Raw genomic sequence first — 99,759 nt, 5'->3', positions numbered from 1 at the left:
CACCATCTGCTAAGGCTAAATACTCCTCAGAAACCGATAGTGAACCAGTACCGTGAGGGAAAGGTGAAAAGTACTCCGAATAGGAGGGTGAAAAGACCTGAAACCGTGCGCTTACAAGCGGTTGGAGGGACGTTAATGTCCTGACATCGTGCCTTTTGCATAATGATCCTACGAGTTACACCTAACTAGCAAGGTTAAGGCATTCAGTGCTGCAGCCGAAGCGAAAGCGAGTATGAATAATGCGTGTAGTTAGTTGGGGTAGACGCGAAACCTAGTGATCTACCCATGGTCAGGTTGAAGCTTTGGTAACACAAAGTGAAGGACCGAACCCGTTGACGTTGAAAAGTCTTGGGATGAACTGTGGGTAGGGGTGAAAGGCTAATCAAACTAGGAAATAGCTCGTACTCTTCGAAATGTTTTTAGGAACAGCCTTGAGTATAGTTTGTGTGAGGTAGAGCTACCGATAAGACTAGGGGGAGTCACATCCTACCAAATCTTGACGAACTCCGAATGCATACAAATGTTTCTCAGGAGTGAGGGCTGTGGTGCTAAGGTCGCAGTCCGAGAGGGAAAGAACCCAGACCATCAGCTAAGGTCCCCAAATATAGATTAAGTTGACCTAAGGTGGTCCGATTACGGAGACAGCCAGGATGTTGGCTTGGAAGCAGCCATTCATTTAAAGAGTGCGTAACAGCTCACTGGTCGAGTGATTGGGCGTCGATAATACACGGGCATAAATCTATTACCGAAGCTATGGACTATGATTTTTTGAAGTCATAGTGGTAGAAGAGCATTCTAAATGCGTAGAAGCTGGATTGTGAATGAAAGTGGAGCGTTTAGAAAAGCAAATGTAGGAATGAGTAACGATAAAGGGGGTGAGAAACCCCCTCGCCGATAGACTAAGGTTTCCTGAACAACGCTAATCGTTTCAGGTTTAGTCGGGACCTAAGGATAAGCTGAAGAGCGATTCCGATGGGAAACAGATTAATATTTCTGTACCTCGTTTAAATTGTTAGGGGAGACGGAGTAAATAGTGTAGTGCGTTCTGACAGAAATGGACGTTAAAGCCGAAACGCAAAGGTTTTTAGTAGGTAAATCCGCTAGAGATTGGATTAGGCAATAGTACGACAAACCTTCGGGGGCGTTGATAATCTACATAATAGCTTCCAAGAAAATCCTCGTTAACGTTAATTTAAATAGCCCGTACCGCAAACCGACACAGGTAGTCAAGGAGAGAATCCTGAGGCGCTCGGAAGATTCATGGTTAAGGAACTAGGCAAATTTACCCTGTAACTTCGGGAGAAGGGGTGCCGTCTTATAGCGATATAAGCGGCTGCAATAAAAAGGTCCAAGCGACTGTTTAACAAAAACACAGGGCATTGCGAAATCGTAAGATGAAGTATAATGCCTGACACCTGCCCGGTGCTTGAAGGTTAAGAGGGGAGCTTAGGAGTAATCCGAAGGTTTGAATCGAAGCCCAAGTAAACGGCGGCCGTAACTATAACGGTCCTAAGGTAGCGAAATTCCTTGTCGGGTAAGTTCCGACCTGCACGAATGGTGTAACGACTTGGACACTGTCTCAACCATGATTCCGGTGAAATTGAAGTATCGGTGAAGATGCCGATTACCCGCAACGGGACGAAAAGACCCCGTGAACCTTTACTATAGCTTCGCATAGTTGTTGAATACAGAATGTGTAGGATAGGTGGGAGACTTTGAAGCGGTGTCGCTAGGCATCGTGGAGTCATTGTTGAAATACCACCCTTTCTGTATTTGTCATCTAACCTCGTGAGAGGGACGGTGCGTGGTGGGTAGTTTGACTGGGGTGGTCGCCTCCGAAAGTGTAACGGAGGCTTCCCAAGGTTTCCTCAATACGGTTGGTAATCGTATGTAGCGTGTAATGGCATAAGGAAGCTTGACTGCAAGACAAACAGGTCGAGCAGGTACGAAAGTAGGGCATAGTGATCCGGCGGTTCTGTGTGGAAAGGCCGTCGCTCAAAGGATAAAAGGTACTCCGGGGATAACAGGCTGATCTCCCCCAAGAGCTCATATCGACGGGGAGGTTTGGCACCTCGATGTCGGCTCGTCACATCCTGGGGCTGGAGAAGGTCCCAAGGGTTGGGCTGTTCGCCCATTAAAGTGGCACGCGAGCTGGGTTCAGAACGTCGTGAGACAGTTCGGTCTCTATCTGTTGTGGGCGTAGGAAATTTGCGAAGATCTGACTTTAGTACGAGAGGACCGAGTTGGACAAACCTCTGGTGTATCAGTTGTGGTGCTAACTGCATTGCTGAGTAGCCACGTTTGGAACAGATAAGCACTGAAAGCATCTAAGTGCGAAACTGACTTCAAGATGAGATTTCCCTTAAGAGACGTTAGAGATGATGACGTAGATAGGCAGCAGGTGGAAGTTTAGAAATAAATGGAGCTGAGCTGTACTAATTTCTCAGTAGTCTTTTGTTAGTGTAGGTTTTCCGATATGCAAACGGAAGATCATAATTTTTAAATATACTATACACCTTACTTTGTTAAAGTAACACTTGTTAAAGAACTTTTTAAGAACTTGTGTAAGTTGCATTGGTACTAGCCAGACAATTTACCTAAAGAAAAAGGGTGATCATAGCATAGGGGTACACGTCTTTCCATTCCGAACAGAGCCGTTAAGCCCTATTGCGCCGATGGTACTGCGCTATTCGTGGGAGAGTAGGTCATCGCCCGTCTTTATAAGGACAGATACAGGAATGTATTTGTGAACGGACAAAGAATTAAGCCTTTTTAATCATAATTGATTAGAAAGGCTTTTTTTGTGGAAAATAGTGTTTATATCATCCTAGTGAAAAAACTGATGCAATACAAACAAAGAATAAAAACAACTCAAAACTATCCTTCTTACTTTGAGTTATTGGATTAAGTAATGATTATTTTTTACCTTGTATTCTATTTACAATTTATTTTATTTCTTCAATTTTTCTAAAATGAACAAATTTTTTGCTCACTCTATTTTTTTTGTTTTTCTAGTAGTTTTTACATTTTGTAGTTCTGCTACTTTTGCACAAAATATGCGTATTGATAAGGACAAAAATATTATTAATACTCGTGATGAAATTATTCCTGGATATTTTATTCTTGATTTTGGCGTGAGTTCTTTACTTAATGCACCTGACCCTATGGATTTGAAAATTTGGGGTTCATGGTCTGTCAATTTATCTTATATGGAAAATATAAACTTAGGTACGAATGTAAAGTTTTTACCTGGAGTTTCTTTGGCTGTAGATAATTATATGTTTAAAGATGATGTAAGCCTTTTTAGAGGAAATAATGTATTGGGAGAAGAAAAGATACAATTTTATGAGCTTAAGCAAGATGAAATCAAAAAGAGTAAATTTTCAGTGACTTATATAGATATTCCTTTGGAGTTTCATTATATTCCAAATCCTACCAAAAAAGGAGTGCGTTTTGCTTTGGGAGGAAAATTTGGAATTCCTGTTTCGGCAGCTACAAAAGTGAGATATAAAGATGATGGGTCTAATTTTATAGATAAAACTAAAAATAATTTTCTGGTTTCTAAGGTACGTTATGGTGCTTTGGCTCGTATAGGTTATGGCAGTTTTTATTTATTTGGTTATTATGGACTTAATTCATTATTCCAAGAAAATAAGTTAGATTGCGACTGTAATGGAGGAAGCCCAATAACTATTGGTATTACTTTATTTGCATTTTAATACAATTAAACAAATATACATTCGAATTAACCGAATTTGTATCGTAAATATTATCACCACCTATGAATTCTAGAGAAGAAAAAGAACAAATTATTACTGATTTTTATACTGCTTTTATGAACAAAGATGCAGAAAAAATGGTAAGTTATTATGATGATGATATAGTTTTTAATGACCCTGTTTTTAAGAATCTGAAAGGAGAAGAAGCTAAAGATATGTGGCGCATGTTACTGGGAAGTGCAACCGATTTAAAGGTTTCCTTTTCAAATGTTGAAGCGAATGGAATTAAAGGTTCTGCTAATTGGGAAGCAATTTATCTGTTTAGTAAAACTGGAAATACAGTTCATAATAAAATAAAAGCTGTTTTTGAGTTTGAAAATGGCAAAATTATCCGTCATACAGACGATTTTGATTTATGGAAATGGTCTGGAATGGCTTTGGGAGTATCTGGAAAGCTGTTGGGGTGGAGTTCTTTTATGCAAGGCAAAATTAAAGATACAGCTCAAAAAGCATTAGATAAATATAGAGCAAGTAAAAAATAATTTATTCCCTTAAAGTCTAAACTACTATGAAAAAACTAAATTATTATCCAATATTCTTTTTATTCTTAGTTTTATTTTCTGCTTGTTCTGAAAATGAATCTAAAAAAGATGATGAAACAGAAAAAATAACTTTAGAATTAGAGTTTTTTGTAAAAGATAAACCTTTGAAGTTATTACAAGAATATCAAAATGACTTACATCAAAAATATTTATTAGAAAATTTTAAATTCTATTTAAGTAATTTTGAATTTGAATCAGCTTCTACAAATGAGACTTTCAAAGTAGAAGACTCTTATTTGTTGTTTTCAGCAGATAGAGAAGCAACTACTTTTGAAAGAGAAATTTTGGTGAAGAAAGGAGACTTTAGTAAAATGAATTTTTCTATTGGTGTAGATTCTATCAAAAATACTTCTTTGGATAATACTGGTGATTTGGATATTAGCAATAGTATGGCATGGGACTGGAATACAGGCTATAAGTTTGTTGTTATGGAAGGAAAATATTTTAATGATGTTTCTAATCCAAATGCTTCTATTCCGTTGGTTTTTCATATTGGACTTAATTCAAACTATAAAAAAGTTAGTTTGAGTTTTGATTCTGTCAATGACAAAGGAATTTTCAGTACAGAAAATAAAAAAATTGTTTTGAGAGTAGATTTGAATGATTTTTTCTCTTCTCCTAATCAAATTGATTTTAATGAAATCAATAACATAATGGGAGGTGGAAAATCAGCTTTACTTTCTCAAAATTATGAGAATGGTTTTGTTACTCTTAAAGAAATTCAATAATACTTCTTTCAAAAAAACTTAAAAAGGCTTTCATATTTATTGTGAAAGCCTTTTTGTTTTGTGATTCACTTTTTTTACCCTAATTTGTATCAAAATAAACCATACAACATAATTGAATAGCAATTAAAAATTACGAATTAAAAATTACGAATAATCTATTGATAATTTAAAGTTTTTATTTTTATAATTTTTATTCTTTAACCAATAAAAATAAACGAATACACAATGGAAAAAATACTTATTATAGGTGCAAATGGACAACTAGGAACAGAACTTTCGGCTGCTCTACAAGAGAAATACGGACAAGATGCGGTTATTAATTCAGATATAAGAAGTCCACAAGAAGAAAATGGTATTTTTGAAATGCTAAATGTTTTGGATATAGATGCACTTTCTTCGATTGTGAAAAAATATAAGATTACACAGATTTATCATTTGGCAGCTATTCTTTCAGCAAAAGGAGAAGAAAATCCGATTCAGACGTGGAATATAAACATGAATGGGCTTCTAAATGTCTTGGAAATTGCTCGTCATGAGAAATTAAATAAAGTCTATTATCCAAGCTCTATTGCAGTTTTTGGAACTACTACACCTTCGCCAGCACCTCAATATACTTCCATGAATCCTTCAACTATTTATGGAATTAGTAAACGAGCAGGAGAACAATGGTGTGAATATTATTTCAATAAATATGGAGTAGATGTTCGTTCATTGCGTTATCCTGGTTTGATTAGCTACAAAACGCCTCCAGGAGGTGGAACTACGGATTATGCTGTTGATATTTTTTATAAAGCTGTAGAAGGACATAATTTTAGTTGTTTCTTGGATTCAACTACTCGCCTTCCTATGATGTATATGCCTGATGCTGTTCGTGCTACATTAGAGCTTATGGATGCTCCTAAAGAAAGTTTATCTACTCATGAGGGTTATAATCTAAATGCGTTTGATTGTACGCCAAAAGAGCTATATGATGAAATTAAAAAACATACTCCAAATTTAGAGATTAGCTATAAAATAGATGAGTTAAGACAATCTATTGCAGATTCGTGGTCAGATTCTGTAAATGATGATGTTGCTCGTAAAGATTGGAATTGGAAGCATGAATATGACATGGAAAGTACAACAAAAGAAATGCTAATCAATCTAAAAAAGAAATTAGCAGTAGAAAAGTAGAAAAGTAGAAATAGATTTACACCTATAAGGTTTTCAAAACCTTATAGGTGTGAATATTTTACAATCTATTCGGATTAATAACTGTTGCTTCTCCACTAATAGTAACTTTTCCTGTAGATTTGTCTATAACCTGTGTCTGAACTTTTGCACGATTTTTTTCTCTATTTATTTCTGTGATTGTCATGACAGCTTCATATTCTGTATCGACAAACATGGGGCGCATAAAATTCATAGTCTGATTCATATAAATTGTTCCTTCCCCTGGGAATAGTGTTCCAAAAATTTTAGAAAAAACACTTCCTCCCAAAAATCCATGCATAATCGGACGTTTAAACATAGTTGTTGCTGCGTATTTTTCGTCAAGATGTAAAGGATTGTTATCGCCTGTTACTTCTGCAAAACGATTGACTTGCTCTTGAGAATAGGAAAATGTTAAGCGATATTCGTCTTGTTCTTTGAGTTTTTCTGTGCTTGTTGTTGTGTCAGTGTTCATAAATAAGGTGTTTTTTGTTTGTGTAAAATTAGTTGAGAATAATAATGTAAATCATTATGGCTTTGCATAAGGAAGTCTTTCTAATCGTTTTGTAGTATGGTAGCTATCCAAACAAGAAGAAGTAACTGTTCCTGCTTTTTCAATATCAATATAACCATCTTTTTCAATAATTTCTTCATTCAAAATGACTTCTTGTACGCTGGCTATCAGAAAAATAGTATTGTTGATGATTAAATCGTGCTTTTCTTCTAGTTTTAGTCCGATTCTGAAATGCGATTCTTTTACATAAGGAGCAATAAAATTACTTTCAAAATGAGGAGTTAGCCCTGTCGCTTCAAACTCTGAAGTTTCTTTTGGGTAATGTGCAGCCGTTTGATGTGCTTGTTTGTAAAACTCTTGACTAATATGATTGAAAGTAAAGTATTTTGTTTCTTCAATATTTTCTAAGGTATGACGAGGTGATACATCTGGACGAATAATAAAACCCATAAGAACTGGATTTGCTCCCAAATGAAAAACCTGACTAAAAATAGCTAAATTTGTTTGATTATCTTTCGAAATTGTTCCGATAAGTCCGACACTCTTAAAACCTGAAATAGAATTGATAAAATTGGCACGAAAACGAGTTTCCATGTCAATAATTTCATCTTTTGTGATACGTTTGAGAGTGGAATTTTGATGAGACATAATTTTTAGATAAAATATAGAAGAGATTAGAAAATAATTTTTTGTAAGAAAAACAAACTAAATAGCTCTCAGTTAATTATTTTATAAAAAAAATGTTTGAAATACAATAAAAAATTCGTATTCTTCATGATAATTGAATGTTAAATCCGAAATTTTAACGAACTTTGCAAAAATTTTGAAATAGTAATGAGTTGATATTTAATTAAATAAAAGAAAATAAATACTATTTCTGGGTTTTGACAACATTAAATCAATACATATTTAGTAGAATTATAGACTAAGGTAGAAAATTTTGGAAGTAGAATATTGAAAAGTAAACTTTTTATACTAAAACTTCAAGCACAAAATTTTAAAAAGAGAATTGTAATAAAGAATTTTATATCAGAATTCATTAAAAAGTAAATAGAATCTATTCCACAATTATTTTCATGTTTCTATTCTTATTTCTCTATTATTTTCTAAGTACATTTTTAAAACTATTACAACAAAGGAAAGTCAAATTATACTTTCTGATTAAAAAATAACACGTAATTATGATGAATTGGCTACGCAAACTCGTTGGTTTGGGTGGAACAGCGAAAAATCTGACTTCACTAAATGAAGAGGAATGCAAAGAAGAAATAAAATTATTTGCAGAAAAAACAAACCTCAATCTTTTCCAAGGACACGTTCAAAACTTATATAGTACACAACGCATCAAAGAAACATCTGTTTGTCCTAGATGTGAAGCTGCAACAGAGAAAAAAGCAGCTACTTTTGTATGTGCTACCAATACGCTTCCTCAAATTATTATCTCAACAGAAAATCACTTCTGTACAAACTGTAGTTCTGTACTTATAGATGACAAAATTTTGCAGAAAACCTGTGAAAAAGGAAAAGTCTATCGTGGAATTATTGGTCTTTATATCAGAGAAAATATCCAAATCTATCAATCACTTAATGAATATATCATTCGTTACCACTATGACCAAAATAGTAAACCAAGTGGTATAAAGATTACAGGTGAAAAAATAGCTGATTATGACCCTAAGATACATGGTTCTAAAGGAACAAAAAGTCAGCATAAAATACCTTCTTCTCCTGTTACTTTGATGGACAGAGTAGAGCGTAGAGATAAAAGAGAAAGTCTTACTGATTCTAAATATAGAAAAAATAGAAGCAATCAGAATGATAATTCTGAAGAAATGACACAAGAGCAGAAAAATAAAGCTGCTCGCTCTGAAAGAGCAAGGTTAGCGATGGAAAATGCTAAGAAAAAAGTGCGTTCGAAACATAAAGCTAAAGAGGATTTTGCAGATTCTGTAAATGAAACTAAACAAGATTTTAAGGATAAAGTAGAGCGTAAAAGTAGCTTTAATCCAAAGAAAAGACAGAAACCTGTTGTAGAAAATCCAAATGAAAAACAAGACGCAAAATTAGAAAAAACAAATAAGCAACAAGACGCAAAGCAAGAGGAAACTAAAAGTTTTCCTACCAATAAAAAGCAAGCTCCACCTGCTAGAGCTTCTCAACGTAAAAAGCAAACTTCGCCTTCTGATAAAAAAGAAGAAGAAAATGTAGCTACTCAGCAAACTGATAAAAATCAGAATGTAGCAGAAGCAAAGCAAAGTTCGAAAGTTGAGACTAATGAAAATAAGTCTAGTGAAACTACTGAAGAGAATAATACTGCTAAGAAAAATCGTAGATATAAGCAAAGAAGGTCGACTAGAAAAACAAGAAGCAACAAAAGACCTATTCGCAATACAGTAGAAGCAGAATCAACGACATCTCAAAATGAAGTGAAAAATGATGGAAAAGCTGAACAGAAGGTTGAGCAAAAAATCCAACAAAAAACTGAGCAAAAGAATAAACAACAAGGTGAGCAAACCAAAAAACAACAACCTAAAAGACAGAATGCTCAAAAGCCAAAGGAAGTAGCTCAACAAGGTCAAGAAAAAGCTCAAAGCCCAAATCAAGCTCAAAACAAAGCTATAAGTAAAGAAACTGATAAAGCTGATACCAAAGATAATAAGCAAAATCAGAATCAAGAGCAGCCTAAAAAAGATAATGTAATCGAAAAATTACATCAAAATCTACAAGAGAGTAGCAAAGCATCTGTTGTTCCAAAAGAGGAAAAGCAGAAAGAACAACAAAAAGAAAGTTCTCGTTTGGCTCGTTTGAAAGATGATACAAAAGAGGAAAAAGTTTCTAGACGAAGACCACGTACAAATGTTCGTCCTCCAATAGATTTGGATTTAAAAAATGTAAATCCTCGTCGTCGTTATAATAACACAAAGAAGAAGTAAATTTTCTTAGAAAATGAAAAAGCCTTTTCAAAATTAATTGAAAAGGCTTTTTTGATAAATTACTATTTCAAATGTCGATATTTGAAATAGTAATTCTATATTTATTTCATAAAATTCAAACTACGTTCTACAAAATTAGAAAGAGCTTTTCCTTCTAACAAGTTTTGAGAAAGAAGAGATAAATCATATGCTTGTTGAGCTATTTGTTTTTGTGCTTCTTCGTCTTTTGTATCTAAGATTTTTTGTACTAACGAATGATTTGCATTTACAATAACATTATATTGGTCTGGCAGATTCATTCCATACATTCCTCCTCCTCCAGACATCGCCATTTCTTTCATACGGCGCATAAATTCTGAAAGTGTAAGTGTTACAGGCATTTCATCTGTTGGCATTGCTTGTACTTGAACAGTATGATTTTCAGTAACGATTTTCTCAAAAATCTCTTTTACTTTTGTTTGGTCTGCTTCTGATAAAACAGCTTCTAAAACTTCGTCTTTTGCAATAATTTTGTCTGCTGTATCAGAATCAATTCTACGAATAGAAATATTTTCTAATTTGCCTTCTAAACGCTGAATCAAATGCGAATCGATAATCGAATCCATTACCAAAACATCATAACCACGCTTTTGAGCAGAAGAAATAAATGTATGTTGTTTTTTTACATCAGCAGCGTATAACCAAACTTTTTTACCGTCTTTGTCGGTTTGATTGGTTGCAATTTTTTCGTTGTATTCGTCAAATGTAAATGTTTTTCCATCTACATTTTTTACTAATGCAAATTTCTCAGCTTTTTCTAAGAATTTTTCATCTGTTATCATTCCAAATTTTACGAAAAGACCTATATCGTCCCACTTGTTTGCGTAGCCTTCACGGTCATTTTTGAAAAGTTCTTGTAGTTTGTCAGCTACTTTTTTAGTGATGTAACTGCTGATACGTTTTACATTTCCATCTGCTTGTAAATAGCTTCTAGAAACGTTCAAAGGAATATCTGGAGAATCAATTACACCATGTAAAAGTGTCAAAAATTCAGGTACAATTTCTTTTACTTCATCTGTAATAAATACTTGACGGCTATAAAGCTGAATCTTATCTTTTGAAGCTGTAAGTTCTTGTTTTACTTTAGGGAAATACAAAATTCCTGTAAGCTCAAAAGGATAATCTACATTCAAATGAATCCAAAATAGTGGGTCTTCACCCATTGGATACAATTTTTTATAGAAAGCTAAATAATCTTCATCTTTAAGTTCAGAAGGAGATTTTGTCCAAAGTGGATTTGTATCATTGATTTGCTCGCCTTCAAATTCGATTGGAATTGGTAAGAACTTAGCATATTTATCCAAAATTCCTTTCAAACGAAACTTATCTAAAAATTCTTCAGAATCTTCTGCAATATGAAGAATAATATCTGTTCCTCGTTCTGCTTTTGTAGTTTGTTCTAACTCAAACGAAGTCGAACCTTCACATTCCCAATGTGCTGCTTCGTCTTCTTTAGCTGAAAAAGCACGAGAAATAATTTCTACTTTTGTAGAAACCATAAAAGCAGAATAAAAACCTAAGCCAAAATGTCCGATTATTTGCTTATTGTTTGGAGCATCTTTATATTTTTCTACAAACTCTGCTGCACCTGAAAAAGCAATCTGATTGATATATTTTTTGATATCTTCGGCAGTCATACCAATACCGTTATCACTTACTGTAATCGTTTTGGCTTCTTTATCAAAAGACACTTTCACTTTCAAGTCTCCTACAGGGCTTGTTGCTTCTTTATCAAAATCAGCAGAAGAAGATAAGTGTTTTAGCTTTTGAGTAGCATCTACAGCATTGGCTACGAGTTCTCTTAAAAAAATTTCGTGGTCAGAATAGAGAAACTTCTTAATGATTGGGAAAATATTTTCCGTATTTACTGATAAATTACCTTGTTCTACGCTCATAATTCTATTAAATTTTATTGTTTGTTCTCTTATTGTTTTGCAAGCACATGCTTACCAAATAGAAAGCACAAGATAGAATCTTGCGCTAGTATTATTTTATATACTAAGAAGTTAGCTAGTTTTATTCCAATCGAATTTTTGAGTTTCTAAATAGATAAAATCGGAAATTTTGTCAGTTTTTATTTATTTATTTATTCTTTTCTGTATTTTTCAAAATTGTATTCATCATCTCAATCTGAGTCTTTTGAATTTCTAAAAGCTCTTGTTGTTGGTGCATCATCAAATGATCTATTTTCTCGTGTAAAATTCTGATTTTAGATTTATCATATAATCTTGTTTTGCTTTCTAACGGTCTTTTTCTTCTTGCCTGTTGGCTCATCATAATCACAAGAGCTTGAGCAACAAGAAAGAATTTGATTACGAAGAAAAAGGCTATACTGAAACTAAACACCAACGTTTTGTAGGTGCTGGTTATTTTGATCAAGTAGCTCAAGCTATTGTGGGCGAAGGTTTATCTACGGCTGGCTTGAAAGGTTCGACAGAAGAAGAGCAATTTCACGAAGCGAAAGCTGATGCTTAAATAAAAGTAAACTGTCAAACATTTTAAAGTGTCAGTACAGTTATAAAGTAAATAATAAAAAATGAACTACCTCAAAAAAAGAGATAGTTCGTTTTTTATTTATCTTACTTTATCGCTCTGTATTTTCTACGTACAATACCGTGTCTTCCTTGATACTCCATAATCAAAATAGTTTCTGTAAGCTCTCCTATTCTAGTTTCTATAGGATTTGTTTGGCAATTAACATCTAGTAAAACTGTATCAGGCTTTGATTGAGAATATTTACCAAAACAATATACTTTTCTATCCTCAAAACCTCTTTTTATATAAGAATTATCGTCTGAAAACTCTAATTCTTCTGTACATTTTAAAGATACTTCGCTCCATTTTTCATCGTAACTATCGTATGGGTCATAATTTCCAATATTTATCCATTTGCCTACTATTCCATCATTTTGTGTCAAATCATAAGGAAATTCTTCTTTTTTGCAAGATGAAAAAAGAAAAAATACAATAAAAATAAGAGGTAGAAGTTTAAAATTTAGTTTCATAGCTTTTTATATATTTAGAGTTAAATAAAAAAATAGTTTTTATTTAAAGAGCCTCATATCAATTAAAAAGGTTGCATAATCAAAAGTTAACATACAAAAAAATGAGGCTGTCCGAAAAGGTCAGCCTCTTTTTATGCAGCTATTTTTTGTAATTCTTCTTTTTGGTTGATTTTTTTGATGATGCAAACAAATTTTGTCTTTTGGTGATTTTTTTGAGTATAAAAAAAGGTGCAAAAAGATGATTTTTTAGAATTGAAAGTATTTTTTAGCTTATCGGCAGTTTTTGCCACCATTTTTCTAAAATTATGTCCAAGAGCCATCAATAGAAACTCCATTTCTACTTTTACTAATCCCTTAAAAGTAAATCGATTAAACTTATTATTATATTTGAGATGCCCAAAAACAGCTTCTACTTCTATAGGGCGTTTACTGCGCTGCTCTAATCCTTTCTCACTAGTTAGTAAATTTCTAGCTTTCTCTTTTAGTTGGTTTAAACGATGATTCACTTGTATTATTCTATTGCCTTCAGCTTTATGACATAAATTGCGAAGAGGACAATCTTGACACCTTTTTGCTTGATAATAAGATACTTGCGATTCGTATCCATTACTTGAAGTACGTTTTCCATCTCTTATTTTCTTCATTCTTTGCCCCATCGGACAGACATAAAAATCTAATTCTTTGTTGTAAAATAAATTCTGAACTAAAAAAGGATTATTTTTCATTTTCCTTTTTTGCTCTTTATGGAAATAATTGTACTTAACGTAGGCAGTAATTTCTTTTTTTTCAAGTAATTCATAATTTTCTTCACTTCCATAACCTGCATCAGCTACTACTTCTTTACTTTGTTTATTGTACTGATTTTCAAATCCTTCTAAATGAGAGGATAAAGTGGTGGTATCTCCTGCCGTTTGATGAATAGAAACGTGGGTAATAAATTGATTTTCTGTGGACACTTGAGCATTATAAGTAGGTTTGAGTTGTCCATTTTTCATGTGATCTTCTTTCATCCGCATAAAAGTAGCATCCGTATCTGTTTTACTATACGAGTTTCTACAACCTAAAATTTTCAGAGACTCTTCATATTTACTTAATCTAGGAAGATATTCATCTTGCATTTTTTTTAGTTCTCTTGCCTGTTGTTTACTCGGTTCTTTTAGTTTTTTATTGATTTGAGCGAGTTTTTCTTTTAATAATTCTGAATCTAATGGAGTAGATACTTCTTCTTTATTTTCTTCTTGATTATCTGATTGAATACTACTTTCAATATCAGATAAAATTTTATTTACTTTAGTTTCTAACTTTTCTTTATTTTTTTCAATACTACCACGCCAAACAAAAGTATAACGATTAGAACAAGCCTCTATTTTTGTTCCATCAATATATTGAACATCAAGACTTACATAACCCATTTCAACCAACATTTTAACAACTTCTCCAAATAAACGATGAATGTGTGCCTTCAAAATTTTACCTCTAAAGTCATTAATTGTTCTAAAATCTGGTGTAGAATTGCCTGATAAATACATAAAATGAATATTCTCCCCAAGAGCTTTAGCTATTTTACGACAAGAATAAATATTGGATAAATAAGAATAGAATAGCACTTTAACGAGCATTCTTGGATGATAAGCTGAACAACCTCCACCTTTGTATTGAGAAATCAAATCGCTAATATCCAATGAATCAACCACCTTTTCAACTAAACGAACAGGATGGTGAGCTGGAATTTTGTCAAATATATTGACAGGAAAAAGTTCGGGCTGCTTACCACTTTGGTTTTTGAAAACTACTTTTGCCATAGGCTATATAACGTTAGTATAAAAGTATATATACCTCGAAAATAAAAAAAATTAACCATAAAAAAAAGGCTATCCGTACTTTTCGGACAGCCTCTTTTTTTATTACTGTTATTGATGTTTCACTAAAATATAAATCAGTTACATAAACTTCTCTTTCGCATCTTGCATAGCATATTTGCGTTTAAGTTGTGCATCTACGACAGCAATCGTAACCATATTTACAATTTCACGAACTGAACTTCCAAGCTGTAAAATATGAACTGATTTTTTCATTCCTGTCAGAATAGGTCCAATAGCTTCTGCACCACTAATTTCTTGAATCAGTTTGTAAGCAATATTTGCAGAGGCAAGATTTGGGAAAATCAAGATATTAGGTTCTCCTTTAGCAAGATCAGAAAATGGATAGTTTTCTTTCAAAATATCATTATTGAAAGCAATATTTGCCTGAATTTCTCCGTCAGCAATAATATGAGGATATTGTTCTTTCATCATATCCACAGCCTTTCTTACTTTTCTTGGCTCTTCATCATCAGACGAACCAAAGTTAGAATACGACAAAAATGCTACTCGTGGTTCTAATCCAAATTCTTTTACCGTGTTGGCTGTCATGGCTGCAATTCCTACCAAATCTTCTGCTGTTGGATTTGGAATCATGGTTGTATCAGCAAAGAAAATTGGTCCTTTACGAGTAATCATCAAATAAATTCCTGCTACTTTTCTATGACTTTTATATGTTCCTACAACCTCCAAAGCTGGACGGATAGTATCTGAATATTTCCTAGAAAGTCCTGAAATAAGTGCATCTGCATCACCTTCTTCTAACATCATTGCTCCAAAATAATTGCGTTCACGCATTGCTTTTTGAGCTTCATAATTATTGAAACCTCTACGTTTACGTTTCTCAAAGAATGTATTTGCATACGTTTCTATAAGCTCATTGGATTCATCACTTCTTGGGTCAATGATAGTAACATCATCTAACTCTAAATTATTTTCTTGTATCAATTTTTGTATTCTTCGCTTATCACCCAAAAGAATAGGTTCTGCAATGCCATCATCTTTAACAATCTGGGCAGCCATTAAAATTTTGGCATTATCAGCTTCTGCAAAAACAACACGTTGAGGGTCTTGTTTTGCCATGCTTACCAAACGACGAATGATACTTTGATCTCTTCCCATTCTTTCTATTAGTTCGGCTTCATATCTTTCCCAATCAGTAATCGGATTTTTAGCCACTCCACTTTCCATAGCTGCACGAGCTACAGCAGGCGCAACTGTTGTTAGAAGACGAGGATCTAATGGTTTAGGAATGATGTAGTCTTTGCTAAAAGAAATAGTTTGCTGATTATAAGCAATCTTTACAATATCTGGAACAGGTTCTTTAGCTAATTGAGCAAGAGCTTTTACGGCTGCAAGTTTCATTTGTTCGTTGATTTCTGTAGCACGAACATCTAAAGCACCTCTAAAGATAAATGGAAAACCAAGTACATTATTTACTTGATTGTTGTAATCTGAACGCCCTGTCGCCATAATAATATCTTGACGAGTTTTCATAGCAAGTTCGTAATTAATCTCTGGGTCTGGATTAGCAAGCGCAAAAACAATGGCATTTTCAGCCATTGATAAGAGCATTTCTGGACTCATTACATTTGCCATCGAAAGTCCCATAAAAACATCAGCACCTTTCAAAGCATCTTCTAATGTATGTGCATCAGTATCTGTTGCAAATATTTCTTTACTTTTAGTTAGATTTTCTCTGTCTTTACGAATAACACCCTTGCTATCACAAACAATAATATTTTCACGAGTTACACCCAAATCAACAAAAATATTCATACACGAAGTAGCCGAAGCACCTGCCCCCGAAACTACAATTTTTACTTTATCAATATCTTTTTCGACAAGTTCCAACGAGTTTAATAGGGCAGCTCCTGTAATAATTGCTGTTCCATGTTGGTCATCGTGCATAATCGGAATGTTAAGTTCTTCCTTCAAACGCTGTTCAATTTCAAAACATTCGGGGGCTTTTATGTCTTCCAAATTTATTCCTCCAAAAGTAGGCTCTAATGCTTTCACGACTGCGATAAATTCTTCTACTGTTTTTGTATTCAATTCTAAATCAAAAACATCTATTCCTGCAAATATTTTGAATAAAACGCCTTTTCCTTCCATTACAGGTTTGGAAGCTTCAGGACCTAAATTTCCCAATCCTAAAACTGCTGTTCCATCTGAAATAACGGCTACTAAATTTCCTTTTGCTGTATATTTATAGACATTTTCAACATCTTCTGCAATTTCTTTACACGGTTCTGCAACCCCTGGAGAATAGGCTAAAGCCAAATCTCGTTGTGTCTTGGTAGCAGTTGTTGGGATGACTTCTATTTTCCCAGGTTTGCCTTCCGAATGGTATCGCAGAGCTTCTTCTCTTCTTATTTTACTCATAAAAAATGTATTTGTGTGTGAATATTTATCAATTTTGGTTTTATGGCTGAAAGTTAATCAATTTATATCAATGTACTAAAAATGGATTAGAAATTAGAATAGAAGCCTAGGATTTTTTATAAAAAAAATCCTAAATGACAAAAATGTAATTTAGGATTTTGAGAAAATGAAACTTTCATTTTTTATCAAAAACTTTTATAGATAAGCTAAAAATTCAGTTCATCAAAGTTTTTAAAGTGTCCATTCATTTTGATTCTTTCTTTTGTCCTTTCTACCTCTCTGATTATTGGAATGATATGGTCTAAATGTGCCGTTATGAGTTCTAAACGTTCTGTTTCATCACTCATAGCTAACAAATCATATTCTTGTTCTAAAGAAAGTCCGATTTTGTGAGCTATTTTGAAAGATAGAAAATCTGTTTCTGTTGGCAAATCTGTATTTGCTTTTACGAGTTGCCAAAGTTCTGTAATCTGATTTATAACTTTTTCTTTATCTAAAAAAGTAGAATTGTCTGTATGAACAATTCGTTCAATTTCCCCTGCTGCATAGAGTTTATTGGGAGCAGGATTAGAATACGAAACAACTTTAAAAGCACCTACACACTTTGTTTTGATGTCCATTCTTCCATCTGGGTGTCGGCGTGCAATTTCTATCAATTCGACTTCTGCTCCATAATCTTGTAGTTTTTCATTTAAAAAAGGAGGAATGCCAAAGGTTTGTTTATTTTCTATACAATCCAAAACGAGCTGTCTGTAACGAGGTTCGAAGACATGCAAATTAAGAGGTTCGTTTGGAAATACAATTAAATTAAGAGGAAAAAGAGGTAACATTATTTTTTCTATCTAGTGAATATAAAACTTTTACTGCATTAGTATTGATACGTAATTTTTGTTCAATCATTTTTATTAAATCAACAATGAGGTTCATATATATATGCACCAATTCAAAAAAATAATCATTATTAACTAAGCTGTTTTTACGGTTTTTTGTTTAGAAAAAAAGTAAATTCTCAATCAATAGTTTTTTTGTTTACCTAAGTTAATAACTTAAATAAAAGTTATCTTTTTCTTTTGTTTTGTTGTATAGTTTAGTTTTTTTGTGTCTATTACATTTCTTTTTTTAGCCTTGAGATTACTCTCAGAATATCATCTTGAGATTCTATCCAAAATATTTTTTCATTATCCATTATTAAATTATACTCATTCAAATTCAGAATGGCTTTCTGAGGATAAGTTGTATCAAAAAAAGCAAGTTGTGGAAAGTATAACAATAAGCTATCTGTATTCTGATTTTTGGTTTTCTGCAACTGTGCAGGTAATTTTTCTATAAAGACCTTTTGAAAATTAGCTTTTGAATTTGTTATTGAATCTGATTTATTTTGAATGAAATTTTCCAAAGCTACAAAAGAAGAAGAACCTAAAGCAATTAAATAAATTTTTTGTTGATTAATAGAACCCTGTTTTTTTATTTTCTCAAAAGCTGCATCAATACTCTTTTGTTCGTCTTCAAAAGTCCATTCATTTAGCTTTCCCTTGCTATCTCCTACTCCTTTTTTTTCTATTCTCAGGGTAGCAAATCCATTTTTTGTGAGATTTTCTATCCAATCATAAAATTGATATTCACTTTTTGAGCTTTTATTTTTTGTGTATAACTCTCGTTCAACTGATTCATTGGAAGCCGAATTTAAAATAATTACTAATGGAAATTGAGTAATTTCTTGATTAGATTCACTTTCTGTTCTTCTAGGAAAAGTAAAAATGGTTCGAAGGCTTGTTTGGTTATTATTTTGACTTGAATCATTAATTTCTAGTTGGTCGTACATCGTTTCGAAATAAAAATTACTTTCTCTAGGCAAAAAATGCAAAACTAAAGATGTGTTACGAATGGTATCATTTCTAACAAAAAAAAGATTGAGAGTGTCATTTCCATTTTTGGTTTTAACAAAATCCTGAAGCTCTTTTAGGCTATTTAGGTGCATAGAATCAACAGCAACAATTACATCTTTTTCTATTAATCCTGCTTTATCTGCTGCCGAATTAGGAAAAACTTTATAAACAATAATTCCTTTTTCTGCTTTCATTTTGTATGCCACACGAACAGGATTGGTAAGTGTACCAAGTTCTGCTCCTATAAAAGGACTTCTATTTAGCGTTTGGATTTGAGAGGTAGTAATGTTGGTTTGAGCTAAGCAAGAAAAAGAAAATAGAGAAAAGACTATAAAAAACAGAAAGTAAATTTGAAAACGCATATCTATAAAGTGAAATTTTTGATTAAAACTATTCTTATTATTTATCAAATTACCTATCAATAACTAGGACAAAAGTAAAAAGGAGACCAAAAGCAAAAGTAAATTTAATATATATTTTGGAAGGATTCATTTTTGAAATAGAATTGCTTAACTTTGCCCTTCGATTCCTTGTAATCTTCAACTAAAAAAATACTCCCTATTATGTCTTGGTTTCATCGAAAAGATAAAAATATTACCACGCCTACAAATGAAAAGCGTGATTCTCCAAATATGTGGTTCAAAACTCCAAGTGGTACAATTATTCTCAAAAAAGAATTGAGAGACAATAATTGGGTATGTCCAGATGATAATCATCATCTTACCATCACACCACAACAATATTTTGAGATTTTGTTTGATGAAGGAAAGTACACAGAGATAAATGCAAATCTTACTCCTCTTAATCCTTTAAATTTTAAGGATACAAAAACGTATGAACAGCGTATAAATGAAGCCAATGCAAAATCTGGTGTCAATGAAGCTGCTCAAAGTGCTTACGGAAAAATGAATGGAATAGACTTTATGGTCACTGCCATGAATTTTAAATACATTGGTGGTTCGATGGGTGCAGTTGTGGGAGAAAAAATTTCTCGTGCTGCCGATTATTGTCTTGAAAATAACATTCCTTTGATGGTTATTTCGCAATCAGGTGGCGCACGTATGATGGAAGCAGGTTTTTCACTTATGCAAATGGCAAAAACTTCGGCTAAGTTAGCTCTACTTTCAGAAGCCAAAATTCCTTATATTTCCCTTTTGACAAACCCAACAACAGGAGGCGTAACGGCAAGTTTTGCGATGTTAGGAGACTTTAATATTGCTGAACCAAATGCACTTATTGGTTTTGCAGGACCTAGAGTAATTCGTGAAACTATCGGAAAAGACCTTCCAAAAGGCTTTCAAACAGCAGAATTTGTGAAAGAACATGGCTTTTTGGATTTCATTGTTGATAGAAGAGAGTTAAAAGCAAAACTGACTTCTCTTTTGAAAATGGTTTGGGTAAATACAAAACAAAAAAATCTAAATTCAACTCAAAAAACAACAAAAAAGGCTAAGAAATAATTGATAAATTGGCTTTACTTTGAACAAACTAGATACTCTTTCTGTAAATAATTTACAAAAACTTCCTTATCTTAGCTTTCACAAATCATTTTTGAAAAATTCGTTTTTGATAAATAATCAAAAATTCAAAATATACATTCTATGAAAGCAATTTTGGTAACTGGTGGAGCTGGTTTTATTGGTTCTAATTTTATTCCTTATTTTTTAGAAACTCACAAAGACTGTAAAGTCATTAATTTGGATTTACTGACTTATGCAGGAAATTTGGATAATTTGAGTGAGGTAGAAAGCAATCCTCGTTATGAGTTTGTAAAAGGAGATATTGTCAATAGGCAATTAGTAGAACATATTTTTGACAAACATGATATAAAAGGAGTAATTCATTTTGCTGCCGAATCTCATGTCGATAACTCTATTACAGATCCAGAGGCTTTTGTCAGAACCAATGTTCATGGAACTTTTACGCTCGTTGATGTAGCTCGTAAATATTGGATGAATGCACCTTTTTCGTACAAAGAAGGCTATGAAGATACTCGTTTTCTTCACGTTTCGACAGATGAAGTATATGGAACTTTAGGAGAAACAGGCTTTTTTACAGAAACGACACCTTATGCTCCAAACAGTCCATATAGTGCATCAAAAGCAGGAAGTGATTTGATTGTCAGAAGTTATTTTCATACGTATGGATTTGATGTTGTGATTACAAACTGTTCTAATAATTTTGGCGAAAAACAGCATCACGAAAAACTTATTCCTACCATTATTAGAAAAGCTCTTTCAAATGAGCCTATTCCGATTTATGGAAATGGACAAAATATTAGAGATTGGCTCTATGTTTTAGACCACTGTAAAGGAATTGATAAAGCATTCCAAAAAGGAAAAAAAGGAGAATCGTATAATATTGGTTCAAACAACGAATGGAATAATTTGGATTTAGCCAAAAAAATCTGTTCACTTTTAGATACCATTAAGCCAAAAGAAAGTGGAAAATATGAAGATTTATTGACCTTCGTAAAAGACCGTCCAGGGCATGATTTGCGTTATGCCATTGATTCTTCCAAAATGGAAAATGAATTAAACTGGAAAGCAAATACTGATTTTGATACGGCTCTTACAAAAACTATCAATTGGTATATTGATTTGTATAATTCTGAAAAATTTAAGGCAAATTCTACTGATTCAAAAAAAAAGGATGAACAAAAAAAAGTAGAAACAGAGACAAAACAAGAACCTAAATCAGAAGAAAAACACAAACAGTCAGAAAATAAGCAAGAAAACAAACAAGAGCAAAAAGAAGAACCTGTCATAGAACTAAAAACTAGACCTGTTTCAGAACCAAAAATAGAATCTAAAAAGGAGGAAAAGCAGATTTATAATTCTACTTTTTCTTCAAACAGCTATGACAAAATTTTTGACACTGCTAATTTGAATGAATCTTTAGAAGCTCTTGCAGAAGTAAAAGCTGCTGTCATTCGTACACGAAAAGATTTCGAATTCTATCAAGAAAAAGAGAAAGATGCTGAAAATAAAGCAAAACGCATCATTGCAAAAGCACAAGAAGGAAATTTGGATTGGAATGAAGCAAATAACCTTGCTATGGAACTTCTAAAAGAACAAGAACGCTCAAAACAAATGGCTGATGGTGCTTTAAATCAACTTGCAGAATTAGGAAAGTTACAAGACAAAATTGAAAAACATTCTCAAACTGTAAAATCTATCAAAGAAAAACAGCGTGTCAAAATGCCTGATTCTTCTGAAACAATTTCTATGATAGAACGAATGAAAGCTAAAATTCAGAAGGATGAAATTTTGGGAGATTTGTATGAAGATTTTGGAAAAGATGCTGCTAAAAATGACCCTTTATTAAATGATAGAGTAAACAAAGCACTAGGAATTGACCCTGACAAAGATGCTCTAAATGCTCTTAAAAGCAAATTAGGAATGGATAAGAAATAAATCCCTATCTTTCTAGTAATCAATAGTTTATATCTTTAATTAACTGCATTTTATTTTGAAATAAAGTGCAGTTTTTTTATATTCAAATAAACTTTCTGATTCTTTCTAACGTTACTGTTATATGTTATGCGTGCATACTATTTTTACTTTATTCTCTATTTCTAATTCCCTGTTTTTATGTCTGACCAAACTCCATCCAAAGACCCAAATAATTCAACTAATAAAGACAAATCTAATTCAGATTTTGTACCTACACCACCCAAAAGTATAACAAAAACAGTTTGGAAAGTATTTAGAAAAGCAAAAAAAGTAACTTCTCAAGCAAATAGTATTATCAATGGTTCTGTTGGGGATAAGTTTCAAGAGTATTCTATTTTGAAGCCTTTGGATATAAAAATGAATTTTTATCATCGCCAAAGTCCTATCAAATTACATAAAGAAAGCCTAAGAAAACGTTCCAATTATTCATACAATGATAAGCCAGTTTCAAACAAAATTTGTATTCTTATTCACGGACTTGTTTTTAATGAAACATGTTGGCAATTTAAGGATAGAAGTGATTATGGAAAAAAACTAGAAGAAGATTATGGCTTTACTCCCTTCTATTTGCGTTATAATACAGGTTTGCACATTTCAGATAATGGACAAGAATTAGCCATTCTCTTGGAAGAACTATATCAAAACTATCCTGTAAAAATTGAAGAAATATGTTTCATTTGTCACAGCATGGGAGGACTTTTAATGCACAGTGCAGCTTATTATGCACAAGAAGAAGGTTTTGATTGGGTAACCAAAACAAAGAAAGTATTTTTGCTTGGAACGCCTCATTTGGGTTCTTTTTTTGAGCGTTTTGCCAATGTTACAACTAATATTTTACAGCGTGTTCCCAACTGGCATACTCGTTTGGTAGGAAAAGTAATCAATCTAAGAAGCGCAGGAATAAAAGATTTGCGTTATGGTTATTTGAGAGAAGAAGATTGGAAAGACAAAAATCCAGACTCATTTTTAGAAAATACCAAAAATGAAGTTCCAAAGTTAGATGGAGTAGAATATTTTATTATTTCGGGCAGACTTACAAAAGAAGAAACACATTGGGTAAACTGCTTTTTTGGAGATATTTTGGTTAGCAAAAAAAGTGCAAATGCTCATTTTATTGATACAGAAGAAATAAATTCAGAAAGCGATAATTCTATTCAATTTGCAGCAACACATCATTTTAAGCTCTTGACAATGGATGAAGTGTATGAAAAAATCAAATTTTGGATAGAGAGGAAGTAATAAACTTTTGTTGGTTTTTTTAGCTGCTAATATTTTTAAATAACTCAAGTTGTGTATAAATTTAGTGCATTCACTTTACCTTTTTCTTAAGAAAATTATGCTTGTAGAGTATTGAGCTTGGTTAATAATCCGATTCTAATTTGGCTATAAAGTAGTTTAAATGAAATAGGAATATATGTATTTACATTTTCTCTTTTATTAATTCTTTTCCAAGTGAATCAGTATTGAATATTTTATTTACTAAACTATTCATCTTATACGTATAATCAGTAATTTCATTTGGAATATCTTCTGATTTACGAAAATCCATTGTGAATTTATATGTCTGATTTTCTATTGTGGTAAATTCAAAATAAATACCACATCCATCAGTATAATCTGGATAACCATACATTTTTTCTTTATTCTCATATAGAATAGATGGAAACGAATGAAGTACAGCATAAATATTCTGTTTGTTTTGCTTACTTTTTACTTCATTTAAAAATTTTAAATTACCTGTAAAATAACTATTGCTATAATCAGAATACATCAAAGTATCATTCTCAGACAATGTAAATTTATACATCAGAGTGCAAATGCCTCTACATTCTCCACAAAACCTGCCAAATACATATTCTTTTATGATTTGATTATTTGCTGTTTCTAATTTATCAGCTTTTTTAGCTTCCCTACAAGACAATGATAGTAGTATTAGAAATAGATAGATTAAGACAATTTTGTATCTCATATTTTATTCCTATTAGCATTGCAAAAAATAGGTTTTCAGATAAATATCTTTGTAAGTAGTTTGTCTAACCAAACTATTGACAAAGTTTAAAACAACTTCAAAAATAGCTTTCATACAAATCTAAGAAACCAAAACCACAAGAGAAAATAAAAAGTAATCAAGAGACACTAAAAAAAATCCTTGATTAATCCAAAATAATTCACTAACTTCATAAGCATTTTCAATGGAAAATTTTGACTTTGATTAAAAATGCAATAACAAATACACACAAATTATACACACACCAAAATAACATACAATAGAATGAACTAAAAATATACAAAATTGAAAACTGAAGGATTATACGACCCTAGTTTTGAACACGATGCTTGTGGAATTGGATTTGTAGCCCATATAAAAGGACGCAAATCGCACCAAATTATAGAAGATGCCATCAAAATGCTCACACGCATGGAACACCGAGGAGCATGTGGATGTGAAGAAAATACAGGAGATGGTGCAGGTATTTTGATACAAATGCCTCACGAGTTTTTTTTAGATGAATGTACAAAATTAGGTTTTACTTTGCCTCCTTATGGCGAATATGGCGTAGGAATGGTATTTTTCCCACAAGATGCCGAACTAAAAGAAGAGTGTCGAACTATTCTTGACAGAAAAATAAAACAACTTGGTCTTGAGCTTATTGGCTACCGAAAAGTACCCACCAACAACGAACAAATAGGAGAAAGTGCCTTAGCAGAAGAGCCTGTCATGGAGCAAGTTTTTATAAAACTGTCTCCCACTATTTCAGAACCTTCTTATGTTTCTGATGATAATAGTGCTATTTTTTTTGAGAGAAAACTCTTTGTCTTACGCAATTATGCCACTAGAGTTATCAACGAGAGCGTACAGGGAGTAAATAATAATTTTTATTTTGCGTCCCTTTCTTACAAAACTATTATTTATAAAGGTCAGCTCACAACTGGACAAGTTCGTCCTTATTTTCCTGATTTGCACAATGAAAATGTCGTTTCTGCCCTTGCTGTCATTCATTCTCGTTTTTCTACCAATACTTTTCCTTCTTGGAAACTAGCGCAGCCCTTTAGATATATTGCTCACAATGGTGAAATAAATACAGTTAGAGGAAATGTAAATTGGTTTCAAGCCTCTGAAACAGAGTTTGAATCTGAATATTTTACAAAAGAAGAATTAGACATGCTTCGTCCTATTTGTGGAACATCACAATCCGACTCTGCTAATTTAGATAATGTTATCGAAATGTTGGTTTTGAGTGGTCGTTCCCTTCCTCATGTCATGATGATGCTTATTCCAGAAGCGTGGGACGGAAATGAACAAATGGAAAAAATGCGTAAGAAGTTTTATGAATATCACGCTTCATTAATAGCACCTTGGGATGGTCCAGCTTCTATTACATTTACAGATGGAAAAATTATAGGTGCAACTTTAGACCGAAATGGTTTGCGTCCGTCAAGATATTGGGTAACCAATGATGATAGAGTAATTATGGCATCAGAAGCAGGTGTTTTGGATATTGACCAATCTATCATTATCTCAAAAGGACGGTTACAACCTGGGAGAATGTTTATTGTAGATATGGAACAAGGCAAAACTTTGAGCGATGAAGAAGTAAAAGCCAAAATTTGCTCTCAACAACCGTATGGCGATTGGCTCAAAGAAAATAAAATTAAAATAAAGGAAATTGTAAAACCTGCCAGTAGATTTGTGCCTTTGACGAACAAAAATCTTATAAAAAGACAGATAGAAGCAGGTTATACGTCGGAAGATTTGAAATATATTATTGGAGCAATGGCAACTTCTGCCAAACCGTCTTTGGGTTCGATGGGTTTGGATACTCCTTTGGCGATTTTATCCGAACAAAGTCAGCACCTCACAAATTATTTCAAACAATTATTTGCTCAAGTAACCAATCCACCAATTGATTCTATTAGAGAGCGAAGTGTAATGTCATTGATTTCGTATGTCGGAACTAAGCAAAATTTGCTTACCGAAACGGCAAAACATTGTCATACGCTAGAACTTCCTCAACCAATATTGAACAATGATGATTTAGAGAAAATTAGACACATCGACAACAAAGGTTTTCAGACCAAAACTATTTTCACCTATTTCAAAGCAGATGCAAAAGCTGGAATGTTGGAAAGAGGTTTGGACAGGATTTGTAAATATGCAGGAGATGCGGTAGAAGATGGTTTTTCGATTATTATTCTTTCTGACAGAACTTCAGATTCTAGTCATGCACAAATTCCGTCCTTACTTGCCATGTCAGCCGTTCATCATCATTTAATCAAAAAAGGACTTCGTGATAATATTGGATTGATTACTGAAACAGGCGACGCTTGGGAATCGCATCATTTTGCTACTTTAATTGGTTATGGTGCTTCTGGTGTGAATCCTTATTTAGCTTTGGAAACAATTTCCTATCAAAAACGAAAAGGAATGTTAGATACAGACCTTTCAGAAAAAGAATTACAGAAAAATTATATCAAAGCAGTAGGAAAAGAATTACTAAAGATTTTTGCCAAAATGGGAATTTCTACGCTGCAATCGTACCAAGGAGCGCAAATATTCGAAGCTCTAGGAATTGATAAAGAAGTGATTGATAAATATTTTACAGGAACAGTTTCACGTATTGGAGGATTAAAATTAGATGATATTGCAAGAGAAGTTTTGGTTCGTCATCAAATGGCTTATCCTTTTCAACCTGCACCAAAATTGCGTTTGGAAGTAGGAGGAATTTATCAATGGAAACAACGAGGCGAAGAACATATTTTTAATCCTCAAACCATTCATTTACTTCAAGAATCAACCAAAAGAGAAGATTATCAATTATTCAAAAAATATACTCGTTTAATAGACAACCAAACTGAAAAAGCACTGACATTGCGTGGAATGCTCAAATTTAAGGTAGCAAAATCGTCTCCACCAATTCCGATTGAAGAAGTAGAACCTGCTGAAAATATCTTCAAACGATTTGCAACAGGTGCAATGTCTTTTGGTTCGATTTCTTGGGAAGCACACACTACACTTGCCATTGCCATGAACCGAATAGGAGGAAAAAGTAATAGTGGAGAAGGTGGAGAAGACTCAAAACGCTACGAAAATTTAGAAAATGGCGATTCTATGAATTCGTCTATCAAACAGGTTGCTTCTGGTCGTTTTGGCGTAAATAGTTATTATTTGAGTAATGCTACCGAAATTCAAATTAAAATGGCGCAAGGCGCAAAACCGGGAGAAGGTGGACAATTACCAGGGCATAAAGTGGATGATTGGATTGCAAAAGTGCGTTATTCTACACCGGGGGTTGGGTTAATTTCTCCTCCTCCTCATCACGATATTTATTCGATTGAAGATTTGGCTCAACTGATTTTTGACTTAAAAAATGCAAATCGTCATGCAAGAATTAATGTAAAATTAGTTTCAGAAGCAGGTGTCGGAACTATCGCAGCAGGAGTGGCAAAAGCTCATGCTGATGTTGTTCTTATTTCTGGTCATGATGGTGGAACAGGTGCTTCTCCACTTAGTTCGATTCGTCATGCAGGACTTCCTTGGGAATTAGGAGTAGCCGAAACGCATCAAACATTAGTCAAAAATAAATTGCGTAGCCGAATAACTGTACAAGCAGACGGACAAATCCGAACAGGAAAAGATTTGGCTGTTGCAGCCTTACTTGGTGCAGAAGAATGGGGCGTAGCGACAGCAGCACTTGTAAGTACAGGGTGTATTATGATGCGAAAATGCCATCTCAATACGTGTCCTGTTGGAGTAGCTACACAAAGAAAAGAATTACGAGCTTTATTTACTGGAAAGCCAGAATATGTAGTCAATCTTTTTAAATTTTTGGCAGAAGAACTTAGAGAAATTATGGCAGAAATGGGTTTCAGAACTGTCGACGAAATGATAGGACAAAGCGACCGTTTGGCTATCCGAGATAACATCACACATTGGAAACACCAAAATCTTGATTTATCAAAAATTTTATATCGTACACCTCAAAATTCAGAAGTAGGTTTGTTCAAACAAGAAGAACAAGACCACGGAATAGACAATGTATTGGATTGGAAAATGCTGAAAAAAGTAAAATCTTCTATTGAGAGTTTAGAAGCTATAAAAATAGATTTCAAAATTCAGAATACAGACCGTGCCGTTGGTGCGTTATTGTCCCACGAAATTTCCAAAAAATACGGTTTACAAGGACTTCCAAAAAACACATTGCACCTAAAATTCAAAGGAACAGCAGGACAAAGTTTTGCAGCTTTTGCAGTAAAAGGAATTACGATGGAAATAGAAGGAGATGCAAATGATTATGTCGGAAAAGGACTTTCAGGTGCAAAACTCATTTTTTATCCAGACCGTAAATCGACGTTTGTACCAGCCGAAAATAGCATCATCGGAAATGTAGCTTTTTATGGGGCAACTTCTGGAGAAGCCTATATTAGAGGAATGGCAGGAGAACGTTTTGCTGTCCGTAACTCAGGTGTAAAAGCCGTCGTAGAAGGAATTGGCGACCACGGCTGCGAATACATGACAGGTGGTTTGGTTATTAATTTGGGCGATACAGGACAAAATTTTGCAGCAGGAATGAGTGGAGGAGTAGCCTATATTTGGAATAAAAAAGGAAGTTTTGAAGAAAAACTCAATTCCGAAATGGTAGAAATAGAAAAGCTCACTAGCGAAGACGAGAATATTATTAGAATGTACGTAGAAAATCATCTTCGTTATACAGAATCTTTACTTGCTAAAGAAATACTCAATAATTGGGAAAGTTCTATTGCTCACTTTATCAAAATAATGCCAGTTGATTTCAAACGAGCTTTGTTAGATAGAAATATTACTTTACTGCAAAAACTTGATGATAAAGATGATAAAGTAGCCGACAGTTTCCAACTGTCGTAAATATTGTGTGTTCAGTTCCTCCGAACTGAACAAAACGCTTCCTCAGAAGCGTGATTTATAAAAGCATCACGCTTCTGAGGAAGCGTAAAAGTTCGTTTTTGAGAAAACGAACACACATTCCTAAAAAAACGAGCCATTGTCGGTGTCCCCACCGACGACCTTTACAATAAAAAATTAAGACTAAAATGGGAAAACCAACAGGATTTATAGAATTTACAAGAGATATACCCACCAAAAGAAATGTACATGAAAGGGTAAAAGATTATTTAGAAGTAGAAGAAACACTTTCTAAAGAAAAAGCAGTAGAACAGTCAGCTCGTTGTATGGATTGTGGCGTTCCTTTTTGCCATAGTGGTTGTCCTTTGGGAAATATTATTCCAGATTTTAATGATGCAGTCTATCAAAAAAATTGGGAATTAGCGTATGATATTCTTATTTCTACCAATAACTTTCCAGAGTTTACAGGAAGGATTTGTCCTGCGCCTTGTGAATCGTCTTGTGTTTTGGCAATCAATAAACCTGCTGTAGCGATAGAGGCGATTGAGCGATTTATTATAGAAAAAGCATTTGAAAAAGGTTATGTAAAACCAAGAATTCCAGAAGTAAGGACAGGAAAAAAGATTGCTATTATAGGTTCAGGACCAGCAGGACTTGCAGCAGCTTCACAACTCAACAAAGCAGGACATACCGTAACAGTCTTCGAACGTGCCGATGCTATTGGTGGATTGCTTCGCTATGGAATTCCTGATTTTAAATTAGAAAAAAATATCATAGACCGTCGCTTGAAAACAATGAAAGAAGAAGGGATTGTTTTCAAAACAAATGCAAATGTAGGTGTAAATGTGCGTGTAAAAGATTTGATGGAAGAATTTGATTCTATTTTGCTTTGTGGTGGTTCGACTGTTCCTAGAGATTTGGATATTAAGGGACGAGAACTAAAAGGAGTACATTTTGCAATGGATTTTTTGAGTCAGCAAAACAAACGAAACGCAAAAAAGACCATCAAATACGACCACGCAGGAAATAATTATGAACAAGGCGAAATTTTAGCAACCAATAAAAAAGTCGTTGTCATTGGTGGAGGAGATACAGGTTCGGATTGTGTAGGAACTTCTAACAGACAAAAAGCAGAATCTATCACTCAAATAGAAATTATGCCAATGCCTTCTCAAAAAAGAGCCAAAAATGTTTCTTGGTTAGATGTACCTATGATGCTCAGAACGTCTTCTTCTCATGAAGAAGGCTGTGAACGTACTTGGTCTATTCTTACTAAAGAATTTATAGGTAATGAAAAAGGCGAACTAATTGGAATAAAACTGGTGGATATAGAATGGAAAACAGAAAATGGAAAAATGGGTTTTGAAGAAGACCCAAAAACAGAAAGAATTGTTCCTTGTGATTTGGTGCTTTTGGCGATGGGTTTTCTACATCCAGAACGTGCCGAAATACTAGAAGAATTGGGTGTTTTATTAGACGAAAAAGGAAATATTCAAGCACAAAATTACCAAACTCAAAACCCTAAAGTATTTGCAGCAGGAGATATGAGAAGAGGTCAATCGCTTGTTGTTTGGGCAATTTCAGAAGGGCGTGAAGCTGCTCGTCAGATTGATTTACACTTAATGGGACATACTGAGTTAGAAGCAAAAGCAGTTTCTAGGTTGGATACTCAACACAAGGTAGTTGTTGGGTAGGTTATAATCTGTATTTGTGTAGACATTGACAACGAATAAGATTTAGTTAATCAATTTTTTTGCGACAATTAATAATAAAGGTTATCACAGTTATTTTTGTATAACAGTCTTCCAGACTGTTGAATTTGATAAAATACTGTTTCTGATGTTCAGACTGGAAGTTTGAACTACCTTAATATAAATCAGGTTTAATAATCTAACGTATGGATGGAAATAACAATAATATACCTTATGAAAAATATAACTTTATTCTTCTTTCTCCTTCTATTATCCATTCAATTCTCTTTGGCACAATCTGAAAGTAATTCTAAAATAAAAATAGACATACCTACCAAAGAAGAAAATCTACCTTGGTTAGAAGACTTCAAAACATTGGAAAACAAAGCAAAAAAAACACTAAACTTTAAAAGTCTAGTGTTTTAATTATATAGAATTTGTATCTAAAAGATAATTTGTGGTTGTTGGTGTCTCCACCAATGACTTTAGAAATTATTCACCAACAGATACACGTTCGAATGCTTTAATTTCCATTCCTTTTCCTTCATTTTTTACATACTGAGCAATTGTAACTTTAGGGTCTTTTACAAATGCTTGGTTCATAAGAGTATTTTCTTGAAGATATTTCTTAACATAACCTTGAGCGATTCTGTCTAAGATATTTTCTGGTTTGCCTTCTTCTCTTGCACGTTCTACGCCAATAGCCATTTCACGTTCAGTAACTTTAGGATCAACACCATCTTCATTAAGAGCAACAGGGTTCATAGCTGCAATTTGCATACCCAAATCTTTTCCGATAGCATCATAATCAGCACTTCCTGCATTATCCATTGCTACCAAAACACCAACTTTACCGTTTGAGTGAATATAAGCAGCTAATTTATCAGCCGAAAGATGACTATAACCTACAATAGAAATTTTTTCGCCCATTTTACCAACAAAGTCAGTAATTTTAGACTCAAGTTTTTGTCCGTCTATTTCTAAAGCTAAAAGCTCTTCTGAAGTAGTAGGTTTCTTACTAGCTGCAAGTTGAGCGATTTGAGTTCCTAATTTTACAAATTCTTCATTACGAGCTACAAAGTCAGTTTCACAACCTAATCCTACGATTACGCCTTCTGAATCATTGTTAAAAATTTCGATAAAAACTGCCCCTTCTGAAGTATCTCTATCAGCACGTTTTGCAGATACTTTTTGTCCTTGTTTACGTAAAATATCTACTGCACCATCAAAATCACCATTAGATTCTGTAAGAGCTTTTTTGCAGTCCATCATTCCTGCACCTGTCATTTCACGAAGTTTTTTTACATCACTTGCCGTAATTGCCATAACTATTGTATGTTTTGTGTTCTTAGTAGAACGGAATTAAAAACGAATTAATAAAAAAAGAGCGATTAGTAGCTACAAAGTTACGAATCACTCTCTTATTTATGAATTAGTAGCACCAAAATTTAAGAAAATAAAAGAGGTAAGTTACTAATTATATGAATTTGTAATCTGATATATCAAATTACCACTCTTTATGAGTAATAGATACAATTAAGCAAATGTAGAATTTACAAAATCAGTATCTTCTTGTGAATTCTCACGACCACGGTAAGAATTAGCAAGAATAGTTTTGAGGCGATTGAGTTCTTCACGAGCTGCATCTAATCCTTCAGAAGGACGTTCAGATTTTTTCGTTTTGAAAAAGTCTGACTGCATAGTTTTTAGCTCACTGATACGCTTCTCAATCTTTAGTTTGGTCTTTGTTTCGAAAGCCATAGTGATATAAGAATTAACGACTTCAATTATAAATGATAAGTGGTAAATTATAAGTTAAAATACTCACTATTTCATTTCTTGAAATCTGTTTTGATAAAATCAATTTATATTTTAAAGTAATTTTAACTAAACCTATAAGGTTTTCATAAACCTTATAGGTTTAACTAATCTACTTTTCTTTGTCTAGTTTATAGTAGAATAATAATGAAGAATAGAAAACAAAATGAGAAGTTAATTCATCATTCATAATTTACCATTCACAATTCAAAAATTATTCTTCTTCGTCAGCATTTGCTTTCGAAGCTACAGCTTTAGCAGGTTTTTTACCTTCATCAACTGCACGTTTTTTGTTTTCTTCTTCTTGTAATTTAGCTTGGTCACGCTCTTCTTTGCGTTCAGCCAAACCTTCTTCTATTGCTTTACCAATGATAGAAGTAAGAAGTAAGATAGATTTGTAAGCATCATCATTTGCAGGAACTGCATAATCAACGATGTTTGGATCTGCATTCGTATCTACGATTGCAAAAACAGGAATGTTAAGGCGTTTTGCTTCTTTGATAGCAATGTGTTCACGAACAACATCAACAACAAAAAGAGCAGAAGGCAAACGATTAAGGTCTGCAATACCACCTAATACACGCTCCAATTTCTCTTGCTCACGTGAAATCATTAGTCTTTCACGTTTTGCTAAGTTTTTGTACATATCACTCTTAATCATGCGCTCTGTTGATTGCATTTTCTTGATAGACTTACGTACAGTAGCAAAGTTAGTGAGCATTCCACCCAACCAACGATCTGTAACATAAGGCATATTAAGGCGTTGTGCCTCTTGTGATACTACTTCTTGTGCTTGTTTCTTAGTAGCAACAAACATAATTTTTTGTCCTTTACGAGCCAATTCTTTGATGGCTTCGGTAGTACGTTCTAGACTGGCGAGAGTCTTATTAAGGTCAATGATGTGGATACCATTGCGCTCCATAAAGATGTAAGGAGCCATTTTTGGATTCCACTTGCGTTTCAAGTGACCGAAATGCACGCCTGCGTCCAAAAGGTCTTTATATTCTATTTTGTCCATAGTAATTTTTTACTCTGTGAGGAGAATGTAAATCAATTTCGAAACTTTGGTTCTTTTTTCTGTACAATTTGTAAATTTTTATCAGACGCTTCAAAGTGTCTGACAAGTACAAATATTTTGTAGAGGCGAGAACCACGCATTCGGGATTATTATTTTTAATAAAAAAAGGAAGGTTAAGAATTCTATTTATTTCAAAAATGCCTTTTGAGAAATTTGAAAAAATAGTTTTTTCGAATAAATCTGTAAATACAGAGTTGTCCAAAAAAGATAATTCTTAACGCTTGCTGAATTGGAATCTACGACGTGCTTTTCTACGACCGTATTTTTTACGCTCAACCATACGAGGGTCACGTGTCATGAATCCTTCAGCTTTAAGTGCAGGACGAAGCTCTGCATCATATTCTACTAATGCACGAGAAATACCAAGACGAACAGCACCTGCTTGTCCTGTAATTCCACCACTAGCTACATTAACGTTTACATCAAAAACACCTACTTTGTCAGCTATAACAAAAGGTTGGTTGATGATAATACGTAAGATTTCTGTTGGGAAGTAGTCTTCTATAGTACGACCATTAACAGTAATTTTACCTGTTCCTGGTTGCATATATACACGAGCTACTGCCTTCTTACGTCTTCCGAGGGTGTGAAGAGTTGTACTCATTTATAAATTAAATGGTTTAGGTTGACCTTTAGAATTTTACTTCTTTAGGTTGTTGTGCTTCGTGAGGATGCTCACTTCCTGCATGCACAAACAAATTACGGAATAACTCACGTCCTAAACGGTTGTGAGGCAACATACCTTTTACTGCATCTTCTACAAGTTGTGTAGGCTTACGCTGTAAAATTTGGCGTGCTGAATAAATTTTCTGACCACCTGGATAACCAGAGTGAGTAATGATCTTTTTGTCGTTCCACTTCTTACCTGTAAGGTGGATTTTGTCGGCATTAATAACGATTACACTATCGCCACAGTCATTGTGAGGAGTGTAAGACGGCTTGTGTTTTCCACGCAAACGTTTCGCTATTTCACTTGCCATACGACCCAAAGTTTGTCCTTCAGCATCAACAATGAGCCATTCACGGTTCTCTTTGCCTTGTTCTGCTGTAACAAACTCAGTTTTGTAACTAAGTGAATCCATTTTTTTGGAAATTTATTGAAAAGAAATTTAAGTTACGAATTACGAATTATGAATTACGAAACAACTATTCTGATTATAATTTATTTGTAATACCAATAATACTTTATTCAATAAAAAATATCTATTCAAATTGCTGTAAAAATTTAACTAATTTCTGTCAAAATCATTCAGTATCAAGGCAATACATTTTCTTAAATTAAGAATACGTAAAAACTTATTACTGCTATTTTAATAGGTCTGCAAAATTAGAGGTTTTCTTGTTGATTTCCAAATAGTTGTAGAAATTTATTGATTATTAATTTATAAACTGTAATTCTTCAAGTCTAATTGCATCTTTATATTTGCACGCTGATAAAGTCCTTCTTCTAATCGGATTTCTTCAAAACCTATTTTTTTATACAAATGAATAGCTGATTGAAGCTGAGTATTGGAATACAGAATAATTGTAGAAATAGAATTGTTTTTTGCAAAATCTAGACAATGTTTTACTAATAATTTACCTATTCCATTGCCTTGTTCTTTGCTGGTAACAGCCATTTTACCCAGTTCAAAAATAGTATCAGTCTTTTTTAATAATGAAGCAGTTGCTATAATATTTTCACTTTTCTCATTTTTAATTTTTACAAAAAAGATATAACCTCCTTTGTCAATAATTTCTTTTTTAGGATTTGAAAGTGAAATTATATCCCCTTTTTCTAATTTGAAATACTTTTCAAGCCATTCATAGTTTAGTTTTTTGACCCACTCACTCAAATTATCATCATAATTAATAATCTCAATTGTTTTTTTATTGCTTTCTAATGTCATAGCTAATAGAACTTAAAGTGATATTTTATTCAAAAATTCTTTCTAAAACTAAAAATAATATTTTCAATCAGCTAAATAAGTCTAAAAAATTCTCTTTATTAGATTGTACAGAATATTTATTTTGGATAGTTTGTAGTGCTAAAATTCCCATTTCTTGTCTTTTTTGTGGATTTTCTAAAAGAAAAGATAGATATTCTTTCCATTCAGTTTCTGTATCAGCTAAAAAACCATTTTCATTAGTTGCCTCTTGATTAATGATTTTTTTATTGACACCAATCGGAGAAATCACAGCAGGAACGCCCAAAGCCATATATTGCAAGGCTTTAAAACCACATTTCCCTTCTGCCCACGCATCAGCTGTAAGTGGCATTACTCCAATATCTAATTCTGATAAATCTTTTATTTCTGTTTCTTTATTCCATTTTACAAATTCAAAACTTTTCAAATTATTCTCTGTGTCCAGATTTGGGTTTTGATTGCAGATAACACGAAAAACAAAATCATATTTCTGTTCTAATTCCTTTAAGATAGGAATAATCATTTCTAAATAAATCAGTGTAGAGTGCGAACCTGTCCAGCCAATAATCGGTTTTTTGTTTGGATTGTGTTGGTGTAAAAGATTATGTTTTTTTTCTAAATCAATTGTAGTTGGGTTTAAGATAGCTTTTGTCGTAGAATTTGCAAAGGCATTAGCATTCTTTTGTAAATATTCATTTCCTACACTTATTTTATACGCCCATTTACAAATTGTCTTTACTTTATCAGGAGATTTGAAAAAAGCAGCTAATTTGTTTTGAGAAGATGTAGCATGAATCCATATTGCATCATCAAAATCATAAATAATTTTTCTATTAAAAACTTTTACCAAAATCCATTCAAAAATAGGAAAACCTATCGGTGTAGCTTCACGAAATAAAAACACAAAATCTGCATTTCTAGCCTTCCAAACATGGATAAAGCGTCGTAAAAAACCTTTCAAAACACCTATTATTTTCTTGAATGTATGTCCTTTTTTATATAGAATTTTGTTTGTTTCTTCATCTAAAAAAGACAATAATTCATACTCAAAATTATTTTCTTCAAGAATATCCAAATACTGTTCGTAACGAAATCGCTGACCAGGGGCAATATCGTAAGGATAAGGAACAAGAAATTTGATTGTCTTTTTTTTCATTGATTTTTGGAATGCAATTTTAAACACAGAGTTCACAGAGAACACGGAGAATGAGAATACAAATTTAAATACTAAACCAAATAACTATGCCGTTGTTGGTGGCTCACCAACAACCTACAAACCTAGCTCACTTTATACTTTTTAGGATATTCAAAAAAACGAATTCTTCCAGAATGTCTTGTTACTTCACTCCACGAATTTACATCAAAATCCAAACAATATACTCCACTTGTAGGCATTTCTTGTACAGGTTCTTCTGCCAAAAAATCTACCAAACCACTAAAGTCAGGATTATGTCCTACTAAAGCCACTGTATTTTTTGTATCTAAAAGTGTGTTTATAATTCTCATGTGGAAAGGAACGCCTGTAAAATAAAGGTCGTCTGTCAAATGAACTTGACTTTCCATAAATCCATAGACATCAAAAAAAATCTTTTGGGCTGTTTTCTTTGCTCGTTTGGCAGAACTAGACAAAACTAAATCTGGAATAATATTTTTTTCAAATAAAATTTGTCCCATCAAAGGAGCATCATTTTTTCCTCTTGTATTTAATGGTCGTTCTCTGTCTGGCAAAGTTTCATCTTTCCACGAAGATTTGGCGTGTCTTATAAGTATAAGTGTCTTCATTAACTTCTGATTCTATTATTATTGCTTTTATTTTTTGGAAAACTGAATTCAATAAATTTTTCACAAAGATAAGAGTTTTTTGTAGCAACGATTGCTAATGGTAGGATTACCTGACTATTATCAATGTATTTATTTTTTGATTTATTTCTCTTTTTTTTCAGATTATTGCAACCTTTATTTTTTTGTCTTGTCTTTCATAGCATAAGAGATAACAAAAACGATTTGAATATCTCTACAACAACAACTAACGAAAAATAGTATTTTTGAATAAAAATACTATTAGAATAATCGCAATTACTTAAATGTCTAACCCAACTGTTGATACTAATTACGAAGAACCTAATGCCGAACTTATTGAGAAAGTTCGATTAGGAAGTCAGAAGGCGCAATACCAACTCTACGAAAAATATGTACGAGCAATGTATCATGTCTGTGTCAGGATTGTGGGCAAAGGACACGAAGCAGAAGAAGTATTGCAAGATGCTTTTGTGAGAGCATTTATGCGTATTGAAGAATATCGTGGTGATGCAGCTTTTGGAGCTTGGCTCAAGCGCATTGTTATAAATACTTCAATTAATTTTCTTCAAAAAAAGAAGATTGATTTGGTTTCTTTGGATGAAATGCTTGTCGAACCAGCCATTGAAGAAGATGAAAATTCTGAAAATGACTTTGCAGAAATGAATATTCAAACAGGAATTTCTGAAAAAATCACCAAGCATAATTCGGAAGTCAGCCGAGTAAAAGAAGCTATTAATAAGCTATCCGACGGTTATAGAATCGTCTTGAGTTTATATCTTTTTGAAGGATACGACCATGAAGAAATTGGAGAAATATTAGGAATTTCTAGTTCTACTTCAAAATCACAATATAGTAGAGCAAAAAAGAGATTAAGAACGATGTTATAAAAAGTTGTCAGTGGGAATACTGACAATGACTTAAAAATTTTATAAAAATACTTGCCGTTGCTTGGTGTCCCCACCAACGACAGAAACAATACTAAAACAGCATGTAAAAATGGCAACTAATAAAAAAAATACAGAAGAAAGACAGCTTGATGAGCTTGAAAAATTCTTACTTACTCATCGTAGCAAACTTCAGAAAGAAGAACAAAAATCAATCGACGAACAGTTTGATGCTTCTTTCTCTATGGAAAAAAACTTTTTAGCTATTCAAGCCAAACTCAAAAACGAACAAGCAAGTCGTTTAGAGCCTAGAAATATCATAGAAGAGAAAGCTAAAAAATTAATGCAAATCAATACAGAAGAATCAGAGGAAGACAAAGCCAAAAACTGGGTCAAACCTTCTCCTATTTCTTCTGAAACAACTAAAAGTGTCAAAATAGGGCAGACAGAGATAAAGAGAGACATAAATAATTGGGTTAAACCTTCGCCAGTTGCTTCTCAATATTCTTCTCATGCTTCATCTGCTTTAGAAACAAGAAATCAAGGGAATAGTCCAGCAACAAAAACAGTTTCTCTTCGAAAATTTTGGACAGTTGCAGCTTCTCTAACAGCTCTTTTGGTTACTACTTTTATGTATAATATGGATACTATAAGTATGCTGACAGAAGAAAATGAACAGTTGATTTCTATGTACGAAGAAAACGGAATGAGAGGTTTTGAAGAAAACTTTGATGAAGATTTTGAGGGGAATAATGGACAAAATTATGCTCAAAGCGTTTCTTTACCTGCTGAACTCCTAGAAGCTGAAAATTATTATACTTCTATTATTGCAAAGGAAAAGAAAGAACTCAAGAAAAAAGATACTGAAAACTGGGTAACTCCCGAAACTATCCAAACTTTAGATGAATTGGATGAAGCCTATAAAGTAATGAAAAGTGACCTTTTGGAAGAGCAAAATTCAAAAAAACTTGTTGATGAAATGCTTAATAACCTAAAACTACGCAAGCAGATTTTAGATGAAAGCATACAAATCTTGGAAAATTCAAACTCATCTGATTCAGAAACCAATAAAAATAATAAAACAAATGAAAAATCTATATAATAATTCCTTAGCTATTGTCTTTTCTATTTTACTGATTTTTTCAGGAATTTTAATTTCTGTTTCAAATGCAAAAGCAGAAGGCAAAACTCCTACCCAAAGTCCAAAAGAAGAAAAGCAAAAGGTTGTAAAAGCTACTTTTAAAGTCAATCCAAAAGATTTGCTTAATATTTCTAATAAGTATGGAAATATAAACTTTACTAATCATGACAAAAGTGAAGTTTCTGTTCAAGTTACCATTTTAGCTTGGGCAAGAAGTGACAAAGAAGCTCAAAAGATTTTGGATAGAATTAGTATTGAGCAAGATAATGACTCTGAGAGTATTCATTTTGAAACTCAAATTGAAGAGTCAAGAGGAGGATATAGTTCATCAAATAGAGAAGGTTTTGAAATAAACTATGAAGTTAAAATTCCTAAAAATTTGAATATAGATGTAGAAAACAAATTTGGTTCAGTAACAATTGGCGATCTGAATGGCAAATTAAATCTTGATTTAAAACATGGAAACTTTAATGCTCATAATCTTTCAGGAATGCGTCATGCAATCAGTGTTAGTTTTGGAAACCTATCAATCAATGAAGTAGGTTCAGCAGATGTAGAAGTGGCTCATGGAAGTCTCAACATTGATAAAAGCAACACAGATTTGAAGATTGAAAGTAAGCATTCCAATGTCAGAATCGATGAAGCCAATAGTTTGGAAATAGAGGCAAAACACGGAAATATGAGAATAGGAACAGTTTCAAAAATTACAGGAGAAAATAGTTTTGGAGGAATAGAAATCAGAAAAGTATTGAAATCTGCTGTTCTACAACTCAAACATGGAAATTGTGAGTTAGAGCAAATAGCAAAAGGATTTGATAAAATAGAAGTAGAAAATGCTCACGGTTCAATAGAATTACGTTTTGATTCGGATGCTAAATTCCAATTTGAAGCTAGAACAGAACACGGAAGTATCCGAAACTCAATGCGAAATACTACCATTCAAAGACATGAAGAAGACACACACGATAAAATATTAGAAGGAAAAACAAACGGAGGTGGAAGTGGAAAAGTTCGTGTAACTAACCAACACGGAAGCATTCGTTTAGAAGAGCGTTAGTTTGAAGTAAGAAAAAAATAAACTGAAATAGTTTTATTTTCTCTTCATTGAGATTCAAATTCGGTAGGCATTTTATGCTTACCGAATTTTTTTTCTTTATATTTTTCTAAAATTCTTTTAGATTATTATCCAAATGTAAAAGTATTTTTTCATCATTTTCTACACTGGCAAACTTTTCTAAAAGTGCTTTTGCTTCATTGTAGTAATAATTATACAAATCTTCTTTTGAATAAATATTATCCGAATTATAAAAAGACAGCCATTCGGGAAGTTTAATACTAATAGTTTCTTTATCAGTATTTTTCAAAATACCTAACATATTCAAGAAAATGTTATAGCTTGAAAACTCATTTGTTGCCTGACTAGGATAAAACTTTTCTAATAAGCTCCACGCTTCATCATTATCAACTTTGCTATAATAATAAGCGAAAAGTATTAAGTATTCAAAATTACGTGGAATGTACTCCTGTTCTTTAAAAAGTTGGTGCATTCCTTTTTCTACATACTGTTTGGCTTCCTCCAAACGATTTTCTTTAGTCAGTTCTTGAACTAAATTTCCATAACTGACAATTGGAACACGAGCGCAAGTTTCTTTTTCAGTCAGAATATCATTTCCATCTGCTTTCGCTTTATCTATCGAACCAAAAGTAAGATTGTAATCAAAATCTGAATTGAGTTCGCAGGCTTTGCAATCACTCATATCGTCAGAAGGCGTTGAATCTCTTATTGCTTTATATTTCTTTGCTTTTTCCTCCAACTCAAAATAAGTATAAAAACGATAATAATCTTCATATACAGGACGTAAAGAATAATTATTTCTTTCCATTCTCATCGAATAATCTTCTATAATTTTATCTTTTTGTGCTTTAGAAATACTTGGGTTTTTAATGACATAATTAATCATCCATTTGTATTGCCACAAAAAGCTAGACTCATCAACAATAGCTGGGTCTTCTTCATACGCTCCAATAATCCAACTTATTGCTTCATAGGAAACCATTTTACTAGGCAAATAATCTAACTCTTCTTGCATCAGTTCTAATCGCAAATGTATTGACCATTCGGTGTCGTGATTACTATCTGAAATAGTAATGGCTTGTTGTAATAATTTTACTTTATCTTGTGGAAGCGTAAGTTCTTCCTTTTTGATGAGTAGTTTCTGAATTTCTAATCCGTACATAATTTTATTTTAAAGTGTTTTTAGTAATCGTTAAGAGAGACAGATTCAATACTTCCATTTCGTGTTTATTGATAGGAAACTGACCCAAAAATAAAGATTGTATATAGAGTGTTTTGAGAAGTGGCGCAAACAGCTCTTTGTCGTGAGCTTGCAATAAAGTAGCTACCATTGTATTATTGAGATTCAAACAAAGTGTAGGTTTTGCCTTTTTCTCCGACATATCCAAAATAGAAGCAAATGGATTTTTACTATCTTTTGCTAATTTTTGAGTTTGATAATTTGCCATACTTTCTTCATCAGAAACAAACAAAACAGGCAAATCAGCAGGGAAAAATTTCTTCAAAGCTACCTCACAAAAATAAGGTTGCATAATCTCAGTAGCTTTATTTAAAAATACTTGATGCTCTGTAATTTCTTCTTCAGATAATTCTTCAAAATCATTCAAAACATCAGATGGCGAGATAGTTTTGATGTCTAATTTTGGATACTTTTTAATGATGCTTTTCATTAAGTTTTCTTCAAAACTATAAGCAGCATTAATCACAAAAATATCTTTAGAGTTAGCTAGACGACGAATTTGCTTAAAATCTTCTAATGAAGTAGTATAAGTAATCGCCTTGATATTTTTCTTTATCCATTCAAAATTCTTTCTGCCTTTATTGGTTTCAAAAATCAAATAATTGATAAATAAATCTAATAAAGTTTCATCTTCATTTGCCAACATCTTGATAGATTGGTAATGAGGTTCAAGAATTTTGACAAACTCATTTGGATTGTTTTGAGAGAGTTCTTTAAAATAATTCTTTAAAGAATCATTCAATAAATCTTTACAAATCTTGAAGGTTGTATCATGAACAAAATCTTCCCTTGATGCTGTCGGAGTTAGCTCATTAATATTTACAATAACCTTGATAAAAAATCCCCATTTTGGCAATAAATCTTCAATTTTTTCAGAAAGCAGCATTCTCTTTACAAAAACTTTACTTTCCGTTTTAGAATTGAGATGCAACTTCTGAGAGCTAATAAACGCACTTCCTTGAAGTCCTAATTCATCAATTTTGATAGGAAAAGCAGTTAAAAAATCTTGATTAAATTCCGTTTTTCCATATTCTAATAATTGCTCTTGCGTAGCTCCCTCTTGCAACCAAATAGGCGTTTGAGGATTGACAATAGTATGCTGCTGCTCACCATTTTTTTCATTGGTTGTATAAAAATGAATTGGATAAGGCAATGCTTCTCCATAATGTTTCAACAATTCTAAGAGCGTATTTTTTAGAAAATAATAGCGCATTTCTGGCTTTGCTTCCAAAATAACGGCTGTTCCTGTTGGTCTTGATTCGGATAAAATATTGATTTTGTAAGTTCCATCAGCTTTAGCAGTCCATTGATAGGCATTTTCATCAGCTTCTGATTTTGTCTGAACAATAACTTCATTACTGACCACAAACGCAGAAAGCAAACCTACCCCAAACTTTCCAATAAAATTTTCTTTGACATGAGAATGCCTTTTGGAACTCTCTCCGATGATTGCCAAAAAATTATGAATTTCATCTTCTGTTAGTCCGATTCCATTGTCTTCTACAATCAGTTTTGCTGGGTTTTGATTGAGCAAACGAACTGTTATTTTGCCTTCTGCCTTTGCATCATACACTTTTTTTGCTTCAATAGCATCGACAGAGTTTTGTAATAACTCACGCAAAAAAACATTAGGCGTAGTATAAATATGTTCAGATAAAAGGTCAATAATTCCTCTTAAATCTACTTTGAATTTCAAATTTTCCATATAATAAAATTAGATTATTTTCTTTTGTTTCTAGCAGGATTAATAATACGTGCAGCTCCTTTGTGTCCATTTTCGGCTGCTTTTGTAAACCATTCAACAGCTAATTCGGTGTTTTCTTCTACACCATTTCCAACTAAATATAGATTTCCTAAATCGTATTGAGCAGGTGCATAATCTTCTTGGGCAACTTCTTGAAGATATTTTGCTCCCGTTTCTACATTTTTGTCTGTTCCTTTTCCATCTAGGTAGGCTTTGGCTAGTTGATATTTTGCAGCATTGTTATATTCTGCAATACTTTCAAAAAGTTCGAAGGATTGAGTTTCATTCTTTGATGTTCCATCTCCTTCTAAATAACACATTCCTAAATGATATTTTGCTAAAATATCACCTTGTTCATGTCCTTGTTTGAGAGCTTGGTAGGCTTTATCAAGATTTCTTTCTGTGCCAATTCCATATTTGTAACACATTCCCAAACCATAATTGTAATAGCCAAATTCAGCAGCTTTTACATAATATTCAAATCCATTTTCTTCTTTACTACCTTCTGTCTCCTGCCAAAATTCCATATTTCCCAATGGAATATTAGCATATTGATAATTATTATTAACAGCCAACTGATAGTATTTTTTTGCTTCTTCATTATTTTCTTCTACTCCAAAACCACTGTAATAATAAAGTCCTAATTTATACATTGCATAAGGAGCATTTCCATCTTCTACAGCCTTTTTCATATATTCAAAAGCCTTTTCAGGATTTCGCTCATCTGTGTTGGCTTCATAATAAAGAGCAATATCGACAGCAGCATCAAAAATTTCATTTTCTAAATCTTGATGCAACATTTCAAGACCTTTTTGTGTATCTATTTCTATTCCATTTCCATACAAAGTTGCCTTTGAAAGTTCGTAATGAGCAACTGGATAATCAAGGTTGGCAGCAACTGTAAAGTGATGTATTGCTTTTTCAAAATCAGGCTCTTCATTCTCTGACAAAACACCATCTCTATAGTAAAGTCCCATTCTGTAATGTGCATACGGATTATTATTTTCAGCTACACTTTGATAGGCTTCAAATGCTTTCTGATAATTTCGTTCTACTCCAAAGCCTGTTTCATAACAAAGTGCCAATTCTATTTTTGAAAAATCAGAATTAAAAATTTCTATTCCTTTATTGATATAAGCAAGTGTTTTTTCAGGATTTGGTTCTACTCCCACTCCCAAACGATAATATTTACCAGCTATTTCAATTGCTTCCACAGAATCTAACTCTGCACCTCTTTCATACCAATACAAAGCCTTTTGATAATTAGGAGAATTGTCGTCACTAAAAATACCATTTTGATATTCTCTGCCTAAATAAAATGCTGCATATCCATATCCTTTTTCTGCGCCTTGTTCTAAATAGTTTAGTGATTTTTGAGCATCTTTTGCTATATTTTCTCCTATCATCAACTGATAAGCTAGTTCTACGTATGCAGGAGGATGGTTTTCTTTGATGTTTTCTAAAATAGAAATTCCTTTTTGCTTGTATTCCTTATTAGATTCTGTATTGAACTTTTCATTGAATAAATACAGTTTAGCCAACTCATAAGATGCGCTAAAATTGTTAAAAGAAGATGTCTTTTCTAAAATTGCTTGTCCTTTATCTATATCTCTAAATTCATCATTATAAATTAGAAAAGTTCCCAAAGTCAGTCCTGCATAAGAAGCTCCTTTTTTAAATGATTTTTCTAAAAGCGAAATACTTTTCTCAAAATCTGGTTGTATTTCTTCATTACCATACAGATAAAATCTACCCAATAAATAATAAGGATGAGAAGATTGGTTTAATTGAACAGCTTTTTCTAGAAATTCAATAGCTTCTTTTGTTTGATTTTTCTGTAAAGCTAACTCGGCTTTTAGCGTATAGATAGAAGAAGCTAGATAATTATTTTCAAAATCTTGAATTTCATTCACTATGCTTTCAGCAACTTCAGCATTGCCATCATAAAACAATAAAAATGCTTTTGTAAAAGCTCCATTTATAGGATTTTTGAGCATTGCTTTATCAGCATAATCAAAGCCTTTTTCTTTATCTTGTTCGACACCTTTTGATTGAGAACCAAAATAATATTGATACGCCAAAATACTCATTCCCAAATCATTTCCTTTTTCGGCTGCTTCTGTGGCGTAGTTGATTACCTTTTCAAAATCACTTAATTCGAAACGAGCATCTCTATAAAAATGAGCTGCAATAGCACGAAATTCAATATCATCGTCAAAAAATGAAGTTAAAGTTGCTGTAATTTTCGAAAAAATAATTTCATATTCTTCTTTATCCAAAACAAACATGGCTTCATCTTCTCTGCTCTCCCTAAACATCAGTTTAAAAGTATCTTTTACAGCTTTTCTGTAAGCTCCATCTTTAGCATTTTGGGTAATATTTCCCATAAGAGTATGCCAAGATTCAATATTTTTATTCTTGATTTCTGTTTGTAAAGTATCTAAATCAGAAGCAGAAAATGGTAACAAAGAATCTGTGTACTTTGAAAGAATCATATTTTTTTTATTTGGTGATTAATTAAGTTGTAGGAATTATAAGCTCAGTTTTTTTATTACGTTTTATTGGAATAGATAACTGATTTCAACGTTTGTCTTTTAGAAAAAGTTCTAAATTTACTTACTTTTGTAAATGTAATTATTTTCAGATAATTAGCAATTAGTTTTAACAAAGTATATCCTATAAACATCTCCTTTTTTATGTTTCTAGTCTATAAGACTCAAATAAAAAAGCAGAATTTTCATTTTTTCACTAGAAATAAAAACTATTTCTGCTCATATTTTGAGCATTTTTTTGTAAATTCGTAGTGTGAAAATAAGCATCAACTCTTCTTTGTTATTGATATTCATATCTTGCCGTTGTCCCCACCAACAACAAAACACTACCATATATGTATTTAGTATTCGACACCGAAACCACAGGACTTCCAAAAAACTTTAATGCACCTGTTACAGATTCTGAAAACTGGCCTCGTCTTGTCCAAATTGCTTGGCAGTTGCACGACAAAACAGGAAATTTATTGTCTGCTCAAAATCATATTGTTTATCCAGATGGATTTACGATTCCTTTCAATGCCGAAAAAGTTCATGGAATTTCTACCAAAAGAGCAGAAGAAAATGGAAAGCCTTTGTCTGATGTTTTGAATGCTTTCGCTGATGATTATCAAAAAGCTGATATTCTCATCGGACACAATGTAGAATTTGATGTCGCTATCATGGGAGCAGAATTTCATAGAACCAGTATTGAGCGTGGTTTTATGGAAAAAGAAACGCTTTGTACAAAACTTACCTCGGTAGATTTTGTGGCTATTCAAGGTGGACGTGGTGGACGTTTCAAATGGCCTACACTTACTGAGCTTCACACCAAACTTTTCGGAGTTCCCTTTGCAGATGCTCACGATGCAGCCTATGATGTAGATGCAACAGCAAAATGTTTTTTCGGACTTTTACAAAATAAAGTAGTTCCGACAGTAGAAGATATTACACCTGAAATGGTTGTTTATCAAGCACCAGAATTGGATGAGGCTAATTTTGGGCAAGTACAAAAGAAAAGTAAGGCAAGTGATAGATTAAAAAAAGATAGAAAGCTAGACGAAATTTTGCCTTTTGTGCACCTTCATACGCACTCTCAATTTTCCATTTTACAGAGTACAGCAAACGTCAAAAAACTGGTTAGTAAAGCCCACGAGATGGGAATGCCTGCCATTGCCATTACCGATATTGGAAATATGCATGGTGCTTTTTATGCTGTTGGGGAAGGCGAAAAATTAGGTATAAAAGTAATTATTGGTGCAGAGCTACATTTGACAGAAGACAGACACAAACATAAATTTACCAAAGACAATCCAGACCGTCGTACCAAACAAGTTTTCTTAGCTAAAAATCAAGCAGGGTATCATAATCTTGCCAAAATGTGTTCGTATGGCTATGTAGATGGATATTATGCAGGTGTTCCACGTATCGATAGAGAGCTTATTGTAAAATATAAAGAAAATGTAATTGCCACCACAGGAGGAATTGGATCAGAAATTCCTCAACTAATTTTGAATGTGGGAGAGCTACAAGCAGAAGAGGCTTTTCAATGGTGGTTAGAAGAGTTTAGAGATGATTTTTATATTCAACTTCAACGTCATGGATTAGAAGAAGAAGAGCGAGTAAATGAAATTCTTTTGAGTTGGGCTGACAAATACGATGTAAAATATTTTGCTTCCAACGATTGTTTTTATCTCAAAAAAGAAGATGCAGATGCTCATGATACGCTTTTGTGTGTAAAGGACGGCATTCCGAAAAGTACGCCTGTGGGTCGTGGTCGTGGTTATCGTTTTGGTTTTCCAAATCACGAATTTTATTTTAAGTCTGCCGAAGAAATGAATCAGCTTTTTGCAGACCTTCCAGAATCCATTGAAACGACAATGGAAATTGTAAATAAAACGGAAGTCATAAAGCTAAAGCGTGATATTTTATTACCAAAATATGAAATTCCAGCAGAGTTTCCAGATGAAGATGCATATTTGGCTCATTTGGCGTATGAAGGTGCTGCCAAACGCTATAAAGAAATTACACCTGCCATCAGAGAACGTATAGATTTAGAACTCAAAATCATGAAGGACATGGGTTTTCCAGGTTACTTTTTGATTGTGCAAGATTTTATTAATGAGGCTAGGAGAATTGGTGTTGCCGTTGGTCCAGGTAGAGGCTCGGCAGCAGGATCTGTAGTTGCATATTGTATCGGAATTACCAACATTGACCCTATTCTTTACAATCTACTTTTTGAGCGTTTCTTGAATCCAGAACGTGTATCTATGCCAGATATTGACGTGGATTTTGACGACGTAGGAAGACAATCTGTAATCGATTATGTAGTAAAAAAATATGGTCGTAATCAAGTAGCACAAATTGTAACCTATGGTACAATGGCAGCAAAAATGTCTATTAAAGATGTTGCTCGTGTGATGGAATTGCCTTTAGATGAATCAAATAGAATTGCCAAACTTGTTCCTGAAAAACCTGGGACAACACTAGACAAAGCCTTTGACGAAGTAGAAGAACTACGACAAATCTTTAGAGCAAAAGACTTGCAAGGAAAAGTTTTGCAGAATGCTAAGGTTTTGGAAGGTTCTGTTCGTAATACAGGAACGCACGCAGCAGGTGTAATCATTGCGCCTGATGATATTACCGAATATATTCCAGTCTGTACAGCCAAAGATGCTGACCTTTTTATTACTCAATTTGATGGAAAAGTAGTTGAAGATGCAGGAATGCTAAAAATGGACTTTTTGGGTCTGAAAACTTTAACTATTATAAAAGATGCCATTGATTTAATTGAAAAAAATCATGGAATTAGAATTGACCCAGACAAAATTCCAATTGATGATGTAAAGGCGTATGAACTCTACCAACGAGGCGATACCGTCGGAACATTTCAGTTTGAGTCCGATGGAATGCGTAAATATTTGAAGGAATTAAAACCAACAAATATTGAAGATTTGATTGCCATGAATGCCTTGTATCGTCCAGGTCCAATGGATTTTATTCCGTCTTATATTGACCGAAAACATGGAAGAGAAACTGTCGAATATCCTCACGAACTCTTAAAACCTATTCTTGAGCCTACTTTTGGAATTATGATTTACCAAGAGCAGATTATGCAAGCAGCCCAAATCATGGGAGGTTACTCGCTCGGTGGTGCAGATATTTTGCGTCGTGCGATGGGTAAGAAAAAAGCCGAAGAAATGGCAAAACAAAAGTCCATTTTTGTAGAAGGTGCAAAGAAAACACACGGAATTGATAAGAAAAAAGCCGAAGAGGTTTTTGAGGTAATGGAAAAATTTGCTGCCTACGGTTTCAACCGTTCTCACTCGGCAGCTTATTCTGTGGTGGCTTTTCAAACAGGTTATTTGAAGGCGCATTATCCAGCCGAATATATGGCAGCCGTAATGACCAACAACATGAGCAGTATTGATAAAATTACGTTTTTTATTGATGAAGCGCAGCGTATTGGTGTGCCTGTTTTAGGACCTGATGTCAATGAAAGTATTGAGCGTTTTGGTGTGAATGATAAAGGACAAATTCGTTTTGGATTGGCTGCTATAAAAGGAGCAGGAGAAACAGCCGTTTCGCATATCATCACAGAACGAGAAGAGAAAGGAAAATACGAAGATATTTTCAATTTTGTAGAGCGAATGGATTTGTCAGTTATCAATAAAAGAACTTTTGAAGCCTTAACTTTTGCAGGTGGATTGGACTGTTTTGAAGAGGTGCATAGAGCGCAAATTTTTGCACCCACTGACACAGGAAAGACCAATTTAGAATTACTTTTAGCGTACTCAAAGGCACAGAAAGAAGAAGCAGCCTCAGCACAAGTTTCTATGTTTGGAGGAGCAGATGGAAAAGTAGAAGTTATGCGTCCACGCCTTGCCGAAATAGAACCATGGACAGAAATAGACAAGCTCAATAAGGAAAAAGAAGTGGTCGGTTTTTTCATTTCTGGACACCCATTAGACCAGTACAAAATTGAGATGAAAACAAACTGTTCTTCCACACTTTTGAATCTTGCTAATGCACGAAAAGGCACAGAAGTAAAAGTAGGAGGAATGATAATCGAAGTAGCACACAGAAAGACAGCCTCTGGAAGAGATTTTGGTTTATTTACGTTAGAAGATTATTCTGGAAGTTATAAGTTTGCACTCTTTGGAAAGGAATATGACCATTTTAAAGGCTTTTTGATAATGGGCGAATTTCTTTTGATTACTGGAAGAATGGAAGAGCGATATAATAATCCTGACCAAGTAGAACTCAAAATAAAAAATATTTCGCTGCTTAGTGATGTCAAACAAAAGCCGATTTCAAGTATCAATATTGCCATTAATTTATTGAATCTCAACGAAACATTGATAATGGATTTAGAGAATTTATTTAATGACTGCCAAGGTGGAGATTGCAAGATAAAAATGGAGTTTTTCCACCAAGCACCACAATCAGGACGTACTTTTATAAAAACTGTTTCGCATCATTTACAAATAAATCCGACTAGCGATTTGGTTAGAGATATTGAGCAGTTGGGAGTGGTTTGTCAGGTGGGTTGATTGATGTAGAAAAGAAGTGAGTTTTTTGTATATTTATAAAAATCAAATTACACGAACTAATTAGAAACTATGCGTACAATAATTTTGCAGTCTGCTAATGGACAAGATATAAATTTGCTGCTTAGTATGGCAAGTAGATTAGGTATTTTGTACAGAGAAATAGAAGAAAAACAGGAAATAGAAAATATAGAAAACTCCGAAGATCTAGAAAATACAAATCTTCTTTTTGAGGGATTAGGTTTAGAAGAAACCGTTTCTACTATTTCGTATGATGAACTAGAAAAAGAAACTTTGCCTTCTCCTTATGTTGCCAATTTAGAAACTGCAATTCCTTATTTTGGTAGCTTAGAAGACGATAAAAACGAAACGATTGAAGAACTTTTAGAAATGCTAAAAAAATGAATTATATTTTAGATACCAATATTTTGATTTTGCTTGTCAAGAGTAAATCATTCAGTTCTTTTTTTAGAGAAAAATACATACAAGATTCTGAAAATAGATTTTCATATACACATATTAGTTTGGGAGAACTATCTTCTATTACTCGTCAAAATCAATGGGGAAAGCCAAAACTTACAGCTCTAAACCAAATTTTGAAAGGTTTTAACCTTATTAAAGCGAATTCTATTCCTATCATAAATAATTATGGAATTATAGATGCTTATAGTCAAGGCAAACTAAAAGAGAAACCTTTACCAAAAGGAATAAGTGCTAGAAACATGGGTAAAAATGATTTGTGGATAGCAGCTTCTGCAATGGCATCAAAAGCAACTTTACTCACAACAGATAAAGATTTCGAACACTTGCACAACGAATTTATAAACATTGAAGTAATTGATATTGCTTTGTTTTATTAATTCTGCAAAAACCGTTTCGCATCACTTACAAATAAATCCGACCAGTGATTTGGTTAGAGATATTGAACAGTTGGGCGTGGTTTGTCAGGTGGGGTAAACAATCTTTTTAAAATCTTAAATTTGATAAAATGAAAAAAACAGCTTTATTAATCATGCTCTTAATTGGATTTTTACAAATTCAATTATCTTTTGGACAATCTACAATTACTTATTATGATTCTATTTTTGTAAAAAAAATGGTAGATATTGATAAGTATGAAACGGATACCTTTACTGTCAAAAGCTCTCAAGTTCAAAAACAGGTTTTAATAGGAACAACCTTTCTTACTGCTTCTGATAAATTGATACAACTCACAAATCATGGGCTTTATCCTATTAGTTTGGAGTTACTTAAAGATTGCAACAATACAACTGATCCAGATACATTTGAAGATTATCCTAAATTTATTGAAGTCAAAAGAGATTCATTAACATTAACTATCGATGTAGAAGTAGTAGCAAATTGCTGTCATAATTTTTTAGGAGAAGCAGAAGTAAAGGGGAAAGATACTTTAAATTTGGTTTATACTTCTTATGGAGGACATTGTATGTGTAATTGTGTTTTTACTTTGAGATATAAATTTGATACACGAATGGAACAGTCAGATTATTATCCAATTTTGAAATATGTAACTATAAATGGAAGTAAGACTACTGGAAAAATACCAAATCCATAAGAGTATGATAACATCTAAAATTGAGCTAAATACAAAAGAGCTTTTAATTTTACTGAATTCTTTATTTGTAAGAAAATTTCTACACTATAAACTTCATTCTTGGAAAGTTGCTTTTGATAGGAAAGCAGGAGAACTATTACTAAAAATAGATAAACAAATAGAGATTAATTTAGAAAAAGAAACAGGAGAAAAAAGACCAAAAAGTAGATATTTTGATTTTATGAAAAATAATTATGATTATGAAAGAATGCTAGAAACAGCAAAAAAACACCTTTCAGAATTTGATGAGTGGATAGAATACACAAAAGAGGAAAAAGAAGAGTTAGTCAAAAATTTACTTTATCCTCTAAACTACCAAAATGAAACTTTTGAGGAATTGATGGAATTTAAAAAATAATACCTTGCCGTTGTCGGTATCTCACCGACAACAAAAAATCGTTTCTAATTAAAAAACAACCAATTAATCACTACTTCAACTGCACGAGGTTGAGCAATATAGAGAGGAGTATCATAATAACCTTTTCCTGCTGCATCTAACAAAACATTATTTACTTTTAAAGTAATTTTGGCTCTACTGACTTTAAAATTGAAAAATAAATCCATTTGAGGAAAACCACCTACATTATACTTTTCTTGTAAGTGAAACTGCTGAATAAGTGGATTGTAGGCATCTGCTTTATATTTGCTATGATAATGAATATCTGTTCCTATTTCGGCTTCCATTGCATTGTCGAATAATCTATCTTTATAGAAGAGCATAAAATTGACAAAAACTGGAGGCATTCTGACCAAATCTTCACCTAAATTTTGGTTATAACGAAAATCTAAAAGTGCGTGTAGCTTTTTATATGAACCATTAATGGCTAATCCTGCCGAAATAGGTTGTGTAGCTTTTGAGGTTTGTTGAGCTACTGAATTAGAATCATTATACACCAAATTCTGAATATTACTTGCCGAAACATACGGACGAAGAGAAATTTTATAGGCAGAATCTACCTTACTAAGAAAAGGAAGTTTTAATGGATTAAACTCAATAGAAGCATACACTTTATCACTTGTTGTCCTTTCAAAGTTATCGTTTTGCCAGCGTAGTTGTGGCTGAAAAGAATATTGCTGAATCAAAGAAGGAGAATAGACAGTTCTATTTAGTCCAACAGTTAAGTTGTTTCGAATCCATTCTGCTGAAACTCTATAATCTCCCACTAGCTCCGAAACAAGTTGATATTCTGCTGAAGCATCGATATAAGAAACAACAGAAATCGTATTATCTTTTATAGAAGTAGAAGGTTTAAAATTGATTTCTGTAGAATCTTTTTTGGAAAGTGAATCCAAAACTTGACGCTCTTTTTTATAATCGTTCAATTCATTTATTTCTTGCTCTAGTTTATCATTTGCTTTTGTATTGAGAAAATAACGCAATCCACCTCCTACAAAAAGCTCTGGTTCAATATCTATCTTTTGGCTAGTCTGTATTTCTCCTTGTGCAAAAGGAAAATCATAGCTCACTTGATAATTTCGGAGTTTGGCAAAGGTTCGATATTGGAAATTATTTATTCGTCCTTTTATTCCTGCTTTATTTTCTAGCTGTGAAAAAACTGTTCGATATGTAAATCCATTTGCAGCCACAACAGAAGGGAAGTCTGAAAACTGATTATAAAAAGCTACATTTGCTCCATAAGCAGTTCCATCATTACTATATCTATTTGTGTTACAAGAATAATCTGTCAATTGAAAAATCTCAAACTGTCCTCCTTTAGTAATACTGTATTGTTGATAAATATGAAATGTACGTCCATATTGTACGACATCACCAAAACTAGGTAAGTTATAATCTAGTTCTGAGTTATCTAATTGAACAAGTGTATCAATAACATTTTGATTGGTAAAACCTTCCAAAGAAATAGTTGATTTTACACCTCCAGTTTCTAATATATTATGGTCGTACCAAGAAAAATGAGCCAACATTTTATAACGATGATTTTTAGAAAAGAAGCGATTTGTAAAACTAAAAGCTTGATGTTCTACTTGTTCGTCATTCCTCCTAAAAGCCCGATTAATAACTTTATTTGCGCTTATGCGCCTATAAAAAATACTGACATTCCAATCAGGGTTTACATTTCTACTTAAATCTACATCAAGCCAAGATTTTCCCTGTCCTCCTTGCACTAAATAAATGTCTACATAAGGAGCAAGTGTATTGAAATAAGGAACTTCAGAAGGTCTTCGGATATAGGGTTCGTAAGCTGTAACTCCCCAACGTGAGCCAATTTGATTGGGTTCTTGATAAAAAATAGATTGAGCAGCCGTTCCTAGATTTCCCAAATCTTGATAGGTATAATCATTCCTTTGAATAATGCCGTACCTATGAAAATTATGGACAGATGTATCTGGATGAATCTCTCTTTTCGTATTGAGATATAAATCTTCTTCATAAAGCTTCCAGACCGAATTAGCTGCATATTCTATACTATCTGTATTTATTTTAGGTGTGGTTTCGCCCTGTAATAATGCTGCTGTTGTGGCTGTGCTATCTGTACTAGCTGTTTTTGTAGTATCTGCTGGATTATTTATTTTCTTTTGAACAGAATCTTTTTTGGTAGAATCAGTAGGAAAAGGAGCTATCATTACTGTCGAATCACTTGTTTTTTGCATCAATGAGTCTGCTAAAGGTAATTCATTAGCAGGAATAGAATCATTTTGAGCAAAAATAGTTTGAGTAAAAAAGCTACTCAAAAAAACAAATAAAATGAATAGAGTCGTTCTTTGAAATCTCAAAAACGTTGAATGAAAAAATGATAAAAATGTTTTTTTCGTGTTATAATTTTCCAAAATATTTTCTTTAGCTGATTTTTCAAATAAAAATAAAACTCAAATTAATTTATATCTTCTTCTTCCTCTGAATAAGGAGTTTCATAAAAACGAATTGCTATAATTTCGATGCGTGCGCCCTGCATTTCTTTGACAAGAATTGTAAAGTTTTCATCTTTAATTTGTGTTCCTGCTTCTGGCATTGTTCCTAGTTTTTCTAAAATATATCCTCCTAGTGTATCATACTCTCCTTCTGGAATATTCCAGTTATGTTTTTCATTGAGTTCTTGAATATCATAACGAGCATGAAGCAAAAAGTTTTTCTCATCAATTTTTTCAAAAAACAAACCTTCTTCATCGTGTTCGTCTTCTATCTCTCCCAAAATTTCTTCTACAATATCTTCAATTGTAACAATTCCTGCTGTTCCTCCAAACTCATCTGTAACAAGTGCCATACTTTTACGAGTAGCAATAAAGCGCATCATAAGTTCGTTGGTGTGCATGGTTTCAGGAACAAAAAAGATACTGTCTGTGACACTTTTTATGGTTGTGGGATTGTCAAAAAGACGCAAAGCGTGACTATAACCAATTACATCATCAATAGTTTCTCTATAAATAATAATTTTGGAATGTCCACTTTCTACAAAAAGTTGTTGTAGTTTTTCGATACTCTCCTCAATAGAAATCGAAACTATATCAGTACGAGGAATCATACAATCTCTAACTTTTAGTGTTCTGAATTCTACTGCATTTTGAAACAAATCAGCATCTACATTTGACTTTTCTCCCTGCGAACCACTCAATTTTTGAATATAATGATTGAGGTCAGAAATGCCCAAAAGTGGAAGTTCTCTGTCTTCTTCTATCTTAAAAACTTTTCTAGTAAACCATTTAGCCGACTTTATGATTACCCACACAAAAGGATAAAAAACAAAATACACAGCTCTCATAAAGTGAACCAATACTTCAATAATTCGATTCGGACTGGCAAGAGCAATACTTTTTGGTAAAAATTCAGCAACTGCCAAAACTAGCATTGTTGATAAAATAGTCTGACTTCCCAAAACAGCCGTTTCGATAAGAGCATCATTATTAATAAGCCATTTTGTAAAAAGGGTTTTTAGAGGTGGATCTAAAACTTGTGCCATAAAAATTCCATACAAAACAAGTGAAATTGTATTTCCTGTAAGTGTCGTACAGATAAAGTAATCTTCTAATTTGTAAAATCTATATAAAAGTTTTGCTGTTCGTCCCCCTTCGTTTTGTTTTAAGGCAAGTTGCAAACGGTCAGCCGAAATAAAAGCAATTTCGATAGCCGAGAAAAAAGCCGAAAATAAAAGTGATATAAATATGGGAATCCAAGGGTTCATTTCTTTAGTTATTAGTCATAAGGTATTAGTGATAAGTCAAATTATTGATTTTATATTCATTAATTGACTCTAGTTTAATCACTAATTACTGTCTGTTTTAGTTTCTTTTTTTACGTTTCTTTTTGGGTGGTGTAAGGTTAGAGTTCTCTTTATCCACATATTGTTTTTTAGAGTTACTTTTATTTTCCTGTTTTTTAGTTGCTTGATTTTCAGCTTTTTCTTTTTCAGAGTTTTTTGATTTTATCCAAGTATATACCAAAAATAATAAAACAGAAAGGCTCAATATCCAATATACTTCCTGCACTTCATAATAATACAGTTGATGTACACCAATTGCTAAAGAAGCAACACAAAAAGCTAATAAAATATTTTCAAGTAATTTCATTGAACGGATTTATAAAATAAAAATTTTGGCAAAGGTACTGTTAATTTTGTATTTTTTCGTATTCTAAAATGGATGTTATTGGGTTGGTAAGGATTGTTGAAGATTAGAATAGGGAGTATTTTTTTGATTTTGCATATCTGTACTATCAGGTTTTTCAAATCCTTGAGTTCTTTCTTTATAAATAAAACTTCCAGTTGGTTGCCAGACTTTATATTTACTAAATGTCTCATTCGAAGTCATTCCAATTCCATAAAGGGTCTCAGTTGGTGTTTTGACAGCAATTTCTTTTTCTGTATAAATTTCTCTTTTAAACTCGTTCCAATGGAGTTCAGGAGTATTTACTTTCTGTTCTTGTTCATAATTAACTACTTCTACATTTCCATAGGCATGGTATAATTTACTAATTCTCTCATAGCGACCTGAGTCTGCTGTTAGTGTAGTAGTAATTTTGCCTTTGGTATCATACATACTCACTCTAAAATTGCTTGGGTAATAAAGGTCTTCATTTTGATAAATATATTCTAAAGGAGCTTCAATTTTTATTTTGAGTAATCCTTCTTCACTATAAATACGTCGAATGTTCTCAAAAGTAGCAATAATAGTGTTTTTTGCTTTTTCTTCTTCGCTCATTTCATCTTCTCCACAACTTTGGAAGATAAAAGCAAATGTTACCAAGCTCAAAATTGCAAAAAAAGGGTAGTGATATAATTTATATTTCATTACTAATAAATATCTATTCAATTCTATTAAAATCCTAATCCACAAAATTACTACTTTCTACAAACAGTACGCACTTTAATCATCTTAATTTTTGGCAAAATTGATTATTGTTATGTAAATGTTCTATAAAAAATCTGTTTTTTCAAGTCTTCACTAACTTCCAAAATTTTTCCAGTAAAAAATAACTTTCCTCCATATCCTCCTTCAAATTCATTTCCGACATGTAAGGAATCCTTTATTTGTTCAGGAACAAGAAATTGCATAATTACTTCATACTCTTGATATTCATACATAATATCTTCAGTGCATGTAGTCAAAACACTCAACCAACTTGTATGTTCTTTGAACTTTATGTGTAGCCAACCTTCACTTTCTTTCCGTTTATGTTTTGCTCTCCTAATTTGCTCTTAAAAACAATTGCTGAAAAAACTGTTTTTGCTAGAATATCCATAAAAATATATCTTTTAGATAAAAACAGAAAAACATCATAAACTAAAAAAATAATCTATGATGTTTTTATATGTATTAGATACAAGAACTATCTCCATTTATTATTGTCTTTACAAACTTCTTCTAATGTTCTTTTATGTACAGTCAAAAGTTCATCTGGATGTTTGATATCTAAAAAGTCTATTCGTATATCATCTTCGTTTTTTTCTAAAAATGCAAATCCTTTTCTACATACTTTTCTAAGCACTTTCTGTACATTTTTAGCACTTGGAAGAGTCAGAAGAGCTGAATAATAGAGTTCGTCTACACGAATATAAAAACGGATTTGAGTTCCATATTCTCCATTTCCCATAATACTAGGCTGCATATAACTGATTTCGCCACCCTCATCATCTATTTTCATAAAATGAGCTAGTTTTTCTTCATGCGAACGCAGCGTTTTTAGCTCCGTTTTGATAGATTCTAATTGATTGAGTTTTGCCATGATAATTATTAATTTTTAATCAGATGAGTAATAGTTTTAAAAAGTGGTCATAAGTTGTTGTATAAATCTGATTGTTTTCCTGATATATTTTATACAAAAAATACATTATCAATAATAAATATTAGTTTACCTACAAGTAAAGTGCTAATAAATTATTTTTACAAAAATAAAATTATATTTATATTAGTCCAAAATGAGGTAAATTTAATTCATATCAAAAAAAATAGTTCTTTAAAAATATGATAGCACTTATTCAGCGAGTTACACAAGCATCTGTTAAGGTAGAAGGTAAAGTAATTGGAGAAATAAAGAATGGACTACTTGTATTTTTAGGTGTTTCAGCCACTGACACTTCAAAAACAATTGACTGGCTTAGTAAAAAAATAGTTGGACTACGCATTTTTTCAGACCAAGACGATAAAATGAATTTTTCTGTAAAGGATATAGAAGCAGATATTTTATTAGTTAGTCAATTTACTTTATATGCCAATGTAAAAAAAGGAAATCGTCCTTCTTTTTCTGATTCTGCTCCTCCCTCTTTAGCCATTCCTCTTTATGAACAGATGGTAAAAGCATTAGAAGAAAAATTAGAAAAACCTATACAAACAGGACAATTTGGAGCAGATATGAAAATAGAACTACTCAATGATGGGCCTGTAACTATTTGTATAGATACACATCAATATGGTTTGTAATCCTCAATCTTAACAAACGTAGATATAATATATATTAGTTTTGTTTAACAAAGGTAGTTAAAATATTGTGCATTACTGATTTGTAGTAGTTTTTTATTGACCTTGACTCAACAAAAAAAAATCTTTTTTCCCAAAATGAAAATATAGTTTTTCATTTTGAAAAAAGATAGAAGTTTTGTTGTTGTTATATTCTTTTTAAAAAAGTCTGTAAAGACCTTGTTAAGCCCTTTATAAGCCTTATTTATGGCATTTTTATATAAAAAGGCAACTTTCGGCATAAGACATGATTATAATATAGTTACTTATCAAAACTATATTACCAAAATTTTAAATTACTTTTTTATCATGCGTTTGCGTACCAAACTTTTTTCTGGACTAATATTGTTGTTTGTAGTGATTTCACTATTGGCAACTGTTGGTGGGTATGCTGTATATAAATTAGATAAAAATTCGAAAGGAATTTTAGTAGATAATTTTACTTCAATAGATTATAGTATTGAGATGCTTAATTCTCTTGATGATATTAGAAAAGCTCAGCAATTTATGTTAGAGAACCCTGACTATTCATCACAAGTAACGACTAATTATAAAAAGGCAAAATCAAAGTTTGAGGAGAATTTTGAATTACAAGCTGCCAATATTACAGAACCAAATGAAGCAGAATTAGTAGCACAACTATATGATAAATATAAAATCTACATCTCTAATTTTGAAACAGTAAAAGCTAAAAACGATTTACCTACACTTTCTTATATACCTAAAATTGAAGATGATTATCAGGATGCTAAAAGCCAAATTTTAGTTATTTATGCTATTAATAAAAAATCATTTTTGAATCGTAGTGCCTATGCTAAAGAACTTGCAAATAATAACTCAATATTTATTATTACATTAGGAGTTCTTAGTGTTGGACTTACTTTTATCTTTATTTTGTATTTCCCAATTTATATAACAAAACCTCTTGTTCGATTAAAACAAAAGTTACAAGCTGTTGCTAACTATGATTATTCTCAACAACTACAAATCAAGTCAACAGATGAGTTGGGTTTGATTGCTTCTACCTTTAATACAATGGTAAATCGTCTTAAAGAACACGAAGAGTCTGCAGTAGCCAAATTAATGTATAGAAATCAACATACACAAGCTGTCATGAACCAGTTGCAAGAAGGTGTGTTAGTATTAGATGAAAACCTAAAAGTAGTTGCTATTAATGAATTATTGGCAAATCTAATGCAAGTAGGACAACCAAAAAATTGGATGGGAAAATACGCCCCTGATATGGCTTTGAAAAGTAATTTGATGAGAAAGTTGATTGCACCTACTCTAAAGCCTCGTTTTATTGATAATGATGAACTAAAACCTTCTGGAACTAACTTAATCAATGAACAAGAAAGAGAAGAAAATTCACGTATTTTGCGTATAGAAGACCATGGAAATGAATACATTTATCAAGTTACTCAACAAAATTTTTATACAAATACACAGAACACTAAACAATTTGCTGGTTACATCATTACTGTAAAAGAAGTTGTAGAAAAACAACCTCAAATCAGTCAGATGCAAACAAATTCGTTTCTCAATCAACTAGAATTTAATTTACTAGAATTGAAAAATAATGAAGAGAATCAAAAATCTCTTCAACGCATAAATAACCTTATAGATACTACTCAAAAATTTAATAGCACTTTGAATGGAAGGCTCAATATTACTCATTGATGATGAAGAACAATTATTAAAACTCTTCACAAGGACATTAAAATTAGAAGGATATGATATTACACAGGCAAAAAACATTGCAGAAGCATTCAAAGCATTAGAAAAAGATGACTTTGATCTTATTCTTACTGATGTAAAGCTACCTGATGGCGATGGTGTAGAGGCAACCAAAACCTACAAAGAAAAATATCCTAATACAGAAATAATAGTTATTACGGCTTACGGAACTATAAAAGATGGTGTAAAAGCCATTCAAAATGGGGCGTTCAATTATCTCACAAAAGGTGATGATAATGATCGCCTTTTGCCGTTGGTTGCTAATGGAATAGAAAAAGCAAGACTACAACAACGTCTAAATAGAATTACAGATAAAGCTCAAAATAATTATGGTTTTAGTTCTGTAATAGGAGAATCAGAAAGTCTTCAAAAAGCAATTACATTAGCCAAAAGAGTTGCTTCAACACCCACAACTGTACTTTTAACTGGAGAAACAGGAACAGGAAAAGAGGTTTTTGCTCAAGCTATTCACTATGAAAGCGATAGAGCAAAAGAAGCATTTGTTGCATTAAATTGTAGTGCTTTTGCACCTCATTTATTAGAATCTGAACTTTTTGGATACAAATCTGGAGCTTTTACAGGAGCAAATAAAGACAAGCGTGGACTACTAGAAGAAGGACACAGAGGAACAGTTTTTTTAGATGAGATTGGAGAAATGCCATTAGAGCTTCAAGCAAAAATATTGCGTTTTTTGGAAACAGGGGAGTTTATAAAGGTAGGAGATACAAAGGTTACCAAAATTCAGACACGTATTCTTGCTGCCACCAACCGAGATTTATTAAAAGAAGCAGAAGAGAACAAGTTTCGTTTAGATTTATACTATCGTTTGGCTGTTTTTCAAATCCATTTACCACCTCTTGTAGAACGTGGAAGAGATATTGAATTATTAGCTCGTTTTTTCGTAAAACATTTATCTTCCAAAATGGGAAAGAAAAGTCCTATGATTGAACAAGATTTTATTGAAAAATTACAAACATATAGTTGGAAAGGAAATGTAAGAGAACTCAAAAATGTAATTGAAAGAGCTGTTATTATGTCTGATGACATTCTTAGCCCTGATGTATTATTATTTGGGCAAACAGGTGCAACTAACGGAGCTATTATTACACCACTTACAAGTCTGGCAGAAGTAGAAAAACATCACATGAAACGTGTTTTGGCTCATACAGAAAATAATAAGTCTGAAACAGCTAAAATATTAGGTATTGGACTAACAACACTTTACAGAAAAATGCAAGAATATGAGTTAGAAAAATAAACTAATTGTATTGTAAACCAAAGTCATAAAAAAATGGACAGACACCTAACCTATGTGCCTGTCCGTAATGAAGGTGGGACTCGAACCCACAATCCTCTGATCTTGAGTCGGATGCCTTAACCAATTTGGCTACTTCATCGGTTGTAATGGGTATTAATCATTACTCATTTTTGTAGTTTTCTAGATTATCTACTTACGTCAAATGACCTTTGCTCTGCCACTGAGCTACGCCCCCAATTTTGATTTGATTGTTGTGGAGGCGAGAAGATTCGAACTTCTGCGCTGGGTCATAGATACCAATAATCAGAATGCTATAAAAATGCTTTGAAGCTTACACTATGAGCAAAAAACTTAAACTAAAGAAGCAAATAAGCTATTTCTGAACACTCAGAAGTTGCCAGTTTATGAAACTGACTAGCTTACCAACTTTTTGAAACTAAAGCTAAATCTTAGGCTATACTCATTTCTTTTTTTGAGAGATTAAAAAAATAATCAATCAAATATATCTTTATTGATACCTCAAAAGGTACGTTATAATTTTTAATTTACAAAAAAAATGGACAGACACCTAACCTATGTGCCTGTCCGTAACAAACACAGGAATCGAACCTGCGCCCCTCGGACTGGAAATTCCGATGCTCTACCGACTGAGCTAATTCGTCAATCTGTGATAATTATTAGCTATCACTCATAATCATAATTTACTGAAATTACCTACTTACGTCCAATGACTCTTGCTCTGCCACTGAGCTACGTTCGCATTCTTGTTGTGTTTTTTTGTGCGAACGAGGAGATTCGAACTCCTGCACTAAGCCATAAAATATCAGTAATTTAGAAACTATAAAAATGCTTTAAAACTTACACTATGAACAAGACGCTTAAACTAAAGAGCAAACCAATTAAGTCGTACCAACAAATGTGTGGCTAGAGCTGTCTACTTTTTGATACTAAAGCTAAATCTTAGGCTGTGTTCATTTCTTATTTGCTTGAAAGTAAATACAAGCAGGTTTTTGAAAATTAGTAAAAACTATCAAAAACAATTTCTTTTATAAAGAATCCAACGAGTTCTGCACAAGAAAAGTTCAGTTATAAAAACAAAACTTTTTCTATGTTTAATAATTTCCATCTCGCTTTCTTATTCTACTAACATATTCTTTTAAAACTTTTAAAGTTCTATGGATAGAAACACCAACAGCATTTGCTGAAGAATAGTTTTGTTCTTGAGCTATTTGAGAGTAAGATTTATTTTCCATAAACCCTTCTACAATTAGTGCATAGTTTTTGGTTGATAAAGTTCTAAGTCCTTCATCAAGTTGTTTTATTTCTAGCTCTGTTAGCCAATAATCCTCTGTATCTTCTGTCCTTTTCAAAACTTCTTGATAATTAGTATCTAAAGAAGAATGTAGAGAATTATATTTCAACTGTTCTCTTCCTTGTTGTAATGCCATATTTTTTCCTATAGCAAAAATTAGTGTTTCGGCAGAAGCTGTCATCTGTTTGTATGTAATTTGTTTGGCCTCTATTTTATCATAAAGACAAATACAAGCATCATCAAAAATAGCTTGAACTTGATGTTCACTCAGCAATTTTAGTTGGTCTCGTTTTTTACAAAAAAAATAAAAACGTTTTGAAAAACTGGAAAAAAAACTCAGAACAGGTTGAGGGTTCTGGTTTTCTATATAGTAAAATATTTGTTGATTTGTTAAGTGGCTCATCAGTAGGGGAGATGGGAAAATAAGGGAGTTTTGGGTAACCGATAGTAGAATTTGGCAAGGAAAAACCTGTTTTTATATGAATATAACGAATTTGAAGATTGAACGATACAATCAAATAAAATTTAAGAAGGCATAAAATTTAATTTTTTAAAGGAAATATCTTTAGTTAGTCTGTTTTTGTAGTAAAATTATTTGATAAGTACAATTTTACAGAACTTATTTTTTCAAAATAAATCATTTATTTCAATAAAATAGTATTTATTAAGGTTTTTTTTGAATAAAAAATAAAATTTGGTTTAACTTCATTTTTAGTAGTATCGTGTAATTTTCATTTATTTTTAATAAGAAAAACAAAAAAACAGATAGCCCTTTTTTCATAGAACTATCTGTTTTTTAGAAGGTTATGTTATTTTGAATAATTTACCAAAGTCGTTGAATTAAATCTTCTACTGTAATATTTTCAGCTTCTGCCTTAAAATTTCTGACAATTCTATGTCTCAAAACAGCAATAGCAATGGCTTGGACATCTTCAATATCAGGCGAATATTTTCCATTCAAAAGAGCATGACATTTTGCCCCCAATACCAAATATTGAGAAGCACGAGGACCAGCTCCCCACTCTAAATAATTATCCGTATCTGAAGTAGAACGTTCTGTTCTTGGGCGAGTTTTGTGAACCAAATTTACAGCATATTCAATCACATTTTGAGCAACAGGCGCACGACGAATAAGTTGCTGAAATTCAATAATTTGTTCTGCTGAAATTATTTTATTTAATGTCGCTTTTTCATTTGTTGTGGTACTCGTAACTACTTTTACTTCTTCTTCAAAAGACGGATAACCCAAATAAACACTACACATAAAACGGTCTAATTGTGCTTCTGGAAGTGGATAAGTTCCTTCTTGTTCAATAGGATTTTGAGTTGCCAATACAAAAAACGGTCGTGGTAAATTGTGTTTTACACCTGCAATTGTAACCGAATACTCTTGCATAGATTCTAAAAGTGCTGCCTGTGTTTTGGGAGGAGTACGATTGATTTCATCTGCCAAAACAATATTTGAAAAAATAGCACCTTTTACAAACTTCAAGTTTCGGTCTTTATCTAGTGTTTCTGCACCCACTATATCAGAAGGCATAAGGTCAGGCGTAAACTGAATTCGATTAAAATCTAAATCCAATACCTGCGATAGAGTGCTAATTAGCAAAGTTTTGGCAAGCCCTGGAACACCAATTAAAAGACAATGCCCTTGTGAAAAAATACTTGTCAATAGTAATTCTACGGTTTGTTCTTGTCCGACAATTACTTTTGCTATTTCTTTTTTGAGTTCTTGATAATGTTTGGCTAATGCGTCGGCTGCTTCTTTGTCGGAATTATATAAGGAAGAATTACTCATAATTGAATAGAGATAGTGGTTAGTTTTAATGATGAATATAGTAAATAGCGAAACCCTAAGGGTTTTCAAAACCCTTAGGGTTTAAACCTCTTAAAACTCTAACTTACGAACTTAACATTAAAAATACGTTTCTGCAATCGTAATGTTTACTAAAATCATTCTATTTTATGTAAAAATTTGATTTTCAGCTTTTTACAAAATCTTAAATTGATTTAATTCTTTTTCTTGTAACAATATAGATTTTATAAATTATCTACTAATTCAAAATAATTTTCAATCTTAACCAACAATCATGTAATTTGCATAGAAGAACAAAAAACGAATTTTTACATGAAAAAAATAAAAATAAATGGGTTTTTAAATACCCTCCTTTTTGGAGTTTTTTTTCTATGTATTTTTGTTTTTTCAACAGAACTAATTGCTCAGCCTTTTACAAAAAATATAGACAAAGAACGTGTACTGATTTTGGATTCTTTGAAAGAAGAATATGAATTAAATAGCTACTTTGATGTTTTTAAGGATAAAAAAAATAGTTATACTTTTAAAGGGCTAAATCCATATTCTTTTACTCCCTATGGGCTACATGATATTTCGGAGGATGTAGCTACATATTGGCTGCGTTTGACTATTCAAAATCCACATTTTTCTACTCAAAAACTGCTTGTGCCAACTGGTTTTATAGATTCCGTCATGCTTTTTATAGAGGAAAGAGATGGTGTTTATTCTACTCAACTTGGTGGTTCATTAATTCCTCGCTCTGAAAGAGGTGTAAAAAGAGGTGGTATTTCGGTTTCTATGCTAGAAATTCCTGCTCAAAGCACGAAGATATTTTTCTTTCGTCTGCATAGTAGTACAAAACTTTCTAGTCAAGATGCTCGCTATTCCCTCAGAAGATGGTTTACAGCCTATACTCCCGATGGTTATGAAGCCGAATTTCTGACAGCCCGTAGTTTTCATAACTTTTTTTATGGGGCTATTTGGGTAATGCTCATTTATAATTTACTCGTTTTTATTGCACTTAGGGATAGGCAGTATATTTTTTATGTTCTATATAATTTTCTGATTTTTACCTATATTTTTAGTAATATTGGACAGTTGGGAGAACTTTTTTTAATGGAATTTCCCCGCCTTGATGTTGGAATACGACTTTTTAGTGGGATTTTGTCTGTTTTTGCGCTCCTCATGTTTGGAAAAGATCATCTCAAAACAATTATTTTTGCACCTCGCTGGCATAAATTTATTCAAGTTTTGGTCTATGTTACTTTAGGAATTACACTTCTTTATTTCTTGCGTTTTTGGCATTTGGGAAGAGTTTTGACAACAATTATTTTACCTCTTTCTTTGATTTCACTTCTTTTTGCAGGTCTGAAAAGCTATTATGAAGGTCACAAAAATGTGAAATATTTTCTTTGGGGAAACTCATTTTTTGTAATTGCTATTACAATTTATTCGTTAGAGTTACTACTTTTTATTGATGCTTCTAGGTATTTGGAAACAATAGTTTTGGCTAGTATTACACTTCAAATGGCTCTTTTTTCATACGGATTGGCAGCTACTTTTAATCAAACTAGAAAACAACTTATTCATAACAAACTTCAACAAGAAAGAGAAAAACAAGCTCTCATTGAGGCGAAAAATAAGGAGTTAGAAGACAAAGTCATTCAAAGAACCAATGATTTGACAGAAAAAACAATGCTTTTAGAAGAGAAACAAACAGAAATCTTGACACAAAGCGAACAGTTACAGTTACAATCTAATGAAATTTCGCATCAAAATAAGCAAATGACGGATTCGATTCGCTATGCTGAAAAAATTCAACAAGCTATTTTGCCTTCTCAAGAAACACTCTATCAAACCTTTGAGAAGCATTTTGTCATTTTTCGTCCTAAAGATATTGTAAGTGGCGATTTTTATTGGACTGCAACTATTCAAACGGCTGCACCTTCCATTATTCCTCGTCGTTCTCCAATTGAATTACAACGTGGAGAGATTACCAAAAAAATTATTGCTGCTGTTGATTGTACAGGACATGGAGTGCCTGGGGCATTTATGTCTGTAATTGGAATTATTTTGCTCAATGAAATTGTACACCTAAAAAATACCCATAATTCAGATGAAATATTAGAATCTTTACACAAGCGTATTCAGAAAGCATTACGACAAAATGAAAAAGCAAATGCTGACGGAATGGATGTAGCTCTCTGTATTGTAGAAGAAACAACAGAAACACAAAGAACAGTTTACTTTACAGGTGCGAAACGACCTTTATATTATGCTGAAAATGAGGTGAATGATAATAATACCAACAAGGCTAAATTACAAACACTACAAGGAACACGAAAATCTATTGGAGGAGTCACTAGAAAGGAAAAGGCTTTTGTTTGTGAACGGATACAACTGCAAAAAGGAGCAAAACTCTATCTGACAAGTGATGGGTTGATAGACCAACCTAATGCAAAAGGAAAGAAAATAGGGTCAAGAAAATTTGAAGAAACATTACAAGAAATAGTTAATTTGCCAATGGAAGAGCAGTATGTCGAACTCATGGAAATGCTAGATTTACATCAACAAGATACTCCACAACGAGATGATATTACTGTTATTGGAATTGAAATATAATAAAAGTTGTAAGTGATAACTGTAAATGAAAATACATAAAAAATTTTTCACACTCAAGAAAGCGAAACCCACGAATTTATTCGTGGGATTAGATAAGATATATTATTACTTCCCAAATTCCTTTTCTTGAGCCAAAATTTTCAAAAGATACGAACCATAACCACTTTTTACCAATGGTTTTGCAAGTTCTTCTAACTTTTCAGCAGAAATAAAACCTTCTTTATAAGCAATTTCTTCAATACAACCGACTTTTAAATCTTGCCTTGCTTCAATTACTTCTACAAACTGTCCTGCTTGCATTAAAGAGTGAAAAGTTCCTGTATCTAACCAAGCTGTTCCTCTGTCCATTATCTCCACAGAGAGTTTGCCCTTTTCTAAGTAATATTTGTTAATATCTGTAATTTCGTATTCTCCTCGTGCAGAAGGCTCTAACGTTTTGGCAATTTCTATCACATCATTGTCATAAAAATAAAGACCTGGTACAGCAAAATTTGATTTTGGTTTTAAAGGTTTTTCTTCAATAGAAATAGCTTTTTTCTCTTTGTCAAATTCTACGACTCCGTATCTTTCAGGATCAGCTACATGATAGGCAAAAACAATTCCTCCAGTTGGATTTTGACTTTTCTTTAGTGTTTCTTGTAAACCTGTACCATAAAAAATATTATCTCCCAAAATAAGAGCGACACTATCATCTCCAATAAATTTCTCTCCAATTACAAATGCTTGTGCAAGTCCGTTTGGAACTTCTTGAATAGCATATTCGAAGTTGCACCCAAACTGCGAACCATCTCCCAAAAGATTGACAAAATTTGGGTTGTCATGGGGTGTTGTGATTATCAAAATATCCTTAATTCCTGCTTGCATCAAAACCGAAAGAGGATAATAAATCATTGGTTTGTCATAGACAGGCAAAAGTTGTTTACTCATTACGAGTGTCAGAGGGTGCAAACGTGTTCCAGAACCTCCAGCTAAAATAATTCCTTTCATATTATATCAGTTACCAGTAAATAGTTACCAGTGATCAGTTAATTTCAAAATTTCTTAAATAATGAAGAATAACTATGATTTAGTAATCTGTTATTAAATTAAAAAAACTATTAAATACAATTACTTAGTTTTCAATAAATTTTACCAAAATGAAATTTGTATTTAACTGGTAACGGTTTACTGATAACTGTTCACTGATTTATGTTATTCTATAATTGTAAAGGCTCTATCCCAACGCATGCGACTAAAAACACCACCTTTGTTGAAATCAGGATCAATAGACATAAATACCATGGTTGCCTTTCCTACAATATGGTCTTCAGGAACAAATCCCCAAAAACGAGAATCAGCAGACGAATGACGATTGTCTCCCATCATAAAATAATAATTTTGTTTAAAGACATATTCAGAAAGTTCATTTCCATCAATCTTAAGTTTTCCATTAGAAATCTCTACATTCTCATTTCCTTCATAATCTTGAATATATTTTCCGTATAAAGCTAGATTTTGAGGAGTTACAGTCATTTTCCAACCTTCATTTGGAACTTTTAAAGAACCAAAATTATCTAGTTTCCAATCAAAATCAGAAGCACTTGCACCTGTTTTTGTAATGTCCCAGTTTAAATAATTTCTGTTGGTAGGAAATAAATTATCCTGAGCATCTACACTTACAATCATATCCAAAAATAACTTAGGATATTTTTTTAATTTCTCAACTTCTTCTTGACTTAAATCCATAATATAAGGATATACATTTTGTCCCTTATATTTTTCTACTCCCTCAAAAGTAGAACTTGTATTTTCAAGAAGTGAACTCATAGATCCCTCCAAATCATTATATTGATTATAATTGTAAGGAGTTGGCTGTACAGCTCCTGTTTGATTATCTATCGGAATTCCAAGGTCATAAAATGTTTCTGCCTTTAAAAGTTCGGAAGCAATTACTAAATATTTATGTTGTGATTGAGCTGGAAATTCTGTTGCATTTCCATTTACATAGATTACTCGGTCTTTTATTTCAATTTCATCACCTGCAATGGCTATACAACGTTTGATATAATTGGTACGTAGGTCACTAGGATGCTGCTCTTCGGCTGGATAATTAAAAACAATAACATCATTGCGCTCAATATCAGAAAAACCTGGTAAACGAAATTGAGGTAATTGAATCCAGTCTAAGTATGATTTTGTAGAATCTGTACCCCAAATTTTTTGATGGGTAAGTGGAACTTGAAGAGGTGTTTTGGTACTTCTTGCGCCATAATGAATCTTACTAACAAACAAAAAATCACCTACTAAAAGAGAATTTTCCATTGAAGAAGTTGGAATTTGAAAAGGCTCAAATAGAAGCCAACGAATCAAACTAGCTGCAATAACAGCAAAAAGAATTGAATCAAACCATTCTCTAGCAACACTTTTTTTCTTTTTGGGTGTCTTGTCTTTAGACTCTTCTTCTGTTTGATTTTTTTTGAAAAATGCCATAATTTATTTTATTAATATGTATAATAGAATGCTTTTTTGATAGACTATAAAGTCTGCTTTACTTTTTTCGAAAACGAAATTTTTGATGTATTAGATACAGAATTGGTAGTTAAGAAAGAGTAATTATTACATTCTAGTTTGTAATTTAACTATTAAAATTAGTCCATTTTTAATAAATCTTTCATTCCAAAAACACCTTTTTTGTCTTTCAAAAATTCGGCAGCCAAGACTGCTCCTTTTGCAAATCCTTCCCTTGAATAGGCTTTATGAGTAATCGAAACCTCATCAACAGTAGAAGAATAAGTAGTAGTGTGTGTTCCTTTTACATCCTCTTCTCGCTCTGCAAAGATAGGAATACTAGTTGCATTTGTAGAATGCTTGTTATCATTTTTTTCTACTAATTGCCAATCTTGTTTTAAGTTATAATTTTCTAAAATAGTTTCTGCTAATGTGATAGCTGTGCCACTAGGAGCATCTTTTTTTTCTGTATGATGGATTTCTAATATTTCAGTATCATAATCAGCATAATTTTTCATTAATTTGGCTGCAAAAGCATTAATTTCTAAAAAAAGATTTACTCCAATACTAAAATTAGAAGCCCAAAAGAAAGCTGTTTTTTCAGAACTAGCTGTATTTAAAACTAATTTTTCAATTTCTTTTTTTTGCTCATTCCAGCCTGTTGAACCACAGACTACTGCAATGCCTTTTTCTAAGCAAAATTTTACATTTTCAAAAGCACTTTCAGGCGAAGTAAATTCAATAACTACATCAGTATTTTGAGAAGAAAATTTTTGTAATTCTTCTTTATTATTTCTATCAATACGAAAAGAAATAGAATGTCCTTTTTGAAGAGCAATTTTTTCAATTTCCTTTCCCATTTTTCCGTATCCTAACAATGCAATTTTCATAAATCAGTTATCAGTTTTTCAGTTATCAGTCATTAGTTACTAATTTGAATACAAGTAGCTAAATAAGTCAAGATAATTGGGTTTATAAATTGAATTAATCTTAACCATTAATCCCTAAAAAGTCATTACTAAAGAAACTCCACTTAGTGTATTTCCATTCATTCCAACACTTTCCATTTGAGGTTTAAACTTAAAAGAAATGTCATCATCAATATCAAAGTTGTTGAAATGTGCTGTTGTGGTAGCTTCTCCAATATTGAGCAGATAAATAAGTCCAGTAATAATCATATAAAAATCTCTATCTCTACGATAACTATCTCGCTGACGTTGTACTTGGTCTGCCGAACGATTTTCAAAAGAAGCATCAGGTTTTGTAGCTGGGTTTTCGTCTTGCATATACAAATAATTCTCTCTATAAATACGATAATTGGCGTGATTTGAAATAGAAAGATAAGCAGGAACACCCAAAGCAACATAAACCAAGGGTATTTTTACAGCCCATGCTTTTTTATTATAATACTGACCAGCTCCTGGTAAAGCAGCTGAAAGAAGTGCGGCACGAGTAGGAGGGCGAAGTTTGAATTTAGGCTCTAATTTTACTTGTAATTTATCTTTCGTTTTTACAGAATCCTTTACTGTTTCTTTAATGATAATCTGTGAAGTAGAATCTACTTTGATAGTATTTAAGGAATCTGTTTTTGTATCTTGTCCAAAGCTAGAAAAAGATAGAAATATAAAGCAAAAAATACAGAAAAAAACTGCTAAAATTGTTTTTTGCTTAGTTAATAATGAGTGAAATAGCCTATTCATTAAAGTATAATTATTTAAATTATCATTGAGAATTAATTTACAAAATAACGAAAAATAACTCACTTTGAATTTATTTTGAAAGGGCATTTAGCTAAAATTGTGAATCCTTTAACATAAAATAAAAACAAAAAGGCTAATACCCTTCATGTTCTCTAGGTTTTTCGGGCAAAGTTGGTGCAGATTGACCTTCAGAAGGTTCTAGCTCTTTCATTTCTTTTTCTAGTTTTTCTTGTTCTTCTTTAGAAAGTAAAAGCTTGTTTAAATCAGGTTGTCCTGCATCTATCCAACAGGTAAGCCAAAAATCACCTACTGTTTTGATAGATTGTTTCATTCTTCGCTCTACTTGTCCGTTGAGCATATCGTGGTAGGCTTTTGAAAATGGTCTTGAATAAAGTTTTTGTGTATTATTTCCACGAGTTTCATAACTCCATTTTTGGTCATCGCCCATTTGCTTAGTAAGTTGCTTTTCAAAACGCAGAACAGAATCTAGTGCAATATGCGAACCGATAATAGCGTCCCAAGCTCTTTCTTGAGTATTGTCTATATATTCTGCTTTTCCTACAAAAAAATCATATTGTAAAGCATAGAGTTCTGGCAAACGAGATTCCCAAAAACCATGAATTCCATATTGGTCTGTAAGTTGTCCGTTATAATTTTCAGTAGAATGAAGAGGAACATGAGAATCTCCAATATAATGTCCTAAATCTGCCGAAATACGAATAATTGCATCTGCATCTCCTCGTTCCATTGCATTTGTGAGCTTCCAACGAAACTGTTCTACTGTCCAAGGAACAATTCCATACGCCATTAATGTATCTTCTGAATATTTTTCAACAGCATCTTTCCAACGATGAGGTAATTTTAGCCAAGCACTATCTCCATAAATATCCATATCCAAATAATGGCGAGGAGCTTCTCCCTCAACAGCATACCTACGACGGTCTGGATTGACAGCATTTTCGGTGATATATTGAATATTTGCTTTATAAAATCCAAACATTTCTGGTGGAAGTGTATAAACTGCCATTCTATTGATAATACGATGTCCGTAAAAACCCCAAGAATAGGCATTTGAAATGCAAAGTAGAAGCAAAAGTAGTGAGAAGAATATTTTTTTCATTGTCGTAGTAAATGATATTTAAAACAAAGAATATTATTTTTTTTTAAATAAAACAAGAGATGTAAAGATACAATTTTCTGATAACTGATTTACTTCTCCCTCTCAATAGCATACTTAACTAGCTCCATAAGCGAAGTTTTATGTTCAGATTCTGGAAAAATGGTTAGCATCTCCATGGCTTCTTTATAATAATTTTGCATAACTGTTTTGGTATATTCTATTCCACCCGATTTTCTTACAAATTCTATCACTTCATTTATCTTGTCAGCTTTATTATTCTTGTTTTTTACTAAATAAATGATGTGTTTTCTATCTTTATCAGAAGCATTTTTTAGAGCATAAATTAAAGGCAAAGTCATTTTTCTCTCTTTTATATCAATTCCTAATGGTTTTCCTACTTCGGCAGTTCCGTAATCGAACAAATCATCTTTTATCTGAAAGGCAATTCCTATTTTTTCTCCAAAATCCTTCATTAAATCTACTGTTGCTTTGTCTGCACCTGATGAAGCAGCACCAACTCCACAACAAGCTGAGATAAGTGTAGCCGTTTTTTGCCTGATTATTTCAAAATAAACCTCTTCGGTAATATCTAACTTTCTTGATTTTTCGATTTGTAATAATTCTCCTTCACTCATTTCTCTAACAGCATTCGAAACAATACGTAAAAGCTCAAAATCTCCATTATCAATTGACAACAAAAGACCACGAGAAAGCAAATAATCACCTACCAAGACAGCTACTTTATTTTTCCAAAGTGCATTTATCGAAAAAAAACCTCTTCTATAATTTGATTCATCAACTACATCATCGTGTACGAGTGTAGCCGTGTGTAAAAGTTCTACTAAAGAAGCTCCTCTATAAGTTACTTCTCCAATTGTTCCAGATTCTGAACACATACCAGCTGAAAGAAAGACAAACATCGGTCGCATCTGTTTTCCTTTACTTTTGACAATATAATTGGTTATCTTATCCAAGAGCATTACATCAGAACGCATAAAATCTCTAAACTTTTGTTCAAAGATTTTCATTTCGGATTGAATGGGAGTTTGTATGCGTTTGAGGCTCATAGAAAAATAAAGAATAGAATGTTGAAAAAATAGCTATTTATATTCGCTACAAAGGTAGGAATTTGTAATTTTATGAACTAATTGTATTTTTAAATGAAATAACAACAAATACGCTCAAAAGTATTCTACAGAAATTATGAAAATAGAATATACACTTCAAGAAGAGGATTTTTTAGAATATCAACTCTATACAACCTCCAAGTCAGAATCTATTAGAAAAAAGCGTTTGCTTTCAAAGTTTGCTGTGCCTGCCTTGTATGTTTTGTTGGGTGTTTTTTTCTATTTTTATGATAACAATAAAAATGCAATTTTGATTTGTATTTTTTTAGGTGCTTTATGGCTCTTGATTTATCCTTTCTATTCAAAATATAGATACAAGAGATTTTATCTCAATCATATCAAAAAAAAATATACAGATAGATTAGACCATGTCGATGCACTAAAACTAGGAAATAATAATTACTTTTATATCAAAGAACAAGGAGAAGAAGGAAAAATAAAAACATCTGACATATCCAAACTCATTGAGCTAAAAGAACATTTTTTCTTACAAACAAAAAAAGGAGGAGCAATTATTCTTCCTAAAACCTATATTTTAAATATAGATGGTTTCAAACAAAAAATTGCTGATTTAGAGATTGACTATGTAGATGATACAGCATGGAAATGGAACTAAGTTTTTGGCAAGTTTTGTTAAGAATAGATTTAATAGGTTGGTTTTTGGTGTAGTTGTGCTAAAACACTAATAAAGACTATTTTATTTTTTTATTCTCAAAAAAAATCTGAAACTATTTTTAAACTACTGACTTTTTATACCACAGATTAGAAAGTCTGTTATACACGTTTTTATTATAAAAAACTGAATTAATGAAAAACACAGCTTTATATATTTATTTTATCTTGATTAGTTGCCTTGTTTTTACTTCTTGTAAAGATGAAGCTCCCGAAGAACCAAATGACCTTACTCTTGGACAATCATTTTATCCCATTCAGAAAGGACAATTTCAAACTTTTTTTGTCAAACAAACTCGTTTTGCTTTGAATGAAATTCCTGTTACTACTACTTACCAACTCAAAGAAGTAATTGGAGATGAGTTTATAGGAGAGAATGGGGAAAAATTAAATGAAGTTTTGCGTTATGTACGTACTGGTGGTTTAGAAAACTTTCGTTTGGATTCTGTTTTTTCAGTTAGAAAAGATGAGAATGTAGTGGTAAAGATGGAACATAATGTTCCTTACATAAAATTTGACTTCCCAATAGAAGAAGGAAAGATGTGGAACGGAAATCAGTTTAATGCTCGTCCTTTAAAGGATTATTTAGCACAAGAGGTAAATGTTGCAAAATCTATTGGAGGCAATAATTTTAATAAAACGATTACCATCATTGAAAGTCAGGATTCTAGTTTGGTAGATAAAGAACTACGCTATGAAATTTATGCTGATGAAGTAGGAATGGTTTATAAAAGAACAGAAAGCCTTTTGTATTGTAATCAACCTGAGTGTTTTGGACAGAAAATTATAGAACGAGGAATTATTTCTGAACTCACTATTTTTGATTGGGGAATTGAGTAAATCTACAGTTTGATTGACATTTAGTAAAAAAGAGGCTGTCCGAAAAGGTCAGCCTCTTTTTATGCAGCTATTTTTTGTAATTCTTCTTTTTGGTTGATTTTTTTGATGATGCAAACAAATTTTGTCTTTTGGTGATTTTTTTGAGTATAAAAAAAGGTGCAAAAAGATGATTTTTTAGAATTGAAAGTATTTTTTAGCTTATCGGCAGTTTTTGCCACCATTTTTCTAAAATTATGTCCAAGAGCCATCAATAGAAACTCCATTTCTACTTTTACTAATCCCTTAAAAGTAAATCGATTAAACTTATTATTATATTTGAGATGCCCAAAAACAGCTTCTACTTCTATAGGGCGTTTACTGCGCTGCTCTAATCCTTTCTCACTAGTTAGTAAATTTCTAGCTTTCTCTTTTAGTTGGTTTAAACGATGATTCACTTGTATTATTCTATTGCCTTCAGCTTTATGACATAAATTGCGAAGAGGACAATCTTGACACCTTTTTGCTTGATAATAAGATACTTGCGATTCGTATCCATTACTTGAAGTACGTTTTCCATCTCTTATTTTCTTCATTCTTTGCCCCATCGGACAGACATAAAAATCTAATTCTTTGTTGTAAAATAAATTCTGAACTAAAAAAGGATTATTTTTCATTTTCCTTTTTTGCTCTTTATGGAAATAATTGTACTTAACGTAGGCAGTAATTTCTTTTTTTTCAAGTAATTCATAATTTTCTTCACTTCCATAACCTGCATCAGCTACTACTTCTTTACTTTGTTTATTGTACTGATTTTCAAATCCTTCTAAATGAGAGGATAAAGTGGTGGTATCTCCTGCCGTTTGATGAATAGAAACGTGGGTAATAAATTGATTTTCTGTGGACACTTGAGCATTATAAGTAGGTTTGAGTTGTCCATTTTTCATGTGATCTTCTTTCATCCGCATAAAAGTAGCATCCGTATCTGTTTTACTATACGAGTTTCTACAACCTAAAATTTTCAGAGACTCTTCATATTTACTTAATCTAGGAAGATATTCATCTTGCATTTTTTTTAGTTCTCTTGCCTGTTGTTTACTCGGTTCTTTTAGTTTTTTATTGATTTGAGCGAGTTTTTCTTTTAATAATTCTGAATCTAATGGAGTAGATACTTCTTCTTTATTTTCTTCTTGATTATCTGATTGAATACTACTTTCAATATCAGATAAAATTTTATTTACTTTAGTTTCTAACTTTTCTTTATTTTTTTCAATACTACCACGCCAAACAAAAGTATAACGATTAGAACAAGCCTCTATTTTTGTTCCATCAATATATTGAACATCAAGACTTACATAACCCATTTCAACCAACATTTTAACAACTTCTCCAAATAAACGATGAATGTGTGCCTTCAAAATTTTACCTCTAAAGTCATTAATTGTTCTAAAATCTGGTGTAGAATTGCCTGATAAATACATAAAATGAATATTCTCCCCAAGAGCTTTAGCTATTTTACGACAAGAATAAATATTGGATAAATAAGAATAGAATAGCACTTTAACGAGCATTCTTGGATGATAAGCTGAACAACCTCCACCTTTGTATTGAGAAATCAAATCGCTAATATCCAATGAATCAACCACCTTTTCAACTAAACGAACAGGATGGTGAGCTGGAATTTTGTCAAATATATTGACAGGAAAAAGTTCGGGCTGCTTACCACTTTGGTTTTTGAAAACTACTTTTGCCATAGGCTATATAACGTTAGTATAAAAGTATATATACCTCGAAAATAAAAAAAATTAACCATAAAAAAAAGGCTATCCGTACTTTTCGGACAGCCTCGTTTAAATTGTAGAGTTTAAAATTGCCGTATTTTGCTGAATATCAACTCTGTACGGCAATTATATTTTGCAAAAGTCCTATATTTGTTTTTACCACAAAATAAATAATTAGATTTTGTAAAATACACTACAATGATAAAAAAAAATAGCCACAAAAATAGTTTCTTTGACAAAAAAATATTTTGAACAGGAATTTTCAGCTACTTCTACTCTTTTTCAGAACTCTTTTTCAGAATTAGATATTTCTAATGTAGATGAATCTGATACATTACTTTTTGAAAAAATGCAAACTGTATTTTTTCTAGGTCAATTACTAGGTTTGCCTACCTTGAAAAGTATTTTAGTCAAATTTGGTATCACAAGTAGTCAAGTATCCATCAATTACAAAAAGTTGTATAAAAAACTGACAATCAACAAAATACGTGTACTTTATGAATATGTATTTAAAACTCAAGTGGTTCATTTATTGAAAGAAATGGCTTCAAAAGATAGTAGTATTTGGTCAAAAAAAAGAGTTACGGCAGTTTTAGATGACAGTATTTTTCGTCAATGGCTCTCTGAGTTAGGTAGAGAAAATGATTATTTTGGAAGTTTCTTTAGTGGACAGTATCGTGCTACTACTCTAGGCTTTAAAGTGGTTTGTTTTGGATTATATATTGAAGATGTTTTTTATCCTTTATTTTTTGATTTTGTTAGAAAAAAAGAAAAAGCTGATAAAAAAGAACCTATTCAAATAGCTAAAAAATTAGTGAATCGTTGGGGAAAGTTACAAGAAAAATTAGCTAAAGAAAATAGTGTATTACCTTCTATTCATTTTAGTTGTGATAGTGGCTATAGTGATGTTTCATTGAGTGAAGAATGTACCAACCAATCAACAAGTTTGATTTATATTAGTGTACCTAAAAAAAATCATATTATTATAGTAAATAATAAAAAAACAAACTCAAAAGAATATATAGATCGTGTTTTTTTAGAACAAGAAAAAAAACATCAAGAAGCGCAAAGACATCTCAAGGAAGAAGAAAAAACACCTTTTACTTTACGTCTAAAAGCGTTCTATCAATGCCAAAAAAGAGAAGTTGTTTTATTATTTTTTAGGTTAAATGGCTCAAAAAAAGTAAGTGTTATATATACCCCAAATTTGACCGTTTTTGCAAAAACATTACGAAGACATTGGTTCAATAGAACCTATATAGAACAGTTTTTCAAAACACTCAAACACGTATTAAAAATTAGTGAACCTAGAACAAAAAATAAAGAAGAATTTGAAAATAAACTTTTAAAATTTGCATTTTTGGCGATTGAAGTTCAAAAAATAGTCCGATTTATTAGAAGAAAATGTAAACAATTTAAACAAAAAGGATTTATTTCTTTACAAAGGATACTCTGCTCTAACAAAGAAATACTAGACCTTTTGCAAAATCAAATCAATATAAAAACTTGATAATCAAAATAGTAAACTAAAATCAAACTCTACAATTTAAATAGTTGATAACCTAAATTCAACTCTACGATTTTTTGCTCTTCCTTCTTCATTAAAATTATCAGCTATTTGTTTTTGAGAACCAAAACCTTCATAACTCACTCTGCTTTTATCAATTCCTAAAGAAATAAGTTGTTCTGAAACTGCTTTTGCTCTGTCTTTTGAGAGTTGTAAATTATAATCTGCTTTTCCTGTGTTGTCAGTATGTCCTTCAATATTTACTTTCAGCGTTGGGTTTTCTTTCAAAATTTCAAAAAGACGATATATTTCAGGTAAAGAAGTTTCTTGTAGTGCATAACTATCAAAATCAAAAAATAGATTATTTAGTCGGACTGTTTTTTGGTCGTCTATGAGTTCGGATATCTCATAAATTTCTAGGTTTTGATTGGTCTTAAAAATGATTGGTTTGTCTTTTATTCCTGTTTGATTTGTTCCATTATTATTTTCAGTATTTCCTCCTTTATTTCCTTGATTTGTAGTTCCATTCTGATTGATAGAAATATTTTGAGAAGTAGAAAACGTACCTTCTTGTTTTGCATACATTCCTATTTTTGAAGAAGTAGGATTTGAGTTAGAAAGTAAATTACTTGAAATTTGAACTTGAAATGAGCCATCTTTTGCATTACTTTTTGTTGAAGAAATAATTTTTCCTGTTGTCAAATCTTCTATAAAAATTTGTTTCTGAATTCCTTTTCCATTCTTATCAACAATTTTTCCTATGATAATTGTAGGTGGCAAAACAGGGTCTGGACGAAAACGCTCAGGCACTTCAAAACGATAAATGTCATAATTGGTCTTGTAAGAATTATTTTGATTCTGTTGATTATTTGTTTCTGTGTTTTTCAAAACAATAAAAGCAAACTCTCCAGAAGTTCCCATATAAAAACCATCCAAAAATGGCGTATTGATGCTTTTTCCTAAATTTACAGGTTCAGACCATTCTGTCCAAGAATTTGGATTTAATCGTTTTGACATAAAAATATCGCCACTTCCAATTCCATAATGTCCATCAGAAACAAAATAAAGCGTTTTCATATCTGGATGCAAAAACGGCTGCGTTTCGGCAAAAGGAGTGTTTATAATTTCGCCCAAGTTTATTGGTTCGCTCCATTCTCCAGTTTCTTGATTTTTTTCACTTACAAAAATATCAATATTAAATTCTTCTCTTCCATGGAAATACAAACGGTCTTTAGGAGCTTTGGGTAAATGATTTCCTACTACACCCTCTCTATCCGATGAAAAAACAACAGCATTTCCATCCACTGAAAAACTCAAACCTGCTTCGTAATTGGGTGTATTGACAGGAAAAGGAAAGGCTTTTATACGTCCCCAAGTGGGAGAATTTGTAGTATTATCTTGTTTTATATTTCGCTCTGCAAAAAATAAATCTCCGTTTCCTAGTTTGTTATTTTGTTGTCGTAACTCAATTTTATAGGCATCAAGACTTCCATAATTTCCGAACAAAACAAGCGTATTTCCATCAAAACTGACACTTTGAGGAACTTCATGCGTATTTGTATTTACGCCATCAGGCAAACGAATTGCTTTCGAATATTTACCGTTTTCAAACATCGAATAATACACATCTTGCCCTGTTCCCAAATCCATTCTACAAAAATAAAGTCCTTCATTTCCATACGCATCTAAAAATGGAACTGGTGCAGTTTCGTAGCCTTCTGTATTTATAGTTGAACCTAAATTTTTTAAGTTTAGATTATCTTCTTTTGCGTTTAGTAGCGCAATTATTTTATCAAAATCGTTTTCACCAAAGTTTTTCTCATTATTATTTTGAACAAATAAAGGCTTGAATTTTTGATAAACTGCACTGGCTTCATTCCATTTTTTATCAACAATCAACGGACTAGCCAACTTCTGAACGGCTACAAAGGCAAGTTGATGAGGTGCAAACTCTTTTATAAAACCTTCATACAAATCACAATTTATACACTTATCATTATTAGATTCATAAATAACTCCTTTATAATGAAGATTCAGTTTACAAAAAAGCTGCAAAACTGTCATGTTTTTTGTTTTGGCAAAGGCTTCTAATTTTTTGTATTCTTCTTTATTTTTGTAGCCATATTCAGGAAAATTCCAATCTGCACCATAAAATTCTGGAATAATGTTTCTTAGTTCGTCTTCGGTGTAATCTTCCAAAATACAATCACAATATTTTTCATACAAATAGCCATTTCCTGTTCCTCTAGCACGTAAATCTGGAATATTTATAAATTCTTTCAACAGACTTCGACGAGCGTTTCTGATTCCCTCATACGGACGAGTTTTTTGATACGTTTCCAAAAAATCAGTTGCCTGTAAAACCAAAATATGACGCAAAGCCTGTGTCGTATCTGCGCTTTCTGGACGATTGTAAGGAGGTGTAAGTGGCAAACGCTGAAAAGGAACATAATAAAAAGCATCGACAATCAAATTTGAAGCTGCTGTTGCAATGCCTTCTTTGAGGTTAAAAACATCTTTAAAATTGCCTATTCCTTCCGAAATGAGTTTGTTTTTGTCTGATTCTGTCAAAGCTCTATAATTTTCTAAGGCTTGAGAAGCCAAATTATAAGCGTGTTTTAGTGTATCGTGTTGAGATTGAAAGTTTTTGAAACGCAAATCTTCTGTTTTGGTTTCGATGACTTTATTAGACTGATGCAGCAGCAGCGTAGCATACGCACGATTGTAAAGCAGAGCCGTATTTTGAGGTTCTTTGAGTAGTAATCCATCAAAAATAGAAATTGCTTTTGGGTAATTTTTGGATTGAAGGTTTTGTAATCCTTCCTTTATAGTATTCTGTGCAAAAACAGAAGTTTGAAAGAATAATAAGAAGGAAAAAATAAGTAGAAGGAAACGCATATATTTTTTTATTTTAGATGATTACGTTTCTAAGTTACTCAAAATTAATGCTAGTTGTTTGGTTGCCAATTATTAAAACTTTGACAGTCCTTTCAGAAGGCTGTCAATAGTTTTATTGCAAGCTATTGTCAGAGTTATTTTGGATTACCAAAAACTACTGACAAAGTTTTTATTTTTATTCTAACTGATAGAAACCTTTACTCTTAATCCGTCGTGGTGGATTAGTACAAAACAATCTAAATTACTGTTCATTAAAATATAATCCATAGGCTGCATAAAATCTATATTCTCCTGTATTATTTCATCATAATTTCTAATTAATACTATGAATTCTTCTTTGTTTTTGATTTTAAACACAATGTTTTTAGTGTAGCTTTCCATAGTTACTAATATAACTTCGCCTGAAAGCTGTTTTATTTCTTCGAACAGAAATAAATTTACTATTTCATCTTCAGAATATTCTTTTACCCCTTGTTCAAAGTCTTGCCAATATTTTATAGAACTCCATTTTTCTTTTTTCATTAAAAGATGTTCATATATACTACCTATAGTAATCACAGATTTACTATTCAGTAATTTTTTATCTATTGACTTACAAAAATCAGTAAAATTGATTATTTTCATATTATAGTTAGTTCTTTATTATTGGTTATGTATTGTCATATAAGTATTAACTAATAAGGTATGGTTTCTCAGTTAGGTAATAGGGCAAACGCACGAAATTTTTAATATGGTTGTAATAGCTCAAAACAGGCTTTATTTATCAGAGTAATATTAAAATACAAAGTCAAAAACTAGCTTGATTTGTTTTAAATAGACACAGAAAAATTTCGTGCGTTTGCCCTAGTTAGGTAAAACTAAAACTCTACTTTTCTATAAATATCTGTAAATGGAATTTTTATATCTAAAGTAGGAAAAGATAGCATTTTTTCTATTCCTGTGATGGTTTCGATTTGCCATAAGGATTTATTAGCATCTTGTTTTTCTAATTTCATTCTTCTATATATTTCTAGTTGTGGTTTGTCTTGTAAAATCAAAACATAATATTCTAAACTAGGAATTTGTTTGTATAAACTAAATTTATCTTCTCTATCCAGTTCTTCTGTTGATTTTGATAAAACCTCAATAATAATTATCGGATTCGTAACGCCATGATTTTTATGTTCCGATTCTTCTACTTCTCCACAAACTACCATTGCATCAGGATATAAATATTTTTTTTTATCTTGAAAAGCTAGTTTTGTATCGCTATTGAGCACTTCACAATCGCCTCCTTTTTCATTTAATAATGACCAAAACTTTCCAAATATATTTCCACTAATCCTTGAATGATTGATTGTTCCTCCAGCCATTGCAATAACAAAACCGTCATGATATTCATATTTTTGGTCATTTTCTCTCTCCAAATTGATATACTCTTGAAAAGTTAGTTTTTGTGGTTGTAGTTCTTCTTTTGGTAATCCCATGGTTTTATAAATTTTGGTTGTTTGGCTTTACATAAAGATACGAAATTATTGAGTTTTATGTTGGAATAGAAAAACGAGCTTTAAGGATAAATTTTATTTTTTATATTTGTATTGGTTAGTCAAAAACTCTATTATAATCCTAGCATTCTGAATTTTACTCATTATGGCAAAAAAAGCAGCAAAAGCAGTAACAAAAAAAGCAACTTCAGCGACAGACATCTTAGTAATTCCTTCAAAAAAGGCAACTTTATCTACTCCTCAAAAAGCCTATAATAGGAATATAAAAGAAATTGATAAAAGAAAATTAGAATTACAGGGATTAGAAAAAGAAATCAGAAAAATTCAGCAACGTGTTCATTCAGAGGTTTTTCCAGAATTGGATACTTTGCAAAAATTGCGTGTAGAGAAATTAGAAAAAATGGATGCTTTTTTTGACCAAAAATTATCAAAAAAACATACTGAAAAACTAATGGACATTTTTTTCGAAGAACTAGATGTGGTAATAGGTGAATCTATGGAGTATCCAATGGATGAACAAATCAAAGAAAGAGTAACAGAATTGCATGATAAACATGCTGATATGACTATAGAAGAAGTCCAAAATGAAGCAAAAAAAGATGTTTTAGATACTATGAAAAATGATTTAGAAGAAATGGGGCTAGGAGGCATTGACCTTGAAGATTTTGATTTTAGTATGGACGGAATGAAAAAAATAATGGAAGCCATGTTTGAAAAACAAAAGGAAGAGCAAGGTGAAAGAGAACAAGAGAGAATAGAAACGGATGAAAAATTTGCTGCTAAAAAGCAAAATGAAAAAGAAGAAGAAAAAGAACGTACCAAAACGGTAAAAGGCATTTACAAGCGTTTAGTAAAAGAATTACACCCCGATTTAGAAGCTGATATAGACGAACAAGCACGAAAAAATGAACTCATGCAGCGCATTACTCAAGCCTACAATGACAATGATTTTTTTGAGCTTTTGAAGCTCAATATCGAACACCAAACACGTAATAAAGGAGATATGTCTAAATTGGCAGACCAAGAAATTGAATATTATAATCAAATCTTGAAATCTCAAATAAAAGATTTAAAAATGAATATAAAAGCTCTAAAACAGAGTTTTTTATATGATTATTATGGAGGTTCGCCACAACGTTTAGGTCAAGTTATAAGACGTTGTAAAGAAAAAATAAATTCTGAAAAAGAAATTTGCCAACATGAAAATGAAACTACATTTTCTTCTCTCAAAAATTGGAAAGAATCGCTAAAACATAAAGTAGAAGAGGAAGACGATTTTTCTATTTTTGCTTTGATTTTTGGTGGAAATGCAAAAGAACATGCCTATAAAGAAAAAATGGATTTTATATATGGAAATACAAAAATGCCTTTTGGATTTTAGTCAAAAAACAATTCTTTTTTTGCAAATCAAAAAATAAAACCTTACCTTTGCACTTCATTTTTTTTACACTATTAACTGATTTGGTATGAGAAATTACGAAGTAACATTTATTCTCACGCCCGTATTGTCCGAGAGTCAGTTGCAAGAAATTAGCGATAAGTTCTACAACTACTTGACAAATAACGGTGCAAACATTTACAATCGTGAGAACTGGGGTTTGAAAAAACTTGCTTATCCGATGCAAAAGAAACATAGTGGACATTATCACTACTTTGAGTTTGAAGCTGACCCACAACTTTTAAAAGGTTTGGAAACAGAATTTAAACGTGAAGAACGTGTAATGCGCCATTTAGTGGTAGCTCTTGACAAGCATTCTATGCTTTTTAATGAGCGTCGTCGTAATGGAGAGTTTAATAAAAAGAAAGAAACTCCTAAAGAAGAAGAAAACGATAAGCCAAAAAGAAAATAATTTCTTTTTGTTTTGATTTTTTTTCAATCTCATTTCCTTTTTTTTACAAAAAACTATTCATAGATTATGCCTTTAATCAACGAACCAATCCACAGCTCAAGACAAGAGCGTCGCAAAAAATATTGTCGTTTCAAAAAATCAGGTATCAAGTATGTTGATTACAAAGATGCTGAGTTTTTGAAAAAATTCTTGAACGATCAAGGTAAAGTATTACCTCGTCGTATCACAGGTAACAGCCTCAAATTCCAACGTAAAGTAGCGCAAGCTGTAAAACGTGCTAGACACTTAGGTCTATTGGCATTTGTTGATGACAACGGAAAATAAGCCTGCCTTCTTTCCTATTTTATTTATTAAAACCTATAATTCAAAAATAGATTATGGATATTATCTTAAAACAAGGCGTTAAAGGCTTAGGAGATAGAAACGATATCGTATCAGTAAAACCTGGGTATGCTCGTAACTATCTTATTCCACAAGGACTTGCAATGGTAGCCTCAGCGTCTAACCGTAAATCGGTAGCTGAAACTGAACGCCAACAAGCTCGTAAGCTCGCCAAACACAAAGAAGATGCTCAGACATTGGGCGACCAATTAGCAGCCGTAACTTTAGAAATTCGTACTAAAGCAGGTGAGTCTGGTAAAATCTTCGGTGCAGTTACTCCTATTCAAATTGCAGAAGCACTTAAAGAAAAAGGTTTTGAAGTGGATCGTAGAAATATCACGATGCCAAACGACCTCAAAATGCTTGGAGAATATACAATCTCTGTTTATCTTCACAAAGAAGTACAACCAGAAATTAAATTAAACGTAATTGAAGAATAATCTTTATTCTCTATTGCTTTAATATAAATTCCCTTTATTCAATAGAATGAAGGGAATTTTTTGTTTTAAATTTGTGGCTTGTGCCAATAATAAAGTATAAAAATACTTCTAATTTGGCTTCTCATAAACAGCTTCTTTCCAATGTTCTAAAATTGGATTCATTTTCTTAAACCATAAACTAGGAATAAGAGCTATCAAAATCATGGTAGGGTAACCAGAAGGAAGTTGAGGACTTTCATCAAAATGTCTTAAAACTTGATATTCTCTAGTAGCAAATGCATGATGGTCAGAATGACGTTGAAGTTGAAACAGAATAAAGTTACTTACCTTATGACTACTATTCCACGAATGAAATGGATTTACTCTCTCATAGCGATTGGGAGCAATTTCTTTTCTAATGATTCCATAATGTTCTACATAATTGACAGCTTCTAAAAGTGAAAATCCAATAATAGCTTGACAAACTAATAAAATAGGAACTTCCCAAGCCAAACTACCTTTATAAATTGAAAAATAAAGGGTAGAAATAATTACTCCAAAAATAGGTAAAGCTGTGTACCAAATCATCGCATTTTCACTACTTTTCTTTGATATATTCTTCCTTTCTAGCCTTTCGTTTTCTAATTTCCAAGCATGTTGGTAACTTTCGCTTACACTTCTTTTCCAAAAGTGATAAAAATTTTCATTCTTTTGAGAGGTAGCTGCATCATGTGGAGTAGCTACCCAAACGTGATGTCCTCTGTTGTGTTCTATGAAAAAATGCATGTAGCCAACTGTAAACAACAAGACTTTGCTAAAAAACTGGTCTAGCTTGTCGGTCTTGTGTCCAAGTTCGTGTGCTACTGTGATTCCTACACCTCCTGTAACCAATCCTAACGAAATAGTGAACCCAACAGCTTCCCACCAAACAAGAGTGTTAGAAATTATAACAGACATAGCCCAAGTCAGAAGTCCAAGCTGAATAAAAACCCAACAGTAAAGGACAAACTTAAAAAATAACTCTTCACTTAATTTAGCCTCCTCTTCTTTTTCGATATTTTTGGTATCTGTTCCAATATAATAATCTAAAAGTGGGATTATACCAAAAACGAATATAATTGTCAAATAATTTCCCATTCCTCCCAAATAGTATCCCAAAATGAGCATAAAGGGAAGTGAAAAAGCACTGAAGAAGCCTAGTTTTTTGGAGAGTTTCATCGCTATTTTTATAAATTAGTTTTTTGAATCAACTGTACATAGTCAAATTTGAACACTCTAAAATACAAAATAATATCAATAATTTATAATCTTAACTACTTTTTTTGTATCAAAATCATGGGCATGAAAAAAGGCTATCACTTTCTAAATGATAACCTTTAACTATTTTTTATAAAAATAAACCTATATACGTTTATTTTATATTCTTACATACCTTCTTTAACTTCTTCAGCAGCAGCACCCAAAGAATCAGCAGCAACTTCTAAAGAGTCACCAGCAGCTTCCATCATATTAGAAGCATCATCAGTTTCGTCGATGATAGTTTCATCAATGATTACAGTAGTAGTATCATTAGTAGCATCACTTGATTTTGTACCATCACAAGCAACAAGAGTCAAAGTAGAAAAAGCAACAAGAGAAGCAAAAGCAAGAGTTTTGATAGATTTCATATTTTCTTTGTTTAAAGATTCGTTTGTTTAGAGAGAACTAAAATTAGTAAGTAGTAATTGTTAAAGAAGTATTGCACCTTGCATAACTTCCAACGATTAAAGGCACAAAATAATACTTAAAAAATCAGAAAAGCAAAGATTAATTAAAATTAATTTTGTTTTTTTGGAACGTGAATAAATATGCGTTCTGCATTATGAAAATTTTACCTATAAGTTTATAAAAAATATATGAAAAGTATAATAAATAAAAATCTACACCTAAATAACTCACTCATTTACAAGAATTTGATTTATGCACTATTTCTCAGTATTCTCTATTTTACTTTCTTCTTCCAAAGCCTAGTTTTAGCACAGAATGAAGAAAATATTGCTTTAGGGGAATGGCGAACACATCTAACTTATTTTGATGCTCAAACAGTTGCTACAAGTGAAGAAAAAGTATATGTGGCTTCTCAAAATGGTTTATTTTTTTATGATAAAGAGTTTTCAAACCTTGAAGTCATTTCAAGAATAGATGGTCTTTCGGATATTGGGATTGCTTATTTGCAGTATTTGCCCAAGATAAACCAACTTTTAATTGCTTATACGAATGGAAATATAGATTTTTTGTCAGATAATGAAATTAAGAACTTTCCTGTTTTTTTCGAAGATGCAGCCATTTTAGATAAGCAGATTTATCATGTTTACTATCTTCAAAATATAGTTTGGATAAGTACAAATGCTGGAATTTTAGAAATTGATGTAGAAGATTCAAAAAACAAACGCATCAGAAATTCCTACCAAAACTTAGGCGAAAATGGAGAAATAATAAAAGTCTTTGCTACAACTATTCAAGATAATATTATTTATGCAGCAACAGAAAAGGGTGTTCGATATATTTCTCTCAATGCTTCTGTCAATAAAAATGACTTTAGAAACTGGCAAACAATTCCTTCTACTCAAAATAAAGTGGTGGAGTCTATTGGTTCAAATAGTACAATAATTCTTTTTTCAATCCAAAATGAAGGCGTTTTTACTTACAATGGAACGACAAGTAATCCAATTTCTCAAATCCCAATTTCCAACGTGTATGATATAAGTGAAGATAGAACAAATTTAACAACTCTTTTTATATCGTCTGAAACTGGGCTTTATCAAATTGAAGGAGCTAATTCTTCTCTTCAAATAAATAAGATAGAAAGTGACTTAATAAAAGCTCCTCGCCAAGCCATTTCTGAAAGTGGAAGCCTTTGGATAGCTGATAACAGAACTGGATTAGTTACAAACACTTCTACTAATTTTGTTTCCTTATTTCCGTCTGGAACATATAGTCAGAATACATGGGGATTTATACAGGCAAAAGGAAAAATTATTGCTTTTTCAGGTGGATATACAGAGCCTTTTAATCCATTGAACCGAACAACAGGCTTTTATGTATTTGAAAAGGGAGAATGGACAAACTATAATGCAGAAAACAGAGATATTACAAGTAAACCAATTCCAAATGTTAGAGATTTAGTAGGAGCAACCTATTCAGAAACAGAAAATAGAGTTTATTTTGCTTCTCTTCAAGATGGTATTTTAGTTTGGAATTTGGCTGATGACACATTTTCAGTTTTTGACTCTACCAACTCTCCTTTACCTCATAACCGAGTTATTGATGTAGAAAGTGATAATTTGGGCAACCTTTGGGTAGCTCTCTCTGGAAGTAATTTAAGAGAAGATGCTTATTTGAGAAAACAACCAAATGATGATACAGCTGCTTCTTGGAAAGGATTTCGTTTTAATCAAACTAGAACTACTTTTCCTCTATCACTTGAAATTGATGAAAATAATAATGTTTGGGCAAGACTTAGTCGTTTTGTACAAGGGGGAATTTTGGTTTTTAATGAAGAAGGTGAAAGTAAAATTTTAATAGAATCTGTAAATGCTGGAAATTTAGCTTCTAATAACATAACAGCTCTCAAATCTGACGAAAATGGTGTTATTTGGATAGGAACATCAGCCGAAGTAAGTGCTAGTGTTCGTACTTTTTCTGATATTTTTGGTATCTTCAATAGTCAAGATTTGAATGCTAGAGATGTCTTTTTTGAATCTAGGCAATTATTGAGAGATGAAACCATTACCAGTATTTCATTAGATGGAGGAAATAGAAAATGGTTTGGAACGACAAACGGAGCATGGCTTTTTTCAGAAGATGCTTCAAAACAGTTTCTACACTTTACAGTAGAAAACAGCCCTCTTTTTAGTAATCAAATTTTGGATATTGAAGTTCAAGATGAAACTGGAGAAGTATTTTTTGCCACTCCCAGTGGCATTATTTCCTACCGTGGTACTTCAACAGTAGCTAAAACTGATTTTTCGACTGTAAAAATATTTCCTAATCCTGTAAGATCAGAATTTAATGGAGTAGTTGCTATTGAAGGTCTTACACAAGATGCAAATGTCAAAATTACTGATATTAGTGGAAGATTGGTTTATGAAACAAATTCTTTTGGTGGGACAGCTACTTGGAATGGAACAGATTATAATAATACCAAATCAAAAAGTGGTGTTTATTTAGTATATGTTTCTAGGCGAGATGGAAGTGAAGGTTTTGTGGGGAAAATTGTTTTTATCGAATAATTTGTAACTAAATTATAAAGTAAAAAGCAGCATTAATTCATATTTAAGCGTATAGACAAAAATGAAATATTGTATATTTACATTCTTTTACAAATCTTGATTTATTTATTATTAATTAGAATCTCAATTTTTGCGCTAGTTTTTGTAGTTGTACTTTACATATTTACACACATTAAGTTGATTTTCTCTAACTGAATTATATAAATCAGTTTTATTATCTTATTTATTCTTATATTATATTATCCGAAAAATCTATACCTATGAAATTTAATTGGAAAAATACAGTGCTTCTTATTGCTTTTTTAGCTACTTCATTTTCTTTGTGGTCTTGTCAAGGCGATGACGAAATAGATCCAGAAGCAGTAATTTCTGCACTTATTGATGGTGAGCCTTGGAATGCTTCTTCTCTTTCTTCTGGCATCAAAACAGGAGACAACATTTCTTTAACTGCTGCAAGTGGCAATGGACGCACTTTTATCATTTCATTTAAAGCCCAAACAGGAACACAAGCCTTAAATGCTTCTGTTGATACAAGTGGTGTCAATCTTATTCCTTCTATTGTTTATCGTACTCTTCCTATTGGAGGAAGTTCACTTATTTCAAATACTTGTGCTTCAAATGACGGAGCTGCAATTACCATTACAAATATCGATACTACAAACAAAACTGTTACAGGAACATTCAAAACAAAAGTATGTGGTCTGAACAATTCTGTAGAAATTACAGAAGGAAAAATAAATGGTGCAAAATATAATTAATCATTTATTTATACTTTTTTACTTTCGAAAAGTAAAAGATATAAAAATACCTTTATCATCTATTTGATAAAGGTATTTTTGTTTTATTCCATTTCAAAGACAAGTTTTTCCTTAACTTCTTCTAACAAAGATTTAATTTTTGTACTCTCTTTTCCTTGTATGACAATATGACCTATACTTTGTCCTGTTCCTTCTCGCTGATTAATAATAGAACCTTTTTTAACAGAAAGTGTAAATTCTTGTAACTCTTCAATCGATTTGATAAACTCTTTTCCTTTGACAGACTTCAGCGTTCCTGCTGGTGGATGAAAAAGACGCAAACCACTATAAAAATTAGCTTTAGTAGTTTCTATATCTATTTTATTTCCTAAAAAAGTATCTAGCCAAACTTGCCAAAAATCTTTTTGATAAGACAGTTTCAAAAGTTCCATAATATAACCACCTGGTGGGCGAATAGCCATTTCTCCAAACACTAAATTTATTTTTTCTACATCACTTTGTTCTAAATTTTGGATAAAAACTTCGGTGTGAGTAATTCCATTTTTAGCTCCCAAAGCTGCAATTATTTTTTTATTAAACTCAAAAATTTTCTTCTGAGTTTCTGATGAAAAAGTAGCAGGAACAAGATTTGCAAATTTAGGTTCTGTATATTCTGTAATATTCTGAAATAATACTTCTCCATTCTGTACAACAGCTTCAATGCTACATTCAATACCTTCTACAAAACTCTCTGCCATATAGCCTTTTTTCAAAAGCTGAGGGACTTCATCTTCTGTTTTGACAACAAAAGCTCCTCTACTTCCTGACCCTGTACAGGTTTTGAAAGCCATTGGCAAGCCTAATTTTTCAATAAGCTCTTGTTTTGATATTTTGTTATTTCCTACTTCATTTTCTAAAAAATTAGCACAAGGAATATCATTTTTTTGAGCTACTCTTTTCATTGTTGGTTTGTGGGTACAATGCAATGCAGCTTCAATAGAAGTATAAAAATTTGGTTGTATTATATCACTAATCCAAGCAGCAGGAAGAACTGATTTTTCAGTTGGTGCAAGAATAGCTATGGGATTAAGTTCTTTTTTCAACAATTCTTCAACAAAATGCTTCCATTCTTGTTTAGACCATGTAAAAGAGATTTGTTCTAAGGTGTCAGCTTTATGATTTTTGAGCTTTTTATTGTACAGAAGAATGACACGCAAATTATTATTTTTAGCAATCTCTATAGCATCAGAACGATTACCTAATATCCATACTGTATTTTTTTTATCTGTTTGCAAAACGAAATAAATTTTTGAAGTGATTTTTATAGAATAATACAAGCATAAATCTACTTATTTTGAATTGACTTATCCAAATTATAGCAAGTCTATTTCTACTTATTTTTGACGATTAAATAATATAACTCAAATTTTAATCAAATGTTAAATATCAAGATACTTCTTTGATTAACTAAATGGTTATTTTTGTAGAGTCTTTCTTTATTACAAAACTTCAATTTGCTTTAAATCAACCCTTTACCTTTAAAATATATATATATAATTATGAAACATTCTTTACTCTTTTTTTTACTTTTTATAAGTAGTTTTGCATTTGGACAAAATTTAGTAACCTATGATTTTACAGGACAACCTGGAAATCAAGGCTCAACCCCTCCTTCTTTCTCAGCAGCTAATATGCTCGCTAGTGTCATTTCTAGAGGAAGTGGGATAGCTCCAGTGGCTTCTAGCAATACTATTAATTCGAGTGGTTGGTCAACAGGTGCAATAGACTTAAATAATGACTATTATGAACTGACTCTTACTCCTTTAGGAGGTTTTAAACTAGATTTGAATGATATAAATTTTAGAGAAAGACGTTCTGCAAGTGGTATTCGTGATTTTGAAATCAGAACAAGTTTAGATGGTTATGCAACCTCTTATTTTTCTACAAATGTTCCTGATAATACTTCTCAACGTGATCAAAACTTTACTTTTCCTGCTGCTTTTTCTAATGTTACTACATCGATTACTATTCGTATTTATGGCTATAATGCAGAAGCTACTGGAGGAACTTGGCATCTAAGAAACAATAGTATAACAAATGATTTTTCTATAACAGGTACAGTAACTTCTACATCTCCTCCTGATATTGCTCTTACTTTCGATGATACAGGAGATGCAAATATTGCAAGAGGAAGCAATAACAATGTAATTTTCAGAACCTTTGCACAAATAACCACAGCAGATGCAACCCTTAACCAAGTAGTTTTGAGAACGACAGGAAACTATTCTAGTTCTGATATAAAAATAAATGGCTTCAAACTTTGGTACTCAGCTGATAACTTTCTAAATGCAGCAGATACACAAATTGCAGCTACTGGTTCTGTTTCAGGAAATGGCGAAACTATTACATTTACAGGACTTTCACAGGCTTTACCTACCTCTAGCTTTAATTTTCTTTTTGTAACAGTTGATGTTGATGCCAACGCAATCATAAATAATACTATCCAGATAGACAACACTACAATAGTAGATTTTACCTTTGCCTCTCCTAGTAATAAAACAGGAACAGCAGCATCTGGAAATGTACACACTATTATTGGACTTACTACAGGCACAGTACCCACTTCTTTATGTATAACTCCTACTGAAGGCGAACCAATCAATGTTCCTTTTACCTATTCTCCCACAGGAGTCTATACAGGAACAACTTTTACAGCTCAACTGTCTGATGCCTCAGGAAGTTTTCTTATATCTACTTCTATTGGTTCAATAGTTTCTGATGGTTCAGGTAACCAGACTATCTCTGCCACTATTCCTGCTGCTACACCACAAGGTTCTAATTATCGTATTCGTGTAGTAAGTTCTGTTCCTGATGTAGAAGGGGCAGATAATGGTGCAGATATTATTATCAATTTATTAGTAGTTTCTATCTCACCTACTGTTACACAAAATTTGACTGAATTTCAAAATGGAGATACTATTACAGCTACTGAATCACAACCTGCTCAATCAAGAAGATGGAAATATCGTAAAGCTCCAAGTACAGTTTATACAGAATTCTTAGGTAGTGATATATCTGAAACTCCTTATTTTACAGAAGATGGAACTTATTATATGGTGGTTGAAACTGACTTTGAATGTGGTAAATCTTCTACTTCTAATGAGGTACAAATAAATGTATCTAACTTTGTAGGGACACAACTTTTCCCTGGAGATATGGCTATTATAGGTTGGGACGCAAATGTAGGAAGTGGAGTAGATGAGTTTGTACTTACTAATTTAGTTCCACTGACTCAAGGTACGAAGTTTCAAGTAGTAAACGCTACTTATGAAAATGGCTCAGTAGCTAATGTTCGTGATAATGAATGGCAGAATACTAAAATCATGGAGTTTACTTATAAAGCTGTAACTGATTTGGCTGTTGGTAGTATAATTAGCTTCGAACTTCCTATTAATATTTCTAATCCTGCTACTAATATTCGTATCAACAATGTAACTGTTCCGACAACTACGTTAGAAGGAATAAGAATTACTGGTACAGAATCAGGAGGAGTAAATGTAAGTACAGGAGGCGCAGACCAAATTTTTGTTACTCAAGGAAGCTTTAAAGGAATTGATTTTGATGGTTATATTCTTTTCGGAATGACAAATGGTTCGAATTGGATTCCTTTGGCAAATGATGTCTCTACACTTCGTACTTCAAGAGCACATCCTAATATACTTTGCTTAAATACTAGACATACTGCTATTGAAGATGGCTCATATTATAATATTGGGGCATTACACGCAGGTTCACAGCGAGAAATTTTATCAAATATAATAAATATGGCTAATTGGACAGATGCAGTACCTATTCCTGTTGGCGTTCATACTAGCACTTTTACAGTTACACCAAATACAATAGCTCAAATAGAATGGATAGGAGGAGGAAGTGTGACCACTAATGGAGACAATTGGTTTTTATGCACCAACTGGGAAAACTTTTATGTTCCAAATAAACGCCATGATGTTATTTTTACTACATCAGCCACAGATGGAGCTAGAATAAATGCAGATGCAGACTATTCAGATGAGTACAGTGATTTAGCAGAAGTTAAAAATATTATCTTAGAAGAGCAAATACTGTATATCAATGATGCTAGAAGTTCAAAATTAAGTATCTATGAAGATTTAACCATTAGAAACAATGGGTTTTTGGATATGGAAGATGAAATTGCTTTTGTCGAAGATGGAACAATAAATATAAGAGGAAATTGGATAAACCAAATTGGTACTTCAGCATTTGAAGAAGGAGAATCATTAATTGTTTTTGAAGGTGGAGCAACGCAATCTATAACTACAGCAGGAGGAATTGAAAGTTTTTATGATTTAACAATCAATTGTACCAATGATTTGACTATCAATAACGAAGTACAATTAGAAACCTCTTCAGATGGATTAAGTTCACAAGGAGGCAGACTGACTTTTGTTAAAGGCAATATATTTTCTAGTGCTGCTTTTCCAAATACATACCCTGTTACTTTTACCTATGATGCTGATTATGATGGGGCGAGTGCAAAACGACATATAAGGGGTGCATCAAGAAGATTGTCTAGAAGTATTGAAGATTTTACATTTCCTATTGGCAAAAATGGAGTTTATCGTCCTCTTACTATCCATACTACCAATAATGCTATCGAAACTCAATTTTTTGCTGAGTACTTTTTTGATAATTATGCAGACCTTCAACCTGTAATTACACCACTAGATCATGTCAGTCAGATAGAATATTGGATATTAAATAGAGAAACTCCTGAAACAACACCTAATATAGCAGATGCACAAATCACTTTGTCTTGGGGCATAGAAAGTGAGGTAGGTAGTTTGGGAAGTTTAGTTGTTGCTCATTGGACAGATGCTGACCAATGGGAAAGCAGAGGTAATTCATTAACAACAGGAAACATAACAGCAGGCACAGTAAAGTCAGATGATATTATTACTCAATTTAGTCCTTTTACGTTGGGGACAATTAATAATTTGAATCTTCTTCCTGTTACATGGCTTTCTTTTGATGCTAAATATAATCAAGAACAAGATAATGTTCTTTTAGAATGGGCAACGTCAGTACAATATCAAAATCAATCTTTTACTATTGAGCGTTCTGAAAATGGAATTGATTTTACAGAAATTGGTAGTGAAAAAGGAAGTTTAGATACCCGTTCTATCAAAAAATATCAGTTTTGGGATTTTGAAATTATACATTCAAAAGTCTATTACCGTATTAAACAGATAGATAAGAATGGGAAGTTCACTTACTCTAACACCCAAACAATAGATATAGAAGATAATAGAAAGCTAGGAATTACAAATTATCAAAACAAGACTATTCTATATGCTAATCTTAATGAAGCAACAAAGGCAAAAATTCAGATTTATGATATGAATGGAAATACAATTGATATATTTGAAATAGCTTTAAAAGAAGGACGAAATGAATTTATTGTTCCTCTTAAGTTATCAAAAGCTATTTATGTCTATAAAATAGAATTAGAAAATCAATCTGACTTTGCGAGTGGAAAATTTTTAGTCAAATAAATTCATTTCTAGTCTTTATAAAGCCTGATTTAAACAAAATATCCTTTTGAAATAGTTTTTTAAGCTATTTCAAAAGGATATTTTTTATGTCTAGTTTTTTAGTTCTCTTTTACACTCTAATTCCAATCATAGAAATATCATCTCGTTGTTCTTCTCCTCTTTGATGCAAATCTAATGTTTGTTCCATTTTAGCTTTTTGTTCGTAGAGTTTGAGTACAGAAATTTCTTGTAATAACCTCAATAATTTAGGTGTACCAAATTTTTCTTGTTGATTATTATTTTGGTCTGCATAGCCATCTGTTGTGAGATATATCATAGCTCCTTTTGGTAAATCTATAAATTGAGTTTTAAAATTTTTATCTAATTTATTTCTTATACCTCCAATCGTTTTGTTATCTCCACGCAAATAAAAGGCTTCTCTTCCATTCGAATCATTTGGCAGTGTATAAATAAATGGACGTTTTGCACCTGTAAAAGCAACTTCTGTATGATTGTCTTTATATTCTAATCTACAAAAGGCAACATCCATTCCATCATCATTTGCTCTATCGTTTTCGCCTTTTAATTGACGTTCTTGTTTTAATGCTTTTCTAACCTGAATATTCAATTGTTCTAATATTTCACTTGGATCGAATATTTTTTTCTCATTTACTATTTCATTCAGGATCGAATGTCCAATCATAGACATGAATGCTCCTGGTACTCCATGTCCAGTACAATCAACAGTGGCAACGAATGTATACTTATCAATATGAGAAAACCAATAAAAATCTCCTGAAACAATATCTTTAGGACGGAAAAGAACAAAATAATCAGGCAAATATTGGCTCATTCTTTCATGACTAGGTAAAACAGCCTCTTGAATCGTTTGAGCATATCGAATCGAATCTGTAATATTTCTATTTTTGTTTTGAATAGTGTCATACGCTTTTGCATTATCAATCGCAATAGCTGTGTAAGAAGCAAGTGAACTCAGAAGAGCTACTTTTTTCTCATCATAGACATTTTTTTCAAAGCTTTGTACTGTAATTACACCAATAGGACGATTTTCAACTGATAAAGGAAGGTAAATTAGCGATTTTGGCAAATCTCCTGCTGCCACTTGATAAGTCGAAAACTTTTCAGGATATTCTTTTTCAAAGTCATTAATCAAAATAACTTCTTGCATACCCAAACACTGTACAGATAAGTTATTTTTATTAGCGACATAATCAGAATGATCTGGTAGAATTTCTCCTTTTTCGATAAAACCCTTGAACTTTATACGCTTTTCAGCAGGTTCATAAACTCCAATTCCAAATGCCTCTGCTGACATGAGTTGATTTACTTTTTTATAAAGCGTTTTAGCAATTGCTTCTAAATGAAGAGATGCTGTAATTTCTCTACCAATATCAGAAAGTGTATTTAGATTTTGATATGACTCTTCTACTTCATTGTTTTTTTGTACCAATACGATAGCTTGTTCTTCAAGTTCAGAGTTTTTCTTTTCTATATAATCTCTTTGACTTAAAATTTCTTCTTGCTGTTGTTCTAACTCTTCATTCTGAACCAAAATTTCTTGTTTCTGTGTTTCTAGTGCCTGATTCTGCGTACTGATTTGGTCTTTTTGTTTTGTAATGCGCTCATTTTGTTCAGATAAAAGTTTATTTGCTTTTTGTTTTTGAAATAAGGCAAAGAGAATAATTAAACCAATAAACAGGGCTAAAGCAATTGCACCATAAAGAATATAACGCAATAATCTATCTTCATTACGAGCTAACTTTTCAGTTTCAATTTTTTCGGCTTTCAGTTTATTTTCAAGTTCAAGGCTTTTAATTGATTCTTTTTGTTTTTCTTTTTCCAAAATTTCTTGTTTGAGTGCAAGGTCTTTGAGTTCCTGTTCTCTTTCTAGGTCTTTTATGGCTTGCTCTCTTTTTTCACTTTCAAGTTGTTGTTGGGTAAGTAAAAGAGCTTGCTGTGTTTTTTGACGTTCTAAGCGAATATTTTGTAGTGTTGTTTGTTGTATTTTTTTGTCTTGTAATTCTAGTTCAAGACTTTGCAATTTTTTGTCTGTTTCTAATTGTTTTTTCTTAGAGGCAAGGTCTTGAATTTCTTCATCTACCAAAAGTAATTTTAATTCTTTTTCATTTTTTTCAAAAGCAATTTGGCGTTGTAATGATTTTTGTAGCTCTTGTTTTTCATTTTGAGAAAGTGAATCCCGAACAGCTGCATATTGTCCATAATATGAATAAGCATTTCTATAGTCATTCTGACGCTGATAAATTTCGGACATAGTACGATAACTTGTCGTCAAAACTTGTGCATTTTTAGTTGTTTTGGCAAGTTTTATCGCTTCTGCTGTGTAGGCACGAGCATTTTGAAAATCTCTACGCAATAAATAAATAGCTGCTAAATAATTATAGGCTTGAGCAACCTCATCAGCATTTCCATTTTTCTTAGCTGTTTCTAGTGCTTGTGTAAAGTAATTTAATGAATTAATATAATCTCCTTTAACTTGATAAATTACCCCAATATTTGTGAGTGTAGTAGTATTAGGTTTATCAACAGGATTAAAAGCCAACGATTGTTTAAAGTTTTCTAATGATTTATCATAGTTTCCCAAAAATTTATTCAAAAAGCCAATATTATTAAGTGCTATTGCTGTTCCATTATTGTCTTTTTTAGATTTATGGATTGCCAAAACTTGCTCGTTATATTCCAATGCTGTCTCATAATCGCCTTTTATTTTATACAAATCAGTAAGACTTCTTAAAGTTTCTAATTTACCTTCTATATCATTATTAGAATTGTAAATTTCCAAAACGGCTGTATAATAGGCTAAAGATTGGTCATAGTTTTTAAGTTCAAGATGGGTTGAAGCAATATTTGAGAGTAGTTTTGGATGAACTGTTTCCCCCAATTCTTCATAAATCTCATTTGATTTGGTAAGGTACTCTAGTGCCTTTCCTGCTACTTCTTGTTCTTGATAAAATTCACCTATTTCTTGGTAGGTTTCTGCTAGAAGTTTTCTATTGCCTGTTTTTTCTATATTTTTTA

Annotated in this window: 77 protein-coding genes, 2 tRNA genes and 2 rRNA genes (2 of these 81 cut by a window edge); 36 read left to right on the top strand and 45 right to left on the bottom strand. The window is 32.2% G+C overall.

Features of this window, described 5'->3' with window-relative positions; genetic code table 11:
* The 6 genes from V9L05_RS08220 to V9L05_RS08195 form a co-directional block, all read left to right on the top strand.
* Nucleotides 1-2,460: ribosomal RNA gene (locus tag V9L05_RS08220) — 23S ribosomal RNA — on the top strand (it extends 429 nt beyond the left edge of the window).
* 146 nt (nucleotides 2,461-2,606) lie between these two features.
* Nucleotides 2,607-2,717, top strand: a 5S ribosomal RNA gene (gene rrf / locus V9L05_RS08215).
* A gap of 255 nt (nucleotides 2,718-2,972) precedes the next feature.
* Nucleotides 2,973-3,719, top strand: coding sequence for a porin family protein (locus tag V9L05_RS08210; protein ID WP_338815091.1), 747 nt, complete (start codon nucleotides 2,973-2,975; stop codon nucleotides 3,717-3,719).
* Nucleotides 3,720-3,781: 62 nt separating this feature from the next.
* Nucleotides 3,782-4,261: a nuclear transport factor 2 family protein gene (locus V9L05_RS08205; RefSeq protein ID WP_338815090.1), complete on the top strand. Its 480-nt coding sequence runs from the start codon at nucleotides 3,782-3,784 to the stop codon at nucleotides 4,259-4,261.
* A gap of 26 nt (nucleotides 4,262-4,287) precedes the next feature.
* Nucleotides 4,288-5,049, top strand: coding sequence for an MbnP family protein (locus V9L05_RS08200; protein ID WP_338815089.1), 762 nt, complete (start codon nucleotides 4,288-4,290; stop codon nucleotides 5,047-5,049).
* A gap of 225 nt (nucleotides 5,050-5,274) precedes the next feature.
* A complete protein-coding gene (locus V9L05_RS08195; protein ID WP_338815088.1) occupies nucleotides 5,275-6,222 on the top strand; it encodes an NAD-dependent epimerase/dehydratase family protein in 948 nt (315 codons plus the stop codon).
* A 58-nt stretch (nucleotides 6,223-6,280) separates the two neighbouring features.
* On the opposite strand, the gene V9L05_RS08190 is transcribed toward V9L05_RS08195, so the two are convergent.
* Both V9L05_RS08190 and V9L05_RS08185 read right to left on the bottom strand, forming a co-directional pair.
* Nucleotides 6,281-6,715: a MaoC family dehydratase gene (locus V9L05_RS08190; RefSeq protein WP_338815087.1), complete on the bottom strand. Its 435-nt coding sequence runs from the start codon at nucleotides 6,713-6,715 to the stop codon at nucleotides 6,281-6,283.
* Between the two features lie 54 nt (nucleotides 6,716-6,769).
* Nucleotides 6,770-7,402 (bottom strand): flavin reductase, encoded by a 633-nt coding sequence (locus V9L05_RS08185; RefSeq protein ID WP_338815086.1) that lies wholly within the window; start codon nucleotides 7,400-7,402, stop codon nucleotides 6,770-6,772.
* 533 nt (nucleotides 7,403-7,935) lie between these two features.
* On the opposite strand from V9L05_RS08185, the gene V9L05_RS08180 reads away from it, so the two are divergent.
* The gene (locus tag V9L05_RS08180; protein WP_338815085.1) at nucleotides 7,936-9,687 is read left to right on the top strand and encodes a hypothetical protein; all 1,752 of its coding nucleotides are present in this window, start codon (nucleotides 7,936-7,938) and stop codon (nucleotides 9,685-9,687) included.
* 101 nt (nucleotides 9,688-9,788) lie between these two features.
* Here the strand turns inward: V9L05_RS08180 and htpG are convergent, their stop codons facing one another.
* Nucleotides 9,789-11,621 carry a molecular chaperone HtpG gene (htpG, locus tag V9L05_RS08175; protein WP_338815084.1) on the bottom strand — a complete coding sequence of 611 codons (1,833 nt, stop codon included), beginning with the start codon at nucleotides 11,619-11,621 and terminating at the stop codon, nucleotides 9,789-9,791.
* A gap of 187 nt (nucleotides 11,622-11,808) precedes the next feature.
* Nucleotides 11,809-12,003, bottom strand: a complete 195-nt coding sequence (locus V9L05_RS08170; RefSeq protein ID WP_338815083.1) for a hypothetical protein — start codon at nucleotides 12,001-12,003, stop codon at nucleotides 11,809-11,811.
* A gap of 12 nt (nucleotides 12,004-12,015) precedes the next feature.
* On the opposite strand from V9L05_RS08170, the gene V9L05_RS08165 reads away from it, so the two are divergent.
* Entirely contained in the window at nucleotides 12,016-12,201 is a 186-nt protein-coding gene (locus V9L05_RS08165) for a hypothetical protein (RefSeq protein ID WP_338815082.1), read from the top strand.
* Between the two features lie 104 nt (nucleotides 12,202-12,305).
* On the opposite strand, the gene V9L05_RS08160 is transcribed toward V9L05_RS08165, so the two are convergent.
* From V9L05_RS08160 to V9L05_RS08140, 5 genes are all read right to left on the bottom strand, one after another.
* Nucleotides 12,306-12,731, bottom strand: a complete 426-nt coding sequence (locus tag V9L05_RS08160; RefSeq protein WP_338815080.1) for a hypothetical protein — start codon at nucleotides 12,729-12,731, stop codon at nucleotides 12,306-12,308.
* 131 nt (nucleotides 12,732-12,862) lie between these two features.
* Nucleotides 12,863-14,533 carry an IS1182 family transposase gene (locus tag V9L05_RS08155; RefSeq protein WP_338812234.1) on the bottom strand — a complete coding sequence of 557 codons (1,671 nt, stop codon included), beginning with the start codon at nucleotides 14,531-14,533 and terminating at the stop codon, nucleotides 12,863-12,865.
* Nucleotides 14,534-14,671: 138 nt separating this feature from the next.
* A complete protein-coding gene (locus V9L05_RS08150) occupies nucleotides 14,672-16,975 on the bottom strand; it encodes an NADP-dependent malic enzyme (RefSeq protein WP_338793739.1) in 2,304 nt (767 codons plus the stop codon).
* Between the two features lie 206 nt (nucleotides 16,976-17,181).
* Nucleotides 17,182-17,805 (bottom strand): LON peptidase substrate-binding domain-containing protein, encoded by a 624-nt coding sequence (locus V9L05_RS08145; RefSeq protein ID WP_338815079.1) that lies wholly within the window; start codon nucleotides 17,803-17,805, stop codon nucleotides 17,182-17,184.
* A 275-nt stretch (nucleotides 17,806-18,080) separates the two neighbouring features.
* A complete protein-coding gene (locus V9L05_RS08140) occupies nucleotides 18,081-19,223 on the bottom strand; it encodes a PDZ domain-containing protein (protein ID WP_338815078.1) in 1,143 nt (380 codons plus the stop codon).
* A gap of 201 nt (nucleotides 19,224-19,424) precedes the next feature.
* Here V9L05_RS08140 and accD point away from each other — a divergent pair, with 201 nt between their 5' ends.
* The 3 genes from accD (at nucleotide 19,425) to V9L05_RS08125 (ending at nucleotide 23,555) form a co-directional block, all read left to right on the top strand.
* Nucleotides 19,425-20,321, top strand: a complete 897-nt coding sequence (gene accD / locus V9L05_RS08135; protein WP_338815077.1) for an acetyl-CoA carboxylase, carboxyltransferase subunit beta — start codon at nucleotides 19,425-19,427, stop codon at nucleotides 20,319-20,321.
* Nucleotides 20,322-20,462: 141 nt separating this feature from the next.
* On the top strand, nucleotides 20,463-22,277 hold the full coding sequence (rfbB, locus tag V9L05_RS08130) for a dTDP-glucose 4,6-dehydratase (protein WP_338815076.1): 1,815 nt from the start codon (nucleotides 20,463-20,465) through the stop codon (nucleotides 22,275-22,277).
* Between the two features lie 177 nt (nucleotides 22,278-22,454).
* Entirely contained in the window at nucleotides 22,455-23,555 is a 1,101-nt protein-coding gene (locus V9L05_RS08125) for a hypothetical protein (RefSeq protein ID WP_338815075.1), read from the top strand.
* Nucleotides 23,556-23,736: 181 nt separating this feature from the next.
* Here V9L05_RS08125 and V9L05_RS08120 read toward each other — a convergent pair whose 3' ends face one another.
* Nucleotides 23,737-24,285 carry a hypothetical protein gene (locus V9L05_RS08120; RefSeq protein ID WP_338815074.1) on the bottom strand — a complete coding sequence of 183 codons (549 nt, stop codon included), beginning with the start codon at nucleotides 24,283-24,285 and terminating at the stop codon, nucleotides 23,737-23,739.
* A 324-nt stretch (nucleotides 24,286-24,609) separates the two neighbouring features.
* On the opposite strand from V9L05_RS08120, the gene gltB reads away from it, so the two are divergent.
* The 3 genes from gltB to V9L05_RS08105 all read left to right on the top strand — a co-directional run bounded on the left by gltB (nucleotide 24,610) and on the right by V9L05_RS08105 (nucleotide 31,313).
* The gene (gltB, locus tag V9L05_RS08115) at nucleotides 24,610-29,199 is read left to right on the top strand and encodes a glutamate synthase large subunit (RefSeq protein WP_338815073.1); all 4,590 of its coding nucleotides are present in this window, start codon (nucleotides 24,610-24,612) and stop codon (nucleotides 29,197-29,199) included.
* A 185-nt stretch (nucleotides 29,200-29,384) separates the two neighbouring features.
* Nucleotides 29,385-30,890 carry a glutamate synthase subunit beta gene (locus tag V9L05_RS08110; protein ID WP_338815072.1) on the top strand — a complete coding sequence of 502 codons (1,506 nt, stop codon included), beginning with the start codon at nucleotides 29,385-29,387 and terminating at the stop codon, nucleotides 30,888-30,890.
* A 231-nt stretch (nucleotides 30,891-31,121) separates the two neighbouring features.
* Complete coding sequence (locus tag V9L05_RS08105) at nucleotides 31,122-31,313, top strand: hypothetical protein (RefSeq protein WP_338815071.1); 192 nt, start codon at nucleotides 31,122-31,124, stop codon at nucleotides 31,311-31,313.
* Nucleotides 31,314-31,379: 66 nt separating this feature from the next.
* On the opposite strand, the gene tsf is transcribed toward V9L05_RS08105, so the two are convergent.
* From tsf to V9L05_RS08065, 8 genes are all read right to left on the bottom strand, one after another.
* Complete coding sequence (gene tsf, locus V9L05_RS08100; RefSeq protein WP_338815070.1) at nucleotides 31,380-32,213, bottom strand: translation elongation factor Ts; 834 nt, start codon at nucleotides 32,211-32,213, stop codon at nucleotides 31,380-31,382.
* Between the two features lie 210 nt (nucleotides 32,214-32,423).
* Entirely contained in the window at nucleotides 32,424-32,648 is a 225-nt protein-coding gene (locus V9L05_RS08095) for a hypothetical protein (protein ID WP_338793750.1), read from the bottom strand.
* Between the two features lie 271 nt (nucleotides 32,649-32,919).
* A complete protein-coding gene (gene rpsB / locus V9L05_RS08090; protein WP_338793751.1) occupies nucleotides 32,920-33,723 on the bottom strand; it encodes a 30S ribosomal protein S2 in 804 nt (267 codons plus the stop codon).
* A 274-nt stretch (nucleotides 33,724-33,997) separates the two neighbouring features.
* Nucleotides 33,998-34,387 carry a 30S ribosomal protein S9 gene (gene rpsI / locus V9L05_RS08085; protein ID WP_338793752.1) on the bottom strand — a complete coding sequence of 130 codons (390 nt, stop codon included), beginning with the start codon at nucleotides 34,385-34,387 and terminating at the stop codon, nucleotides 33,998-34,000.
* Between the two features lie 28 nt (nucleotides 34,388-34,415).
* Nucleotides 34,416-34,865, bottom strand: a complete 450-nt coding sequence (rplM, locus tag V9L05_RS08080; RefSeq protein ID WP_338793753.1) for a 50S ribosomal protein L13 — start codon at nucleotides 34,863-34,865, stop codon at nucleotides 34,416-34,418.
* A 300-nt stretch (nucleotides 34,866-35,165) separates the two neighbouring features.
* Nucleotides 35,166-35,672 carry a GNAT family N-acetyltransferase gene (locus tag V9L05_RS08075; protein WP_338815069.1) on the bottom strand — a complete coding sequence of 169 codons (507 nt, stop codon included), beginning with the start codon at nucleotides 35,670-35,672 and terminating at the stop codon, nucleotides 35,166-35,168.
* Between the two features lie 67 nt (nucleotides 35,673-35,739).
* Nucleotides 35,740-36,846, bottom strand: coding sequence for a glycosyltransferase (locus tag V9L05_RS08070; protein WP_338815068.1), 1,107 nt, complete (start codon nucleotides 36,844-36,846; stop codon nucleotides 35,740-35,742).
* Nucleotides 36,847-36,968: 122 nt separating this feature from the next.
* Complete coding sequence (locus tag V9L05_RS08065; RefSeq protein WP_338815067.1) at nucleotides 36,969-37,472, bottom strand: histidine phosphatase family protein; 504 nt, start codon at nucleotides 37,470-37,472, stop codon at nucleotides 36,969-36,971.
* Nucleotides 37,473-37,774: 302 nt separating this feature from the next.
* On the opposite strand from V9L05_RS08065, the gene V9L05_RS08060 reads away from it, so the two are divergent.
* The 3 genes from V9L05_RS08060 to V9L05_RS08050 all read left to right on the top strand — a co-directional run bounded on the left by V9L05_RS08060 (nucleotide 37,775) and on the right by V9L05_RS08050 (nucleotide 40,572).
* The gene (locus V9L05_RS08060) at nucleotides 37,775-38,377 is read left to right on the top strand and encodes a sigma-70 family RNA polymerase sigma factor (RefSeq protein ID WP_338815066.1); all 603 of its coding nucleotides are present in this window, start codon (nucleotides 37,775-37,777) and stop codon (nucleotides 38,375-38,377) included.
* Between the two features lie 109 nt (nucleotides 38,378-38,486).
* The gene (locus V9L05_RS08055) at nucleotides 38,487-39,476 is read left to right on the top strand and encodes a hypothetical protein (RefSeq protein ID WP_338815065.1); all 990 of its coding nucleotides are present in this window, start codon (nucleotides 38,487-38,489) and stop codon (nucleotides 39,474-39,476) included.
* Entirely contained in the window at nucleotides 39,460-40,572 is a 1,113-nt protein-coding gene (locus V9L05_RS08050) for a DUF4097 family beta strand repeat-containing protein (RefSeq protein WP_338793759.1), read from the top strand. Before V9L05_RS08055 ends, V9L05_RS08050 begins: the two co-directional genes overlap by 17 nt.
* Before the next feature lie 106 nt (nucleotides 40,573-40,678).
* Here the strand turns inward: V9L05_RS08050 and V9L05_RS08045 are convergent, their stop codons facing one another.
* Genes V9L05_RS08045 through V9L05_RS08035 form a run of 3 tightly spaced genes read right to left on the bottom strand, consistent with a single transcriptional unit; the run spans nucleotide 40,679 to nucleotide 46,069 of the window.
* The gene (locus V9L05_RS08045; RefSeq protein WP_338815064.1) at nucleotides 40,679-41,752 is read right to left on the bottom strand and encodes a hypothetical protein; all 1,074 of its coding nucleotides are present in this window, start codon (nucleotides 41,750-41,752) and stop codon (nucleotides 40,679-40,681) included.
* A gap of 4 nt (nucleotides 41,753-41,756) precedes the next feature.
* Complete coding sequence (locus V9L05_RS08040; RefSeq protein ID WP_338815063.1) at nucleotides 41,757-43,535, bottom strand: HSP90 family protein; 1,779 nt, start codon at nucleotides 43,533-43,535, stop codon at nucleotides 41,757-41,759.
* Nucleotides 43,536-43,549: 14 nt separating this feature from the next.
* Entirely contained in the window at nucleotides 43,550-46,069 is a 2,520-nt protein-coding gene (locus V9L05_RS08035; protein WP_338815062.1) for a hypothetical protein, read from the bottom strand.
* 392 nt (nucleotides 46,070-46,461) lie between these two features.
* On the opposite strand from V9L05_RS08035, the gene dnaE reads away from it, so the two are divergent.
* The 5 genes from dnaE (at nucleotide 46,462) to V9L05_RS08010 (ending at nucleotide 52,625) form a co-directional block, all read left to right on the top strand.
* Nucleotides 46,462-50,655, top strand: a complete 4,194-nt coding sequence (gene dnaE, locus V9L05_RS08030; RefSeq protein ID WP_338815061.1) for a DNA polymerase III subunit alpha — start codon at nucleotides 46,462-46,464, stop codon at nucleotides 50,653-50,655.
* Nucleotides 50,656-50,724: 69 nt separating this feature from the next.
* The gene (locus V9L05_RS08025) at nucleotides 50,725-51,057 is read left to right on the top strand and encodes a hypothetical protein (protein ID WP_338815060.1); all 333 of its coding nucleotides are present in this window, start codon (nucleotides 50,725-50,727) and stop codon (nucleotides 51,055-51,057) included.
* The gene (locus V9L05_RS08020) at nucleotides 51,054-51,512 is read left to right on the top strand and encodes a PIN domain-containing protein (protein ID WP_338815059.1); all 459 of its coding nucleotides are present in this window, start codon (nucleotides 51,054-51,056) and stop codon (nucleotides 51,510-51,512) included. The genes V9L05_RS08025 and V9L05_RS08020 overlap by 4 nt, the downstream gene beginning before the upstream one ends.
* A gap of 128 nt (nucleotides 51,513-51,640) precedes the next feature.
* Nucleotides 51,641-52,228: a hypothetical protein gene (locus V9L05_RS08015; protein ID WP_338815058.1), complete on the top strand. Its 588-nt coding sequence runs from the start codon at nucleotides 51,641-51,643 to the stop codon at nucleotides 52,226-52,228.
* Between the two features lie 4 nt (nucleotides 52,229-52,232).
* The gene (locus tag V9L05_RS08010) at nucleotides 52,233-52,625 is read left to right on the top strand and encodes a hypothetical protein (protein ID WP_338815057.1); all 393 of its coding nucleotides are present in this window, start codon (nucleotides 52,233-52,235) and stop codon (nucleotides 52,623-52,625) included.
* 44 nt (nucleotides 52,626-52,669) lie between these two features.
* Here the strand turns inward: V9L05_RS08010 and V9L05_RS08005 are convergent, their stop codons facing one another.
* From V9L05_RS08005 to V9L05_RS07980, 6 genes are all read right to left on the bottom strand, one after another.
* Nucleotides 52,670-54,961: a putative porin gene (locus V9L05_RS08005; RefSeq protein ID WP_338815056.1), complete on the bottom strand. Its 2,292-nt coding sequence runs from the start codon at nucleotides 54,959-54,961 to the stop codon at nucleotides 52,670-52,672.
* A gap of 140 nt (nucleotides 54,962-55,101) precedes the next feature.
* A complete protein-coding gene (locus V9L05_RS08000) occupies nucleotides 55,102-56,406 on the bottom strand; it encodes a hemolysin family protein (RefSeq protein WP_338815055.1) in 1,305 nt (434 codons plus the stop codon).
* A gap of 97 nt (nucleotides 56,407-56,503) precedes the next feature.
* Nucleotides 56,504-56,791 (bottom strand): hypothetical protein, encoded by a 288-nt coding sequence (locus V9L05_RS07995; RefSeq protein WP_338815054.1) that lies wholly within the window; start codon nucleotides 56,789-56,791, stop codon nucleotides 56,504-56,506.
* Nucleotides 56,792-56,866: 75 nt separating this feature from the next.
* On the bottom strand, nucleotides 56,867-57,511 hold the full coding sequence (lptC, locus tag V9L05_RS07990) for an LPS export ABC transporter periplasmic protein LptC (protein ID WP_338815053.1): 645 nt from the start codon (nucleotides 57,509-57,511) through the stop codon (nucleotides 56,867-56,869).
* 110 nt (nucleotides 57,512-57,621) lie between these two features.
* Nucleotides 57,622-57,828 (bottom strand): hypothetical protein, encoded by a 207-nt coding sequence (locus tag V9L05_RS07985; protein WP_338815052.1) that lies wholly within the window; start codon nucleotides 57,826-57,828, stop codon nucleotides 57,622-57,624.
* A 221-nt stretch (nucleotides 57,829-58,049) separates the two neighbouring features.
* A complete protein-coding gene (locus V9L05_RS07980) occupies nucleotides 58,050-58,445 on the bottom strand; it encodes a hypothetical protein (RefSeq protein ID WP_338815051.1) in 396 nt (131 codons plus the stop codon).
* Nucleotides 58,446-58,684: 239 nt separating this feature from the next.
* Between V9L05_RS07980 and dtd the strand changes: the two genes are divergently transcribed.
* The 3 genes from dtd (at nucleotide 58,685) to V9L05_RS07965 (ending at nucleotide 62,171) form a co-directional block, all read left to right on the top strand.
* Entirely contained in the window at nucleotides 58,685-59,140 is a 456-nt protein-coding gene (gene dtd / locus V9L05_RS07975) for a D-aminoacyl-tRNA deacylase (RefSeq protein ID WP_338815050.1), read from the top strand.
* Between the two features lie 243 nt (nucleotides 59,141-59,383).
* The gene (locus V9L05_RS07970; protein WP_338793772.1) at nucleotides 59,384-60,856 is read left to right on the top strand and encodes a HAMP domain-containing protein; all 1,473 of its coding nucleotides are present in this window, start codon (nucleotides 59,384-59,386) and stop codon (nucleotides 60,854-60,856) included.
* Nucleotides 60,831-62,171 carry a sigma-54 dependent transcriptional regulator gene (locus V9L05_RS07965; protein WP_338815048.1) on the top strand — a complete coding sequence of 447 codons (1,341 nt, stop codon included), beginning with the start codon at nucleotides 60,831-60,833 and terminating at the stop codon, nucleotides 62,169-62,171. The genes V9L05_RS07970 and V9L05_RS07965 overlap by 26 nt, the downstream gene beginning before the upstream one ends.
* 65 nt (nucleotides 62,172-62,236) lie before the next feature.
* On the opposite strand, the gene V9L05_RS07960 is transcribed toward V9L05_RS07965, so the two are convergent.
* The 4 genes from V9L05_RS07960 to V9L05_RS07945 form a co-directional block, all read right to left on the bottom strand.
* Nucleotides 62,237-62,310 (bottom strand) — tRNA-Leu (locus V9L05_RS07960).
* Between the two features lie 449 nt (nucleotides 62,311-62,759).
* A tRNA-Gly gene (locus tag V9L05_RS07955) sits at nucleotides 62,760-62,833 on the bottom strand.
* 450 nt (nucleotides 62,834-63,283) lie between these two features.
* Nucleotides 63,284-63,757: a hypothetical protein gene (locus V9L05_RS07950; RefSeq protein WP_338793774.1), complete on the bottom strand. Its 474-nt coding sequence runs from the start codon at nucleotides 63,755-63,757 to the stop codon at nucleotides 63,284-63,286.
* 549 nt (nucleotides 63,758-64,306) lie between these two features.
* Nucleotides 64,307-65,281, bottom strand: a complete 975-nt coding sequence (locus V9L05_RS07945) for an AAA family ATPase (protein WP_338793775.1) — start codon at nucleotides 65,279-65,281, stop codon at nucleotides 64,307-64,309.
* Between the two features lie 330 nt (nucleotides 65,282-65,611).
* Here V9L05_RS07945 and V9L05_RS07940 point away from each other — a divergent pair, with 330 nt between their 5' ends.
* The gene (locus V9L05_RS07940) at nucleotides 65,612-67,900 is read left to right on the top strand and encodes a 7TM diverse intracellular signaling domain-containing protein (RefSeq protein ID WP_338815047.1); all 2,289 of its coding nucleotides are present in this window, start codon (nucleotides 65,612-65,614) and stop codon (nucleotides 67,898-67,900) included.
* A gap of 105 nt (nucleotides 67,901-68,005) precedes the next feature.
* On the opposite strand, the gene rfbA is transcribed toward V9L05_RS07940, so the two are convergent.
* From rfbA to V9L05_RS07910, 6 genes are all read right to left on the bottom strand, one after another.
* Entirely contained in the window at nucleotides 68,006-68,887 is an 882-nt protein-coding gene (gene rfbA / locus V9L05_RS07935; protein WP_338815046.1) for a glucose-1-phosphate thymidylyltransferase RfbA, read from the bottom strand.
* Between the two features lie 204 nt (nucleotides 68,888-69,091).
* A complete protein-coding gene (gene lepB / locus V9L05_RS07930; protein ID WP_338815045.1) occupies nucleotides 69,092-70,369 on the bottom strand; it encodes a signal peptidase I in 1,278 nt (425 codons plus the stop codon).
* A 158-nt stretch (nucleotides 70,370-70,527) separates the two neighbouring features.
* Nucleotides 70,528-71,277, bottom strand: coding sequence for a 4-hydroxy-tetrahydrodipicolinate reductase (gene dapB, locus V9L05_RS07925; RefSeq protein WP_338815044.1), 750 nt, complete (start codon nucleotides 71,275-71,277; stop codon nucleotides 70,528-70,530).
* Between the two features lie 114 nt (nucleotides 71,278-71,391).
* Nucleotides 71,392-72,087 carry a DUF5683 domain-containing protein gene (locus tag V9L05_RS07920; protein ID WP_338815043.1) on the bottom strand — a complete coding sequence of 232 codons (696 nt, stop codon included), beginning with the start codon at nucleotides 72,085-72,087 and terminating at the stop codon, nucleotides 71,392-71,394.
* A 133-nt stretch (nucleotides 72,088-72,220) separates the two neighbouring features.
* Nucleotides 72,221-73,207: a zinc dependent phospholipase C family protein gene (locus tag V9L05_RS07915; RefSeq protein ID WP_338815042.1), complete on the bottom strand. Its 987-nt coding sequence runs from the start codon at nucleotides 73,205-73,207 to the stop codon at nucleotides 72,221-72,223.
* Between the two features lie 89 nt (nucleotides 73,208-73,296).
* Nucleotides 73,297-74,274, bottom strand: coding sequence for a polyprenyl synthetase family protein (locus V9L05_RS07910; protein ID WP_338815041.1), 978 nt, complete (start codon nucleotides 74,272-74,274; stop codon nucleotides 73,297-73,299).
* 136 nt (nucleotides 74,275-74,410) lie between these two features.
* On the opposite strand from V9L05_RS07910, the gene V9L05_RS07905 reads away from it, so the two are divergent.
* Together V9L05_RS07905 and V9L05_RS07900 are read left to right on the top strand one after the other, a co-directional pair.
* Nucleotides 74,411-74,950, top strand: a complete 540-nt coding sequence (locus V9L05_RS07905) for a YcxB family protein (RefSeq protein WP_338793783.1) — start codon at nucleotides 74,411-74,413, stop codon at nucleotides 74,948-74,950.
* Between the two features lie 191 nt (nucleotides 74,951-75,141).
* Complete coding sequence (locus V9L05_RS07900) at nucleotides 75,142-75,846, top strand: hypothetical protein (RefSeq protein ID WP_338815040.1); 705 nt, start codon at nucleotides 75,142-75,144, stop codon at nucleotides 75,844-75,846.
* Between the two features lie 59 nt (nucleotides 75,847-75,905).
* On the opposite strand, the gene V9L05_RS07895 is transcribed toward V9L05_RS07900, so the two are convergent.
* Nucleotides 75,906-77,576: an IS1182 family transposase gene (locus V9L05_RS07895; RefSeq protein ID WP_338812234.1), complete on the bottom strand. Its 1,671-nt coding sequence runs from the start codon at nucleotides 77,574-77,576 to the stop codon at nucleotides 75,906-75,908.
* 259 nt (nucleotides 77,577-77,835) lie between these two features.
* Between V9L05_RS07895 and V9L05_RS07890 the strand changes: the two genes are divergently transcribed.
* Complete coding sequence (locus V9L05_RS07890; RefSeq protein ID WP_338812774.1) at nucleotides 77,836-79,113, top strand: hypothetical protein; 1,278 nt, start codon at nucleotides 77,836-77,838, stop codon at nucleotides 79,111-79,113.
* Nucleotides 79,114-79,149: 36 nt separating this feature from the next.
* Here V9L05_RS07890 and V9L05_RS07885 read toward each other — a convergent pair whose 3' ends face one another.
* The 3 genes from V9L05_RS07885 to V9L05_RS07875 all read right to left on the bottom strand — a co-directional run bounded on the left by V9L05_RS07885 (nucleotide 79,150) and on the right by V9L05_RS07875 (nucleotide 83,474).
* Nucleotides 79,150-82,008, bottom strand: a complete 2,859-nt coding sequence (locus V9L05_RS07885; RefSeq protein ID WP_338815039.1) for an OmpA family protein — start codon at nucleotides 82,006-82,008, stop codon at nucleotides 79,150-79,152.
* A 180-nt stretch (nucleotides 82,009-82,188) separates the two neighbouring features.
* Nucleotides 82,189-82,632: a hypothetical protein gene (locus tag V9L05_RS07880; protein WP_338815038.1), complete on the bottom strand. Its 444-nt coding sequence runs from the start codon at nucleotides 82,630-82,632 to the stop codon at nucleotides 82,189-82,191.
* 233 nt (nucleotides 82,633-82,865) lie between these two features.
* A complete protein-coding gene (locus tag V9L05_RS07875; RefSeq protein ID WP_338815037.1) occupies nucleotides 82,866-83,474 on the bottom strand; it encodes a Uma2 family endonuclease in 609 nt (202 codons plus the stop codon).
* Between the two features lie 163 nt (nucleotides 83,475-83,637).
* Between V9L05_RS07875 and V9L05_RS07870 the strand changes: the two genes are divergently transcribed.
* The 4 genes from V9L05_RS07870 (at nucleotide 83,638) to rplI (ending at nucleotide 86,163) form a co-directional block, all read left to right on the top strand.
* Nucleotides 83,638-84,873, top strand: coding sequence for a hypothetical protein (locus tag V9L05_RS07870; protein ID WP_338815036.1), 1,236 nt, complete (start codon nucleotides 83,638-83,640; stop codon nucleotides 84,871-84,873).
* A gap of 85 nt (nucleotides 84,874-84,958) precedes the next feature.
* Nucleotides 84,959-85,342, top strand: coding sequence for a 30S ribosomal protein S6 (gene rpsF / locus V9L05_RS07865; protein ID WP_338815035.1), 384 nt, complete (start codon nucleotides 84,959-84,961; stop codon nucleotides 85,340-85,342).
* Between the two features lie 66 nt (nucleotides 85,343-85,408).
* Complete coding sequence (rpsR, locus tag V9L05_RS07860; RefSeq protein WP_338760526.1) at nucleotides 85,409-85,666, top strand: 30S ribosomal protein S18; 258 nt, start codon at nucleotides 85,409-85,411, stop codon at nucleotides 85,664-85,666.
* 53 nt (nucleotides 85,667-85,719) lie between these two features.
* On the top strand, nucleotides 85,720-86,163 hold the full coding sequence (gene rplI / locus V9L05_RS07855) for a 50S ribosomal protein L9 (protein ID WP_338793558.1): 444 nt from the start codon (nucleotides 85,720-85,722) through the stop codon (nucleotides 86,161-86,163).
* A 108-nt stretch (nucleotides 86,164-86,271) separates the two neighbouring features.
* Here rplI and V9L05_RS07850 read toward each other — a convergent pair whose 3' ends face one another.
* A complete protein-coding gene (locus V9L05_RS07850; protein WP_338815034.1) occupies nucleotides 86,272-87,360 on the bottom strand; it encodes an alkane 1-monooxygenase in 1,089 nt (362 codons plus the stop codon).
* Nucleotides 87,361-87,566: 206 nt separating this feature from the next.
* Nucleotides 87,567-87,809 (bottom strand): hypothetical protein, encoded by a 243-nt coding sequence (locus V9L05_RS07845; RefSeq protein WP_338793556.1) that lies wholly within the window; start codon nucleotides 87,807-87,809, stop codon nucleotides 87,567-87,569.
* Between the two features lie 228 nt (nucleotides 87,810-88,037).
* Here V9L05_RS07845 and V9L05_RS07840 point away from each other — a divergent pair, with 228 nt between their 5' ends.
* Together V9L05_RS07840 and V9L05_RS07835 are read left to right on the top strand one after the other, a co-directional pair.
* Nucleotides 88,038-90,413, top strand: a complete 2,376-nt coding sequence (locus tag V9L05_RS07840) for a two-component regulator propeller domain-containing protein (protein WP_338815033.1) — start codon at nucleotides 88,038-88,040, stop codon at nucleotides 90,411-90,413.
* A 260-nt stretch (nucleotides 90,414-90,673) separates the two neighbouring features.
* Nucleotides 90,674-91,171 carry a DUF6252 family protein gene (locus V9L05_RS07835; RefSeq protein ID WP_338793554.1) on the top strand — a complete coding sequence of 166 codons (498 nt, stop codon included), beginning with the start codon at nucleotides 90,674-90,676 and terminating at the stop codon, nucleotides 91,169-91,171.
* Nucleotides 91,172-91,254: 83 nt separating this feature from the next.
* Here the strand turns inward: V9L05_RS07835 and V9L05_RS07830 are convergent, their stop codons facing one another.
* The gene (locus tag V9L05_RS07830) at nucleotides 91,255-92,445 is read right to left on the bottom strand and encodes an ATP-grasp domain-containing protein (protein WP_338815032.1); all 1,191 of its coding nucleotides are present in this window, start codon (nucleotides 92,443-92,445) and stop codon (nucleotides 91,255-91,257) included.
* Between the two features lie 264 nt (nucleotides 92,446-92,709).
* On the opposite strand from V9L05_RS07830, the gene V9L05_RS07825 reads away from it, so the two are divergent.
* A complete protein-coding gene (locus V9L05_RS07825) occupies nucleotides 92,710-96,723 on the top strand; it encodes a T9SS type A sorting domain-containing protein (RefSeq protein WP_338815031.1) in 4,014 nt (1,337 codons plus the stop codon).
* Between the two features lie 109 nt (nucleotides 96,724-96,832).
* Here V9L05_RS07825 and V9L05_RS07820 read toward each other — a convergent pair whose 3' ends face one another.
* Nucleotides 96,833-99,759 carry the 3' portion of a tetratricopeptide repeat protein gene (locus V9L05_RS07820; RefSeq protein ID WP_338793551.1) on the bottom strand. 301 nt of this gene lie beyond the right edge of the window, so 2,927 of the gene's 3,228 nt are visible here — the last part of the coding sequence; its start codon lies beyond the right edge, outside the window; its stop codon occupies nucleotides 96,833-96,835.

The sequence above is a fragment of the Bernardetia sp. Wsw4-3y2 genome (genome assembly GCF_037126295.1).
GTDB lineage: Bacteria > Bacteroidota > Bacteroidia > Cytophagales > Bernardetiaceae > Bernardetia.
This window is presented reverse-complemented; position numbering and strand designations above follow the sequence as displayed.

Coding starts and splice junctions, on each gene's coding strand:
- V9L05_RS08070 (WP_338815068.1), bottom strand. CDS start 36,846: ATGAAAAAAAAGACAATCAAATTTCTTGTTCCTTATCCTTACGATATT.
- V9L05_RS08190 (WP_338815087.1), bottom strand. CDS start 6,715: ATGAACACTGACACAACAACAAGCACAGAAAAACTCAAAGAACAAGAC.
- V9L05_RS08055 (WP_338815065.1), top strand. CDS start 38,487: ATGGCAACTAATAAAAAAAATACAGAAGAAAGACAGCTTGATGAGCTT.
- V9L05_RS08040 (WP_338815063.1), bottom strand. CDS start 43,535: ATGGAAAATTTGAAATTCAAAGTAGATTTAAGAGGAATTATTGACCTT.
- V9L05_RS07825 (WP_338815031.1), top strand. CDS start 92,710: ATGAAACATTCTTTACTCTTTTTTTTACTTTTTATAAGTAGTTTTGCA.
- rfbA (WP_338815046.1), bottom strand. CDS start 68,887: ATGAAAGGAATTATTTTAGCTGGAGGTTCTGGAACACGTTTGCACCCT.
- V9L05_RS07885 (WP_338815039.1), bottom strand. CDS start 82,008: ATGCGTTTCCTTCTACTTATTTTTTCCTTCTTATTATTCTTTCAAACT.
- V9L05_RS08205 (WP_338815090.1), top strand. CDS start 3,782: ATGAATTCTAGAGAAGAAAAAGAACAAATTATTACTGATTTTTATACT.
- V9L05_RS07900 (WP_338815040.1), top strand. CDS start 75,142: ATGAAAAACACAGCTTTATATATTTATTTTATCTTGATTAGTTGCCTT.
- V9L05_RS07840 (WP_338815033.1), top strand. CDS start 88,038: ATGAAAAGTATAATAAATAAAAATCTACACCTAAATAACTCACTCATT.
- V9L05_RS07980 (WP_338815051.1), bottom strand. CDS start 58,445: ATGGCAAAACTCAATCAATTAGAATCTATCAAAACGGAGCTAAAAACG.
- V9L05_RS07845 (WP_338793556.1), bottom strand. CDS start 87,809: ATGAAATCTATCAAAACTCTTGCTTTTGCTTCTCTTGTTGCTTTTTCT.
- V9L05_RS08000 (WP_338815055.1), bottom strand. CDS start 56,406: ATGAACCCTTGGATTCCCATATTTATATCACTTTTATTTTCGGCTTTT.
- V9L05_RS07850 (WP_338815034.1), bottom strand. CDS start 87,360: ATGAAACTCTCCAAAAAACTAGGCTTCTTCAGTGCTTTTTCACTTCCC.
- V9L05_RS08125 (WP_338815075.1), top strand. CDS start 22,455: ATGTCTGACCAAACTCCATCCAAAGACCCAAATAATTCAACTAATAAA.
- htpG (WP_338815084.1), bottom strand. CDS start 11,621: ATGAGCGTAGAACAAGGTAATTTATCAGTAAATACGGAAAATATTTTC.
- accD (WP_338815077.1), top strand. CDS start 19,425: ATGTCTTGGTTTCATCGAAAAGATAAAAATATTACCACGCCTACAAAT.
- V9L05_RS08210 (WP_338815091.1), top strand. CDS start 2,973: ATGAACAAATTTTTTGCTCACTCTATTTTTTTTGTTTTTCTAGTAGTT.
- V9L05_RS08035 (WP_338815062.1), bottom strand. CDS start 46,069: ATGATTCTTTCAAAGTACACAGATTCTTTGTTACCATTTTCTGCTTCT.
- V9L05_RS08105 (WP_338815071.1), top strand. CDS start 31,122: ATGAAAAATATAACTTTATTCTTCTTTCTCCTTCTATTATCCATTCAA.
- dapB (WP_338815044.1), bottom strand. CDS start 71,277: ATGAAAATTGCATTGTTAGGATACGGAAAAATGGGAAAGGAAATTGAA.
- V9L05_RS08150 (WP_338793739.1), bottom strand. CDS start 16,975: ATGAGTAAAATAAGAAGAGAAGAAGCTCTGCGATACCATTCGGAAGGC.
- V9L05_RS07970 (WP_338793772.1), top strand. CDS start 59,384: ATGGCATTTTTATATAAAAAGGCAACTTTCGGCATAAGACATGATTAT.
- V9L05_RS08015 (WP_338815058.1), top strand. CDS start 51,641: ATGAAAAAAACAGCTTTATTAATCATGCTCTTAATTGGATTTTTACAA.
- V9L05_RS08075 (WP_338815069.1), bottom strand. CDS start 35,672: ATGACATTAGAAAGCAATAAAAAAACAATTGAGATTATTAATTATGAT.
- V9L05_RS08195 (WP_338815088.1), top strand. CDS start 5,275: ATGGAAAAAATACTTATTATAGGTGCAAATGGACAACTAGGAACAGAA.
- V9L05_RS07940 (WP_338815047.1), top strand. CDS start 65,612: ATGAAAAAAATAAAAATAAATGGGTTTTTAAATACCCTCCTTTTTGGA.
- V9L05_RS08145 (WP_338815079.1), bottom strand. CDS start 17,805: ATGTTACCTCTTTTTCCTCTTAATTTAATTGTATTTCCAAACGAACCT.
- V9L05_RS08110 (WP_338815072.1), top strand. CDS start 29,385: ATGGGAAAACCAACAGGATTTATAGAATTTACAAGAGATATACCCACC.
- rpsB (WP_338793751.1), bottom strand. CDS start 33,723: ATGGACAAAATAGAATATAAAGACCTTTTGGACGCAGGCGTGCATTTC.
- V9L05_RS07905 (WP_338793783.1), top strand. CDS start 74,411: ATGAAAATAGAATATACACTTCAAGAAGAGGATTTTTTAGAATATCAA.
- rfbB (WP_338815076.1), top strand. CDS start 20,463: ATGAAAGCAATTTTGGTAACTGGTGGAGCTGGTTTTATTGGTTCTAAT.
- V9L05_RS07965 (WP_338815048.1), top strand. CDS start 60,831: ATGGAAGGCTCAATATTACTCATTGATGATGAAGAACAATTATTAAAA.
- dtd (WP_338815050.1), top strand. CDS start 58,685: ATGATAGCACTTATTCAGCGAGTTACACAAGCATCTGTTAAGGTAGAA.
- V9L05_RS08120 (WP_338815074.1), bottom strand. CDS start 24,285: ATGAGATACAAAATTGTCTTAATCTATCTATTTCTAATACTACTATCA.
- V9L05_RS08170 (WP_338815083.1), bottom strand. CDS start 12,003: ATGATGAGCCAACAGGCAAGAAGAAAAAGACCGTTAGAAAGCAAAACA.
- V9L05_RS07945 (WP_338793775.1), bottom strand. CDS start 65,281: ATGAGTAATTCTTCCTTATATAATTCCGACAAAGAAGCAGCCGACGCA.
- V9L05_RS08060 (WP_338815066.1), top strand. CDS start 37,775: ATGTCTAACCCAACTGTTGATACTAATTACGAAGAACCTAATGCCGAA.
- V9L05_RS08180 (WP_338815085.1), top strand. CDS start 7,936: ATGATGAATTGGCTACGCAAACTCGTTGGTTTGGGTGGAACAGCGAAA.
- rplM (WP_338793753.1), bottom strand. CDS start 34,865: ATGGATTCACTTAGTTACAAAACTGAGTTTGTTACAGCAGAACAAGGC.
- V9L05_RS07910 (WP_338815041.1), bottom strand. CDS start 74,274: ATGAGCCTCAAACGCATACAAACTCCCATTCAATCCGAAATGAAAATC.
- dnaE (WP_338815061.1), top strand. CDS start 46,462: ATGTATTTAGTATTCGACACCGAAACCACAGGACTTCCAAAAAACTTT.
- V9L05_RS08010 (WP_338815057.1), top strand. CDS start 52,233: ATGATAACATCTAAAATTGAGCTAAATACAAAAGAGCTTTTAATTTTA.
- rpsF (WP_338815035.1), top strand. CDS start 84,959: ATGAGAAATTACGAAGTAACATTTATTCTCACGCCCGTATTGTCCGAG.
- V9L05_RS08045 (WP_338815064.1), bottom strand. CDS start 41,752: ATGTACGGATTAGAAATTCAGAAACTACTCATCAAAAAGGAAGAACTT.
- V9L05_RS07880 (WP_338815038.1), bottom strand. CDS start 82,632: ATGAAAATAATCAATTTTACTGATTTTTGTAAGTCAATAGATAAAAAA.
- lptC (WP_338815053.1), bottom strand. CDS start 57,511: ATGAAATATAAATTATATCACTACCCTTTTTTTGCAATTTTGAGCTTG.
- V9L05_RS08095 (WP_338793750.1), bottom strand. CDS start 32,648: ATGGCTTTCGAAACAAAGACCAAACTAAAGATTGAGAAGCGTATCAGT.
- rpsI (WP_338793752.1), bottom strand. CDS start 34,387: ATGAGTACAACTCTTCACACCCTCGGAAGACGTAAGAAGGCAGTAGCT.
- V9L05_RS07835 (WP_338793554.1), top strand. CDS start 90,674: ATGAAATTTAATTGGAAAAATACAGTGCTTCTTATTGCTTTTTTAGCT.
- V9L05_RS08020 (WP_338815059.1), top strand. CDS start 51,054: ATGAATTATATTTTAGATACCAATATTTTGATTTTGCTTGTCAAGAGT.
- V9L05_RS08050 (WP_338793759.1), top strand. CDS start 39,460: ATGAAAAATCTATATAATAATTCCTTAGCTATTGTCTTTTCTATTTTA.
- V9L05_RS07915 (WP_338815042.1), bottom strand. CDS start 73,207: ATGAAAAAAATATTCTTCTCACTACTTTTGCTTCTACTTTGCATTTCA.
- V9L05_RS08185 (WP_338815086.1), bottom strand. CDS start 7,402: ATGTCTCATCAAAATTCCACTCTCAAACGTATCACAAAAGATGAAATT.
- V9L05_RS08155 (WP_338812234.1), bottom strand. CDS start 14,533: ATGGCAAAAGTAGTTTTCAAAAACCAAAGTGGTAAGCAGCCCGAACTT.
- V9L05_RS08160 (WP_338815080.1), bottom strand. CDS start 12,731: ATGAAACTAAATTTTAAACTTCTACCTCTTATTTTTATTGTATTTTTT.
- V9L05_RS07875 (WP_338815037.1), bottom strand. CDS start 83,474: ATGGGATTACCAAAAGAAGAACTACAACCACAAAAACTAACTTTTCAA.
- V9L05_RS08065 (WP_338815067.1), bottom strand. CDS start 37,472: ATGAAGACACTTATACTTATAAGACACGCCAAATCTTCGTGGAAAGAT.
- tsf (WP_338815070.1), bottom strand. CDS start 32,213: ATGGCAATTACGGCAAGTGATGTAAAAAAACTTCGTGAAATGACAGGT.
- V9L05_RS07920 (WP_338815043.1), bottom strand. CDS start 72,087: ATGAATAGGCTATTTCACTCATTATTAACTAAGCAAAAAACAATTTTA.
- V9L05_RS08200 (WP_338815089.1), top strand. CDS start 4,288: ATGAAAAAACTAAATTATTATCCAATATTCTTTTTATTCTTAGTTTTA.
- V9L05_RS08025 (WP_338815060.1), top strand. CDS start 50,725: ATGCGTACAATAATTTTGCAGTCTGCTAATGGACAAGATATAAATTTG.
- rplI (WP_338793558.1), top strand. CDS start 85,720: ATGGATATTATCTTAAAACAAGGCGTTAAAGGCTTAGGAGATAGAAAC.
- lepB (WP_338815045.1), bottom strand. CDS start 70,369: ATGGCATTTTTCAAAAAAAATCAAACAGAAGAAGAGTCTAAAGACAAG.
- V9L05_RS07895 (WP_338812234.1), bottom strand. CDS start 77,576: ATGGCAAAAGTAGTTTTCAAAAACCAAAGTGGTAAGCAGCCCGAACTT.
- V9L05_RS08140 (WP_338815078.1), bottom strand. CDS start 19,223: ATGCGTTTTCAAATTTACTTTCTGTTTTTTATAGTCTTTTCTCTATTT.
- V9L05_RS07995 (WP_338815054.1), bottom strand. CDS start 56,791: ATGAAATTACTTGAAAATATTTTATTAGCTTTTTGTGTTGCTTCTTTA.
- rpsR (WP_338760526.1), top strand. CDS start 85,409: ATGCCTTTAATCAACGAACCAATCCACAGCTCAAGACAAGAGCGTCGC.
- V9L05_RS07870 (WP_338815036.1), top strand. CDS start 83,638: ATGGCAAAAAAAGCAGCAAAAGCAGTAACAAAAAAAGCAACTTCAGCG.